This window comes from Maribacter polysiphoniae (genome assembly GCF_003148665.1).
In the GTDB taxonomy this organism is placed as follows: Bacteria; Bacteroidota; Bacteroidia; order Flavobacteriales; family Flavobacteriaceae; genus Maribacter_A; species Maribacter_A polysiphoniae.
In genome coordinates this window covers 115,344-230,686 of record NZ_QGGQ01000002.1, presented here as the reverse complement: position 1 = coordinate 230,686, position 115,343 = coordinate 115,344, and the positions used below count along the sequence as shown (strand labels likewise).

The following is a 115,343-nucleotide window of genomic DNA, read 5'->3' as shown; positions in this document are numbered from 1 at the left end:
TTCTTCATAGGTATATTTGCTTTTTTTCCAATCGATTAAAGGGGATGCATAATACTTTACATTCATCCGGTCCAGATAGGGGGCCTGATTGGCCAAACGTACCTTGTAGTTTTCCCAATCTCGATTTTCCTTGGATGTCCAGCTGAGTTCGGAATAACCAATGATCCTCGGGAATGCCAGATATTCCAATTCACCAATATTGCTGATGGTTTCTGACCATAAAGGAGCCTCAACACCGAGAATGTTCTCCATTGGGATGCCTTCATATTCCTCTGGTGTCCATATATAAGCGGAATCAACGGGGATATATGCCGCCCAATGCAGACCGTGTTTAGATAGCGTATCGTATTGCATGTCCAAATAGGCTCTTTTGGCTGGAGAGAGGATAAGTTTCATTCCCCTCTTAACCGCCTTTTGTGCATTGTCCCCACTTGACCAATATTGGGAAATGGAGTTGGCGTCAACGTTGGCGGATGCGATTTCATCCCATCCTATCATTTGCTTTCCATGCTTTTGAACTATTTTCTCTACTTTTTCCACAAAATAGATATAATCATTTTTTTTGGTGACGTGGCTTTCATCACCCCCAATATGGAAATATGGACCAGGGGTAATTGCTGAAATCTCACGTATGACGTCATCGATAAAAGCATATACCGTGTCTTTTCTTGTGTCAAAAGTGCTAAAACCTACCCGTGTACCTTCATAGAGTTTAGGGGTTTTACCATTACCATTTAAAAAGGGGTAGGCGACTGATGCCGCGTTGGTGTGCCCAGGCATATCCACCTCAGGAATAATGGTCATATGGTGTTTTGCGGCATATGCGACAATTTCCTTATAATCATCCTGTGTGTAAAAACCACCGGCTTCACCACCGACTTCGGTACTGCCACCAATTTCAGTCAATTTTGGCCATGACTTGATCTCAATACGCCAGCCTTGATCATCGGTCAAGTGCAAATGCAAAACATTGATCTTATAGTATGCCAATAGGTCGATGTATTTCTTGACATCCTCTACACTGAAGAAATGACGGGCCACATCGAGCATTGCTCCACGAAACCCAAATGTAGGATTATCGATGATCTTACCTGTAGGTATCGGCCATATGCGTTGCTCGGCCAGCGTGTCATTACTCTGCACGGGAATGATCTGCCGTATTGTTTGTATACCCCTAAAGGCACCTTCGGCGGTATTGGAGTTTAAAATGACCGAATCTTGGGTAATATAGAGTTCATAGGCTTCGGGGGCATTCAATTCAAGACTGTCTGACTGATTGATGTAAATAACGCGTTCAACAGGTACCGATCCCGCTTCGTTGATAGGAACATCCAAATCGATTTTGGATTTGATCTTGTCGGCTAAAAATTGACCTATTTCTGCAAATGCCGCATCATTTTGGTTGGTGTAAATGGCCGTATAACGGTCTAGACCAAAGGCCTTGTTCGTTGGGATTACCTTCAAAGGTTTAGGAATCAGGTTTTCGAGGGCCAGATCGGTTGGTGGAAATTCAATCTGTTTTTTTTGTTCTCCCTGGCAAGCCACAAATATTGCGCTGATGAATAGTACGGTCAGGACTCTTGTTACAATGGATCTAATCATAATAATTTACTATAACGATGGTTAATTAATGCTCAACAAATGGTTTTAATACGGAATACCATACATCGTATCCCTTGGTATTCATATGTAATCCGTCTTCGATAAAATAATCCGGGATCAATTTTCTTTTCTTTAGCATGGGGTCCCAGACATTCGCATATTCGATAAGATTGCTTTTTTTGCTAAGTCTTTGCATTTTTCGATTCAAACGTTGGTATTTGTGTCTGAAATCCCATCGTGCCAAGCTCGGTTTGGTGGAAATCAGGATGATTTCAGTTTCCGGTTTTTCCGTTCGGATCGTATGTACGATTTGCTCAATGGTACGAACGACGTTTCTTGGTTTCTTTCCTGATGCAATATCATTGTCCCCTTCATAAATAAAGACCTTGTTAGGCTGGTACTTGAGGATCAGTTCATCGGATAGGGCCAGAAGGTCGGTCGCATGAGAACCTCCAAATCCCGAATTAATGATTTGATGGTTGGGAAACCGATCTTGCAGATCTTTCCAGATTCTGATGCTTGAGCTTCCTGTGAATAAGATCGTTTCCGTAGTTGGGTTCCAAAGCGTATCATATTTTTTTGTGATATGGTCTATATCACTTTTGAAGCGCCCGGGATCTTGGGAGTTGACATTTAGGAGTATAAAAAATAATAGGGATGTTGTTAAGAACCTCATGGCTAAAATTTGAACTTTCAAGATACTTCTATTATTTTAATTCGTCAATACCTGTGGGTCTTAATTCAAAGGAATATCCAAAACTTAAATGGAGACTCCTACGAATGCCAATACTGCGATTCCCGCATTAAGCAATGTGGGCGTATGGCGAATCGGGTATATCCCCAATTCCTCCGGGAGGGCTAGATACCTATTGCGATCTGGACTTACTTTTTCTCATTTTTTTGGGTCCGTACCAAAGCCAAAATCCCGTAATCGTAAAAATGAGCAAGGCAATGCCCATAATAGAGGAGTAAATGACCTTAATTTGGCCGTTCGAGGTATTGAAATACCAATCCAGAATGGAGCCATCGTGAACGTTTTCAATGAGGTCGCTATATCTTTTGTCAATATGCAATACTTTTCCTGTGGCACCGTCGAGTTGTATGCCCCAAAAGTGATCCTTGAAAATGAATTTTACCGCACCTTTTTCTTTCCTGACATCAATGCGATCAATAATGGGTGATAAATCGGGAGCGACTGAATCGTGCAAAACGGCAATGGCCTTGGTATGTAGACTGTCTAGGGGTAACCATTGTTTTAGGTCCGTTGAGGTGCCAACATAGGTTTCGGGCATTAAAATGCCGTTACTGTGTTTTTTCCAGCCCAATAGGAGTGCGGTGATCGAAACAATAAAGAAAAAGATGAACAGTGCTGCGCCCGTAATTCGGTGTATTTTTCGAAATATCCTTAAAATTCGGGCCTGTTTTATTCTTTGATTCGGTTTCGTCATCCTCGTTTTCAACTATAAATTATATACTGACCAACGTGCTTTGATTATGATATAGTCAAAGCCGCGACAGTTTTTGCCTATGGTTTGGGATAGGGAAAGACACAAAAATATTGTTTTAAGATGAATAAAAAAACAAAGTGGATTTTGGATCGATATTTTTTAAATTCATGCTTCTTTCCTTTTGCCCTAAACCGTTGCTTTTTGGTAATACTTCTTACGGAGCCAAAACGAAACCCGAACCAAAAGGATTAGGGCAGGGACTTCGACCAATGGACCGATGACCCCTGCAAAAGCTTGTCCTGAATTCAGTCCGAAAACAGCAATGGCAACCGCAATCGCCAATTCGAAATTGTTTCCGGCCGCTGTGAATGCCACGGAAGCGGTTTTGTCATATGCAGCTCCTGTTGCCTTAGTGAAGAAGAAGCCAATGATGAACATAAGACTGAAATAAACAAGGAGGGGAACGGCTATGATAAGGACATCCATAGGAATCTGAACAATCAATTCACCCTTTAGTGAAAACATGACCACAATGGTAAATAAAAGCGCGATCAGTGTCATTGGGGAAATGGTGGGAATGAATTTTTTCATGTACCATTCCTCTCCCTTGAGTTTTACCAAAATCAATCTACTGAGAATTCCCAATACGAAAGGGATGCCTAAATAGATGGCAACACTCTCGGCTATGGTGCCAATTGAAATGTCGACGATGGCTCCTTCAAACCCAAAATAAGGGGGGAGAACGGTAATAAAGATCCAAGCGTAAAAACTGTACGCGAATACTTGGAAAATACTGTTCAAAGCCACCAAGCCTGCCCCGTATTCGCTACTGCCTTCGGCAAGGTCGTTCCAAACAAGGACCATGGCAATACAGCGGGCCAAACCGATCAGGATCAGTCCGACCATATATTCGGGATAGTCCCGTAAAAAAGTAATGGCCAAAATGAACATTAGAACAGGACCGATTATCCAATTGAGAATAAGTGAGATCGATAAAATCTTGGTATTCCGGAAAACTTTGGGCAAAAGGGAATAATTCACCTTTGCCAAAGGAGGGTACATCATTAAGATCAAACCGATGGCAATTGGGATATTTGTTGTTCCACTACTGAAGGAATTGATGATATCCGGAAACGAAGGGATAAAGTATCCAATGCCAACGCCTAAGGCCATTGCAATAAAAATCCAAAGGGTTAGATAACTGTCTAGAAAGCTTAATTTTTTAGTCGATGCCATTTTTATGAATTGATTTGAGAGTACACATAAAATAGTTCAGTGGCTATTTGTAGATTTCTTTCATTGTATTTTTCAGCTTGCTGCGGTGTATTGTCAAAAGCCTTTGGGTCTTCAAAGGTTATCGGAATCCGTTTTTCCGCACCCGCGATAAAAGGGCAACCCCCATCGGCCTGTGAACAGGTCATGATTGCTGCAAATCCTGATTTTGGATTGAATTCATCATCCAGCTTTTTTGAAAAACCAATAACGGGATGTTCGTTCGTGGTATATTTAATACTGTACACTGGATTTGGTCCTTCAGAAAGCATTTGGATTTCAAAGCCCGAATTTTGCAACGTTTGGGCGACCATTGGAAAAAGGGCGGTAGCTTCAGTTCCACCCGAATAGCAATGCACATTTGGGATATTGAAGTGATAAGCCAAGGTCTGTGCCCAAATTTGGGATAGGTGACTTCTTCGTGAATTGTGGGTGCAAATAAAGTTTAGGCGTATCGCTTCTTTATCATTGGTCTTTGATTGAATAAAGTCGATCAAGGGTTGAAGGGTTTCTTTGCGTTCGTCGGTGATTGTTTCGATGTTGAGTATTGAAACAATTTCCTCTATTTTTTCAAAAAGGGTGTGTGTGGTTGTCATTCGTATTTGGTTTAACTATTTGCAGCAACCGCTATTTGGGGTGCATGATGATCCTGCTTGAATTTCGGAAAGGTTTAGTTTTGTTTTTTCCTGTGTGGTTCCTTTTTTCTCGGCATAAACGGTAATGCTGAAAATTCCGGTTTCACCGGTATTGAACGTCCTTACCTCTTCTTCGGAAAGATACTTGCCAAGAATGTCATCGGGAATGACAATGGGTTTTTCTTTTTGGATTTTCAGATTTTGAAAACCTTCATCCAACATTAGCTGTAGGTAGTCCTCTTTTTGAATTGCGCCAGCGACACAACCCGCATACATTTCTGCGTCTTCCCGCAGGGCATCCGGTAGTGCACCGACCAAAACAATATCGGAAACACTAAAGTGACCGCCTGGCTTTAAGACCCTATGCATCTCCGCAATAACTTTTTTCTTATTGGGAACAAGGTTTAGAACACAATTACTCACAATAACATCGGCTACATTATCGCTAACTGGCATGTCATCGATATCCCCTGTCCTGAACTCGACATTGTTGTATCCCAATTTTTCTGCATTGATCCGGGCTTTCTGAATCATAATAGGGGTAAAGTCAATACCAATGACCTTGCCTTCTGCACCGGTTTCGTGTCGGGCCACAAAGCAATCGTTTCCGGCACCCGAACCTAGGTCGATAACGGTATCCCCTTTTTTTATTTTGGCAAATTGGGTGGGAAGGCCACAGCCGAGACCAAGATCAGCTTCTTCAGCATACCCTTGGGTTTCCGAATAATCGTCCATCATTATATTGTACACTTTGTTTGATGGTGTTGTGGCTCCGCAACAGGATGAGGCATTTTCAGCCTTGCCCTGTTCTGCTATTTTAGCATAGCGTTCCTTGACGATATTCTTAAGTTCTTGTTCTTTTTTCATATGTATTACAGTATTGCGATAAAACGATTGATTGACTAAAAAAAATATCAGCAACAATTTTTGTTGTCGATATCCTGATCTAAGAATTGTAACATTACTTTTTTCATATTTGTCCAGTTTTCCTTGTCGATGCAATAACAGACACTGGTACCTTCCACATTGCCTTTTATCAACCCCAACAGTTTCAATTCTTTCAAATGCTGGGAAATGGTAGGTTGGGCCAGTCCAATTTCATCGACCAAATCCCCACAGATACAACCTTCTATTTTAAAAAGATGTTGTAAAATGGCTACCCGTGCAGGATGTCCAAGGACCTTGGCAAATAATGCAATTTCATTTTGTAAGTCGGTAAACATTTCCGTTTTCGTGAGTCCCATTCTTTTTATTTATTTAATCATTGCAATATTACAATTAAGTTTTTGAATCCCATAAAAAATGAAACATAATTTTATGTTGCATCAAGACTACAACGGGAAAAGATTGGGGTGTGCCCTCAGCATGTGTATAGAGATTATGGGTACTCCTGTTTGTAGCTTGAATTTCTTCAAATTGATTCTAGTTTTAAAGTGCCAATTTGGTTGTTTAGTGTCTGATATAAGGGGAATTTGCACCTAACAAGCACACAATTAGAAACTTAGGGCAAGACACTATTTTAAGGTGCTGATTTAACCTTAAAAAGACTGATAGTTTCGTATGAAAAAAGGATAAATAATGAGTAGTATAATTTTATTTATTGATATAATTTTAACAGTAAATTAATACAACTAACATGATTTTCTGCTTAAGGAAACCATGTTGTTTTCAATAATAACACAAACTAATTTTTTAAATTCAATTTTATGAAAAAAAAACTTTTTCGTAGTACGTTGTATTTAGGAATCATGTTGTTTTACGGTTTTGTGCAGGCGCAGAGTGTGTCGGGAACTGTTACAGACGGCAATGTTCCTTTACCTGGGGCCAGTGTATTGGTCAAGGGTACAACAAATGGAACTCAAACTGATTTTGACGGAAACTATTCTTTGTCAGATGTCAGTTCAACGGATCAAATTATTTTCTCTTACATCGGAATGGTTTCGCAAACGATTACTGTAGGGGAACAGAGAACAATCAATGTAGTGCTTGAGGAATCCCTTGAGGCACTGGAAGAGGTTGTGGTTGTAGGTTATGGTACGCAAAAGAAAACCTTGGTGACCGGTGCCGGTGTAAATGTTAAAGGGGATGATTTGGCTTCCCTGAACACGGGTACGGCAATGGAAGCGCTGCAAGGTATTGCTGCAGGGGTAAGTGTCACTAGAAATAATGGGCAGCCAGGTGCTGGTACACGGGTTACTATTCGTGGTCTTGGGACTATCGGTAATTCAAACCCTTTATTTATTGTCGATGGGGTAGCCGTTGGGGATATCAATTATTTGAATCCCTCTGATATCGCTTCCGTAGACGTTTTAAAAGATGCTGCTTCTTCGGCTATTTACGGTTCAAGGGCTGCCAATGGTGTCGTTCTTGTAACAACAGTTAAAGGGCGTAAAAACAGTGCTGCAAAAATCACTTACGACAGCTACTACGGTTTTCAAAAGATCTATAAAAACCTTGACCCCCTAAATGCACAGGAGTATATGTACATTATGGATGAAGGTCGTGTAAATGATGGTTTGGCTCCTTTTGATTGGCAATCGATTCTTACCAACAATTCTTGGTTGAATGATAATTATGCGGGACTTGGAACCCAATTGGGGGAAGATGTCTGGTCAAGACTCCAAAATGGATGGGAAGGAACCAATTGGATCAATGAAATGGCCACAAAGAATGCTACCATTGAAAGCCATGCGGTAAATATTACCGGTGGTAGCGAGGATATAACCTATTCTGCAGGTGCTTCTTATTTTAATCAACGCGGTATTTTGGGCGGAGATATTATGGATGCTGGGTATAAAAGATTGACCACTAGATTGAACACAGAAATAATATTGAGGAAGAATAGCGAACATTCCATTATAACAATCGGTGAAAACCTTACCTATACAAATACGGAAAATAGAAGCGCCGCAACGGGTAATATCTATTGGAATGATTTACATAATGCCTTGGTGCAAAACCCATTAATGCCTGCCTATTGGCAACCTGCCATAGATAATAATGTAAATGAGTTTGGGTATACCCCAACATTGGACGGATGGAATACCGGGCAAACCAACCCATTGGCCGTGATGTATTATCGCAATAACTATAATTATAATAAAGGTAATAGTCTTGTGGGCAATGTATTTGTTGAGATTGAACCCTATAAAGATTTAAAGCTGAGGTCAAGTTATGGTATCAATGCATGGTTTGGACACTCCAGATCAATGAACCCAACTTATAATTTAGGGGTTCTGTATCAGGATTATGTAGATGGAGCAACACAAAGTCAGTACATTGGCAATAACCAGACATGGACTACAACCCTGTCTTATAAACGTCAATTGGGAGATCATAAGATAGATGCCTTGATAGGAACGGAACTTTATCAAGATCAATTGAATAATAATATTTCAGCTTCAAAATCGAATTTGTTATTTCCAGGAGATCCTAAATATGCGTATTTGAACAATACCCAAAGCCCTGAATCAATTAGCGATATTAGCGCGTCAGGTGCCGATTGGGCTGCCGGTGGTGGAGCTATACTTTCGTATATGGCCAGGGCCCAGTACAATTACAAGGAAAAGTATCTTTTTACTGCTATTATGAGGGCAGATGGGTCATCTAATTTCGCTGAGGATAATCGATGGGGTTACTTCCCATCAGTATCTGCGGGTTGGGTTTTGACCGAAGAGGATTTTATTGGGTCATCCGATATTTTGAACTTTGCCAAATTAAGGGCGAGTTGGGGTCAGAATGGGAATCAATCCATTCCCAACTTTATTTATTCATCACAGATTACCTATGCATTTCCAGGTTACTTTTTTGGAGACACAAAACCTGTTTCGGGTACAACGGCTTATCCGGAAAGGGTGACCAATCCTGATATTAAATGGGAAACCTCTGAACAGCTCGATTTAGGTTTTGATGCCAGATTTTTTGATTCAAAATTGAATTTGGCCTTTGATTACTATAAAAAGACAACCAAAGACTGGTTGGTAGAAGCCCCTGCCTTAGGAACTTCAGGTGCCTTGCCTCCTTATATCAATGGTGGTGACATAGAAAATAGCGGTGTTGAATTAGTCTTGGGTTGGAATGATAATTCCCATGATTTTAAATATGGTATCACGGTTAGTGGGGCCTATAATAAGAATGAGGTTACGAAGATTGCCAATTCAGATGGTATCATTCATGGTCCAAGTAATGTGTTGGCCCAGGGTACTTCAGAAGTATCAAGGGTGGAAGTTGGTAAACCCATAGGTTATTTCTATGGTTATAAAACAGCCGGTATTTTACAGAATCAAGACGAGGTTGATGCCTATGTAGGTCCAAGTGGGGCGCCATACTTTGATGATCAACGCCCAGGCGATGTGCGTTTTGTCGATCAAAATGCTGATGGGGTTATTGATGAGAATGACAAGATTATGTTGGGTAACCCAAATCCTGATGTAGAACTCGGTCTACAGTTGAATTTCGAATATAAAGGATTCTATGCGAATACCACGTTGACCGGTAAATTCGGTATGCAGATCATGCAATCCTATCGTTCTTTCGCGGATAGTTTTAAACAAAACTATACTTCTGAGATTTTCAATCGTTGGCATGGGGAAGGAACTTCCAATACTTTGCCTAGGTTGACTTATGGCTCCAACAGGAATACCAACTTCATTTCAGATATTTATATGCATGATGCGGATTATTTGCGAATCAATAATTTGACAATCGGTTATGATTTCACAAAAGTACTTGAGAAAATAACTGCTATCTCGAGCCTTAAAATGTATATGTCCGTAAATAACTTACATACGTTTACAGGTTATAACGGTATGGACCCTGATGTCCGCTTTAGTGGCGATGATGAAAATTACAGTTGGGCTTCCGGAATCGATCTTGGCCTTTATCCATTACCTAGAACGGTTATGTTTGGATTAAATATGGGCTTTTAATTTTAAAAAAGAATTATGATGAAAAATATATATTATTTAATTGCTGTTTTACTAGGGATAACAACCCTAGGTTGCAGCGAAAGTTTATTGGATACAGAAAATCTGTACGGTAAGAGTTTGGATACATATTATCAGACCCCTACAGATATGGAAGAAGCAATATCAGGTGTTTACAATGCAATTTATACACCTAATGCACTTAGTTTTGAACCCCTTGCGGCCAATTTGATGTCCGATATGATGTTAGGTGGTGGTGGTCCCGATGATAAGGCCGGTAAGGATGTTGATGCCTTTGAGGATCCAGCGGAAGACACGTATCGCGATATGTGGGTGCAATCCTATAATGGCATTGCACGATGTAATGCAATAATAGAAAAGGCCAGTGAGGCAGACTTTTCAAGTTTTTTCAGTAGTCCTGCGGAAGCTCAGGAATTTAAGGATGTTGCCGTAGGGGAAGCTTTGTTTATGAGGGCTTTCTTCTACTTTAAATTGGCTAAATTTTTTGGAGGTGTACCATTGATAACTTCAGTCGATCAAGCTAAAGATGGTCCTAGGAACACCTATTCCGAGACTTTTGCCCAAATTGCCTCAGACTTGAAATTGGCTATAGAAACATTGCCCAATATTTCTTTCCCTTCCATACCAACGGAAAGTTATGGGCATGCCAACAAGTGGGTGGCCGAAGCGTATTTAGGGCGTGTGTATTTACATTATACGGGCTATATGTCCAATATAGAGAACCAATCTACAAGTGATTTACCTTTGGTAGAGGGTGGTTCGTTAAGTGGTTCGGATGTCGCAGGTTATTTAAATGATTGCATCAACAATAGTGGCTATGACTTGGTTTCGGATTTTAGAAATCTCTGGCCTTATTCCAATTTGAACAAAAGCGCTGGGAGCGTAGTGCTTCCTTGGGCAGATGCCGAAGGATTGGAATGGGTAGGACAGGATGGACTTAATCCTACCTTTGGAACTGGAAATTCAGAGAGTATGTTCGTTCAACGTTTTTCTTTTGGTGATTGGCAATGGTCAAATGGTTCAATTTATACCAATAGACTTTGTCTTTTTAGTGGTATTCGCGATAATTCAATGGTACCATTCGGACAAGGTTGGGGGTTTTGTACTATTCGGCCTGCCTTATGGAACACTTGGGATGATGCCGATCCTCGAAAACAAGGATCTATTCTTCCAATGGGGGATGCAGATCAAGGAACTGATGGCTATCAGGCAGACAAAGGGGACCATGAAACAGGTTTTTTCAATAAAAAATATACTGCCCTACAGCATCCTGATGTAGATGGTAACGTTTCAGGAATGTTCGTTCAAATGTACGATTGGAGTAATACGGATATGCAACTGATGCATGCCCAGGATTTTATCTTTATGCGATTTGCCGATGTTTTGTTAATGCATTCAGAGATTACGCAAACATCTGATGGAATGAATAGGGTAAGGGCAAGAGTAGGTTTGCCAGCCATAGGATATTCCCTTGAGGCATTGAAGGAGGAAAGAAAGCATGAGTTGGCTTTTGAAGGGTTGAGATATTTCGATTTGGTGCGTTGGGGTGATGTAGACACTGCCTTCGATTATACTGAGAATGTACGGAATTCAGGTTCCGATGCTACTTATAGTGGTTCGTATAGGTCTGAAACTAAAGGTTTGGTTTCGATACCTGAAACGGAAATAAGGTTGTCTAACGGGGCTTATGAACAAAACCCTGGGTGGTAGTATGTTTTATAACTTAAAAATAAGAAACATGAAATTAAATAAAATTATAGGTTTTTCCGTAGGTATGTTTGCTTTGTTGTTCATAGCATGCGAGCCTATTGTTACGGATACTGAGGAATTGTATAACGTTACAGACGTTGCAGGGGTCGAATTAATGGCCACCCAAATTGATCCGGGAGGGAATAAAGTTGCGTTGAGTATGGTTTCTCCCGGTATTACTGGATATTGGGATTATAATACCGGTAAGGCTTATACCGACAAAGTTGAATTTGTTTATCCTATTATCGGTACAGCTACTTTTACCTATCACGGTACACTTGGTGCTGAGTTCTTTAGTAAAACCATAGATGTTACCATTGACGAATTCACAACACCCATAGCCCAGGATTATTATGATTTGGCAGGGGAAGATCCATCCATAGGTAAAACATGGGTGTTTGACGGTACCCCTGAAGATGGTTTGTTTTGGTATATGGTTGCCCCAAACAATATAGATGGCTGGGAAGGTGTTTGGTGGAATGCAGGGGAGTGTTGTTGCCCAGATCCATTTGGGAGTATGACCTTTGATCTAAATGGGGCTGCAAACTGTACCTATGTCAAAGAACCAGGGGCAGAAGCTAAAACAGGTGGATTTAGTTTAAATGTTGAAGGTCGCACATTAACCTTTTTAGATCATACAACTGTTTTGGGTAATGACCCGGAAAGAACCAATCCCGATGGACTTTTCCAGATTGTTTCCTTAACCGAGGATGAACTGATTTTATATGTACCTATCAATGCTGGTGGTACAGGTTGGACCTTGAAATATAAGCCACAAGAATAAGTGGTTTATTACCAATCAATCTTAAAGGGCTGTTTTAAAAGACAGCCCTTTTTTTTATGCCCAATTCACATCAATAAGGGTGTGGAATACCACAAAGGAATTTGGGTAAATGGGATTATTAGAGCATCAAATATGATACCGCTCAACAAAGTGTTTTAAAATAATCTTGGGTATCGGCGTATTGGTTTTTTGAACCCGATTGATTAAATCATTAGCTTCTTCTGGTGGAAAATAACCATGGTTCTTGTAGATATTTATACGTAATATAAATTCGTTGGCATCGGCCTCGGGATGGAATTGTGTTGCGTAGATATGCTGTTTTACCCGGAACATTTGAACAGGACAGGTTGCTGAGGTGGCCAAAAGTACTGCGCCTGGAGGTATGCTATCACAAGCTTCCTTGTGGCCTACCAGAGCGGAAAAAGTCTCCGGAAGGTTTTTGAGGAGGGGGTCTTCCTTCCCTTCCTCCGTAATCCTTACCTCGACGCTGCCTATAGGTTCTGAATAAGTGGTTGAAATGGTGGCTCCACAATAATTTCCCAAGAGTCCATTGCCGGAACATGCCCCAAGAAAAGGAAAATCCCTGTCAACAACATCATCGAATAGGGTGTTGAAGAACGCTTCTATGTTTTTTTGGAGGATGCTCTTTTGGTTGTCGGCAGTACTAACGTCAAACGGACTTCCCCCTACGATGATTCCTGTATAATCGTTCAAGTCAATTACCGGAATGCCTTTTTCCAAACGAATGCGCTCTACATCAATGGGACTCAACCCACCAACCTGCAAAATGGCATTAAGCTCACTATCGGCGGTTTCATCCTCGGGACGAAGCTGTAAAATAAGCAACTTTTTCAATAGGCTCCCTTTACATTCATATCCAGGAGATAGACCGAATTCATGGCCGTGATAAAGAGTTTATTGTGTTCTTTGCCTCCGAAGGTGACATTAGCTGTCCATTTTTGGTCAATGGGGATATGCAGGATCTTATCGCCTTTTGCATTGAAAACAGTAACGCCATCGCCTGTGAGATATACATTTCCTTTGTTGTCCAATGTCATTCCATCGGAACCCATGGCGGTAAAAAGTTTTTTGTCCCTTAGACTACCGTTCTCATTAATCGTATAGGAATAGGTCTTATCGTCTCCGATGTCCGCAATATAAAGGGTTTTGCCATCAGGGCTCCCGATAATACCATTAGGGCGAACAAAACCATCGGCAACGATACTAAGGTCCTTTTTGTCCGGGGTCAGATAGTACACCCGACTGGCCGCTTGTTCTGGTTCCTCATGTTTCCACCATGGTCTTTTGTAAAAAGGGTCTGTGAGGTAGATCCCGCCTTTAGTATCGATCCATAGGTCATTGGGACCATTCATTTTTTTATTGTCAAAACCATTGACCAAGACGGTTATATTCTTTTGTTTGTCAATGTGCCATAATTCGTTCTTTTCGTCGGCACAGGCGATAAGATTGTTATCATTGTCAAAATAGAGTCCATTGGAACGTCCTGAAGGTTTTAAGAAAACTTCCAAGGTGTTGTCACTTGCAGACCATTTGATGATTTGGTCATTGGGTTGGTCCGTAAAATAGACATTGCCCTCTTTGTCGGCAGCTGGTCCCTCGGTGAATTCATATGCTGATGCGATCAAAACAGGTTTCGCATCCTTGGCCATAATCGAATTTTCTTGGGAAGTTGCGGAAAAGCATACGCCAACAAGAAAAAGTAATCCGTACACTCGACGGGAACATATAATTTTAGAAGGACTCATGGTTATTCTATTTAACAGGATGATAGCTTACAAAAGCCAATTTTTTACTATCGGGTGACCAAGAAGGTACGTTTATGGTTCCCTGTCCCCCGAACAATTTCGCCAAGATAATTATTTCCTTGGTTTTTAAGTTCATCAATCGAAGCATAACATCCTTATTGGGGGGATGTGCACCTGCCGGTACATCGGTATTGAAAGTGACATAGGCTATCCATTTGCCATCTGGGGAAGGGTGGGCAAACCAATCGTTGTATGCGTCCGTCGTAATTTGTTCCTGATCGGATCCATCGGTTTTCATCCGCCAGATTTGCATGGTACCCGTTCGTGTGGAATTGAAATAGATATATTGGCCTTCAGGGGAATAATCCGGGCCATCATCGAGTCCTTCGGCAACGGTTAGGCGTATTTCTTTTCCTCCTTCAAAAGGAATAGTATAAATATCATAATTGCCATTGCGCTCAGCACAATAGGCTAAGGTTTTCCCATCGGGAGACCATCCATGCCAGTATGAAGGGGCAAGGGGAGTGATTTTTTTGGGTTTTCCTCCTTCAATAGGAAAGGAATAGATCATTGAGTTTCCGGTTTCCGTTTGGTCACTGATGACCATTTGCGTACCGTCCGGGGATATGCCATGGTCATTATTGATCCTATTGGCAAATCCAGTTGGGATCATTTGTGGCATGCCCCCTTCAATATTGATTTTATAAAGAAGTCCAGCACTATTATAAATCAATCTTTTACCATCGGGTGTCCAATTGGGAGCTTCGATATGGCTTTTGGTATGGTATATTTCACTTCGGTTCAAGGAGGCAATGTCGAGGATTTCCAAGCTGCTTTCAACCTTCGTGACCGTATCGATTGCTTTTAGGTTTTCCTTTATCACAACATCCTTGAATTTTATGGTTTCAAGAACCTCATTGTTATGGGAACAAACACCGAGGCCTACGTAAAAAGGGGAGGTAAGTTCCAATCGCAGGGATCCACCCGTAATTTCCAGCTCTTTTTTCGTTGAACCGGTGTACATGGTAAAGTAATTCCCGACTTTTTTTAATTGGATTTTAACAGGGGCCAAATGGTTGCTTTTTATTTCATGGGTCATTCCTCCATTGGTTTCCCTAAACTGCATAGCAGTGAGGCCGTCGCCATGAAGGGCAACATCGACATAAGGGGCATCGGGTTCTAGGTTTTGACGTATCATTAAACAGGCCTTACGGTGGGGGTCAACACCTTCGTCCATCATTTCTATGAGGGCGGAGAGGGATACGTTGCCCGACATTTTTTTCCAAACAAAATGGAATTCATCCGTATTGAACCACATATTGGTTCCGCTCCCAGAGATGGTATAGGTGTTGTCAGTCGCGCTATAACTTGCCCAACCTTTGTGGTGAACATTGCCGATATCACTGTGATTGTCAAATATTCCCAATTGACCTTGGGAGGGAGATTGCCCAGCTACCATTGTCGTAATAATAACCATAAATATAGTATGAATAGGTTGGAATTTCATTGCTTTCTTAAGATGGATTTGCACGTTATAAGTTAGTTAAAAAATGTGTATTAGGGTCCTTAGAAATAAACTAATTGTATTCGTACTTTTGCCAAAAGCAAATCAATGAATTCTAGAGCACTTCAGTTAAAGGCCTTTGACCGACTATTGACCATAATGGATGAACTTCGTGAGCAATGTCCGTGGGATAAAAAGCAGACCATGCAAACGTTGAGGCATCTTACCATTGAAGAAACCTATGAATTAGGGGATGCTATTTTAGAGGACGATTTGGTCGAGGTCAAAAAGGAATTGGGCGATGTTTTGCTTCATATTGTTTTTTATTCAAAAATCGGATCGGAAACCAATGACTTTGATATCGCTGATGTCTGTAATAGTATCTGTGAAAAATTGATCAATAGGCACCCTCATATATATGGCGATGTAACCGTAAAAGATGAGGAGGAGGTAAAACGGAATTGGGAGAACATTAAACTGAAGGAAGGCAAGAAAAGCGTTCTGGAAGGCGTGCCAAAAGGTTTGCCGGCTTTGGTGAAGGCAAATCGTGTACAGGATAAGGTCGCTGGCGTTGGTTTTGATTGGGAGAAACCCGAACAGGTCTTCGAAAAGGTACAAGAGGAGCTTTCCGAATTACAATCGGAAATAAAGTCGGGGAATGCCGATAAGATGGAGGCCGAGTTTGGCGATGTATTGTTCTCCTTGATCAATTATGCCCGTTTTCTCAATATAAATCCAGAGAATGCCTTGGAGCGTACCAATAAGAAATTCATCGGCCGATTCCAATATTTGGAGTCCAAAGCCAAGGAAGCGGGGAAATCCTTGAAGGACATGACCCTTGGCGAAATGGATGTCTTTTGGGAAGAAGCCAAAAGCGCTTTGGAAAGGCCATCTTAGTCGATATTTTTAATGGGAGGTCAAAAAACACCCTTTATGGGGTCAATATCCCAATTATCCTGTTAACGATAGGGTCATACCGGACCAAAGGACGCTTCACGCATTACCAATAATTTATAACCATAGATTACCTTGTTAAAACAATATACCAAAGAATTCAAATACAATATCAGATTGTCTGTTCCTGTCATATTGGGCATGTTAGGGCACACTTTTGTAGCCTTAGCGGATAATATAATGGTCGGCCAATTGGGGACCGCGGAATTGGCAGCAGTCTCCTTGGGAAATAGCTTTGTGTTTATTGCCATGTCGTTCGGTATTGGTTTTTCCACATCGATTACACCCTTGGTCGCCGAAGCTGATGGGGGTGGTAATAAGGCAGATGCAAAAAGCGCTTTAAAACATGGCTTGGTGTTATGTACGGCCTTGGGATTGTCGCTATTCGCAATCATTCTATTGTTAAAACCCCTCATTCATATGATGAGGCAGCCACCTGAGGTGGTTGACTTGGCAATGCCATATCTTGACCTTGTAGCCTTTTCTTTGGTACCCTTGATTATTTTTCAGGCCTTTAAACAATTTTCTGAAGGATTGTCACAGACAAAATATCCAATGTATGCCACGATAATTGCCAACGTGGTGAATATCACCTTGAATTATTTATTGATTTTCGGTTCTTTAGGATTTCCTAAAATGGGTATCGTAGGGGCTGCCATTGGTACTTTGGTTTCTAGATGTATGATGGTATTGTACATCTGGTTCTTACTTCGGGGCAAAAAGAAATTTCATGATTATGTCACTGGATTCAATTTCAGGAAGATTGAAAAAAAGGTGATGCAAAAAATCATAAGTCTAGGGTTTCCATCGGCGCTTCAAATGTTCTTTGAAGTGGCTATTTTCACTGCTGCGGTTTGGTTGAGTGGGGTGCTGGGGAAAAATGCACAGGCCGCCAACCAAATAGCCTTGAATTTAAGTAGTATGACTTTTATGTTCGGAACGGGACTGGGGGTGGCTGCCATGATTCGGGTAGGTAATCAAAAAGGATTGCGCAATTTCAAGGAATTAAGACGTATAGCCCAATCAATATTTTTATTGACCCTGATCGTGGAAGTTGTTTTTGCCGCTTTATTTTTATGGGGCAGACATTGGTTCCCTACGATTTACCTCGATGTTGACGATGCTCAGAATCTGGCGGACAATACCGAGGTGATTTTCCTTGCTGCCCAATTGTTGTTGGTTGCGGCTTTCTTTCAGATTTCTGACGGAATCCAAGTAGTGGTGTTGGGTGCTTTACGTGGTTTACAGGACGTAAAGGTGCCTACTTTGATTACATTTATCGCCTATTGGGTAATCGGTTTCCCCATTTCTTTTTACTGTGGGCTTTATACCGACCTGGGGAGTACCGGAATCTGGATAGGATTGCTTACCGGGTTGAGTGCATCGGCGATTATGTTGTATCTTCGATTTAATTATTTGACGAAAAAATTGATTACAGATTAATATAAATATACATGGAACTACCAAAATTCATATTGGGCGATAACACCGATTTGCCCAATGCCATATTCGTGATTCATACCGAGTACCCTAGATTTATTATCAACCTTGAAGATGATGAGGTAGAGTGGTTTGAGGATTTTACCATGGAAGACGAGAAAGAACTCGAATCCGAGGCAGAGGGTCTTATTGAAGCGGCTACAGCTTTCTATGACCGTGAGGTGTCCCGTTACGAAGATTAATTCCTATGCTAGACCAACTCGTACAGCTAGATAAGGAAGTATTTCTCTTTCTCAATGGTTTGGGAAACCCTTCTTGGGACGGTTTTTGGATGTTCGCTACGAATAAATTGAGTTCTATTCCCATCTATCTGGTATTGCTCATTATAGCCTATCGGCAACTAGGACTTCGAAAGATGCTTATGGTACTGGGGACTGTCGCCATTTTGATTTTGGTGACCGATCAATTGGCGAATTTTTTCAAATATGGGGTGCAGCGACTACGTCCCTGTTATGATCCCGAGATAAGTTCAATCATGCGGTTGGTCAAAAGTTCTTGTGGTGGTAAATTTGGTTATTTTTCAGCCCATGCTGCCAATTCATTTGCCATAGCATCCTTTTTTACATTTTTATTGAAGCCTGGTTTTAAGCGTATTGGATTCCTATTGTTCCTTTGGGCACTGATCGTGGCCTATAGCCGTATTTATATTGGGGTACATTTTCCCTTGGATGTGTTGACCGGTATCGTTATTGGTTTGGGTTTAGGCTGGCTCTTTACAAAGTTGTATATATTTGCACTTCATAAATACCAACTATGATTTCAAATACCAGATATTGGTTTTTGTTGTTTCTTGTGGTTCTGGTGTACATCGCCGGAATGTTCGTTACCCTTTTCGAAAACGACTCGGCCCAATTTGCCGTCATGGCCATGCGAATGGTTCAGGAGCATGATTTTTTGAGCCTTTTTAAGGGAACGGAGGAATATTTGGACAAACCCCATATGCACTATTGGCTGGCAGCCTTGTCTTTCAAGATTTTCGGATTGCATGATTGGGCGTATAGGATACCGGGCATATTGGCTACTTTGTTGGGGGCCTATAGTTGTTTTGGTTTGGGTAGGTTGTTGTACAATCCCAATGTGGGTAGGCTTGCCGCCCTGATTTTTATGACGTCCCAAACGATTGTATTGGGGGCCATTGATGTCCGTACCGACGCGGTATTGACCGGATTTTCCGTTTTTGCCATTTGGCATTTGGCCGCCTATATTGAGAAAAATTCACTGAAACATATGGTATTGGGCGCCTTTGGCGCTGGGATTGCCTTCTCTACCAAAGGCCAGATAGCCCTTTTGGTCATTGGTTTACCTATACTCTGTCACCTAGCCTATGCCCGAAAATGGAAGATGTTCCTGAATTGGCGGGTACTTATGGGGATTTTGGTTTTTGCAGTGGTCATTACCCCCATGTTGTACGCCTATTATCATCAATTTGATTTGCATCCGGAGAAAGTGATACGGGGTAAGAGCAATAGAAGTGGTATCTTCTTTATATTTTGGGAGCAGAGTTTTGAACGTTTGAGCGGGGAGGGCGTAGGAAAGAATAGCAGTGATTACTTTTTCTTCTTCCATACTTTTCTGTGGGTATTCCTACCATGGACCGTTGTTGGTTTGTTGGCCTATTGGCAAAAAGCAAGGACATTGATTCAATCGAAGTTCAAGTATGTGCCGAAGCAGGAGTTTTTAACGTTGGGTGGAATTACTTTGATTTTTATCATCATCAGTTTCGCACAATTTAAATTACCGCATTACCTGAATATTACCATGCCCTTGTTTGCTGTCCTATCCGCTGGGTATTTATATGGTTTGCATACCGAAAAGGATAAAAGGGTAAAAAAGATATTATTGGGTTTCCAATATTTTATTCTCGGTGTGGTCTTTATAGCCACAACCTTGATTTCCTTTTTCGTTTTTAAGGGCGAGACCTATTACAATTATATATGGAAGCTTGTATTGGGTGCTTTTATCGTTTATTACTGTCTTAAACGCGAGGAGTATTATTATAGGATCATAACCATAGGGGCGGTAAGCTCTATTTTGTTGAATGGGGTCTTGAACACGCATTTTTATCCCTCTTTGTTGGAGTATCAGGCGGGGTCGACCATGGCCAGGACAATTAAGGAAAACAATATTTCTACCGATAATGTCTATAAAGTCTCGAAGAACCATACTTGGGCATTGGATTTTTACAATCAGAAACCTGTAAAAATCATATCGATAAGGGAATTGAAGGGAAGAAAGGATGTTTGGGTGTATGCCAATGACAAGGAATTGGAAGCCTTAAAGGATTCAGGTTTGGATTGGAACAAACAATTGATTGAAAAACAATTTAGGATCACCCGATTGCAAGGCCGGTTCTTAAATCCGGATACCAGAAAGAAAGTGGTCAATGAAATGCATTTGGTGCATATCTATTGATCCTGCGTTTTAAGTTTTATTTTCTTGAAGTGATAAATGATACCGAACAGGGAAACCAGTGCGGTGATCAGAAAGAAAACCATACTGATGCCAATCGATGTGTTTTCATCCAAGGCCAGAAGGGTGGCACCATAAAAAAAGGTGACTTCACGACTGCCAATACCACCAATAGTCAGTGGTAATACCGATACGATGGAAGAGATCAGAAAGATAAAAAGATAGGGGATATTATTGGTGTCTATTTTTAGGGCAAGCAAAATAAATACCACACATACCAATTGAGCCATTTGCACTAGGGCCGATAGTCCGAAAGACTTCCAGAAAACGGGGAGGACAAAACCAAAGAACCTTTTGTTCAGGAACCAAAATACGACAACGGATAAAACACCTAGGAAGCCCATGGGAATATCGTAGGTGTTGAGCCAATGATTGTCTAAAAGCACACCTAGGATACAAGCATAGATAAATAGCAATAACAATCCGCTAAGCCTGTCGAGAACCAGGACCGAAACCACTTTTTTGGTTTCCACTTGAAACTCCTTTTTAATAAGGTAACCCTTATAGGCATCACCTCCGATACCTCCCGGTAGAAAGAGATTGTAGAACATGCCCAATAGATACAACTTAAGGTTGCTTTTTTGGGTGAGTTTTACTTGCAGTTGATGAAAGTAGAGATTGAGGCGAATGGACGCCAAGGCTTTTGAGACAATAAAGAGCAAGATGGCAGCGGTCAAATAAAACGGATTCGACTTCCTTACGATTTGAAGTACCTCCTTAAAATCGACTTTGGTAAAGATAAAATAGATGAGAATTGCACTTATGGCAATTTTGGCTATTGTTATCAGTTTTTTACGCAACCCCGTCTCCAATCGTCACTTTTTTAATTCGGTAGGGTCTTTTCTTCTGCGATTCGTAATAGGTCCTAATTAGGAGTTCCATTACAATACCGATGGTGAACAACTGAATGCCTGCCAAAATGAACATCAGACCGAAAATCAGTAATGGGCGTGTGCCAATATCCTCTCCAAACCCATATTTTACAATGAGGAGGTAGATGTTGATGAACATTCCCAAAAGAATCATTAAAAAACCAAAAATACCAAAGAGGTGTATGGGACGCTGAAAATATTTGCGGATAAAAAGCAATAGCATCATATCGGCAACAACCTTAAAAACGCGTTCTAGTCCATATTTTGAAACCCCGGCATGGCGGGCATGGTGCTTTACGGGAACTTGTTTTATCTGGGCTCCTTCCAAATGGGCCAAGAGGGTGATAAAGCGATGCATTTCGCCATATAGATTCAGGTCTTTGGCAATTTCCTTGGTAAAGACCTTCAATGCGCATCCATTGTCCTTTATATCCAGTTTGGTTACCCTTCTAACCAAAAAATTCGCAATCTTGGAAGGTATTTTTTTGACGAGGGAATCCTTTCTTTTCTGCCGTATGCCCGTTACTACATCATAGTCGTCATTTACGGCGTAGTTCAACATTTGGGGTATATCGCTGGGGTCATTTTGTAAATCCCCATCCATGGTAATGATATACTCCCCCTCGGCATAATCCAATCCGGCAGCCAAGGCCAAACTCTGACCATAATTTTTCTTGAGCTCAATTAGATGCACCGAGTCGTCATTCATATTTTTGACCACCTTACGGGTATTGTCCTTTGAGAAGTCGTCGATATAGATGATTTGGTATTGGTAACCAACAAGACTTTCGTGAATCTTTTGGGTCAATAAAACCACATTTTCCTCCTCATTATAAAGTGGGACAACAATTGAAAGTAATGAATCTGTTATAGGTTGCATTCCGTTAAATTATGGTGGCGCAAATTTATGCTTTTTATTAGTGAATCCCTATTCTCGATATTTATCTTTGGAACTGTAGCCAAAACAGCTGTGTTCGTTGGTCGGGTTGCATGTAAGGGGTTTTTAAACTACCTCTTTTCCCCGTGCGACTTTTCGAAGTTGGAATGTTGCTTTAGTCCCTTCTAGTAAGGGGTTTATATTATTTGTTGATCGGAACCCTTATCTTGGTTTGGTCCCAGGAAAGCGCAAGGTATAGTTGGTTGTCATACTCAAATATCATCGAGAGTTGTTCCTGGACGGTGGCTAATTGTTCAGAGGGAACCTCGACAACAAGAACATCGGCTTCAAGATTTCTTGTGGTTTCTTTTCCACCACTGAGAATGGTAACCCCCCAATCCGGAATTTCACTGTTGAAGATCACCTTCCAACTATTTTGACCTGGTACTGTCCAAAAGGAATAGGTTCCGGCAGGTAACACCTTGTCAATAATCTTGATAGCCGTGGCCGTTGTGAATTTTGTGGGCTCGTTGGCCCCAGTACGCCAAACGGCATCATAGGGTACCAATCCACCAAAAACCTCCCGGCCTTTTTTGAATGGAGCTGAATAATTGATGGAAAGGTCCATTCCATTCTTTGTATAGGTATTCGTGATTTCCGGACTGATTTTTTTTGTCTGCTCTTTCATATACGGCATACCAACGAGGAAGACCAAGGCCACTAAGGCAACTATAGCCAGAAAGATCCATTTTAATTTTTTCATTTTCAGGTTTTTAGGATGTTCCGTTCTAAGTTACTAAATCAAATTTAAAGACCGATGCATTGCGATAGGTTTCGTTCGGCCTTAGCACACTGCTCGGAAAATGTGGATGATTAGGGGCATCAGGAAAGTTTTGGGTCTCAAAGCATATGGCGGGGAAATTATTAGGGGTGTAAACGACCAATCCCCTTTGATTGGTGTTTACCTCCATTGAAATACCTGATTTTTTGGAGTATACCATGGCTGCAAAACTACTATTGTCATCCGTGGCGAAGGGGGTGTCCAATCGGGTTTGACCGATTTGACGCACTGATTTGAAATCAAATTCGGTTCCTTCGACAGGTAATACTTTACCTGTGGGCAATAAAGTCGTATTCGTTTCCACAACTTTAGGACAATTTAATCTAAGAAAGTAATGATCGATACTGTCTTCCCTGTCCAATTTAAAATAGGAATGGTTGGTCATATTCACCACTGTCGTTAGATCGGTCGTAGCTTCATGGATGATGAAAAGTTCGTTATTCCTTATTTTGTAGGTTACAGTAGCTTTTAAATTACCGGGATAACCCTCTTCCAAATGCTTGCTCATATAGGAAAGCCTTACGAAAGGTTCATCACCGTGGTCAATTTCCTCAATGGTCCAATATTTTTTGGCAAAACCTTCCTTGCCCCCATGTAGGTGAATACCGTTTACGGTAGGTAAAGGATAGTTTTTCCAATCGAGGTTGAAACCTCCATTCGAAATACGTCCGGCATATCGGCCTACACAAGCTCCTAAAGATTTAGTGTCGTTAGGGTATTTACTCGGATAGTCATAGCCTACGACTACATTTGTATATCTTCCTTCATCATCCTTGACCAATAATTTTTGTATGATCGCACCATAATCCAATACAATCAAAGTGATGAAAGGGTTGCTTATTGTAACTTGTTTCAAGAAAATCGGATTTAAATCGACGTAAAATTAAAGGTTTTTGCAACATTGACCTATTAATATCGTCCTTAGGGAAATAGAACAGCTCAAACCAACAGCAAGTTATACAATGTTTCATATTGATGTGGTAGAACAATGTAAGGCCAACGATCGTAAGGCCCAAATGCAACTTTACAAACAGTATTGTGAGGGTATGTTCTGTGTGGCCATGCGTTATGTTCAAAATACCAATGATGCGGAGGATGTTATACAGGAAGCTTTTATAAAGGCGTTCCAGAAGATCCATCAATTTAAGGGAGAGGTTACGTTTGGGGCTTGGTTAAAACGCATTGTCATCAATAAGAGTATTGATTTTTTAAAAACGAAAAAACAGCATTTGGTAGCATTGGATGAGCATTATTTGAAGATTACCGATGATAATGACTGGACGGTGGATAATGGAATCACTATAGATGATGTTAAGTCGGCAATAGGGAAGCTACCCGATAAGTACCGATTTGTGGTCATGATGTTCCTGATTGAGGGTTACGACCATAGGGAAATTGCACAGGTCTTGAAATTGACGGAAACGACAAGTAGAACAAGGTTATTACGGGGTAAAAGCTATTTAAAGGAATTATTAAAGGAAAAAATCTATGGCACAGGATCTTAGGGATTTATTTAGAAAAGAGCAGTGCGAGGAAGGGTTCGCAATGATCGAGGGGCATGAAAAACGGTTTAAACGCCTTTTGGAAAAAGAGCTTCCGCAAAAAAGGAAGCGCCCATTCTTTTTCGTCAAGATTGCGGCAGCTATTCTAGTATTGATCAGTTCGGGGGTGTTCTTTTATATGAATAGGGATAATACCGACATTACGACGACTATCGTGGATAAGAATCCAACTAAGGATACCAAGACAGGGATTTCCTTGGGGGATCTTTCGCCCGATTTAAAAAAAGTTGAAAACTATTATGTGGCAAATATCAACCTTGAACTTTCGAAATTGAATGTTTCCGGGGATACGAAGGATATGGTAGAAAGTTACATGGAGCGATTGTCGGAATTGAATGCGGAATACAAAAATCTAAATTCCGAACTCAATCAAATAGGGCCTAATGACCAAACGATATCGGCACTGATAAAGAATCTACAATTACGACTGCAGTTATTACAGCAATTGAAATCGAAGTTAAATGAAATACAATCATCAAAAAACGAACAGTATGAAACGAATGCGATTTAAATCGATAACCATGGTCCTAGCCCTATTGGCAATTGGGGTTTATGGTCAAGAACAGCGTAAGACCTTTAATGAGGTTTTCAATGTCAATCCAGAAACAGTCCTCGATATCAATACGAGTAATGTCGATATTGAATTTGAGACTTGGAACAAAAACCAGATAGCCGTAGAGGCGACCATCATCCTTGATGGTGCTACGGAAGAAGAGGCAAAGGAGTATTTTGAACAGGCAGACATCGAAATTGTCGGCAATAGTAAAAAAGTATCTATCGTCACAGGTGCTGAAAATGCCTGGGGTTTTAAATTTACGGGAGGAGGGTTGGAGGATTTTGATATCGATATTCCCGATTTCCATTTTGAAATGCCCGAAATGCCCGAGATGGATATACACGACTTACATATCGATTTGTCCGATATGCCCATGCCTCCCGTACCTGCGGTTGAATTCGACTATGAGGCCTATAAAAAGGATGGGGAGGAATACTTGAAGAAATGGCAGAAGAAGTTTGACAAGGGCTTTAATAAGGAATACGAAAAAAAAATGGAGGCATGGGGTGAAAAGATGGCAGCCAAGCAAGAGGCAATGGCCAAACGACAAGAAGCCATGGCCGAAAAACGAGAGGCGATGATCGAGAAAAGGATGGAAGCCCAGGAAAGGCAAATGGAAGCAAGGGCAATGGTTATGGAAAAGCGTGCCAAGGAAATGGAAGAACGTAAGGAGCATGTGCTGGAATTGCATGAAAAGCACGGCAATGAGCCTACTGTTTTTTATTATTCAACAGAAAAGGGCAAGAAAAAATTCAAGGTTCGGAAATCCATTAAGGTTAAGATGCCAAAGGGTACCAAGATCAATATGAATGTACGTCATGGAGCGGTTAAATTGGCTGAAAACACAAAAAACATCAATGCGAAATTATCCTATAGTACCCTATGGGCAACCACCATTGATGGGGATGAAACCACAATTACGACCTCGTACTCACCGGTGCGCGTCAAGCGCTGGAATTATGGCTTGTTGCAAGCCGATTATTCCGATGATGTTGATTTGAATGAGGTACTCAACTTAAGGTTGAGTGCCACATCCTCTGATGTTACCATTCATAAGTTGCTGAAGCATGCGATTATACATACGAAGATGGGACCATTAAAAATAAATGCGATCTCCGATAGTTTCAAAGACATTGATATATCGATTGAGAATGCGGAAATGACTTGCGATTTACCACAATCCGATTTCGTGATTACCATCAATCAAACCATGTCCAAGCTGACCACTCCGCCAAGCCTGGCGTTGGACCGTACCCAAAAAGACAAAAATGTAGTCCTTACAGGGTATAATCAGAACATAAATAGTTCAAGGTCAATTTACATCAATTCAAAATATAGTGAAGTCGTATTAAAGGAATAATCCTCAGTTTCCAAGTACCTAAAACCACCTCGGATCTTATCCAAAGGTCCTCTTTCCCTCTAACTCCATTACCGTTTTTTTTTAAGCCTTATACGTTCGGAAGGTTTTTCCAATGTACGATTTCCTCATTGTACATGGCATCGAGTCCCATCTGTACGCAAATGGCGGCATTTGCCCCTGTAGTGATGTTCGAAATTGGTTTGGTGTTGTTCTGGATACTATCCCTAAAGTCATGCAAGGCCTGTTTGCTCGCATCCTCATGTTCAATGTTCAGGGCATAGCCTTTTCCTTCGTCCCATTTTACCGTTGCACCAGAAACTCCATCAACCTCACCCAATTCCTTGTTTTTCATTCCTTCCGGATAGAACCAGGCTTTTGCATAATCTAGGACAATCGTACCTTTATCACCTATGGCCTTGATCTGGTAGCCGTCCATGGCATTGCTTGTTAAGCAAGTAAACGTGGCTTTTACGCCATTGGGATAGGAGTAGAGGAGATGAATGTTGTCATAGGTTTCACGACCATCTTTCCAATAATCAACACCACCTATTCCCATGACTTTATCCGGGGTTGTTTCGGTCACCCAGTTTACAAAATCAATCTGGTGGGAGCAGAGTTCAGCCGTTAAACCACCGGAAAATTCACGATACATTCGCCAATTTATGGCGCGTTCCAATTCTGGACTTGGAACTTCCCTTCTCCAATTACCATTTCTGTTCCATTGACATTCGAAAGCGGTCAACTTTCCTATCGTTCCTTTTTTGATCATGTCCACTACATGGGTGTACAGGCGGGAACTGTGGTATTGGTGTCCTGTTTGAAATAGGGTTTTCGATGATTTGACCTTTTCGGCCAAATGTTCAATGCCAGTATACCCTTTGGCCATTGTTTTTTCGCAATAGACGTGTTTGCCCGCATCCAAGGCATCCATGGCTATTTTTGAATGTGTGCTAAAAGGGGTCGATACCAATATGGCATCAACATCAGGGTTGTCCAAAAGTTTGCGATAATCTTTATATCCTTGGGCTTTTCCCTCAACTTTACCAAGCCCGTTTTCCAAACGAAAGGGTAGGGTGTCAGAACAAGCGATGACATTGAATTTATCCAATTGATTGATTAGGGGAATAAGGCCTGACCCTCTGTCCCCAGTTCCAATTACCCCAATATTCACGGTATCATTGGCACCTTTAAAGTTGTTGATGTTTCCAAAAATCGATGTTGATGTGGCAACTGCTGCAGTAGCCAAACTTCCTTTTACTACAAATTCCCTGCGTTTCATTTTTACAATTTTGCGTTCTAGCTTTTTTGAAATTCCTTTTTCCTGTTTGTTAATGCTTATTCATTGTTGAAAACCTTAGCTGCTGTTTGTGTTGGGGTTGAGTTCCGTAGTGCCTTTGTTTAGGTCTGTTGCCAATGGGGAGCCACTAAAAAATAGCGGGTTGTTCGCTGAAAGTTGAAGATTCAGAGGATTGCATTTTTGACGTCCCATTGGTGTATCAATGATTAATGGTCTTAAAGATAATCGGATATTTTCGTAAATAAAAAAAAGCGACCCGTAAAAATCGCTTTTATATTTTTTGATGATGGCAGTGGTTGTCAGTGCGCCCCTTTTTTCAATAATTCGGGATATTTGGCTTTAAACCTATTATACCTTGGGATTGAGATGTTTATGATATAGGGGTTGTTCGGATTCAGCTTTTCATAATCCTGATGATATTCCTCGGCATCATAGAATTTGTCGAATGGCTTGACTTGGGTAACTATGGGTGCACTATAGACCTTGTCTTTTGTCAATTGGGAAATATAATCCTCAATGATTTTTTTCTCTTCGTCATTCGAATAAAATGCAATGGAACGATATTGGGCACCATGATCTGGCCCTTGTCTATTCAATGTTGTGGGGTCGTGAGAACCAAAGAACACCTTGACCAAGGTTTTGAAGTCGACCACCTTCGGGTCGTAATATACCTTTACGGCCTCGGCATGGCTTGTTAAGCCTCTTCCTACCTGCTCATAAGTGGGGTTTTTCTCAGTACCTCCTGAATATCCCGAAACAACTTCCTTTACGCCGATGACATCTTCGTAAATGGCCTCGACACACCAAAAACAACCACTTGCAAAATAGGCAACCTTATATTTTTTCAATTCACTGGGAGATAATTTAATCGCGGTTTCAGTATCGATATTGCCCGAATCCTGCTTCTTGTCCTTTACTTTGGATTCACAACTTAAAGAGAACAAGAGTGTAAATGCCAATAGGGTTAATTTATTCATGGTATGTCTTTTTTATTTTAGTTGTAGCCTTTTTACTTTACTTACATGGCTATGGATTAAAATGTGTTGTAAACAGGAATAGCTTCAATCAAAGAGCTCATTAAAGAAATAGATCATTGCATCCCATGAACGTCTATTGGACGTAGGTTCGAAGAACAATCCTTTTTCAGGGAATTGAGCTTTGGGATTGGTGAATGCATGTCCGGTATGCCCGTATATATGGATATTCCAGTCGGCCTTGTGGGTATTCATTTCTTCGGAAAGCTTAACCATGTCATGGGGCAATGCCATAGGGTCTTCCCAGCCATGCAGGACCAGTACCGCACTTTGGATTTCCTTATTGGGATGGGGAACGGGCGGATCCAATAATCCATGAAAACTTACCACGCCCCTAATTTGGATTCCAGAACGTGCCAGGTCTAAAACACATTTTCCCCCAAAGCAAAAACCAATTGCCCCAATTTGGGTGTCATCGACCGCCTTATGTTTCTTTAAGGTGTCAACCGCCAGGAACATACGCGATTGTAATAAGGGTCGGTTGTGGTCGAGCTCATCCATAAGTTTTTGTGCCTCTTCGGGTCCATTGGCCCGGCGTCCTTTTCCATAGTTGTCGATGGCAAACCCCACGTAGCCTAATTGGGCTAATTCCGTTGCTTTTTCCACTTCAAATCCAGACTGTCCACTCCACATATGGGAGACCAGTATTCCAGGTTTGGGCTGAGGGTGGGAGTCATCCCATACGACGACACCCTCAAACTCATTCTTTGAGGCATCCCGGTAGGTTATGTTTTCTTTGATTATCATTTATGGATTTTTTTAAATTTATCAATTGTGAAAATGATGTCTTTTTGACCAATTAAGGGTCTTGAATTATGATTTTCATAGTCGATTATGTTAAACTTTCTTAAAATTAAGATAAATGGGTCTTTTGTTCATGAATACTTAATAACTATTTTGGTAAATGCTATGTTTTACTTACTTTTTGCTGTAGGTTAGGCCTTTAATTAACGACTATTGAGTACAGTGGTGGGGATTAATGATAAAGGACGCACTACATTAACTAAGTTTATAAGCAATATTATGGGTAGACCGGCAACTAAACCAACGGAATTAAGGGATGGTTTTTATATAGAAATACGAAATAGAGGTTCCAAAGCTGGAGTGAAGATCAGAAGGGATACAAAGGAACAAATGCAAATGGCAATTAAAGAATATGAAGCATCCAAGGATGTAGTTGTTATTGGCGAGGTAAGTAAAGGAAAGATATTGGATAGTGTGAAATAGATCACATCTGTAACATCCAAATTGGATCGAAGTATTCATATTCATCATATTTCACCTTTTTTAAAACGATTTTCCTAATAATTTCCGTCGCAATCCCAAAGTGACGGAAGGGGAAGTTATTGTGCTTTTAGGTTCCTTGAACATTTACAGCACCAGGTTCTTAGTACCAAAAATTGACGAAAATCAAAGGATTCTTTTAGCGATTGGGTCTTAGAATCTTTATGGTATACCGTGTTTAGGGGTAGAGGAACACGTGGTGTCAAAAAGCTATCTGCACCATTTTTTGATATTTCCTATCGGAATACGGGGTAAAGCCATACGCCTGCAATAGTCATGTAGGTGGGATTGGACTTTCGATAGGGAATCCGTTACATAAGTGATTTATGAAAGGGCCATTGGTCGTAGGTAATCATGGCTTTGAGGAAGAAAGGTTGTTTCTAAACACAGAAAATATCGATGAAATACATAAAACAACGATAAAGTGTATTATTGTGCATGGGATTTATCCGGTAGAACAGTGTATTTCATCGAAGTATTGACTTTTTATCTATAAAACAATACACTTCATCGAATATTCGGAAGGGAAACAAGGGTCGTCAGGTTCTATTATAACCAAACTTACTAACAACTATGCGAACCCTTTTTTTAGTAACCATCTTTTTATTTACTGGCTTTATATCCTTTGCCCATTGTATAGGTCCGAATAAACAAATGAATTCAATAAAAAAGGGTTCTGCACTAACGTTTTTGGCACTTCCAGCCCAGTCCGTTCAAGAACAGGTAGGTATCTACAATCTAAGACGTCCTAAAGAGTCCAATGCGGTTGGTATTTATAAGTTTAAAAATACGAAGGTGAAAAGGGCTCTTGCTTTTAAGACAAAGTGGAATAAACCCGTACTTGCCTAACTTTAGGTGTTATTGATACAACGTAGTCCAATCGGTCCGTAAAGATCGTTTCCTTCCGGTCTACCTTTGGTTCTTTCTATCCCTTTGATTTTTTAGGTATTTTGTTTTCAAAAGGTGGACAAACAGGTTTATTTTAAAACCATTTTGCTTTCATCGATCTTCAAGGTTGTCCAATAATCCATACAGCAGATAATAAACTTTCAGGTTTATTGCGGATTGCAGGATTTTTCCTATTCCCGCATTTCAATCGTTAAACTATTTTATAGCCACCATTTGGCTTGTTCATTCCGAATTGTAAACCCTTCTAAAATTTCAGGTCAGTCCGTACTTTTCGTATGGAATTTCAAGTATCGGTTGCAGTTGGGTGCACCCATAAACCGATTAAATTATCCTTTGGTCCGGCAAACTGTTTTTTGTATTGAAAACGGTTGTCGGAGATTTTGGGCACTTTATCCAAACTATTTCCGATAACCGAAAAACAAGGGCTTTTCAACGTTTTGTGAACCTATTAAGCCTTCGATTGGAGTTAAATTTATGTAACCCAAATCGTTATTATGAAAGCTTTTTTAACCTTGACTTTTGTTCTTTTTATCACTTTAACCGCGCAAGCCCAAAACTCAAATACCAATGATACAGTGGAGCCTATTCAAATGGATATTGTTCTGGATAGTGGGGTTGACGATTCTGCTAGTGTTAAGGAAATTAAAATCACTACGGAGAAAAGTGTTGCGCGCTTATACAAGTTCAAAAATTCAAGAGTAAAGAAAGCTTTGACTTTTACTACTAAAAAGGACAAACCTAAACTATCCTAAAAAAAAGGGGTTGGTTGTTTTTTTTAATCCTGTTTAATCTTAAACCTTTAACCTATGCTACTATTTATTTTATTGCTTCCGGTTGCTTTATTGATTTTGAATATGATAGTGTTCCCTAAAACGAAGGGCTTTTTACAGCCTTTGAAAGTAAGGGTCAAGGAATAGTCCCAATCCAATTATAATTATCATCCAGAGGGACTATCATGGGACCGTTATAACCCGTTACGGCAATTAATGCTTTATACCAGGTTGTGTAATTTGGTAGTCCATTCTTTTCTTTTCGGCATCGACCATATCCTTTACTTCCTTTAAAAGGGCTTTGGCGTCATAGACAATGCCATCCTTAATGGTGTATTTTACACCCCCAACACGTACTACTTCGTTATTCTCGGTCAATTTTATGGACCCAATGCCATAGAGTACCTTGAGGTTTCGCAATGGGTTTTCATCGACCACCACAAAATCGGCCAATTTACCGACGGTAACACTTCCAATGGCTTTGTCCATTCCCAGTGCTTCAGCCCCATTTAGGGTTGCCGATCTAATGATTTCCAAAGGATGGAAACCTGCTTCCCGTAACAACTCCAGCTCACGTATAAACGCAAATCCGTAAAGTTGGAAAATATAGCCAGAATCGGAACCGGCAGTTACCCGGCCACCGCGGTTTTTATATTCGTTGACAAAGGTCATCCAGAGTTTGTAGTTTTCTTTCCAAACCACTTCCTGTTCTGTTCCCCAATCATGCCAGTATGAACCGTGTGAGATCTTACTGGGCTGGTAAAATTCCCATAACGAGGGTAAGGTATAATCCTCGTGCCATTCGGCACGTCTGGCTCTCTGAAGATCACGACTGGCCTCATAGATGTTGAAGGTAGGGTCAAGGGTGAAATCCAAGGCCAATAGTTCATCCATCACGGCGTTCCAATGTTCGGAATAGGGTTCAGCAGCTTGTTTCCATAATCGACCGGCTTCCTCAAAACGGTGTTGTTCATTGTTATAGTTATAATCCAAAGGGTAATCCTGAACGGTTCTGTCTTTAAATAGCGCTTCGGGCAACCCATACCAATGTTCCATGGTTGTAAGTCCGGCCCTTGCCGAATGAAGCACATTCCAGCGGGCAACATTCAATTGTGCATGATGACAGGCTGATCGCAGTCCCACTATTTTATTCTCACGTAGTGCAGCATCCATAATTTCAGGTTCAGCCCCAAAAAATTTAACGCCATCAGCTCCTTTCTTGGCATTGTTCCTTACCCATTCCTTCGCCATTTCGGGGGTGGATATGGGTTCATCGCTGCCTTGACCAAATGCCGTATAAGCCAAAATGCGGGGAGCCACGATTTCATTTTTGGCACTTTTTCGTTTTAAATCGAGTGTAAAATCAATGCCACGGCCACTAGGTTCACGAACCGTAGTGATCCCATGGGCCATCCACAATCTAAAAACATAGTCCGGGTCGGCGCCTTGTGCCTTACCACCAATATGTCCATGCATATCAATAAAACCTGGCATAAGATACATACCATTGCAATCCAGTTCCTTGCCTCCTGCCTTTAATTTAGGTCGGCTATCCTCGTTTATGGTCACTCCAGGGTAGCCAACAACCTGTATTTTTTTAATAATGTTATCTTCTACCACAATATCGATTGGGCCCTGTGGAGGGGCTCCATTGCCGTTAATAAGCATTACCCCACGAATGATCAATTGGGAATACGGTCCGTCTCCAGAAGCGCTTTGGGCCGTACTGTTTAAGGTCCATAAGAGGACAAAGGACAAAAGGAGTACTCTTTTCAACATGTGAGGTTTGTTAATTCGTCTTTTAAATATAGGGATTAAAAAGAAAAAATAACCTTAGAGCCTTTAAAATCAGTGTATTCCCGATTGTTTTTGTTGATAATCAAGCAACGGCATTAAATTGCTTCCCTACTTCGTAGAATTCTATAATGTAGTTCGTGCCTTTTTTGGAAAGATCCTTACTAATGCTTCCTTTCAATTGACGTGCCAGATTATGGATTAATTTGAGTCCTAATGATTTGGTTGTTTTGTGGTCAATAGTATCGGGGAAACCGATGCCATTATCACCTATCCGTAATTCATAACCATTGGTTTCATTCTGTCGTATGGAAATATTTATTTCCCCATCCTTTTGATCGGTTATGCCATATTTGAGGGCATTGGTAATCGCTTCGTTGATCAAAAGGCCTAACGGTATGGCCGTATCGATACCCAACTTGATATCGGGTATGTCAATATTGAGTTTTATCTTGCTATCGGCACCTTTCAATGAGCGAATTAAGAATTCACTTAATTCCTGAACATAGGATTTGTACTCTATTTTGGAAAGGTCATCGCGCATATACAACATTTCGTGGACCATAGCCATTGAGATAACCCTGTTTTGGCTGCTTTTCATGATGTTTTTCATTTTTTCATCCTGAATATTCCTCGATTGTAGGCTTAAAAGACTTGAAACGGTTTGTAGGTTGTTCTTTACCCGGTGATGTACTTCACGAAGCAAAGTTTCTTTTTCCTTGATCCGTTTTTCGATCTCATTGCGTGATTTGTAGAGGTTGTGGTGCGCCTTCAAGAGGTTTTTCCCCAATACACCCCCTAGTAGATAGACCGAAAAAAGAACACTGAACAAACTGAAAAGATCTCGTGATGCCTCAGGTACCGCATTGTAGGCTAGGCTATATTGTGGAAGACTCTCCAAATACAACAGACAGACAATAGACATGTTGATATACAGATAAACCTTGCCGTATAGCTTGGTAGTGACATATCCCGTGAATACAATAAGAGCCAGTACAAAAATAAACGGACTGTTTATTCCCCCACTAAAGAGGGTAATGAAGGTTCCGCAGATTAGGCCGGTAATCGAGGTGATATTGTATGTGGCTGTTAGATTGTTGTGCCATTTAAAGGCTATGGTATTTATAAGGTTTACAACACCAAAGCCCAAAAAGGCATAGGGTAGTATCTCTGTGATATTAAGAACAAAAAGGCAAAGGAATCCAAGGATGATGGCGAATATTGAGGAAAAATAATTCACCCTCAATGTTAATTTGATCTTATCCTTTAAGCGATATTCATCTTGAACGGATATTTTCATGACTTGAATTTTTGGCTCATTAATAGAGAATTGCATGTTCGAATTGAAAGGTAATTCCTTATAATCTAATGTTATTTATGGTAAATCTAAATATGTTTTACAATTAAATCAACATCATTTCATGAAATATAAATGTTTTGTTCAACTTTTTAGCAAAAAAATTAAATAACGATGCCCGCATTTAGTGGGAAACCTGTGGATAGATTCTTTATTCTTATAGGTTGAATTTTCATTCTGGTCTTTTAATGTAACTGATATAGAGTCTTATAACAAGAAGGCACTATTGAATTGGCTAGTCCATGGAGTATCGCAATACAATTCCATTCATAAATGGGGTTATGTAAATGGGCTTTTATTATGTTTTTGGTTTTTTGCAAAAAAAAAGCGACCGTTAGGTCGCTTTTTATAATTATTTGAATGGAAATCAATCTTCAGTCAAAACCCAATCACCATTATGGATCAGCGGTTCCGCCTGTTTGTATTTCACGGTTTTACTTTCACCCGACATCACATTTTTAATGGTGACCCGGTCATTTCGTCCAATTTTAGGATGGTCACGGATAATGGTTTCCGTTATTTGTGGTCTTTGCCCTTGGGTTTGGCCAGCAGCCCTGTTTTGGGAGGCGAGTTCATCACTATTGGGGATTTCCTCCTTACTGGTCTGTAAATTTTCCTTAGGTCTTCTTACGTTTCCTGCATTTTGGATTTCATTGGGGTTTTCAGTTGGTAATTCCCCTTTGAATAGGAATGAAACCACTTCCTTGTTGACCTTGTCGATCATACTTTTGAAAAGTTCAAAGGCCTCGAACTTGTAGATCAACAAAGGATCTTTTTGTTCATGGACAGCCAATTGTACTGATTGCTTCAGTTCATCCATTTTGCGTAAATGGGTTTTCCAAGCGTCATCTATTATGGCAAGTGTAATGTTCTTTTCAAAATCAGTTACCAATTGTTTACCATCACTTTCGTACGCTTCCTTCAGGTTGGTAACCACATTCAAACTCTTGATCCCATCAGTAAATGGCACCACAATACGTTCGAACTTGTTTGAATTGTCCTCGTAAACCTTCTTAATGACAGGGAATGCGGTTGCTGCATTGCGTTCCATCTTACCTTGATAAAACTCGTAGGCGGATTTATAAATGGAATTTGCCAGTTCGGGCACGGTCATTTTTCCGAAATCGGCCTCACTTATGGGTGAGGTTATCGAGAAGAATTTAATCAATTCGAATTCGAAATGTTTGTAATCCATGGCCACCTTATTGGTCTCGGCAATGACCTCACAGGTATCATAGATCATATTGGCAATATCGACCTTAAGTCGCTCACCCTGTAGGGCATGTCGTCTTCTTTTGTATACAACCTCACGCTGTGCGTTCATGACATCATCATACTCCAACAATCGTTTACGAACCCCAAAGTTGTTTTCCTCTACTTTTTTCTGGGCCCGTTCAATTGATTTTGTCATCATGGAATGTTGTATGACCTCTCCGTCTTCCAAGCCCATCTTGTCCATCATCTTCGCTACCCGGTCAGAACCGAACAAACGCATTAGGTTATCCTCCAAAGAGACATAGAATTGGGAGCTTCCTGGATCACCTTGTCGTCCTGCCCGACCTCTTAACTGTCTGTCTACACGTCTCGAATCGTGGCGTTCTGTACCAATAATGGCCAAACCACCCGCTTTTTTCACTTCTTCGGTCAGCTTAATGTCCGTACCACGACCTGCCATGTTGGTTGCTATGGTAACCACCCCTGGATTACCGGCCTCTGCAACCACATCGGCTTCTTTTTTGTGCAGTTTCGCATTCAAAACATTATGGGGTACTTTTCGAATGTTCAACATTCGGGACAGTAATTCTGAAATTTCAACCGAGGTCGTACCGATCAATACAGGCCTTCCTGATTGTGATAACTTAGTCACCTCTTCAATAATGGCATTGTACTTTTCGCGTTTGGTCTTATAGATCAAGTCGTTTCGGTCATCCCTGGCAATTGGACGGTTTGTTGGGATCTCCATCACATCCAACTTGTAAATTTCCCAAAATTCCCCAGCTTCCGTAACGGCAGTACCTGTCATCCCTGACAGCTTTTTGTACATCCTGAAATAATTCTGGAGGGTAACTGTAGCGAAGGTCTGCGTCAGTGCTTCGATCTTCACATTTTCCTTCGCCTCAATGGCTTGGTGTAAACCATCAGAATAACGACGCCCATCCATAATACGACCGGTTTGCTCATCAACGATCAAAACCTTATTGTCCATGACCACATATTCCACATCTTTTTCAAAAAGGGTATATGCCTTTAACAATTGGCTCATGGTATGTATTCGTTCACTCTTTATCGTAAAGTCCTTAAAGAGCTCTTCTTTTAGCTCGGCTTCTTTTTCAATATCGAGGTTCTGACTTTCGATTTTCGCTATTTCACCACCAATATCAGGCATAACGAAGAAATCCCTATTCTGTTCCCCAGAGATATAATCGACACCCTTATCGGTCAATTCAATTTGATTGTTCTTCTCATCGATAACAAATAGGAGGTCTTCGTCAACCTTTGGCATTTCCCTATTGTTATCCTGCATGTAGTAGTTCTCGGTTTTCTGCAACAATTGCTTGATACCTTCTTCACTCAAGTATTTGATCAAGGCCTTATTTTTAGGTAATCCCCTAAAGACCCTTAGTAAGAGGAACCCACCTTCCTTGGTGTCACCGGCAGCAATTGCTTTTTTTGCCTCAGCCAATACGCCGGTCAAATGTTGCCTTTGCTTTTGGACAATATCATTGACCTTTGGTTTGAGCTCGTTGAATTCATGGCGATCCCCTTCAGGAACAGGTCCTGAGATGATCAGCGGGGTACGTGCATCATCGACCAAGACAGAATCGACCTCATCGACAATCGCATAATTGTGTGGTCTTTGCACCAAGTCTGCAGGTGTATGCGCCATATTGTCCCTTAGGTAATCAAAACCAAATTCGTTATTGGTACCATAGGTAATGTCAGCGTTATAAGCCGCCCTACGTCCTTCGGAGTTGGGTTTGTGATGATCTATACAATCAACGGAAAGTCCGTGGAATTCAAATATAGGGGCCATCCAGGCACTATCCCTTTTTGCCAAGTAATCGTTTACGGTTACCAAATGCGCGCCATGTCCAGAAAGTGCATTTAAATACATAGGTAGGGTAGCGACCAAGGTCTTACCTTCACCTGTTTGCATTTCCGCAATCTTACCTTGGTGAAGGGCGATACCACCAATAAGCTGTACATCGTAATGTACCATATCCCATGTAACTGCTTTTCCAGCAGCATCCCATGAGTTTTTCCAGATAGCCTTGTCACCATCCAAGGATACATAATCCTTACTTCCCGATAATTTTCTATCAAACTCCGTTGCGGTAACCTCAAGGGTTTCATTGGCCACAAATCTCTTGGCTGTTTCCTTGACTACGGCAAATGCCTCTGGCAGAATATCGTTCAAGGTTTTTTCGGAAATTTTATAAGCCTCTTCCTGGAGCTTGTCAATTTCTCCGTAAATATCCTCGTTCTTGTCAATATCGGTAGAGCTGTGAACCTGCTCGGTCAACTCGGCGATCTTATCGTCCAATTCTTTGCGATCGGCCTTGATTCTTGCTTTGAACTCAGCAGTTTTGGCCCTGAGTTCATCAATACTCAAACCTTCCAAGATTGATTCAAATGATTTTATCTGCTTAAGTATGGGTTGTAGTTCTTTAACATCTTTCTTTGATTTGTCCCCTACAAATGCCTTCAGCACTGAATTTATAAAACTCATAATTTCTTACTATTATATTATTGAAAGTTGCGGAAATCGATTTCTTTCAATTTTTTAAACGCTCTATTATATTAAAAACCTTTCTAAAAGAATATTTCAAGGATAAAGCAAAAGGTGTTCCAGTTTTTGATAGATCAAAAGGAATACCTGAGATACTGCCAAATTTACCGAGAAAAAGCCCAAGGTGTTTTATTTAATTGCGAAGGTAACATTTTGAATGCTAATTTCTTTCTTTTTATCTGGACAGTAATTATAATAAAATCATAAAAAAAAAGCCTCCGAAGAGACTTTTTTTACGTGTTTGATTTTATTTAATATTCATCCTCGTTCCAGAGGTAATCTTCCTCTGTGGGATAGTCTGGCCAAATTTCTTCGATGGACTCGTATATTTCACCACCTTCTTCTTCCATAGACTGTAAATTTTCTACAACCTCCAAAGGTGCTCCAGTCCGAATCGAATAATCGATAAGCTCATCTTTGGTCGCCGGCCAAGGTGCATCACTTAAATAGGATGCTAGTTCTAAAGTCCAATACATTTTAGTAGTTTAATTTTAAATTTTTGCAAAAGTAATTTTTATCCTGAAATAGCCAAGTTATTTTGCAATTATTTAGCTATAATAGTTTGATAACGAAGAAAATCGGGATTTATTAGCCTTTTTTTTCGGGAATCCATTTGATTTCATCCGCCTTTAGGTCATTGGACAATTTCCGTGCCAAGACAAAAAGGAAGTCCGAAAGTCGATTTATGTATGACATGACATTTTCATCAAACGGCTCTTTTTCGAACAGTTCCGTGGCCATACGCTCGGCCCTACGACAAACTGTACGGGCAATATGACAGTATGACACGGTTGTGTGTCCCCCAGGGAGTATGAAATGCGTCATTGGCGGTAAGGATTCATTCATGATATCCATCTCGTTTTCCAGCAATTCAATGTCAGAAGCATCTATTTTGGGGATGTTCAATCGTTCTTTGCCGTTTTTAAGGATGGCTTTTTCAGGGTCTGTGGCTAAAATGGCACCGACGGTGAAAAGTTTCTGTTGGATCAGGGTGAGTAAACTCTTGGTGTAGGTGTCCATTTCCTGGTCGCGGATAAGGCCTACCCACGCATTCAATTCATCAATGGTACCATAACTGTCGATTCTGATATGCTTTTTTGAAACTCGGGTGCCGCCAAAAAGGGCAGTCGTGCCTTTGTCTCCGGTTTTAGTATAAATCTTCATGTATTGTTGTTGTTCCTAGGTTCGATTTTCTTTCTCTTTTTTGTCCTCATGGTGATACCCATCCATGAATTTTTTCGATTTTCTTTCTTTGGATTTATTCCTGTTGACAATCAAAAAAAACAGATATATGACGACAAGTACACCTAGAACCGAATAAATGGGATATTCCATAATTTTATACTTTGATTTTCCCTTTTGTGGGAATGCTTATTTTAAAGGAAATAGCGAAGCTTGGTATCGCAGAATTCCTTCTGTATAAAGTTACGGGTTTATATTCTAATTTTAAAATGTTCTTTCGCCTGTTCCCTCCTAAAAAATAAGGCCCCGCAATAAAATAGATCAACCGAAACGGTCACCTTGGCATGGTTCTTCAATGCCTCCCAAAGGCATGTGTTTTCTTTGTTGTAATGTATCTTGTCGATCCAAACCATACTGTCATTATGATAGGTGCCTTCTTTTAGGATATTGGCAAACAATACCTTGTTGGGGGTATGCAAATAAATAATGTCTGCCGGTTGCTGGTTGGTTTCAATATTTGGGAATGCTTCTTTTATCCGATCGATCAAAGCATCCTCGTTAGAGGGGATAAAAATATTCCTAGCCTTAAAATATACGATGCTCTTGAACAAGGATTTTATGTTTTTTCCTCCCTTGAATTTTGATCTTTGGTACAGGCATTTTGTGACATATGCATACATAAAAGGGGAATGTACCCCATGCTGGTTGGTTGAACTTAGGATGAATCTTAGGTAAGCGATAAAGCGGTATAACATGGGACAAAAGGGTGTTTGTTAATTTCCTTCCATCATGGCCGAAAGCTCAAACCATCGCTCGGTTTTTGTTTCAATGGCTTCTGAGATTTCCTTTAATTCTATGGAAAGCGCATCGATCTTCTCGCCGGAAAGATCACTTTCGGTGAATTTGTTTTGTATGTCCTTTTTCTTTTTCTCCAATCGTTGTATGTCCTTTTCCAGTGACTTGTATTCCTTTTGCTCTATATAAGTGAGTTTTGTTACGGTGCTTTCCTCTTTCCAGGAGTTTTTTGTAGAATTGTTTTCATTGGTCTTGTTCTTTTCAGACCGGATTTCTACCAACTGACTGTCCTCATAGGCCCTATAATCGGAATAATTGCCGGGAAAATCCTCAATAACGGCATCTCCCCTAAAAACAAAGAGGTGGTCTACGATCTTGTCCATAAAATAACGGTCATGCGATACGACCATGAGGCATCCCGGGAAATCCAACAGAAAACTCTCCAGAACATTCAAAGTCATGATATCAAGGTCATTGGTAGGTTCATCCAAAATCAGGAAATTCGGATTTTGGATCAGTACGGTACATAGGTATAGACGTTTGCGTTCACCCCCACTTAACTTTTCGACAAAATCGTATTGTTTTTTCCTATCGAATAAAAAGCGCTCAAGCAGCTGTTGTGCGGAAATTTGTTTGCCTTTTTTTAGGGGGATAAAATCCCCGAATTCCCGGATGACGTCGATGACCTTTTGGCCTTGTTTGATCGTAATGCCTTTTTGGGTATAATATCCTATTTTGATGGTCTCACCAATGACTACCTTGCCAGAGTCAGGTTGGTCCAAACCGGATAAAATATTCAGAAAGGTTGATTTTCCCGTGCCGTTTTTTCCAATGATACCAATACGTTCACCTTTGGTAAAGGTATAATCGAATTGGTCGAGGATGGGTTTTCCCGGATAGGCTTTGGATAGTTTATGGAGCTCAAGGATCTTACTCCCTATGCGTTCCATGTTTAATTCGAGTTGCACCTCATGCTCTATACGGCGTTGGTGCGCTTTTTCTTTAATATCCTTAAAGTCATCGATCCTTGATTTTGATTTGGTCGTCCTGGCCTTGGGTTGTCTCCTCATCCATGTCAATTCCTTTTTGAAGAGTAACTTGGATTTATGTTGTTCAACGGCCTCCTGTTCCAAACGCGCTTCCTTTTTTTCCAGATAATAGGAATAATTGCCTTTATAGGGGTATAATTTGCCACCGTCCAATTCAATGATTTCATTACAGACCCGCTCCAGGAAATAACGGTCGTGGGTAACCATGAACAAGGTTATGTTTTCCTTTGAAAAATATTGTTCGAGCCATTCGATCATTTCCAAGTCCAAATGGTTGGTAGGTTCATCCAAGATCAATAAGTCTGGTCTATTGATGAGGGCATTGGCCAAGGCCAATCGCTTTTTCTGTCCACCCGATAGAAGCCCCACTTTGGCGTGGATGTCCTCCAATTTCAGTTTGAAGAGAATCTGCTTGTATTGGGTCTCGAAATCCCAGGCATCATGACGGTCCATCCCTTCAAAGGCTTTTTGGTAAGCTTCTTCGTCTTCAGGGTTTTCCAATGCTTTTTCGTAGGCCAGGATTATCCTGAGTATTTCATTGTCAGAGGCAAAAATAGTCTCCTCAATGGTTAGGTCGGGATTGAGGTCGGGTTCCTGTTCCAGGAATGACACCCGTACACCTTTTCGATAATTGACCAGTCCGGCATCGGGAACGTCCTTTCCTGAAAGAATGTTGAGTATTGAAGTTTTTCCATCGCCATTTTTGGCGATCAAGGCAATCTTCTGATCCTTATTGACCCCAAAGGAAAGATCTTCAAAAAGGACAAGTTCACCATAGGACTTCGCTATGTTTTCAACAGAAAGTAGGTTCATATTTAGGAATGGGTGTTTTGTTTGTGATTATGGGAATATAAAAAGAAATACCGAGAACCCAACGCCAATAAGATGGGGATAAGCACCGGGGAAAATATTTGAACCTTCATTATCCATAGTAGGATAACCACGAATAGCATCAAGATTAAAAATAGCATGTATTTGACGGTCCAGGCCGGAAGTGCTTTTTTACGCCCTACCAAAAAGGCAAGGACCAAATTGAATGGAAACGCCCAAAGGATATTGAAATTATTGGCGGTAGCCGTATGGTCCGTGATAAACCATAGAAAGAAAATAAGTATCCCGGCGAGCCCTGTTGTTAGGAAAAGGGCGAAATCCATTCCCTTGGTCCGTTTGTTGTTCTTGTGGTCCTTATAGGTTATACTAAAAACCAAAACCATCAACATTAAGGACCAAAACAGCGGGGTAAGTAAAAAATTACTTTGGTGTTCCGTGATTTTGGGTTGGTATAGGAAAGCCTCCTTGGGAGCTAAAGGTTGGCTGTCCAATTTAGCGAAGTTCAATTGCTGCATTATATATTCGGGCAGGAACATGTGTTCTTTTGGTGTTGCCAAATCGTCAATGACGGCTCCAAGGGCAAGGTCTATACCGAAGGAAGACCATGAATTAACCGGCATATTTTGCCGTATAAGCTCGCGATGGGTATATTGGTTTTCAAGATAATTTTTATCGAAAACCAATTTATTACCGTAAACCGAATCGAGAACATCCCAAATCTTGGTGGCACAGTTGTTATAAAAGAAATCATAGGGGTAACCTCTGTTTTCGGGAAGGTAATTGTGCTCTAAAAACTGGAACAGCTTGTTTCTCTCGGTTTGGGATAATTGCAAGACCTGTTCCTTTACCCAGCGTCTATCATATTCATATTCGCGGATAAAATTGGGGTATTGCTGTCGGGCCAGCATATAGTCCAGTTTTCCTTGGGCGAATTTCACATAAAAGTTGTCCGAATAAAAATCGAACACTCCATAATTATAGACGACATCTATACCAATGGCAGGGTCTTTTACGCGAAAAGCACTGTGTCCGAAAGTGGAATAGAGTTGGTCGCCAGGCCCACAGGTCAACACACTGATTTTTGACAATGGGGATAATTCCGGAACCTGGGAATATCCCGTAAGTGTAATGAAAAATAAAAGGAATGTGATCAACCTTTTTAATGGCATAATGTTTCGATAGAAATTTTCAATGGCAAATATCTGAATAAATTGTTTAGAAGGTAGTTTTATCTTAAGGCTTCTTGATGATTAGGTTTTGCCAAAGGTAAGGTTTACTTTGATTTTGGCCATCCTCATTTTATGCAATAGGATTTGTATGGGGTTGTTATCGATAATGGATTTAAAGTTTGTTGATGGGGATGGTGGGTAGGGAAGCAAGTTGGTTTTTGGGTAAGGACATACCATTAGGGATGGGAAAATGAAAATAGTATTCCTATAAATGTCTTATTTTTACATAAACAAGTAGTCATGAAACGTCATATTCCCAATCTGATCACCTTAATGAATGTCTTCTGCGGCTCTGTGGCTACAGTATTTGCCGTATTGAACCAGTTGGAGCTTGCTGCATTTTTTGTTTTCCTGGGGATTATTTTTGATTTTTTTGATGGAATGGCAGCCCGGATCTTAAATGTAAAAAGTGAATTGGGACTGCAGTTGGATTCTCTGGCCGATGTGATTACCAGTGGACTTGTACCCGGTATTGTCATGTTCCAGTTATTGGCCATGTCTATGAATGGTGGATGGAATGTGAGCTTGTCTTCCCAGGCGGCACATGATACTTTTTGGGTTGGACTTAAAGTAGCCCCTTTGCCCTTTTTGGGCTTTGTGATCACTTTGGCATCGGCATATCGCTTGGCGAAATTCAATATTGATGAAAACCAAACCAGTTCCTTTATCGGTTTGCCCACACCGGCCAATGCCTTGCTTATCCTGTCCTTGCCCTTGATCCTGTTGTACCAGAACAATGATATATTGAACGGTATTATCCTTAATCAATGGTTTTTGATCGGGATGACGATTTTAAGTGCGTATTTGCTGAATTCGAAAATAGAACTGTTTGCCTTAAAGTTCAAGAATTGGAATTTTAAGGATAATTCGCAACGTTATATTTTCCTTATCGTGAGTTTGGTACTCTTACTGACCATGAAGTATTTGGCCATACCTGCGATTATTGTCTTTTATATTTTGAGCTCTGCTGTCGGGAATGTATCCAAAAAGGCTTAGTTGCCTTAAAAATCGAGCTTCTTTTTACGTAGTTCAAAATTTTGCCCCAAGTATACCTTACGGACCATTTCGTCAGCTGCGAGGTCTTCCGGTACACCGGATTTTAAGATTCCCCCCTCGAACATTAAATAGGAACGTTCGGTAATGGCCAAGGTTTCCTGAACATTATGGTCAGTGATGAGGATACCAATGTTCTTATCCTTTAAATGGGCCACGATACGCTGTATATCCTCCACGGCTACGGGGTCAACCCCCGCAAAGGGTTCATCCAAAAGAATGAATTTTGGGTCGGTGGCCAAGGCCCGAGCGATTTCGGTTCTACGACGTTCTCCCCCTGAAAGTAAATCGCCCCTGTTTTTCCGAATATGGCCAAGGCCGAATTCCTCAATGAGCGATTCCATTTTCATAAGTTGCTCTTTTTTGCTGAGATCGGTCAGCTGTAGCACGCTTAGGATATTCTTTTCAATACTTAATTTTCGAAACACGGAAGCCTCTTGGGCCAAATATCCAATACCATTTTGGGCACGTTTGTACATAGGGAAATTGGTGATTTCCATGTCATCCAGGTAAATCTTGCCCGTATTTGGTTTTATAAGGCCGACAATCATGTAGAAAGACGTGGTTTTTCCCGCGCCATTAGGTCCTAAAAGTCCAACGATTTCCCCTTGGTTGACTTCCAAGGAAATCCCTTTTACCACCTGGCGCCCCCTGTAGGCCTTCATAATATTATCTGCTCTAAGCTTCATAAGCGGATTCGGATAAATTCAAATAAATATCCCCCAAATCTAAATCTAAATACTGGGTGATGGTTTCTTATTCACGGTTTTTTAACCTTTTTTATTTTTCTTGGCAGCCAATTTGGCCTCTTTTTTCGCCTCTGACCTCAATACCATTTTGGAAATATGGATACTGACCTGATACAATATAAGTACGGGTACGGCCACAATAATCTGACTGGTCACATCAGGGGGGGTGATTACCGCAGATATGATTAGAACGATTACCAAGGCAATTTTTCGATACTTTCTCAGGATTTCGGGGGTTACCAAACCTGTTTTGGTCAGAAAGTAAATGATTATGGGTAATTCAAATATAATTCCACATGCGATAACCGATGTCCTCAATGTAGCGATATAGGATCCTATGTCAAATTCGTTCAGTACAATATCACTAACCTGATAGGTTCCTAAAAAGTTAATGGATAAGGGAGCCACAACATAATACCCAAAAAGCACACCCATAAAGAAAAGTAAAGACGCAATGAAAATGAATCCTCTTGAGTTTTTGCGCTCTTTCTCATACAACCCGGGGCTAATGAACTTCCATACTTCATAAAGGACATAAGGGAAGCCTATGATAAAACCGGCCCAAATGGCAGTCCAAATATCGGCGGAGAACTGCCCGCCCATCAGTCTACTCTGTATCGTAAAAGGTAATTTTTCGGCACAAAAGGCAGATTCTATGCCAAAGAATGTCGCTATATCGCAAAAGAAACGATATGTGGGAAAATCCATTCTTGTCGGTGCAAAGATGATGTTGTCAAAAATGAAACGACTCATTACAAATGCCACGACCCCTATAAGGACAATTGCAAGAATACTTCGGATCAAATGCCATCTCAATTCTTCAAGATGGTCAAGAAAAGACATTTCGTCCGGACTTTTTCTCTCGGTTTTCGCCATTATATTATGCCCTCGTTTATTAAGTTATGTAAATGTACTATGCCTTTATAGGCTCCATTCTTTACGGCCAATAATTGCGAGATTTCGTTTTCTTGCATACGTTCAAGCGCTGTAATGGCAAGTTTGTCCGTCTCAATGGTTTTCGGATTGGCACTCATGATATCCTCGGCTTTGAGTCCGTTGATATTTTCATATTTGTTCAACATTCTGCGAATATCCCCATCAGTGACAACACCTACAAGTTTTCCGTCATTTATTACTGCAGTGACCCCCAACATTTTTTCAGATATTTCAACGATGACCTGCCGAACATCGGTAGCCACATCGACCTGGGGCTTCATATTGGTTTGGACAATATCATTGACAGTAAGGTACAATCGTTTGCCCAAGGAGCCCCCTGGATGGTATTTCGCGAAATCCTTGCTACTGAACCCTTTAAGTTCCAACAGGCAAATGGCAAGGGCATCCCCCATGACCAATTGTGCCGTTGTGCTGGTGGTTGGTGCTAGGTTATTGGGGCAGGCTTCTTTTTCAACATAGGTGTTCAGTATGTGATCGGCATGTTGTGCCAAGAAAGATTCTGTATTGCCTGTCATCCCTATCAAAAGATTTTTACCCCGTTTGATCAAGGGTACGAGCATTTTGATTTCTGGGGTGTTACCGCTTTTCGAGATGCAAATGACAATGTCATTATCCTGTACGGTCCCTAAATCACCATGTATGGCATCCGCGGCATGCATAAAAATCGCAGGTGTTCCGGTGGAGTTCAAGGTGGCCACGATTTTGGTGGCAATGATGGCACTTTTGCCTATGCCGGAGATTACCACCCTGCCTTTGGAGTTTAAAATACTGTTGACCGTTAGGGTGAAATCCCCATCTAATAGGTGCGCCAAATTGCCAATGGCCGTGCTTTCGGTTTCAATGGTCTTTTTGGCAATTTTGATTATGGTTTCGGAATTGTTCAAGGTATATTTGAAGTTAAGGATTGTTATCCTAAAAGAATGTCTTATATTTAAGTTTACAAAATTACATAAACTTAATTTTATAAAACAGTTAAGTTTTAAACGATGTTAAGGAAGGATTTGTTTCGTAAAACAAAACGCCTTAACTTCAAATATAAATTTGGTAGATGGCCCTAGGCCATTGAATTAAGAAATTAGATGGTGAAAGAAGCAATGGGGCAGAATGAATATGATATACACGCCTCGTTAAAAAAGTATTTTGGGTTTTCCCAGTTCAAGGGACTGCAGGAACAGGTAATCAATAATATTGTTGAAGGAAATAATACTTTTGTAATTATGCCGACCGGTGGTGGCAAATCTTTATGTTACCAACTGCCGGCCTTAATGCAGGAGGGTACCGCGATTATCGTATCCCCATTGATAGCCTTGATGAAAAATCAGGTAGATGCCATAAGGGGTATTTCCGATGATTATGGTATAGCACATGTGTTGAACTCTTCATTGAACAAGACCGAGGTCAAGCAGGTAAAAAACGATATTTTATCAGGGGTGACGAAGTTGTTGTATGTTGCTCCGGAATCATTGACCAAAGAGGAATACATAGATTTCCTAAGGTCTGTAAAGGTTTCCTTTGTTGCCGTTGACGAGGCACATTGTATTTCGGAATGGGGTCATGATTTTAGACCTGAATACAGGAATTTGAGAACTATCGTAAGTAGGCTTGGTGACAATATTCCAATCATTGGCCTAACGGCTACAGCAACACCCAAAGTCCAGGAAGATATAATAAAGAATTTGGGAATTAACGATGCCAAGGTATTTAAGGCTTCGTTCAATAGACCCAATTTGTTTTATGAGGTACGCCCTAAAACGGCAAATGTCGATGCGGATATAATCCGATATGTAAAACAAAATGCCGGTAAGTCGGGTATTATTTATTGTTTGAGTAGAAAACGGGTTGAGGAATTGGCGCAGGTTTTACAGGTTAATGGTGTTAGTGCCGTTCCCTACCATGCTGGTTTTGATGCCAAGACCCGATCAAAGTACCAGGATATGTTCCTTATGGAGGATGTTGATGTTGTGGTGGCTACCATTGCATTCGGTATGGGTATAGATAAACCGGATGTTCGTTTCGTTATCCACCATGATATTCCGAAAAGTATTGAAAGTTACTATCAGGAAACCGGTCGTGCCGGAAGGGATGGGGGCGAAGGCCATTGTTTGGCGTTCTATTCCTATAAGGATATCGAGAAATTGGAAAAATTCATGTCCGGTAAACCTGTCGCCGAACAGGAGATAGGGAACGCCTTGTTGCAAGAGGTCGTCGCCTATTCGGAAACCTCTATGTCCCGTAGAAAATTCATGCTTCATTATTTCGGGGAAGAATTCGATGAGGTCAATGGGGATGGGGCCGATATGGATGACAATGCCCGTAACCCAAAAGAAAAACAGGAAGCGAAGGATGACGTGCTTAAATTGTTACGCACCGTAGAGGAAACCAGTGAAAAATTCAAGTCAAAGGAAGTTGTAAAAACGATTACAGGGCAAGTAAACGCTTTGGTTTCATCCCATAAGGCCAATGAAAAGTCAGTGTTTGGGATAGGGGCGGATCAAAGTGAGAACCATTGGATGGCATTGATTCGTCAGACGTTGGTGGCCGGACTTCTGAAAAAGGAAATTGAATTATACGGTATCCTCCATTTAACGGATAAAGGAAAGAAATTTTTGGTCAAGCCTACATCGTTTATGATGACCAAAGACCATGAATATAGCAAGGAAAGGGACGAAGCCATCGTAAGTGCCTCAAAAGGAGGGGTGGCCGATGAGAAACTTTTGAAAATCTTAAAATCCCTTAGAAAAAAGCAGGCAGATAAATTGAGTGTGCCTCCATTTGTGGTTTTCCAAGATCCTTCATTACAGGATATGGCACTGAAATACCCGATTTCCATGGAGGAGATGCTGAATATCTATGGAGTAGGGGAAGGTAAGGCCAAAAAATACGGTAAACCTTTTGTCGATGCGATCAAAACGTATGTTGATGAAAATGATATTTTACGACCCGATGATTTGGTCGTGAAAAGTACGGGGGCAAACTCAGGATTGAAACTATACATAATTCAAAATGTGGACCGGAAATTAGGCTTGGAGGATATTGCTTCGGCCAAAGGTCTTGAGATTCCTGAACTGATCAAGGAAATGGAACAGATCGTATATAGCGGTACAAAATTGAATATTGGTTATTATATCGATGATGTCTTGGATGAGGACCAACAGGAAGAGATCCATGATTATTTCTTGGAGGCCGAAACCGATGATCTTGAGGAGGCCATGCAAGAGTTTGATGGTGAGTATGAGGAAGAAGATCTTCGTTTATATCGATTGAAGTTCATCAGTGAAGTGGCCAACTAAGGTTGGTTACACATAATTCTATATAAAAAAACGTCCTGAAAGCCTTCAGGACGTTTTTTCGTTTGCAGTTATATATTTATCTAAGGAGCGGGACTACCATCGCCCGACTTCGATTTTTTAAGTTGTCGTTGTATTTTCTTTATGGCAGACTCGATTGATTTTTCAGGTTCTATTATGTTGTACTCTCCCCAGAAATCGGGATCGGCAAACCCGACAGCCTCATCCCCCAAAATAATCGATGTCTTGATCCTGTCCCTTGCCCTGGGCATTTCGTTGGTTAGGTTCTTTTCCCAATCGGTGACAGCCATTTCACAGGATAGGCTATAGACCGAATTGAAAAGTTTTTTGTCCCAATCGATTTTGAATTCCAAAAGCACATTACTGTAACCGTAATACCATTTGCCATCTTTTTCACGATAGTCTACGCGATAGGCGACCTTGTTGGGCCAGACCTTGGCATTGGCGGGTTTTTTACGGACAAATAATTTAGCGGCCTCATATTTATCGGTAATATTCAAGGAATAAATGGCACTGGTCAAGATTTTGCGTTCCGCATCGATATACAGTTTACCCGAATATAATTGTTCCTCAATATTTGGTTTTTGCTTAAAATCGATCACATAAATCTGCCGATTGTCAACACGGGTTGATTGTTCGAAACTAAAATTATATTTACTCAGGGATTTCTCATGAAAAATATACTCGGGGTACTTCATGATATCCACATAAAGTGCGTTGTACGGTCCGCCCTGTAATTTAAGGGCCACGGTATCAAGTTTACTGTAATCCGTGCTTTTACGGGCTTTATAGAGCTTAACCCCGTCTTTCTTGTTTGAGTTGTATGGGGTTTTATAAATATTTACAACGGCTTCCGAAAGGGAAACGTTTTTCTTTCTTCTTTTTATGGTTTCCCGATAAAAGGCTGTCATTAGGGTGGGGTCATCAAAATAATTCTCCCCTCTTCTTTTTAAGGTTTCCCGTACCAATTCCTCAGCATTCTTGGGGACACTAAGACTGACCTCGCCCAAGGCCTCCACAAAAACATCCATATAAATCTTGTTGTTGTCTTCCTTGAATTGGGAAAGGGGAATCGATTTGTTTTTATAACCTAAAAAAGCAACCGTAACCTTACCTTCTTTCATGGATGTGGGTACTTTTAAGGCAAATTCACCCTCTGTATTTGAAATGGTACTGATATTCGTGCCTTCGACGGTAAGCGTGGCGAATACCAAAGGTTTTTTGGATTCGGCATCCATTATCTTTCCTTTAAATTGCTTGTAGTTCATTTCTTGCTCTGGCACTTCCTGAGCAAATGCCGAAGCTTTGGGCATGCCTAACAAGCCAATAAGAAAGAAACAAAGTAATATGGTGTTGAATGCCTTTCGAGACCTAAATAATCGTTTATTCTTCATGATGGGTTGTTTTAAATTGGACAGCGCTTTTGGGTGTATACAAGTTAGTGATAATTAAGAACATAAGTTGTTAAAAAAATGGTTTAACCCCATAACGTATGGGGGTGTTGATTTTGATGCGTCGTTTGATAGGTTTATAAAGATTGCCATTATTTCGTGTATTGAAAATGATTTCTGTCAGGATGCTTCTATCTATTTGGAATACATCACTGACGATTTTTTTGAATGCCCTGTAAAATGAGCTCCAACAGGTAAAGTAACCATTCCTTTGTATGTTGGGTATATCATGTCAAAGTACCGATTTTGATTAGGGTCCATGGGCAAAGCGTTAAAAATGAATACAGTGCGAAGGCAAAACAAAATTAGGGAGTAATACAGCGAATCCTTTAAACTGAAAGTTCTTGGTCGTATAATTTGATTTATAAAGAGAGGAATGTTTTATTTTGTCCCTTAGTATAGGGAAGTATACCTCCTTGTATTGGGCGGGGTCAGGAAAGATCGTCATGGGTTTTCGAAGAGGATGCGACCAAGCTGTTGATTTCGGATAATTCCTCATTTGTCAGATCCCTCCATGTACCAACAGGGATATCCAACTTTACATTCATGATACGAATGCGTTTTAATTTTTTGACATTGTAGCCCAAATATTCGCACATTCGACGTATTTGTCTATTGAGGCCTTGGGTCAGGATGATCTTAAATTGGTACTTGCCAAGACTTTCCACTTCACATTCCCGTGTAACCGTATCCAAAATGGGAACACCGGTACGCATTTTTTCCAGAAACACAGGGGTTATGGGTTTGTTTACAGTCACCAAATACTCTTTTTCATGATGGTTACGGGCGCGGAGGATCTTATTTACGATATCGCCATCATTGGTCATGAATATGAGTCCCTCACTCGGTTTGTCCAACCGGCCAATCGGAAAGATCCGCGTTGGGTAGTTGATAAAATCCACGATATTGTCTTTTTCAACCCTTGTATCCGTCGTGCAAACAATGCCTATTGGCTTGTTGAATGCAAGGTAGACGGGTTTTTCCTTAGGGTCTGAAATCAGTTTTCCATCAACACGAACTTCATCGCTGGGAATGATTTTTGTGCCCATTTCAGGAACTTTACCGTTGATGGTGACCCTGCCTTGGTCAATGAGTTTGTCTGCGGCTCTTCGCGAGCAATAACCAACTTCACTTAAATATTTATTGATTCGGGTTTGTTTGGGTGCTGACATTTGGCCGTATCTTTTGTGACACGACAAATTTAGGGTTTTCCTTCGCAATAAACGAGGTTACTTTTTTGTCATCATTTTAAGGGTGAAGCCGCCTAATACCAAAATGGTCACACCCATTACGGTCCAAAGCCAAAATTTATTTTCAAACAAAGGAGCGATTTTGTCTTCTTGTTTTTTGGGAATCGGTATGGCCTCCCCTAAACTAACTTGGGTTAGGGAACTGGGGATATTCTTGGAAGTATGCACTATATCGTAATTTGGAAGATGGGCATTTTCGTTTCCATAGACCAAAAAATACTCCGCCTTACCCGTAAATCGGGCTATTATTTGATGAACATAACCTTTTGCAGTCGCATTTTTGATGTTCAACGGTTGGTTGTCATGGTCTTCAATGATTACCCTTAATCTTTTCGCCAATACGGAATTGAATGTGAATTCATTCTTTTCGACGGAGTTTAATGTACCCCGTGTAAGGGTGCGGTAATTGTATTTCCATCCTTTTTCCGTAGCGACACTGTCATGGGCATATTGAAGTTGAAACGACCGATAGTAATCAAAGTCATTGGCAATATCGAGACTAAGGAAACTAATGGGCGCACGTTGGTCCAATACGATTTGGAGTATGGTTTGCTTTTTGTCCTTATCCTGGGAGCTCTCGAGGTTGTCTATATGGATGGTGTTGTATTTGGCTTCAATACGATCATCTAAATAAATGTTCGCCCCTTTAAATCTTGGTGTCAGCCCGCTATGGAATGCTATGCGATAATAGCGATACTTTGCATTGGGGAAATTCAACTGGGTGAAGCGGTAATCGGTCTGCTCATTTTTTATGGCTAGTATTCGGGCATCCTTTAGAATCGTAAACCAGTTGGATTGCTCCTGACTGCCTTCCAGTATCACTTTCCAATCGAAATTTTCATTTTTGAAATTCAATAAAATCCCATTCAAGGTTTCTTTGGTGGGTACCTCAAAAGTATAGTAATGGTCTTGTTGTTTGTTTGTGGTGTTGATCAATTCAAAGTCAATTTCCTTTTGTATGTGCTTCTCCCTTTCGATTCGTAAGAGATAAGGGGCCTCAATGGTGTCTTTTGGGGTGATGCCATAAATGCGGATATCCGCTAGGTTGTCCGATACCTTGGTGAAAACCGAAGGTGGTAATTCGAAGGAATGCCATTGGTCCGTAATACCCATGATTTCCCTTTTGGTATTATAATCCCCGATTTGGGCAAGGGCAACCGCACTAAAAAGAAGACTGACCAATAGACTGGTCTTAGTTCGTTTCATCATCTGATATTCTATTTTTATACTTATTGTAAAGGAATGAAATGATCAACAACAATACCCCTAAAGAAACAAAAACAATCGTTTTTGATATGGTGTTGAGCGATGCGATATCATAGAAGAATAATTTAATCAAGGTAAGCCCGAATAGAATCATGGCTACGAGGCGTAAGAATTTCTTGTTTTGCCAGATTCCCAGAACAACCAGGACCAAGGCATAGATGCCCCACAATATACTCAGGCCGAGTTTGTAACTTTGATGTGATCCAACCATATGCATCCAGTGGATCAATTCGCTACTCGCAACCCAAAGAATGATTATATGAAGGATGATCTCGAAGGGTATGTTGAAATTTATTTTCATGAAAGCTTGCCGTATCAATTTATAGAGGCTAACCAATAAAAGGGCCACAAACGCAAAGGTTATATAGCGAATGACGATATTGAAGATCCCTGTGTTATAATATTCTGAAAGGGTTTTGTCAATGTAACTTTCCCTTAATTCGCTCAGTTCATACAATCCCATGGTAAGAAATACAAATAGGGCGAATAGACCGGCGGTAAGCGAAACAATGCCTAAAACCCGGTTTTGTGGTTTTTTGATATTCACCAAATTCAACGCAGCGATAAACAGAAGGGAATAGTTGAGCAACCATATATTGCCTGTACTACGAATATCGGAATTGTACTTGAAGTATTCGTATTCGTCGGTTATCGCAATTTCAGAACCATAGTATAACGTATCCCAATAATACTGGATTTCCAAGAACAGGCTAAAGAAGAGTGTAATGAGCCAGATACTTGGGATGGCGTATGTCATGATTGCGGGGAACGATGTGTTTTTCCTGTTTTCCTGATGTGCTGCAGTGTTGTTTACCCAATTGATAAAGCCAAAGGCACCTAAGAACAATATGGAGCTCATAAAGGTAACATTGAAAACAGGTCGCATGGTGGAGTCTTGGCCTTGGAAGATGTAGTAGCTTAACTCCCAATCCTGTATTAGGCTGAATACCGCTAAAACCATCAAAGGATAGGAGAGGTACTCGTAGACAACAACATTCTTTTTACGGCCTATCCAGAATAATAAGGCAGCTTCAAACGCCCATAAAAGGGTAACCCAATTGCCGTCCAATTGAACGGGAATGGCAATGGTCAAGAAAACCAGGACCATTCCAGAAACCAAATAGTATAGATTGCGGTCGGCCAATTTCCTTTTGTGGATGATCACGCTTACCACAAAGTGTAGAATGGCATTGAAGAGGGTGAAAACCCCCAAGAGTTGTACTCCGGTATCATTTTGTGAAAGTAACCCATAACCGAATCCGTAAAATATGAACGCATTGAGTAATAAGAGTACGATATCTGAATTTTTGAATTTTTCAGAGGCCTTTAATTTGTATACTAGAAAAGTGGCATAGAAAATAAGGAAGAAAACACCTAGGAATATCAGGGCAGTTGTGAAATGTGCTTCATAATCATAAGAGAACCCCATCCAGCTGGCAAATACAAGCCATGTAATCACGAAAGATGAGTAATAGAGGGACTTCCAATATCTTTTATAGGAGATGATCAAAATGCCGATATTTATAATCGCCATATATGAAAAAAGAACTGAGGGACTCCCAGAGTCGTTACTCAGTAAAAAAGGGACGGCGTAGGCACCTACAAGACCGATATGGGCGATAATCTGTTTGTTGTAATGCAATGCGGCCACGACTCCGAAAGCGGTAAAAACAAGCATAAGGGCGAAAGTCATGAGCTGCGGGAACAAATCGTAAAAACTATAGGCCGCAAAGGTTATAAAATAGAGAATGGCCAAGGCCCCACTAACAAGTACGGCACTGTAGTTTTCATATTTTTCCTTGAGTTTTATACCGAAACCCAATAGGCCCAAGCCAGCAAAATAGCCAAGTACAATTCGTGTCAATGGACTTATCAGGTTGTTTTCAATAGAGTATTTGGCGCCAATGGCAACACCGAGGACGGTAATCACGATTCCAATCTTATTGATGAGGTTCTCACCGATGAATTTTTCCCAATTCGATTTGGTCTTTGTTTTTTGCGCCAACTTGGGTTTTACCTTTTCTTGCGGTTGCCCAGCCGTAATGGGTTCGGCTTCGAATTCCTTTGTGACTTCCTCTTTCGGGATGGGTGTGTCTATTGGTTTTTCGACCACAGGCTCTGGTGTAATGGCCTTTTTTGTTTCCGAAAAATCGGGCCCCATTTTTTTCAAGGCTTCGATTTCCTTGTATAGGGTCATGAGTTCTTTCGCAAAACCTTCTTGTTTGCTAAGTAGGGTCTCTAGTTTTTGGTTGAGTTCGTCAATGCGGTTTTGATGGTCTTGCATAGGTCTGGTTTATGGCCCAAAACAGGGTAAAAAGGCTAAATTTGGTTTTTGGCTAACATTAAAACGATAAAATCATGGATTTATTGATGGGGATTTACCGTTCTGTGATAAGTGCCTTTTTGTAACAATACCTTAATCTTTCTTTGATTGTAGTCCGTAATTGTATACCTCCTTGCCCAATGCGGCTAAAAAGGGAATGCCAATGGAATCATATTCGTAGACATTGTCGTTGAAAATACCGTCTTTGTGGACGAGTATTGTGGCAGTCAGTAAAAATTCCACATTGTTTTTAGTGTCGTGAACGTAAGCACAATCGGTTAGGGTACCATAGGCATAGCCCACCTTGTTCTGTATTTTTATATAATCGGGAATAACATCCTTGCTGTCCCCGTACATTAAGAATTTAACATAGCTATCGTAGTATTCCTTTGGGTCATAGCCGGCTTCCCTGGGTAAGGTTTGCATGGCCTTTAGGAGAAAATCACGTTGTGTGGTACTTAGGTCGAATCGTTCACTGGGTTCGAAACATTCCGGGAAAACAATTCTCTTTAGCACATTGTGTTGTGCATTTATGGCGTAATAATTTTTTAGGCTAAAGTCGAAAGGATCGTCTATAAGTCCATCCTCATCATCATAATAGGCCTTGCCTTTGTGTATTTTGTTCAAATCCAAGGGTATGGCGCTGGTATTGATTGTGTTTTTCAGCATGGTTGTAGTAGAGTCGTTTAAATATACTACAAGGGGTTTTGTGGTGATTTCATAAGCATCGTCAGAAGACAATCGGTGCGAGATACGAACGGCATCGATTCCTTTCTGTTTTAATTTCCCATTGATTGCATCCTGTCCCAAAAACTCAAATAAACGATTGTTGGCCGCATTATCACTGATGGTGAAAATTTTCATGATGTCAGAGGCGAATGTGGTTTCCATAGTATCACCTTCCACATAAAACCTGGTGTTTCTATGGAGCGAATCCATATGGTTCAGTTTTTCAAGTGTCAAGGCCGCAATAGGTAGTTTTACGGTACTGGCTGGGTAGAAATAGTTGGTGTCATTGACCTGAAAGTCGTGGTCTTCGAAAAGAACACTGTCACCTGACCTAATTATTTTCGTGAATTTTATCTGTACTTCGTAGGAATCCAAACTGTCGATTACCCTTTTTATTTTAATGTTTTTGGAAGCTAGTGCATAGTCCAGGGCATTGGTGTATTGGGGCGATTTTTTGCAAGCGGTAGAAAAAACCACCAAGATCAGGAAGGGAAGTATTTTTGGGATCATCAGTTGTTCTTGGTGCAAATTATTCTTGGTACACTTCGGCGCGATGGGGTTTTAGGGCATCACGAACGGCGATCATGTTTTTTTCCTCTACGACCATAAAGGCCAAACTATGCATTTCATTGATATGCTGGTGCCCGGTGATTTGCGGTTCAAGGTTCTCAATAAGGATATATTCCTTTAAATGAATTTCATGATGTTCAGCGGTTTTTGCCGCTGCAGGGCCCCGAAAGTCCCAAATAAGCCTGATGTTCCTGTTCATTGCCATATTCCTATTGCTGCGTTATGATTCGCCTAAATTAATTCTTTTTGGAGAGTTGTTCGACTTTTTGGGTTTTTCTCCTTGGAAATTGGTTTATCGGTCATAATTGGGCAGGACTGCATTTTTGGGGCCATTGGGTAGGTCTTGGCATCAGGGGTCTGTTTTTTAACGGAATGCGGTTTTGATTTATGTGTAAATTGTGTTAATGAAAGCCTATATCACTTGTTTAACAGGTTGTAATTGTTATTTTTGCGGGATGTTTTTTAGATTGAAAAATACTTTTCCAGTTCGATATACTTGGGTGGTTTTAGTCCTGCTCGGTATGTCCTGCAATTCGCTATTGAAAGATCATTCCGATCAGGAACCGATTGCCCGTGTGGGGGAATTGTATTTGTACAAGGATGATATAGCGCCACTCTTCACGGAAAATATGAGTAAGGCGGATAGCATATCGTTTGTGACCGACTATATCAATAATTGGGCATCCAAGCAGTTATTGCTTTCAAAGGCCAAGATCAATCTGTCAGAAGAAAAACTCGCAGAATTCGATGCCTTGGTGAAAACCTATAGGACCGATTTGTATACCAGGGCTTATAAAGAGGCATTGGTGCAACAAGGGAGTGATACGGTGATTAGCCAATCCCAATTGGAAAGCTTTTATGAAAAGGAAAAGGAGAATTTCAAACTCAAGGAAAAACTGATCAGCCTAAGATTCATTCATTTACCACCCCAATTCATGGATAAGGAAACGGTGGCTGATAAATTGAAAAGTTTTAAGGAAGCGGATATTGAATATTTGGATTCCATAGGGGTGCAATTCAAAAAGTTGAACTTCAATGATTCCATTTGGGTCAGTGCCTCGAGGGTGCAGGAAGAAATACCTCCCTTGACCCTTGAAAATCAGGATAGATACTTAAAAAAATCACAATTTTTTGAATTGCAGGATTCATTAGGGGTATATTTGGCAAAGATTACGGGAGTGTTGGATGTTAATGACATTGCACCCTTGTCCTATATAGAGCCATCAATTCGACAAGTGCTTCTCAATCGCAGAAAGTTGGACTATATTAGAAAATTGGAAACCGAGATAATAGATGAAGCTATTAAAGAAAAAGAATTCGAAGTCTATGCACAAGACAAATAAAATTACCCTTTTACTATCCTTATTGTTTATTACAGGAAGTGTTTTTTCCCAAGTACCCGACGAAGTTCCAGATACGCAGATTGAGCCACCCTTGCCAGAGCTACAGGCCGACAAAGGTGTAACCAAGGACTCGACCTCTAATTTCAAGAAAGTGAAATTGGATGGTATTGCGGCAGTTGTCGGGGATTATGTGATTTTGGAATCCGATATTGAAAAGACCTTGATCGATCTTAAAAATCAAGGGGCCATGTCAGAGGATATAACCCGTTGTGGTCTGTTGGGAAAATTAATGGAAGATCGTTTGTATGCGCACCAAGCGGTACAGGATAGTTTGTTGGTTTCCGATGATGAGGTGGGTTTAACTACCGAAAGACAAATCCAATCCTTTGTGGCCCAAATGGGTTCTATGGAAAAATTGCTGAAGTTCTACAAAAAAGAGAATGAGGCAAGCTTAAGGGAAGACATTAACAAGATCAATAAACTACGTATGCTTTCTGAAAAAATGCAGAATAGCATCATTTCGGAAATAGAGATAACACCCGAAGAGGTTCGCCAATTCTTCAATAAGATACCGAAGGATGAGCGTCCGGTTTTTGGTGCTGAGTTGGAAATATCCCAAATCATAAAGCAACCTAAGGCTACTGAGGCTGAAAAACAAAAGGTCATTGATAAGTTGAAGGCCATAAAGGCGGATGTTGAGGATAATGATGCCAAATTCAGTGTGAAGGCCATTCTGTATTCACAGGATCCAGGGTCTAAATCAAAAGGTGGTTTTTATAGTATCACCAAGGATACCGGTTTCGACAAAACCTTTAAGGATGTTGCCTTTAGTCTACAGGAAGGCGAAGTCTCCGAACCCTTTGAGACCATGTTCGGTTTTCATTTGATCTATATCGAAAAAATAAGGGGTCAAGAACTCGATTTACGCCATATACTCATAACCCCAGAGATTTCCCAAGAATCATTGGATGAGGCCAAGTCCGAATTGGATACCATACGCAAGCATATCATGGATGGAAAATATTCCTTCGCTGATGCCGCCCGTAATTTCTCGGATGAAAAGGAAACCAAATTTGATGGTGGTTTATTGCGAAACCCGATTACCTACGATTCCAGGTTTGAGTTGACCAAAATGGATCCGACACTTTACAATCAGGTGCGGAACTTAAAGGACAATGAGATTTCATATCCTATCCTAGAGCAGGATCCAAGGGGTGGTGGACCAAAGTATAAGATTCTGAAAGTTACCAATAGGTACGATGAGCATGTGGCTGATTTTGCCAAGGATTATACAAGGATCCAACAACTTGCCCTAACGGAAAAACAGTATAATGCCATAAAGAAATGGATGGCCAAACATATTGATGATACCTATATCAGTGTTAATGAAGCCAATAGGGACTGTGATTTTGCTAATAACTGGGTTAAGGAATAGGTGGGATGTCAGACGTAGCGGCCATTAATAAACTAGTACAGAAACATGCTGACCTAAAAGAGGAAATAGCGAAGGTTATTATTGGGCAAAATGATGTTATCGACCTGATCCTATTGTCTATTTATACAGGAGGGCATTCCTTGCTTATTGGTGTTCCGGGGTTGGCCAAAACGCTAATGGTAAATACCATTGCGAAAACTTTGGGCCTCGACTTCAAAAGAATACAGTTTACTCCTGATTTAATGCCCAGCGATATTTTGGGAAGTGAGATTTTAGATCAAAACCGTCAGTTCAAATTTATTAAAGGACCTGTTTTTTCCAATATCATTTTAGCGGATGAAATAAATAGAACCCCACCAAAAACCCAAGCGGCTTTATTGGAAGCCATGCAGGAAAGGGCGGTGACTATAGCGGGACATCAACATAAGTTGGAGTTGCCCTATTTCGTTTTGGCAACACAGAATCCTATAGAACAGGAAGGTACATATCCCCTTCCAGAGGCACAATTGGACCGTTTTATGTTCGCAATAGAACTGAAGTACCCATCAGTCGAAGAGGAGATTGCGGTGGTGAAAGCCACGACTTCTGATGAGACCATTCAAATAAATGCCCTTTTCAATGCAGCGGAAATATTGGAAGTGCAACATTTGGTGCGTCGTATTCCAGTACCTGACAATGTGGTCAATTATGCGGTTACCCTTGTGAGCAAAACAAGACCTAATCTTGAGACTTCCCCCGATTTTATTAAAGAGTACCTCGATTGGGGTGCTGGACCTAGGGCATCCCAAAATTTGATTTTGGGGGCAAAGGCTCACGCCGCCATCCATGGGAAATTCTCCCCTGATATTGAAGACGTGCAGGCAGTTGCCATGGGTATTCTACGTCATAGGATTATCAAGAATTATAAGGCAGAGGCTGAAGGTATATCGGAAGAGGATATAATTAGAAGACTTTTTTGATTTCGCATTATTCCTGGCTTTGTAACATTGAATACTTTTCAATGTTTTTTCATTAAAGTTGCCATTGTTATTGGCAAATGATAAAAATCATATTAATCCTTGAATAAAAATTTTATTTGCGACATGGATTTTCTTAATTTCGCTTAAATAATTTAATCCTAAATATTCAATAATAATGGCATTTGATATCGAAATGATCAAAAGTGTTTACGCTAATATGGCTAGCCGTGTTGACAAGGCACGTGAAATAGTCGGTAAACCACTTACCCTGTCTGAGAAAATTTTATACTCCCATTTATGGGAAGGCAAGCCTTCCAAGGCTTTTGAACGAGGTAAGGATTATGTAGACTTTGCCCCGGACCGTATAGCTTGTCAGGATGCGACAGCACAGATGGCTTTATTGCAGTTTATGCAGGCTGGGAAGCCAAAAGTGGCGGTTCCGACAACAGTACACTGTGATCACTTGATCCAGGCAAAAAGTGGCGCAACTGCAGATTTAAAAGTTGCTAATACAACAAGTGCAGAGGTATTCGATTTTTTGGAATCGGTTTCGAATAAATATGGAATTGGGTTTTGGAAACCAGGAGCAGGTATTATTCACCAAGTGGTTTTGGAAAACTATGCGTTCCCTGGAGGAATGATGATCGGTACCGATTCGCATACTGTGAATGCAGGCGGATTGGGAATGGTAGCCATCGGTGTTGGTGGTGCTGATGCCGTTGATGTAATGGCCGGTATGGCTTGGGAATTGAAATTCCCTAAACTGATTGGCGTTAAGTTGACAGGGAATATTTCCGGTTGGACATCCGCTAAGGATGTTATTTTGAAAGTAGCCGGAATCCTTACGGTTAAAGGAGGAACAGGAGCCATTATAGAATACTTTGGTGAAGGGGCTAAAAACCTTTCATGTACAGGTAAAGGAACCATTTGTAACATGGGTGCTGAAGTTGGTGCCACTACATCTACCTTTGGTTATGATGATTCCATGGAGCGTTATTTAAGGGCTACCGATAGAAATGATGTAGCTGATGCAGCCAATGCCGTTAAGGAATATTTGACCGCCGATACTGAGGTTTATGCGAATCCAGAACAATATTTCGATGAGATCATAGAAATCAACCTGGATGAATTGAAACCACATTTGAATGGTCCGTTTACTCCGGATTTGGCCACACCAGTTGGTGAATTAGGAAAAAAAGCCAGAGAGAACGATTGGCCACTTCAAGTGGATTGGGGATTGATCGGTTCTTGTACCAACTCTTCCTATGAGGATTTATCCCGTGCAGCATCCATAGCCAAGCAGGCTGTCGACAAAAAAATCAAACCAAAATCCGACTTCGGTATCAATCCGGGATCGGAACAAATTAGATATACCGCCGAACGCGATGGACTTCTTGAGACTTTCGAGAATTTAGGCGCAACGGTTTTTACCAATGCTTGTGGACCATGTATAGGACAGTGGGATCGAAGTGACCTGAAAGGGGATGAAAAGAATACCATAGTCCATTCGTTTAACCGTAACTTCTCAAAAAGGGCAGACGGTAATCCAAATACCCATGCTTTTGTCGGTTCGCCAGAAATGGTAGCTGCCATTGCAATTTCAGGAAGATTGGATTTTGACCCTATGAACGATACGTTGATCAATGAGGATGGTGAAGAGGTTAAATTGGATGAGCCAATGGGTATAGAACTTCCTCCTCAAGGCTTTGCTGTTGAGGATGCGGGTTATTTAGAACCCGATGAAGACGGTTCAGGTGTAGAGGTCAAGGTTAGTCCTACTTCAGAAAGGTTACAATTGTTGGAGCCTTTCGTACCAATCACCCCAGAACAATTACAGGGGGTTAAATTACTGATTAAGGCCTTTGGTAAATGTACCACCGACCATATCTCTATGGCCGGACCTTGGTTGCGTTTCCGTGGACATTTGGATAATATCGCCAACAATACCTTGATTGGGGCGGTCAACGCTTTTAATAAGAAGACGAACTTCGTGAAGAACCAATTGACCGGTGAATATGGAGGGGTGCCCGATACCCAAAGGGCTTATAAGGCAGCGGGTATAAAATCAATTGTTGTGGGAGACCATAACTACGGTGAAGGTTCCTCAAGGGAACATGCGGCCATGCAGCCTAGACATTTGGGTGTTGCTGCTGTTTTGGTTAAATCATTCGCGAGAATCCATGAGACCAATCTTAAGAAACAAGGAATGTTGGGCTTGACGTTCGCCAATGAAAGCGATTATGACCTGATCCAAGAAGATGATACCTTCAACTTTGTCGATGTTGCCGATTTTGCACCAGGCAAACCATTGACCATTGAAGTTGTGCATGCCGATGGTTCTAAGGATACTATTATGGCGAACCATACGTATAACGAATCACAGATTGGTTGGTTCAAGGAAGGTTCGGCATTGAATGTTATCAAACGGGAAAATGCTGCATAATCAATAAGCTGGCTTAGCCAGATTGATTTTGTTTTGAAATACTATTTTTTAATTGATAAAAACTCCCGATTTTCGTCGGGAGTTTTTTAGTTTTGGGTAAACCCCCAGATAATGATAGTAAAAAGAAAAACAGTACTTAATATATTGCTCTTTGCTTTTGTCCTGTCTTTTTTCGTTACTCCTTTAGGACATTTCGGAAAAATATCCTTAAATCGACTTTTTGCTTCTACCCCCGATATCATTGCTGAAACATCAAGAAAGCAGATTCCATCCTATAATTGGAAATTAAAGGATCCCAATTGGGACTTTTTCAACATGGAAAGGTCCAAAGGAAAAGTGGTGTTCATCAATTTTTGGGCCTCATGGATGTTACCTTCGGAGGCCGAATTAAAGGGCATACAGAAATTATATGATGCATACGGTGATCGGGTGGATTTTTATATCATTACCAATGAGGAAAGACCTCCCGTAGAAGAATTTATGCAGCTTAAAAAATTTACATTCCCCATTACGTATATGATAATCGGCGAACCGGCCCCTTTTGATATTCTTGAGCCACCAGGAAGCTACATTATCGATCGGGAGGGTTATATTGTGGTTAGGGAAAATGATATTGCGGATTGGGATACGAACAAGGTTAGGGATTTATTGAACGAATTGCTTAATTGAATCCCAAATGCGGCTTAAGAAGATAAAGTGGTTGAACATTGTCCTTATCATCGGGATTGTCATTGTTTTATTTACCCCTGTGGGACGTTATGCAAGAGCTTTTGCCGGCAAGTGGATTGCTTCGGGCAGTGCTATGGTAAAGGGCGAATTACAAATGGGTGTCGATAATTATAATTGGCAATTGGTAAATATAGAGGGCAAGGATTTCAATTTTGAGGAAGCACGCAATAAGGTTGTTCTTGTTAACTTTTGGGCCACTTGGTGTCCGCCATGTATCGCCGAGATGCCAAGTCTTCAAAGTTTGTACCATGATTATGGCGATAAAATCGTATTCATGTGCGTTGCACAGGACAATCCCGATAAGGTAGCGGCCTTTATATCGAAGAAAGGGTATGATCTACCTGTTTATTTTTCTAAGACCGAGGCCCCAAGTTTGCTATCGGCTAAATTGTTACCTACGACTTATATTATTGATAGACAAGGTAAAATCGTGATTGCCGAGACAGGATCCGCAGATTGGAACAGAGCGGAAGTGCGTACTATTCTTGATGGACTGCTTCAGGAGTAGCTTAATTCTTTTTAAAGTATTTAAAGGGAACAAATAACATCCCAAAACATTCCCCTTTATCTTTCCCTAAATGTTTATGATGCATTTTGTGCGCTCTTCGTACCCCTTTCGAGTACCAGTTATTTGCGTTCCGGAACATTTTGAAACGTTGGTGTATAAAAATGTCGTGCACGATGAAGTAAGCGGCTCCATAGGCCATAATCCCAAAACCAATAGGCCAGCCATACCAGAAATCGGTATTGGCGCCTGCATAGAAGAATGAGATACTTACTATGGCATAGAAAATGAAAAAGGTATCGTTGCGTTCGAACCAGGAATCGTGGTCCTTTTTATGGTGGTCCCTGTGTAGACTCCATAAAAACCCATGCATGATATATTTATGGGTAAACCACGCCATAAACTCCATGAAGCAAAAAACGAGTAAAAAAATAAGTATGCCTATTGCAATGTTCATCTTAAACCAAATTTAATTTAAAATTGACATAAGATTCTGCCAAAAGTCCAAATTTTTGATAATCGGGAACCCTTATTCGGGCTTGGCGAATTAGGGTTGAAGGGGTTTTTTCCAACTTGCCCAATAATCTATAATAATATTTATAGGCGGTATAGACCCCTAATTTGGCCTCCCTTGGCAATTGCTGGATACCGCTATAGCTCCTTTGGAAATCATCCTTTATTTCGTTGATGATCCTTCTTTTTGAATCCTCATCCAACTGGTTAAGATCCGTGTTCGGAAAATAGGAGCGATGTAGCACTTCGAAATCAGCTTTTAAGTCCCTCAGAAAATTCACCTTTTGAAAAGCGGAGCCTAATGACATGGCAGAATCTTTCAGGGATTCGTATTTTTCCCGATCTCCTTTAACAAAAACCATAAGGCACATGAGTCCCACCACATCGGCAGAACCATAAATATAGTCTTTGAATTCCTTTTCGGAATAATAGGTGTTTTTGGTCAAGTCCATACGCATACTTTTCATAAACGATTCGACCAAGTGATATGGAATTTGATATTTGTGGTATGTATGCTGGAATGAATTCAAGATGGGATTCATACTGATTCTATGCTCAAGTGCATATTTAAGGCTCTGTTCAAAATCATTGAAAAGTTCCTCGGTTTTATAATCGTGGAAACTATCTACAATCTCATCCGCAAATCGCACAAAACCATAAATATTATATATGTCCGGACGAATGGAAGCGCCCAGCATTTTTGTGGCAAGTGAAAATGAAGTGCTGTAAGTCTGTGTCACTCGCTTACTGCAATCATAGGATACTTTGTCGAATAATGCCTTCATTTTATTGCTTATTTGTTATTTGAGATTAATTCTGATACAAGTTTTCCTGAAATCAGGGAAGGGGGTACGCCTGGCCCTGGAACAGTCAATTGTCCGGTAAAATATAAGTTTTTAACTTTTTTACTTTTCAATTTAGGTCTTAAAAAAGCGGTTTGGGTCAAGGTATTTGCCATACCATAGGCATTACCTTTATAGGAATTGTATTTCTCGATAAAATCATTGACACAAAACGATTCGTAAAACAATATTCCATCTTTGATTTTTTGATCGGTTCTGGTCTCCAGCCTTTCCATAATAAGGTCGAAGTATTGTTTTCTTAATTCGGGGGTGTCTTCGAGTCCGGGAGCAATGGGAATCAGAAAAAATCCTGTTTCACAATTCTTGGGTGCCATGGTTAAATCCGTTTTCGACGGAAAATTTGCATAGAACAATGGTTTTTTCGGCCATTGCGGTTTGTCATATATGTCATAGGTGTGTTGCTCAAAATCAGTGTCAAAAAAGAGATTATGATGCTCAATATTCTTTAGTTTTTTGTTTAAACCTACATAAAACAGCAAGGAGGAAGGTGCAAAAGTTCTTTGGTCCCAGTATTTTTCACTGTATTGTCGGTATTTTGGGTCAAGTAATGTTTCGGAATGATGGTAATCGGCCCCACTGAGTACAAAATCAGCATCAATGTCCTGATCATTGACGGTAACACCGATTGTTTTACCATTGGCAACACGGATCTTGCCAACAGGACTATCTACATGAAAGTCTACTCCAAGCTCCAAGGCTAACGCATGCATTGCCTTTATAATCCCATACATGCCTCCCTCGGGGTGCCAAGTGCCCAAACCGAAGTCGGCAAAGTTCATAAAACTATAGAATGAGGGCGTATTACTGGGTTTTGCTCCCAAAAAAAGGACAGGGAACTCTAACGTGGAAATCAATTTTGGATTTTTGAATTTTTTCCTGACTTCCCCACTGATGGTTTTAAAAAATTGGTCAACCTTTAGAATGGTGTCAGGGGTAATAAGTTCAAAAGGGGATAATCCAGGTTTAAGAACAACCTTGTTTATGGCAATATCATAGTTTTCTTGGGCGTCGGAAATGAATTTTCTTAAATGCACGGAACTCCCTTTCTCGATTCTTTCAAATTCCGAACAGATCTTATCCATAGTATCACCAATCGTAATCGAATCGTCCGAGAAGAATATTTTATAGGCCGGACTCAATTTGTGCAAAGTGTAATAGTCACTGGTCTGCTTTCCAAAGTCGGCAAAGAACTTGTCGAAAATATCGGGCATCCAATACCAACTTGGGCCTAGGTCAAAAGTGAATCCCTCTTTCACCATTTGACCAGCCCTACCGCCGATTGAACTGTTTTTTTCATATACAGCCACATCAAAACCCCATTTGGCCAAGTAGCAGGACGCTGAAAGCGATGAAAACCCCGAACCGATTATGATAACTTTTTTACCCATTTAATTATTTTAGTCTGAAGGTTTTAATCTTGTACCTGTGCTACCAATTGCTCTATGGAATCAAATATTTTTATGTTTGGGGAAAGGTTGTCGAAATCTAAATATTGGGTTTGCCGACCCAATAACCAAACTTGACAATCTATATCCTTGACAATCGCTTGGGAAAGTCCTTCAATGTACTTTCCTATTTTATCCTTGGCGGGTGCAACTGTGAAGTAAGATATGAAATAAATGTTTTCAACCAACCCCATCAATTCCCCTAAATTATCCAAAGGGATGGATTGGCCAAGGTAGATGGACTTGTAACCCTGCAATGAAATCTCATAATTGAGGTATAGCAATCCTATTTCATGTATTTCACCTTCTGGTAAATACAAAACAAAGGTCTTGTCCTTCTTTGTGGGTTCATTGATCTGTAACTTTTCTATATTGACCTGTATTTTTTGTTTGATCAATCCTGTTATAAAATGTTCATGGGCGGGGGTAATGGTATCGGTTTGCCATAAAAGTCCAAGCTCATGAAGTAAGGGGATGAAATAATCCTTGAAAATATCACGGAAAGAGTAATCGGCCAACAAACCATTGTAGGTAATCGCAAAACGGGTTTGGTCAAAATTTATCATGGCCATTTTAAAGGCATTCAGCACATGGTTTTTACTGTTTTGGACAGTCGCGATTTCCTGGACCTTTACAGGGATATCAGCTTCTTTCAATTCTGCTATTTTTGATATCTTATGCCCATTGTTATATAACAGGGTGATGTTCAGTAGCTTTTGTAGACTTTGAAGACTGTAGGTCCTAATATTGGTCGTGGTTCTCTCAGGGGAAAGTAGATTATACCTTTTTTCCCAAATCCGTATGGTATGTGCCTTTATTCCCGATAGGTTTTCCAAATCCCGGATACTGAAATTCTTTTTAATATTGTTCATCTTTTGAATAAAAAGTTTAAACAAATATAAAATTTATTTGGTACGGATATCAAAAAGGAAAGTTAAAATCCAAAAAAGGGTCTAAACTAAAAACGAAAAAAGCCTCCCTTTTTACGGGGAAGCCTAAGTGCCCACGACTGGAGTCGAATGCTGACGCTTTGGTCAGCATTCTGATTTTAGCAAGCTAAACATCAGAACCAGCACCTTTGCTATATTTTACGATGAATTCCTTAGTGCGTTCTTTCGAGAGGTTTTTAAGTTTTCTTTCAAGGGCCATGGCTTCAGGCCTACTTTTTTTTTCGGTAAACCAAACAAGTTTCCATGGTCGATAGCGTGCCGTGGCTTTTTCCCTTCCGGAATTGTGGCGGTGGAGCCGTTCAAGTACATTATTTGTTTGTCCTTTATAGAAGGTGTCAAAGGCTTCAGAATATAATAGGTATGTGAAGTACTTCATAAACGAAAAAAACTTCCCTTTTTACGGGGAAGCTTAAGTGCCCACGACTGGAGTCGAATGCTGACGCTTTGGTCAGCATTCTGATTTTAGCAAGCTAAACATCAGAACCAGCACCTTTGCTATATTTTACGATGAATTCCTTAGTGCGTTCTTTCGAGAGGTTTTTAAGTTTTCTTTCAAGGGCCATGGCTTCAGCCCTACTTTTCTTTTCGGTAAACCAAACAAGTTTCCATGGTCGATAGCGTACCGTGGCTTTTTCCCTTCCGGAATTGTGGAGGTGGAGCCGTTCAAGTACATTATTTGTTTGTCCTTTATAGAAGGTGTCAAAGGCTTCTGAATATAATAGGTATGTGAAGTACTTCATAAACAAAAAAAGCCTCCCTTTTTACGGGGAAGCCTAAGTGCCCACGACTGGAGTCGAACCAGCACGTCCTTGCGAACACTACCCCCTCAAGGTAGCGTGTCTACCAATTCCACCACGTGGGCATAAAATTGGTCTGCAAATATAGGAAGGCGCATTAGAAGATAAAACTTATTGGCATATTTATTTTATAAGGGGCAAAGACTCATGATGCTTTGTTATATACGTCCTCTAAGATCAATATGGAGTCATGCGTGATAGGAATGTGCAAATCATACCGGATATCCAGAGGGGTTCCGATAGGGCAATGATAGTATATTCGCCAGGCGTCACCTTCCTTTACACCGATACAACCATTGGAATATGCTTTTTCCAAAGTGTTGGGGTTTGTGGTCGGATGTATCAATTGGCCATTCCTTATTCCGTTGATTTCTGTTTCTATCCAAGGTATCTGAGGCATTAAGGTCATGTTCTTATCATCCCTATGTGTATAATAAAACTGTTTACCCGTAACGGGGTTGTAAAAGTCAGGATTTCTCCTAAAGCCTATGACAGATCCTTTTCCTGTTTGTGTCCTTAAATCTGTCATTCTATCCCCCATTTTCAAATACTTTTTTTTGTTCTGTCCAATCCTGATGGGGAAAGAATACATTAAAACGGAATCGGTGATGATCCTTAATTTATATTCGGGCAAATTGATGTCGATCCTTGTTTTCTTGAAAGACCCAAGGATCGACTGTGCTTCCAATGAATCCGGTATCAAAAGAGTATTGTTTGGCCGCAAAACAATCATTTGGCGTTGGTCGTAAACAAAGGAGTCCCTTTGGATCATTTTGTAGTAATCCGTTTGGGCCAATGTATCCACAATCCATGAATTGGCATTGACCAAAAGATGTTCGGATAACGGATAATTGGTCAAGCTGTCATAAGCGGTTACCAATGAATCGATAAAATTGAAATATCCAGCTATGCGAATCGTATCCCCAACGATTATCGGACTTATGGGTTCTTGTGCTTTAAAAATGGCCTTACCCAATATCCTTTGTTCAGGATTGGGCGTTGTTCTGACCTCTACTAATTTGGCTACGGTAATACTGACCAAGAGTAGTAAAAGCAATGATAGGGTATAGGCTAATCTTTTTGACATTGGGTTGGTTGTGTTTGGCTTAAGGTCTTAGGTTTTTGTTTAAATGATGCGAATCATTGATTACATAGTATCCCATTGCAGTCAATTCTTTTCTGACCATTTCCAGTACAGGATGGTCTAAATACTCAAAAGAGACCAAGGCATTTGCTTGGTCGACTTCCACATTCCAGATATGTTTAAGCGATAGAAGCCGCCCTTTAATTTCCTTGGGATTGAGTTCATGGGTAGTATGCTGTATTTCATATGTTGTTTTCATGGTATTGATTTTCTTATATCTAATTTATTCCAAGTTTATATTCCGTGAAATGAGCTAAGTCATAAGAGGTTTGAATGAATGGGACATTGGCTACGGTATGACCGTGGTCATTTAATAAAAACCGTAATCGGACTACATTTGGGGATGTACTTTTGAATATGAAGAGGGATGGCCTATGTATTACAATCATACAAGAAGATAAGACAGTTCTTCATAGAAATAGGGGAGTTGTCTTATTTTGCCATGCGGTATTTTAAGGAAGCGTTGAAGCCTCCTTGGGAATTTAAGGAGCTCTTACGGCAATGTTATCACATGGGGAATAGATCCTTGGTTCTTGTAGGGGTAACCGGGTTCATTATTGGTTTGGTACTGACATTGCAATCGAGACCAACATTGCAGGAATTCGGTGCTGTTTCATGGATGCCCAATATGGTGGGTATATCGATTGTGCGTGAGATTGGTCCCGTAATCACAGCACTAATTTGCGCAGGCCGTATAGCCTCTGGTATAGGGGCGGAATTGGGATCCATGCGGGTGACCGAACAGATTGATGCCATGGAGGTTTCAGGAACCAATCCGTTTAAGTACTTAGTGGTTACCCGAATAACCGCTACAATGCTAATGCTCCCATTATTGGTGATTTTTGGCGATATGATAGCCTTATATGGTTCGGCCTTGGTAGAAAACCTTAAGGGTGATGTCTCTTTTCAATTGTACTTCAATACTGTTTTCGACGCCTTGGAATTCGGGGATTTGATACCGGCCACCATTAAATCGTTTTTCTTTGGATTTACCATTGGCCTGGTTGGTTGTTATAAAGGATACTACAGTAAGAAAGGTACGGCAGGGGTTGGGATTGCGGCAAACACCGCGGTCGTCACAGCATCATTACTCCTTTTTGTGGTGGATTTTATAGCTGTTTTTGTTTCGGATATATTTTTTGAATTGTAAATGGAAAAACAGGACTACATATCGGAACAAATCGACTCGCTGGATCAAAGGGAACCAGTGATCGAGATACGTGACTTGCATAAAAGTTTTGGGGACAACCATGTCTTGAACGGTTTTTCAATGACCCTTTACAAGGGTGAGAATCTTGTGGTCATGGGGAAATCGGGATCGGGGAAATCCGTAATGATCAAATGCTTGGTAGGGTTGATACAACCCGACAGTGGTTTTCTTTCGGTTATGGGGAAGGAAATCAAAACATTGGACCGCAAAACGTTGGATGCCTTAAGGTCCGATATTGGATTTTTGTTTCAGGGTAGTGCACTTTACGATTCCATGACTGTTCGGGAGAACCTGGAATTTCCGATGCGGAGGCATAAGGAAAAGTTGGGCAATATACGGGACACCACGCCTTTGGTCCTCGAAGCCTTGGAAAATGTAGGTCTGGCACATACGGTTGATTTGATGCCCTCAGAGCTTTCAGGAGGGATGAAAAGAAGGGTGGCCTTGGCCAGGACACTGATTTTAAAGCCTAAGATTATTCTATATGATGAGCCTACCAGTGGTTTGGATCCGATTACATCCAAGGAGATTATTCAATTAATGGGGAGGGTCCAGAAAAAGTATGGCACGTCTTCATTGATCATTACCCACGATGTGGATTGTGCCCGCGTCATATCGGAACGAATGGTTCTTTTGGTCGAAGGCAAGAATTATATCGAGGGTTCTTACACGGAGCTGTCAAAATCAACCGACCCAAAGGTCGAGGCGTTCTTTAAAAAATAAGGTTATGGAAAAAACAACTAAAGAGAATTTGAAGCTTGGGATTTTCGTGGTAGTAGGGATGACTTTATTGATCATTGCCACTTATTTGATTGGGAATCGACAAAATATGTTCGGGGAGACCATAACCATTAGTGCGGTGTTCAAAAATGCGAACGGACTGCAAAAAGGGAACAATGTACGTTTTTCGGGCATTCATGTAGGTACGGTGAAAAATTTGGAAATGGCGAATGATACGACCATAGCGGTTTATATGGTCATCGATAAAAAGATCCAGCAGCACATTAAAAAAGATGCGGTTGCGGCCATTGGTTCCGATGGTTTAGTGGGGAGTATGATACTTAATATCTTACCGGGTAGGGGTACGGCAGCCCCTATCGAAGAGGGGGATGAATTACAATCCTATAGTCGAATCGCAACGCAGGATATGTTAAGTACATTGAATACCACAAATGAAAATGCTGCGATCTTAACCTCCGATTTATTAAAGGTGACCCAAGCATTGATCAAAGGCAAAGGTACCATGGGGCGATTATTGAACGATACGATTATGGCAAATGATTTAATGAAGACCATTGACGCGTTAAAAAATGCCAGTGCCAATGGCAATGAAACGATTCAGAAATTGAATAGCATGCTAGATAAGATCGATTTGGACAAAAGCGCAGCCGGAGTTGTTTTGAGCGATTCGTTAAATGGGTCGAAAATGCAAAACGTGATTGCCAATTTGGAACAATCAAGTAATGATATTACCCAAATGACGAATAATCTGAACCTTGTTATTAAGGATGCCAGGGAAGGAAAAGGAGCCGTAAAATATCTGGCGAACGATACGGTTTTTGTGAATAGGTTGGATACGACCATGAAGAATATTGAGGAAGGGTCCATAAAATTCAATGAGAATATGGAGGCGTTGAAACACAATTTCCTTACCCGACGGTATTTTAAGAAATTGGAGAAAAAACAACAGAAGGAATTACAAAAAGAGTGATATGTAAAAAGTGAAATTGAGTATAATCTAAATACGATAAAATGGAATACTATTTTAACAAGATACTGGCGAAATCCTCATTTGAGGATGTCATCACAAAAACAACTGAAGCCCTAAAGAAAGAAGGTTTTGGTGTATTGACAGAAATAGACATCAAAGCTACTTTGCGAAAAAAATTGGATGTTGACTTTCCAAATTACAGGATATTGGGGGCCTGCAATCCTTCTTTTGCCTATAAAGCCCTGCAGGCAGAAAATAAGATCGGCACCATGTTACCCTGTAATGTCATTGTACGGGAAATGGAAAATGGAGATATAGAGGTAGCTGCTGTTGATCCCATGGCATCGATGATGGGTATAGAGAATATCGATTTGGCAACAATCGCGGAAGAGGTAGGGGATAAGTTAAAAAGAGCCGTTGACAGTTTGTAAGGGTCAACGCTACCTGCTGCGTACCGTGTACTGTATTTTGGAATGGTTTAGACCTGATCAAGATCATTACACAATTTCGCAATGTCCTGTATTTTGAAAGATAGCAATACAATTACGATTGAATCGGGTGCCCATTATTACCAATGTATTTTGTGCCAAATGGAATTAGGCGGTACCGAAATATATTAAATAGGGATGCATCTTTTATTAACCTAAAAACAACAATCATGAATCCACTTTATCTGTTCTTCATCGTTATCATTCTTATTTTATTGGCGGGGATCCGTATCGTTTATGAATACAAGAGAGCATTGAAATTCCGTTTTGGGAAGTATGTAAAAACCCTACAACCTGGTTTTCGATGGATTATTCCACTTGTTGAGACCATACAGATTGTCGATATACGGGTCATTACCATTAATATCGTATCCCAGGAAGTAATGACAGAGGACAACGTGCCCTGTAGCATTGACGGGGTGGTGTTTTTTAAAATAAGTGATCCAGAAAAAGCCGTCCTCGAAGTCGAGGATTATCATTTTGCCATTACCCAACTTTCCCAAGCGGCACTTAGGGATGTTTGTGGAAAGGTTGAATTGGATACGATCCTCTCTAAACGGGAAGAAATGGGTAAGAATATCAAATCCATTGTTGAGACAGAGACCCATCATTGGGGTATTGAGATTATTGATGTTAAGATCAAGGATATCCAATTGCCTGAAAATATGCGAAGAATGATGGCCAATCAGGCGGAAGCGGAACGCTCCAGAAGGGCAAGAATCATCTTGGCTGAAGCAGAGGAGCAGGCTGCAGGTAAACTTTTGGAAGCTGGACTTCAAATCGATAAATCACCTTCGGCCATAAAGTTGCGATTGTATCAAACCTTATCGAATATAGCGGCTGAGAAAAATTCCACCATTCTGTTTCCTTTCCCTGAAGAGGTATTGCCTCGGGGAAAGAAATAATACCTTACATAATGTTATAATGGCTATTGATGGACTTCCCATCAATAGCCCCATCATTGGTTTAAATGGATGGTTGCCAATGTTGCATAGGAAACGATAAGGGCTTGGGATTAGCTATACGCTATTGGTTTGCCGGAATCCTTAACGGGGATTCCATTTTGAAGCCCAAATTAATGGGAATAATGATAATTGGTGCGTTTTGGAGTTGAGTTCGAAGTCCCAATAGTCTTATCGGGTAATGTGGGGCTTACATGGTATAAAAACGAAAGGAATTTTGCCTTTATGGAAATAAAGAAGCAGTTATGTTATTATCTGTAACATAACTGCTTCCCGTATTGAAGGACTCATTATTTTAATCATGTTATGGCCTATCGACTAGATACTAAGATCCAATTTCTTGGTTTCCCACTTGTTGTCTTTTGTCTTATAAATAAGAAGGTCATCGCCAATCAATCTAGAGTGCAATTCAGGTGTCTCATACCTTCTTTTTGCCGTTAGGATATGTTCCCGTTCGTGAATGGGCCAAATGATTTCCCCGTTGGTGTTCACCACCACTTCCGTGAAAATATAATCGATAACGCTTATGTTTATTTCATTTTGACCTTGGAACGCTTCCCGTACATAGATGCCAATGGCATTTTTGTGATCGAATTCCGTAATATTCAAATACTCGGGTTGAATGACTATTTCTCCAGAGGTATCAATAAACCCATAGAAGGGAATATTGTTCACCTTTGACTTTTGGATCATGCATCTTCCGTTTTTGAATTGTGGATAACGGATGCCCAGGACACCTGCTTTATTTGTATCGGCATTTTGGTTCCATACCAGGTCATCCCTAAAATCAATGACCAGTTGGGCGTTTTCATTTATAAAGCCCCATTGGTTGCCTATCCGGACTGCGGCTAATCCCTCACTAAAGGGTGCAATCTCATCATAGGAGACATTTTCGGACTGTGCGATTGTTGTCAAGGGTAAGGCCATGAGCAACATTAAGCATATGATTCTTCTTTTCATTACTATATGTTTTTGATTTTTAGAACATGATATTCGAATAGATCATCGTTTTTAAATCTTTTGGTAAACCATCCCTGATATCTTCCATTTCCCCAAGGGAGATATATTTACGCAATAGGATAAAAGTGGTGTCGATATACTGTTCGGCCACATCATCGCTATATTCAAAATCATTGACGGCCGAAACGCCATCATGTTTTCTGACTAAATCAATAAACTCAGCCATTTTTTTTATTTTGGGCCGTTCCTTTTTAATGGTCCATCCGTTTACATAAATCGCTTTTAAGAACATAGGGAATTGGGAAATGAGCTGAAGGGACTCTTCGGTGGGTATAATATCCCGTAAGGCATGAAGGATGGAGGATAGTATCCTACCTGCTTTATCCCGGTCTTCACCAAGGTTCATTTCCTTGGCGTAGTTTTTCAGAAAAGCGTTTCCCTCTGCTGCGTATTGATTGAAATTTAGTGCCATGGTGTTGTCTTTTAAGTTTCCTTAAAGTTGGCAACTAATGGGTAAATGGCAAATGACCTAGGTCATTGTTAGGCAGATATTTAGACTGCGTTTGGAGGTGTGGGACTATTGGGGTGATTATGTTATATTCAGGGCTATCTCGATCATTTCGCTAAAAGAGGATTCCCTTTCACTCGAAGTGGATTGCTCCCCTGTGACCAAAGAGTCCGATATGGTGAGAATGGCCAGGGCCCTAACATTATGCTTGGCGGCAATGGTATAAAGTCCGGCAGCTTCCATTTCTACACATAGAACACCATATTTGGCCCAAAGTTTATAGCCATCCTTGTCATCCTCATAAAACTCATCGGCCGAAAGCACATTACCAGCCTTGATTTGGATGCCTTGTTGTTGGGCATATAAAGAAGCCTTCATAAGAAGGTCAAAATTGGCGGTAGGGGAATAATCGGCATTCACAAATCGCGAATTGTTGATGCCTGAAGTGGTCGAAGCAGCCATCGCCAAAACAATATCACGGATTTTAATATCCTTTTGGTATGAACCTGCCGATCCAACACGAATAATGTTTTTGGCCCCGTGGTCATTGATCAATTCATGGTAATAGATCATTGCAGAAGGTATTCCCATGCCACTGCCTTGTACAGATATTCTCTTGCCTTTGTACATTCCTGTGTAGCCCAGCATACCACGGACTTCATTGTAGCAGAACGCATCCTCTAAAAATGTTTCGGCGATCCATTTGGCACGTAAGGGGTCACCAGGTAATAATACTGTTTCCGCAATGTCACCTTTTTTTGCTTCTATATGTACGCTCATGTTTTTTTTATTTTGTTGATGCAATTTCGATACCTGAGGAAGTACCTATCCTGGAAACCCCCAGCGAAATGTATTTTAAGGCGGTAGCCCTATCCCTAACCCCTCCGGAAGCTTTTATTTTGGCTTTGTCGCCAACCACTTCCTTCATTAACTTGACGTCCTCAAAAGTCGCCCCGCCTGTACCAAACCCCGTGGAGGTCTTGACGAAATCGGCACCGGCATCTACGGCCAATTCACATGCTTTTTTCTTCTCGTCTTGGGTCAAATAACAAGTTTCTATGATGACCTTAAGTACCTTTTGACCTATGGCGTTTTTAATTTTGGCTATTTCTTGTTCCACTAACCCTGTCTTACCCGATTTTAACCAACCAATATTGATTACCATGTCAATTTCATCGGCTCCGTTGGCAACGCTGTCCTTGGCTTCAAAAACCTTGGCTTCCGTACTCATGGCCCCTAATGGAAAGCCTATGACGACAGCAAGGTGTACCCCACTGTTTTTCAATTGTTCTTTTGCGAATTTCGTATAGCAGCCATTCACGCATACCGCTTTGAATTTATGGGCTATTGCCTCTTGGCATAGCTTTTCAATATCAGCGGGCTGGGCTGTTGGTTTTAAAATCGTATGGTCTATGTAATCTTGGATTTGCATAAGGTTGTTTTGTTTAAATAGGTGTCGGTTCCAACGACGGAATATCTTTCAAAGATACAATACGTCCTATAAATTTTTTATGATATTGGTCATTAAAGCAAATTAGGGTAAGGGCTGATCTATATCATGGCCAATTTTTGATTTTGACCCTACTTTTAATAGAACTAAAGACGCTTTTAATGAAAACAATACTCATTCCTACCGATTTTTCAGAAAATGCGTGGAACACCATTTCCTTTGCCATGCAGTTTTTAAAGGAGGAGCGCTGTGCTTTCTATTTTTTACATACATATACACCAGCGTTTTATCGTATGGATTATATTTTGGGCGGACCTGAATTCAGTGCTATTCCCGATAAGGGCGTCGATGCCTCCTTAGCCGGTTTGGAAAAAACATTGGAAGCCGTTAAAACCAAATTCAACAATCCCAAGCACATCTATAAAACCATATCAGCCTTTAATGTACTGACCGATGAGATCAACGAATTGAATGCGAAAAAGGGAATCGATCTGATTATAATGGGTACTCAGGGGGCATCAGGTATTAAAGAGATTTTCTTGGGGACCAATACCGTTCATGTCATTAGAAAATCCTCGGTTCCAATTCTTGTCATTCCTTCAGGTTATACCTATAAGCATATTGAACGTGTACTTTTTACTACGGATTATCTTATTGAATATAATAGGAACCAACTCTATATAGCCATAGAGATTGCCAAGATCTACAATGCCGAAATAACCGTCTTGCATATAAAGGAGGAATACGATATGACGAAAGAACAATTGGAGAACAAGGCGTTTCTAGGGCTTTACCTTGCGCAGATACCCCATTCCTTCGAAGAAGTAAAGGGAACCCAAATGCCAGATGCCATTATGGAATACTTAGAAAAGAACAACTATGAACTTTTGGTTATGATGGGTAAAAAATACTCGTTTTTTGAGCGAATGATGAAAAGACAGCATATCGATCAAGTTGGTTTTCACGTGCAGATACCATTTTTGGTTATTCCCGATACCCATAATACAGTAAAATAAATGTCACAAATGAAAAACATTCTATTGCCTACCGATTTCTCAGACAATGCATGGAATGCCATATTCACGGCACTCAAAATGTTTGAGATCAGTGAATGTAATTTTGTTTTGTTGAATTCCTATGAGCCCAAAATATCGAATCTACTGGGTAATAAAAGTAAAGAGCGATTGGGCGTTATTTACGATTCCTTGTATAAAAACTCAAAATTGCAATTAGAGAAAACCCTTCACTATTTGCAAAAGAACCATGCTAGGGACAATCATGACTTTGAGACTGAATCCGTTTCCAACAACATGGAAAATGCCGTTAAACAAATGGTTGTCGAAAAGAAAATCGACCTTATTATAATGGGCACAAAGGGGGCCACTGGGGCCAAAGAGGTCTTTATGGGGAGTAATACGGTCAGGGTCATAAAGAAGGTCCGTACCTGTCCTATTTTGGCAGTTCCTGGGGAATATGATTTCAAGGCACTTAAAAAAGTGGTCTTTCCCACCGATTTTTCACATAATTATGGCAAAACAGAATTGCGACAGCTTTTGGATTTGGTTGGGCATTGGAAGGCTGAAATATTGATTCTCCAAGTGGCGCAGGAACAAAAGCCGAGCGAAAGTCAAAAGCAACAAATGAAAACATTGTCGAGGTGTCTGAAAAGTGTATATCACAGTTACCATACGATTGAAATGAAGAACAACGTTGCAGAGGCAACTACCAAGTTCGCTGCGGATAATCGTGCAGATTTGATAGCCTTAATCCATTATCCTCACACTTTTATGGAAAAATTGACGCGGGAACCTGTGATCAGAAAAATGGGCTTTCATTCCAAAATACCGCTATTGGTCCTACCCGATATTTAACAATCGGCAGTTTAAGGTATTTTCTTTCATTACATAGTAAAAATGGATATATTTTTTTAATAAAATGAATGGTATTGGGTCAATATTCTTCACTTTACATAATACTTTTTATAAATTTCATTAGCGCCTAAAGAAACCATAAATTTGTAGGAATAAATTTTTCTTATTGCTAATGAGCAAAGCCATTTATATTACCACTACAGAGCCAAATAGTGGTAAATCAATTGTTTCCCTCGGATTAATGCAAATGCTACTAGGGAAAGCGGCAAAAGTGGGTTACTTCAGACCCATAATTGATGATTATCCCGATGGGGGCACAGACAATCATATCACCACAGTAATCTCTTATTTCAATATTGATATGCAGTATGAGGAGGCTTACGCTTTAACGCGAAGCCAGGTAAATCATATGAATAATCAGAACAAGGAAGATGAGGTCTTGGATACGATTATTGAAAAATATAAGGCCATGGAAGGACGCTTTGATTTTGTCCTTGTCGAGGGTACTGATTTTTCAAGCGAGGGGTCCATTATCGAATGGGATATAAACGTTCTGATGGCCAAAAACCTTGGTATTCCGACCATTATCCTAGGTAGTGGTGTAGGCAAGACCCTGGATGAATTGGTCAATAATATTTACATGGCCTATGATTCCTTCAAGGATAAAGGGGTCGAAGTGTTAATGGTAGTCGCCAATAAGGTGAAGCCAGAGAATATTGAAATTGTGCAAAAAGGTCTTGAGGCCCAATTACCCAAGGATATTTTGATAGGGGTGATTCCTTTAAATCCGATTCTGGGCAATCCGACCTTGATGGAAATTGTTGAGGTTTTGGACGGTAAGGTTCTTTTTGGAAAAGAATATTTGAACAACCAGGCCGGTCATTTTGGGGTAGGGGCCATGCAGCTCCGCAATTACCTGACCCATCTGAAAAAAGATGGTCTTGTCATTACCCCTGGAGATCGCGCAGATATAATACTAGGGGCGCTGCAAGCGAACTTATCGGTAAATTACCCGAATGTATCAGGAATCATCTTGACAGGAAACCTATTGCCTGAAGATTCCATAATCAAATTGATAGAGGGACTTTCAGATATCGTACCCATAGTTTCAGTTGATGATGGTACATTCTCCATTACGAACAAAATAGGGGCCATACGGCCGCGTATTTATGCCGAGAACATTCAGAAGATAACGGCATCCATACATGATTTTGCCATGCATGTACCCGAGGATGAACTAACCGAAAGGTTGATTACATTTGAACCTAAAGGGATTACACCCCGAATGTTCCAATACAACCTATTGAATAGGGCAAAATCGGATATAAAACATATTGTTCTGGCTGAGGGGCTCGATGAACGGATTTTGATGGCCACTAAATTGCTAGTGGATTCCAATGCCGTAAAGATTACCCTTCTTGGTGATCCCAAAGCAATAAAGGAAAAGGTCTTTCAAATGGATCTTGATCTGGATTTGGACCAAGTCAATATTGAGAACCCGACAGAATCAGCTTATTTCGATGACTATGCCAATGAATTGTATGAGTTGCGGAAACATAAGAACGTGAATCAGGCTATGGCCCGGGATTTGATGGAGGATGTTTCATATTTTGCAACCATGATGGTTCATATGGGGCATGCCGATGGTATGGTATCGGGAGCGGTACATACGACCAAACAAACCATCCTTCCTTCCTTGCTCTTTATTAAGACACGACCCAATGTATCGGTGGTTTCCTCAGTGTTCTTTATGTGTTTGGAAGATCGTGTTATGGTGTATGGGGATTGTGCCATCAATCCTAATCCGACCGCGGAACAATTGGCAGAGATTGCCATTTCCTCTTCGGAAACCAGTAAATTTTTCGGTATTGAACCTAAAATAGCCATGCTTTCATACTCCTCTGGTGATTCAGGGGTAGGAGAGGATGTCGATCGCGTGCGTATGGCGACCCAATTGGTGAAGGAGAGATGTCCTGATTTAAAAATTGAGGGGCCCATACAATATGATGCTGCGGTTGATGCCAAGGTCGGTAAGGTAAAACTGCCCGACTCACAGGTGGCAGGCGAGGCCACCGTATTCATTTTTCCGGATTTAAATACCGGTAACAACACCTATAAGGCCGTACAAAGGGAAACTGGGGCATTGGCCATCGGGCCTGTTTTACAAGGCCTCAACAAACCCGTAAACGATTTGAGTAGGGGCTGTACGGTAGATGATATCTTCAATACGGTAATTATCACAGCCATACAAGCCCAAGCATCAACTAGTAAATAATTCGAATGAAAGTTTTAATATTGAATTCGGGAAGTTCTTCAATTAAGTTCCAATTGATAGAAATGCCCCAAGAAGAAGTTATCTGTTCTGGACTTGTGGAACGAATCGGTTTTAAGGATGCAATCCTTACCTATAAGACCAACGAAAATGAGTATAAGGAAACCTTGGAAATTGAAAACCACCAAAAGGGTTTGGAAATGGTTTCTGCCAATATAATGGATCCTGAAAAGGGGGTCGTAAAGGATGCCAGCGAGATCGAAGCCGTTGGGCATAGGGTTGTTCATGGTGGGGATGCGTTTTCGGCCACAACCTTGATTACGGAAGAGGTAAAGGATAAACTAAGGGAATTCACGAATTTGGCACCACTGCACAATCCACATAACCTCAAGGGAATTGAAATTGCGGAAAAAATATTCGCAGGAGCAAAACAGATTGCGGTTTTTGATACAGCCTTTTTTCAGACGATGCCGGTCAAGGCCCGTAAGTATGCAATCCCAAATAAGTTTTATACAGAACACGGTATTAAATTATATGGCTTTCATGGAACCAGCCATAAATATGTAAGTGAAAAAGCCCTTGATTATTTACAAAATACATCCCATACGAATATCATTACGGTTCATTTGGGTAACGGATGCAGTATTACTGCTGTAAAGAACGGTAAAAGTATAGACCATAGTCTCGGTTTTGCCCCCAGTAATGGACTGATTATGGGTTCTCGAAGTGGGGATATCGATCATTCCCTGATTTTCTATTTGGTGAATGATCTTGGCTATGAATTAGATCAGGTAAATAAGATGCTGACCAATGAAAGCGGCATGTTGGGTCTTACCGGATATAGTGATCTTAGGGATATTGAAGCCGAGGCTGGGAAAGGAAATAAAGAATGTCAACTGGCACTCGATATGAATGTTTACCGAATCAAAAAATATATTGGTTCATATGTAGCGGCTCTTAACGGTTTGGATGCCATTATATTCACCGCTGGTATCGGTGAGAATTCAGACTACATTAGAGGTCATGTGTGTAAGGATATGGATTATTTCGGCATTGAGTTGGATGAAGCCAAAAATGGGGTAAGGTCAAAGGAAATTAGGGAAATAAACATGCCGACTTCCAAGGTTAAGATATTGGTGATACCTACGAACGAAGAACTTGAGATAGCCAAACAGAGCTATGAACTACTTCATTCTTAAGTAGTTTTCCTATCGTTTAATATAATATCGGGATACCCCCACGAAGTTTCAATTACTTCGTTTGGGGGTATTTTTATTGCTTCTTCCACGACTGGCATTATGTTCCTCATGATATCGTCGAATATTCTCCTCTTGGTAATTTTTAACACGTTCATACCTGTGACGGCTCAAATCTATGTTCCTATACCGGGGAGGAAGTTCCCTACGCCTTACCCAAACCCCACCATCCAAATACAGATAAGTGTGGGCCGAAAGATCATAATAAATACTGAACTCGGGAAAATAAACATAACGTACAACCTCTAAACGGTTTGGATAAAACCAAGAGGGAGGATGATAATTTGGCCTGGACGAAATAACTACAGGCCCACAACCAACCAGTAGAAAAAATCCCAAAACGGCAATAAACCTTCTCATGGCGATATATTTTTATAGTATAAAATAAACGTATGGGGATCAAAGGCGGAATGACCTTTGTCATTTGTGTACCTTAAATAGTTACGAACAGCATACTGATTTTCCGATGTCCATTTCGGAATGATTTAAATCATTCCGAATTGTTGGATAGAGTACTACTTTCGGTATCGTAATTTAATATTCACCTTAAATATTTCAATCATGACAAACGATAGTGGAAATGTTTTGCTGGCCTTATTGACAGGAGCAGCGATAGGAGCGGGGTTCGGAATACTTTATGCACCGGACAAAGGCACCAAGACCCGAAAAAAAATCAAGGAAAAAGCATTGGAGACCAAGCACGAGATTTCTGAACGTGTTTCCCATGCCAAGGAGGAACTAACGAAGACCGCCAATGAAAAAAAGGTGGAGTTCGAGCAAAAGTTGGAGGATACCATTTCCAATATGAGCTATAAGGCCGATGATATCATCGCCTCCCTGGAACGCAAGTTGGAGGAAATGAAAGAGAAAAATGCACAACTTCAGAAATAGGCACAATGGCATTTGATGAACTAAAGAGGGATCTAATGGAGGCAGATAGCGATATTAGATCCTATCTGGAAAACAGTGAAGCGTATTTTAAGCTAAAAATATTCAAGGCATTGATGCGGGCAGTAACCTCTTTTACCCATGTTGTGGTGGTAGGGGCTATTGCCTTTTTGGCTGTTTTCTTCCTGTCGTTGGGTGTATCCTATAGTATAGGCCAAGCTTTGGAAAATACCTTTTATGGTTTTGCCATCGTCGGGGGATTCTATGTTGTCGTAGCCATACTTTGTTATGTGTTTAGACAACGGTTGGATAGTCCATTATTGCGTAGGTTTTCCAAATATTATTTTGAGTAAGTATGCATTGAGCCGTCGTTGTTCTTGACATCCGCGAGGGATGTTTATGGCGACTTACATCTGACGGATAATAAAACATAATTTAAACAGATGAAAACGTATAATTCTTTTACTGAAATTGATAAACATCTGAAAATACTAAACCTTCAAAGAGAGATTGATTTGGAGGGTTTTAAATTGAATGTGAATCGCTTTAAATCCGATTTATATCCCAGTCAGCTGTTGGGCGGGTTAAAAGGTATGGTGCAAAAAACCTTGATTTCCTATGTGCTGCAGCGATTCCTTGCTTTTAGAAAAGCAAGGCAAGTAGAACAATAAGCTAAAATAGGTACTCCAATTATTCCCTGGATTAATTAGCCTTGCCAAATATTGACATTGTATGAATACAGCCGTATATTTAGGGCCTTGGCTAAATAATTATATATGAATATTGGTTTGGCGCTCTCAGGTGGTGGTTTTCGGGGAATAGCCCATATTGGGGTTATAAAGGCACTTGAAGAGCACAACATTTTTCCGGATCATATCGCAGGTACCAGTGCCGGTGCCATTGTTGGGGCCCTGTATGCCAATGGTAACACATGGGAAGAGATACTTGACTTTTTTAAATTAACCGAGGTTTTCAGTATTAATAAATTCGCCCTCCGTAAGCCCGGGTTCATTGATACGGAGAAAATGTATGATAGTTTCAAGAATATTTTGGGCATTGATGATTTTAGTGTCCTAAAGAAGCAATTGTATATAACAGCGACCAATTTGGTCGACGGTACCTTGCAGGTATTTCACGAAGGTGAGTTGATAAAACCCATTTTGGCCTCAGCGGCTTTTCCGGCGATTTTCACGCCAATAAAAATCGGGGAGGCCCATTATATAGATGGGGGAACCCTAAATAACTTTCCGGTTGATTTAATTTCAGGTCAATGTGATAAGATGATAGGTGTATATGTCAATCCGTTTGAGAAAAAGGATATGAAGGATTTAAAACATTCGTTCAGTGTTTTGGAACGCGCCTATAGAATCAGGTCGGCATATGATTCCATATCAAAGTTTAAGGATTGTGATTTGGTTATATGCCCTGAAGAACTGAAGAAGGTCGGGACATTTACAGCTAGGGATATGGATGCCATATTCAATTTGGGTTATGAGGCCGCCAAAGCAAAATTGACGAACGAGAATGTTGCGTCGATACTACTGAATACGGATGCTTCGGAGGGAAGGGAAAAATAAAAAGCCCCCAACCCCAACCGCTACAGAACATGGACGTATATATGGGTCAGGAAAGGGGGCGTAATAGGTATAGTAGAACTATCCTATTTCAACAACCTTAGGTTTCTGCTTTTTTGCTACTTCCTTTTTCTGGAGTTTAAAACGAAGAATACCATCATGGTACCTCGCCTTTATTTCTTCCTCTTTTATGTTTTCAGGTAATTGCAAGGATCTTTCGAAAGCATTGTAACTAAACTCCCTGCGGGCATAGTTTTCTTCTTTTTCTTCTTCTGATGTTGATTTTTTGGCGGAAATATTCAAACATCCATCATCTATTGTAACCTTGAAATCCTTTTTGGCAAATCCAGGGGCAGCCAGTTCTATTTCATAATCGCCTTCATTCTCTTTGATGTTCAAGGCCGGTTCCAATTTTCTGCCATTCCAGAAACTATCGTTCAATATTCCTTGGTTCCAGAACCCATTCCCAAAGAAATCATTGGGTTCAAATAAATCAGAGGTAACTAGGTTGCCAAAAGGTTTATTTTTTTTGAATTTAACTAGTGACATAATCTCATATTATATTAAACATTCATTTTTCGAGACCAAAATTAAAATCCTGTCCAAACTATCGGAATGACACAGATCAGTCGGACAGTACTTTTCAAGACTGATAATTATCATTTCAATCGGAAGTAATTGATTGTAGCTTTAAGTAGTTGAAAGTGAATTGTTAATATCAAAAACAAATAGTATGGTCATTAAACAATTAGCCCGTCATAAAGAAGAGAACGATTTTGAACAGTTCTACAGTAAAATAGCAACATTGGAACCTGACCTAAAGCGATTTATGGCGAGAAGCCTTAAGGCAGCTGAAAATGAAGGTGTCATTGATCGGGGTTTTTATAGTGCGGATGAACTTTTGGACGAGATATATATCGAAGTCTTTAAAGAGTTTTCGGATTATATCGATGTGGATAAGCTAAAGACCATTCTCTTTTCAAAGGCCATTCAAAAGATTGAGGAGAAAAAAGTGATAGAACAAGAAACCCCGGAATATGTCAGCACGGAAGAGATGCTCAAGGATGAGATGAATGCCTTGGATGAAAAGTACACCACGCAGGCAGATGGCGATTTGATATTGAACACTGAACTCGATGATATTTCATATAAACAGGCAGGCAAAAGACCAAATAATGTACTGTTGGACTCCACTATAGAACAACAATTGGTCAAAAGAATGGAGATGAACGATTCGCTTCTTCCTTCCTTGGAACGCAGAACGACCTTTGGGGCATTATACTGCAATATCCCACCTAGAAGCAAATCGGTTTTAGACCTTTATGCCTTTGGAAATCGTAGTGAATATGAAATTTCCAGGATTCTTGAAGTTCCGGAAACCATCATCGTTAGTATTCTGGATAAGTTAAAAGGAAGGTTTTCGTTGTTGGAGTAGAGGGATTACAGCCACAGGAATTATGTTTTCGGATAAGTGCCGGGTATGAAAATACCCTCTATTTTTCGTATTGATATGCATGCCCAATACCTATTTATTGTTTAGGTGTAGGACCTCTTAGCCTTTTAAACTGTTTATAGGCCTTATCAATCTTTTCTTTTGGGGCTTTTTGATATTCTTTTTCCGTTATTTTATAGACCTTTTGTATCGAATCCAATTTTCTGTGCATGTTCGCTACAACGCTCCCGTATTCCTGATCGGTATAGGCGTTGTGAAGCTCATGGGGGTCTTTTTCCAAGTCATAGAATTCCCAAATGTCTATATCATCATAGAAATGAATTAGTTTATATCTTTTCGTACGAATACCATAATGTTTTTTGACCATGTGAAAGGCGGGATAGTCGTAATAGTGATAATACACAATATCCCGAAAATCCTTTTCATCCAAGCTGCCATCCAATAGTCCCTTGAAGGATTGCCCTTGCATATCCTTCCCAAGATCATTCAAATGGGCAAAATCGAGGAATGTTTGGGCAAAATCGAGATTTTGTACCAGGGCATTTATTTTCATTCCTGGAGCAATGGTTCCGGGTAACTGCATCAACAAAGGGGAGCCAAAGGACTCTTCGTACATAAAACGTTTATCGAACCAACCGTTCTCCCCGAGATAAAAACCTTGATCTGAAGTATAAACCACCAAGGTGTTTTCATCCAAACCACTTTCTTCCAAATAGTCTAAAATACGGCCTACACCTTCGTCAACCGCCGCAATGGTAGCCATGTAATCCTGTACATAACGTTGTCCTTTCCATTCGGCCAGTTCTTTACCGGATAAATTAGCTTTATGAAAAGCATTGTTTTTTGGCAAATAGGCGGCATCCCATTGCTTACGTTGTTCCGAGGTCATTCTATCAAAATCGGTGGTCCAAGGGTTGTGGGCCAATTCGGTACTACCATATGCCTTCGTCATTTTAAGATCATGTCCTTCGTACATGTCTTTATAAATGGTTTGCAATTGTTCTTGGGCGGCCTGTTGGTTCTTGAATGTCGGAAAATAGGACTTGGGTAAAGGAAATTGAACGGAATCATACATGTTGGTATGGCGTAAAGCCGGCATCCAGTTCCTATGTGGGGCTTTATGGTGTACCATTAAAAAGAAAGGAGTTGAATCATTTCTTTTATGTTGCAACCAATCCAACGCATCGTGGGTAATAATATCCGTGGCATATCCTTCAATTCGTGTGGTATCCCCATTTTCAATAAAATCGGGATTATAATAATTGCCTTGGTCAACTATGATCTTCCAATGATCAAAGCCTTGAGGGTAACCATGTAAATGCCATTTACCAACAATAGCGGTTTGGTAACCTGCTTTTTTCAATAGTTTGGGTAGGGTGGGCTGATTCCCGTCAAAATGGTCCCCATTTTGTCGAAAACCATTGATATGACTATGTTTTCCTGTTAGGATTACGGCCCTGCTGGGCCCACAGATTGAATTGGTGACAAAATTATGGTTGAACAAAGCCCCATTTGCCGCCAAACGGTCAATGTTTGGTGTAGGGGCTATTTGACTTATAGGGTGACCATAGGCACTAATGGCCTGGGAGGCATGGTCGTCGGACATTATAAAGATGATATTGGGTCTTTTTTTTGCGGTCACTTCCGGATCTTCCCCTGTTTCTTTACAGGAAAAGACAATACATGCAATGAAAGCCAATAATACTATTCTTTTGTACATGAGAGGATCTTTTATTCAAGGGTAAAGGTGGCTTTTTGGGTTGTATCGGAACTTCCACCCACAAAAACTTCGAATTCCCCGAATTCGGCAACAAAGTCCAAATCGTAATTATAAAATTTAAGGTCTTCTTGGGTAAGGGAAAAAGTCAATGATTTGGTTTCACCCTTTTTCAGTGCTACTTTTTGAAACCCTTTCAGTTCCTTGACCGGTCTGGTTACCGACCCAACAAGATCCCGAACGTACAACTGTACTACTTCCTTACCTTCAAAATCACCGGTATTGGTTACGTCAACGGTTACCTTGATGGTGTCATTTCCAGACATTTTATCCGAGCTTAACTGCAGGTTATCATAATTAAAGGTGGTATAACTCAAGCCATACCCAAAGGGATATACCGGTTCATTGCTTTCATCGATATAACTGGATGTGAATTTCACAAATTTACCATCCTTGTTTTGCAAGGGGCGTCCGGTATTTTTATGATTGTAAAAAATCGGTATCTGTCCAACATTTTGTGGAAATGTAGCGGTCAATTTCCCTGATGGATTAACATCGCCAAAAAGCACATCCGAGACGGCCAAGCCGGCTTCACTTCCAGGGAACCAAACATTTAGGATGGCCGGTACTGTCTTACTTTCTTCCTTTAAAACCAAAGGCCTACCGGTAAACAATACCAATACAACGGGTTTGCCCGTTTTCAAAAGGGCCTTTAACAGGTCTTTTTGAGCATCGGGGATTTCAAGATTGGTCCTACTACTGCTTTCCCCACTGAATTCGGATGACTCACCAAGGGCAGCGACAATCACATCTGCCTTAGATGCTATTTCCAATGCCTCGTTCAATAATTCAGCATCGGACCGTTCATCCCTGTTTAGCCCTTTGCCGAACATTGTCGCCCTTTTTTCCAATTCGGCATCATAGGTTAAGTTACTTCCCTTTGCATAGTGTATTTTCACCTTCTTGCCGGCAACTTCCCTTATTCCCTCCAAAAGGGCGATCGATTTACTTTGTTCGGTAGATACGCTCCATGTGCCCGCCATGTTCTCACTGGTATTGGCCAAAGGCCCGATGAGGGCAATGGTACCGGTTCTTTTTAAGGGCAGCAATTGGTTTTCGTTTTTTAACAATACCATGGATTGGGTAGCGACTTCCCTGGCGAAATATCGATTTTCCTTTGTGAAGATTTCTTTCTTTGCCCTATTTACATCACAATATTTATAAGGATCATCGAATAGGCCCAGATCATATTTGGCCTTTAAGATCCTACGGACGGCATTATCAATCTGTTCGATCTTTATTTTGCCTTCTGCCAAGGACTTGGAAAGGGTAGTTAAAAACCCTTCTCCCACCATGTCCATATCCAAACCGGCATTCAATGCCAATGCGGAAGTGGTCTGCAGATCTCCCATACCGTGTGCTATCATTTCATTGACTCCGGTATAATCACTGACCACAAAACCTTTAAAACCCCATTGTTTTCGTAATAAATCGGTCAGCAACCATTTATTACCGGTTGCGGGAATCCCATCTATCTCGTTAAAGGAAGCCATAACGGTGCCCACTCCGGCGTCGATGGCCGCTTTATATGGGGGGAGATATTCATTATACATCCGTATTCTACTCATATCTACCGTGTTATAGTCCCTTCCTGCCTCGGGAGCTCCGTACAATGCGAAGTGCTTGACACAGGACATAATGGTGTTGTTCTTCGTTAAATCATCCCCTTGGTATCCACGAACCATGGCCTTTGCGATCTCACTTCCCAAATAGGGGTCTTCACCGGAGCCTTCAGAAACCCTACCCCATCGTGGATCCCGAGAAATATCGACCATGGGTGAAAAGGTCCAATTAATACCATCCGCACTAGCTTCTTGGGCTGCCATTCTTGCGGTTTTTTCTATCAAGGGTATATCCCAGGAAGTTGACAACCCTAATGGTATTGGGAATGTGGTTTTATAACCATGGATAACATCCAAACCAAATAATAACGGGATTTTTAAACGACTTTTTTCCACAGCGATTTTTTGAACTTCCCTTATTTTCTCCACTGTGGTAAGGCTAAGTAAACCACCAACCTTACCTGCTGCAATTTTATTCGCGATATCGGAGCTCTTTGCTTGTCCGGTTATCACATCACCGGCCCCTGGTAAATTCAGCTGACCTATTTTTTCATCCAAGGTCATTTTATTTAGGAGTCCTTCGATAAACGGATTGGTCTCTTGCGCTTGGGTTATGGTGAATACAAAACAAAAAAGTAAGAGGGGTAAATAATGTAAGGTCTTCCGATTGTTCATTTGAATTATTCTTTTATTATGATTTTTCAGTTTATCCAAAAGCCAATTTCATGGAAGGTTTCCGCTTCCAATGAAAAGATTTGATCTAAGTTCCGGTGTTTTATTCTTTAAGTTGGTGTGAAAAGAGCCATGGCAACAAATCAGGTTCTGAAAAAGCAGGGTCCCAACTATTGTGGTTTGCGAAATCATATACCGTGAATCTTGGAAAGGCCCCTTGTTTAAGCAATGCCGTTACCATTTCAAAAGAATGCAATGGAGCCACAACATTATCTTTAGCCCCGTGGAAAGCCCATATCGGTGTTTTTACGGCATAGTTTTTTACCTGTTCGGGATCTCCAGCCCCACAAATTGGTATGGCGGCGGCAAAAGTATGGGGTTTTCTGGCCAAAAGTTCATAGGTGCCCATACCGCCCATAGACAAGCCCATCAAATAAACCTGATGCTTGTTAACGTAACGCTTTTGCTGAAAATCTTCCAATAAGGAAATGACCAAGCCCATGGCTTTTGTCGGTCCTTTTTCAAATTGAAAATCAAGTTGGATAGGATAATTGCTTCGATCTACTTTAACCTGGGCCCAATAATCATCTTGTGGACATTGGGGCATGACTACGATGGCAGGAAAAAAGGATCGGTTTTTTTCATTGGTAAATAATGTGCTTCCATGGGTCAGCTGTTTAGAATTATCACTTCCCCTTTCCCCGGCCCCATGTAAAAAAAACACCAAAGGATAAGACGTGTTTTCATCAAAATTTTTGGGGTACAGGACACGATATAAGAGTGTATCCCCGTTTCCGATTAATTTTTCTTCTTTAAAAAGGGAGGTATTTTGGGCATGGACCATAAATCCTATTCCCAAGAAAAGAAAGCAACAAAATAAATTCTTACGTGACATCATCAATAACTAAAATTAAGTGTATCCAAACCTGATTGTACATCCGTATTTTGCATAAACAAATTCCAAAGCAATCCGGTCCTATAGTTTTCAATCATAATAATCTGTGGTCCTTGGTCAATGGCCAAATAGGCTTCTGCCACCCAAAAGTCATATTCTGGGCTAAAGGCATCATAGAATCCTGCTACTCCCAACAGTTTATCCTTGTTCTTATAAAAATAGCGCAAGGCCGCCAAAGATTCATCCGGAGTATAGGGCATTGAGCTAATGGCCGCTGTAGGGGAGACAATCCCAAGGTCATTTTCCGGTTTATGGGCGGCATAGCCCATACTACCATCCGAATTTCTGGAATAGCTGGCCGTTAGTCCCCAACAATCCTCGCCATATCCTTCAAAGTTGTTTGGATTCTCGACGCAATAATCAAAATTGATTTTTGAGTGGTTTACATTGACGTCCCAATAATTCACATAATCATCGGAAAGCCCTTTTGGATCAAGACCAAGGTATGAATAATGGGCCCAGAACAAAGGTCCGCCATAGTTTTCGGCTCCATTATGTTTTACCAAAAGCGGATAGCCGTAAGCCGTATTCGAGGACAAAATACTACCGTTGCCAGCCCAACCTGCAGTATATACCTCTTTGTCTATACCGTAGTCCGGGGAGGCCGCCGCCATGATATAAGCGATCAACACCTCGTTATACCCTGAGAGCTTTAGATTTATGTTAAACCCGTAGTTTGGGCTCCAATGCCAGTAGAGTGCATTCCCTTCTTGCGTATACCAGTCCCATTCTACTCCTTTCCAAAGCGTATCGGCCTTTTCTGCCAATGCTTTTTCGGTATCCGAGCCTTCTTTAAAATACTCCTTAACACAGATAAGTCCCTGGGCCAAAAAAGCGGTTTCGACCAAATCGCCCCCGTCGTCTTCCGTACTGAAAGGAATTACTTCGCCAGAGGAACCATTGATCCAATGGGGCCAAGCCCCATGAAATCGATCTGCCGATTCCAAAAAGGTCAGTATTTTATCAAATCGTTCAACACCATCCTCCCTCGAAATAAATCCTCTTTCGATGCCTACTAGAAGGGACATCAACCCAAAACCGGTTCCTCCTGTGGTCACCACATTGGCACTATTGGAAGTATCGTCGGGGTGGTAACGTTCCCTGGCACAACCAGAATTGGCCTCGGCAAAATCCCAAAAATATTTGAAGGTCTCCCTTTGGGTCAGGTCCAACAATTCCTCATCCGTAATTTCTGGTTCCTCAACCGTTTCCTCCGATTCATCAGGTAATTCCGTAGGAACGTAGGTATAATCATCCCCACCGGTACAAGACCACAATATAAAGCATAGTATAAATATATAAACCTTGGTCTTTATCATATTAATTGAAATATGGGGAGTTGAATCCTAACTTTTGCAATCCTTTTTGAACATCCTTGTTTTTCATGAACAACTTCCATAACATCCCTGTTCTGTAATTTTCTATCATCACAGGAATGGGCCCTTGATCTATGGCTAAATATCGGGGTACATACCATTCCTTTTCAAGGCTAAAGGCATCAAAAGGTCCGTATTTGCCAATCAAGGAATCTTGATCCCTATACATATATTTTAGGAATTGCAAACTTTCCTTGGGAGTATAGGGCATGGATGAAAGTGCTGCGGTGGGGGAAATTACCCCTAAATCCCTGTCGGGTCTATGGCCCGCATAACCGTCTATGGAATAACTGGAGGTCAGTCCCCAACAATTTTCGCCATATCCTTTATAGCCATTAGGATTGTCCACAGCATATTTATACTGTATAAGTGCGTGGTTTGTATTCAATTTTTCGTAATCCGCATATTGATCGGTGAGTCCGTTAGGATCAAGACCAAGGTACGAATAATGGGCCCAGAACATGGGTCCGACGGGCGAGGCATCGTGCTCGTAATGATCGAGGATGGTAGGCAAACCATAAAAGACGGTGTCCTTTTTGATCGCCCCGTTTCTTGCCCATCCTTGTTCGTACACTTCCTTCTTAATGGGATGAGTGGGGGATGCCGCTGCCAATATGTACATGATAAGGGCCTCGTTATACCCCCCGACCGGGAAGTTCATATCCCAACCATGGGTGGGTGACCAATGCCAATACAGGACGTTTTGCCCTCCTTGGGTATACCAATTCCATTCCACTTCTTCCCAAAGCTTTTGAATTTTGTCCGCAAGCTCTTTTTCCCTCTGATTGCCATCTTTAAAATATTCCTTGACGGTCAACATTCCTTGAATCAAAAATGCCGTTTCCACAAGGTCCCCACCATCGTCCTTGGCACTAAAAGGAGCTACTTTTCCAGTAGGCATCAACCAATGGGGCCAGGCCCCATGAAAACGATCGGCCTTTGCCAAAAAGTCAATTGCCTTTTCATAGCGCTCCAAAGCTTGTTCTCGGGTTATAAATCCACGTTCAACACCGACCAGAATGGCCATAAGTCCAAATCCCGAACCCCCAATGGTGATAATATCCTTATCATGGGTAGGGTAAATGTTATCTAAATGAATACGTTCACGGGCAAGGCCGGAAATTGGTTCGGCCCCTTCCCAAAAATATTCAAAGGTCTGTTTTTGTACCGTATCCATCAACTGTTCGTTATTGGACACGTATGGGGTATCGGCCTTCGATTCCGATGCCGCCATTTTCGTTTTAGAAGAATGGCCATTACAACCAACTAACAAACTTGTAACGACCATTGTAATGAAGATAAATCTCATAAAATATTAAACTAACTAACTCAAACAATTCAATTTAAACTCATAAATAGGACTTCTTATTCCATCAGGTCCTGAATTTCATCGGAAGTCAAAACCCTATCGAACAAATAAAGCTCATCGATATAACTGGTATCCGATAGGTGGTTCCAACCTATAAAATTGGGTGCTCCGGAACCTATGGACAGAATGGAACAGTTTTCCCAATTCATGGTCTTACCGGTCATGTCCCCGGAGTTGGCCACAGCGGTACCGTTGAAATAGATTTGGGTCTCGGTGTCGGATACGGTGAACGCAATATGCACCCATTCCCCTGCAGTAACATCAATCACATCGCCATCGTTCCAAACATTATCCTCAACAGCCCCAACATGTAGTTTTATACGCTGTTCATCAGTACTACCTTCCCTGAACAACCTAAAGCCGGCAGAAAGATCGTTGTCCGTACCGATCATCGGGGGAGCGACCGTTAAAATTCCTGCCCTATCGGCATCTGCACTTACCTTATACCAAAATGCGCCACTGAATCCATTGCCGAATAATCCGGTTATCGGTAGCGTCAAATAAGAATCCGTTGCGCCGGCATAGGCATTGGTTCCGACTTTACCCTCACCGGCAAAACCGGGAGCCCCCACAATTGTTGGTACGGTATTATTGACCAAATCGGTATTGGAACCGTCAAAAGGGATATACAACGTTGAACCATGGTATTCCTCTTCTAATTCCCCTCCATAAATGTTCACCACTTCCTCAACGGATAGTTCTTTATTGAAGAACCTAAGTTCATCGATAGCACTATTGTCCGAAAGATGTCCCCAATAATCAAACGTAGGGCCACCGGAACCAATAGTGAACTCTTCGCAACCCGTCCAATCTATAGGAGCTGACATATCGGAAGAATTTACCTCGACACCATTAAAGTATATGGTGTTCTTGGTATTGGAAATGGTAACGGTAATATGGACCCATTCCGTTGAAGATGGATTGATTAGACCACCGTCATTCCAGCTTTCCCCAACACCGGTACCTACATTCATTTTAATTCTTTGGTCATCACCACTAGCTTCCCGGAACACTCTAAATCCTTGAAGGCGATCATCGGCATCGTCACCAACGACCAATATACCTGCCCGATCAGGATCCGCATCGACTTTATACCAAAATGATGCACTAAACGCATTGGACAACAAACCTTCCGCAGGGAATGACAAATAAGAATCCGTTGCCCCTAAATAAGCACCGATTCCTTCATATCCAGGATTCTCGAATCCTGGGGTACCTGTCTCCGTGGCCAATTTGAACCCTATTTGATCTCTATAATCGCCATCAAAGGCCATGTAAAAAGACTCCCCATCGAACAAAGGGGTATAAGGAGGTTCCTTGGAAAAAACAACCGATGACGTTGACGTCTTACCATCGAGGTCACTCGCCGTTACGGTAAGGGTGTGATCTCCATTCTCTAAGTTGTCATAGGTGAATTCCTCAATAGCCCTTCTATAGTCCAAAAAATTGTTGAAAGAAGCAATTTCACTATTATCCAAGGTAACAGAGATGTCCTTGATTTCAATATCATCCGTAACCTCTATACTAACATCCAAGGTGGTTACCTCTTCAAAAACCTTGATGTTCATACCATCGGTAGGGGAATTTATAGTGATTTGAGGAGCTGTAACATCTTCCCCTGGATCTACATACGTTAATGGATCGATACCATCTTCACAGGAGACTACCAAGAGCCCTAAAACAAACAATAAGGATTTTATACTATTTCTCATGATATCGTTTAGTTATTTTGGTTATTATATTCGTCTAGAATTGGACTTATATCCAATTGTTCCAAGGGATAAGGCAAGTAGGCCTTGTCCATGGTAAAGGTCCTGCCATCATAGCTTAATTCCGATGTTTCACCCAATCGTATCATGTCGTAATACCTGATTCCCCATTCCATTGCCAATTCTGCAAATTTCTCGTCCATGACATCGTCACTGGTAACTCCACTTAAGGTTCCCATATTTGCACGGGTCCTGATCATATTCAGGGCATCATCCGCTGAACCGGCCGTTCCGGAAGCTCCGCGTGTCAATGCTTCCGCATACATTAAAAGAACTTCTGCATAACGGATGACCGTATAGTTTTTATTGGTGCCGTAATCCGTTCTACCTTCGGTTAATTGTATCGAGGGTAAATAATGTTTACCACTGGTGAACATGGCCCTTGAGTAGTCGTTTATAATATCCCCATCACGTGTGGTATTGGTCACGAAATCGGGCAAAGTGGCATAATTAGCGTCTGTTTGAATATCCGCTATACCGCGATCGGTAAACAAAACACTGGTTTCCAATCGTATGGTTTCGCCACGATCCAACATAAACTTGATGTATTTGGTGCTGGGTTCAAAAAATCCCCAACCACTAGTGGCTTCCGGCACGGCGGCGGTCCAGTTTTGAGGACCGTAAAAAGCGAACAAGTGGGCTACATTATCACCTGAAGATTGACCAAAGTCAGAGTATTGGATCTCTAGGATGTTCTCATTGCACAGTTTTCCCGGAATCTTGAACAATTGATAATAATCATCATACAGTTCGAATTTTTGGGAACTTATGACTTCACCTGTAGCATCGGCAACGGCCTGATAATTTCCCAGTTCCAGATTGGCCATGGCCTTAATGGTCAATGCCGTATATTTTGTGATACCTCCTGGGATATCCGTTCTTTGATTGGGATGAAGATTTACTAAATTAGGTATTGCCTCATCCATTTGATCGGATATCCATTGCATCAAATCATCTTTGGTTTCTACCGTAATCTCGCTTTGATCGGTACTTTCAATCCTATAAACATCACCAAATACCCTTGACAATTCGAGGGTTATAAATCCCCTTAAGGTCTTGGCCTCGGCAATGTATTGATCTATTAAACTACTGTTTACGCCCCCATCCCTATAAAGTTCCAACTGCTCAATCTGGGATGTTATTTGTGTAATATCCTGGAACCAGTTCTCCCATAGGGAATTGTACATCCAAAAATTATTGTCATAGGTGTAATTATCGGTGTCCGCGAAACCCTGCTGGTCACCAAGTCCACCTGCGTTGACATCGTCTCCCCTTACGGCTATTAATGGGATTTGTTCCCAGCCTACATTTTGGAATGTCTCGTAAGCACCCACAAGAGCCCCATAAGCACCTGCTTCGCTAGCGTAATCAATATCATTTTGATACGACCTAAGTTCTGCGTCCTCGTCTAACTTATTGTCACAGCTGGTTAAGTACAAACCACAAACCAGAAGTAAACATTGTATATAAATCGTTGATTTCATTTGTCTGATATTTTTATATGATTATATTTTTATGCTCATTCCAAAAGAATACGTAGAAGGTATTGGGTAGGTCTGACTGTCTATACCATCGAAGCCGACTTCCGGATTGAATCCATTGTAACCCTTAGTCCATAGGAATGGTCTATCTGCCGTTAGTGAAAAACGGATTTCAGGTAATTTATCGTTTTTGAGGGTATACGCTAATTGTATATTCTGGATCCTAAAGAAATCACCCTCCTGTAAAAAGAAGTTGGAAAGTTTCTGGTTCCAAGATTGTCTATAGCCCTCAGAGGAAGGGAACGCATTGGTAGATCCTTCACCCGTCCAACGATTTTTAGCCAATTCCGCATCGACATTTCTTCCGGTGGTCCATATTACTTCCGCCCTGTTCCTGTTTAAGATTACATTGCCGCCTTGTCCGTAGAACGAAGTGGAGAAATCCCAATTTTTATAATTTAAATTGATGCTCCCCCCATAAAAATAATCAGGGACCGGGGCACCAAGATAAACCCTATCGTCGGCATCCAATTCGCCGCTGCCGTCAACATCCTTATACTTAAAGTAGCCTGGGGAAATATTGGTGCCACCCGCAATGGCCGATTGTGCAACCGGATCGGCATCGATTTCCGCTTGGGTCTGGTAGACCCCTTCAATATCATATCCGTAAAAAACATCTATAGGTTGCCCTTTGATGATCATTTGCCTGAATTCCGCAGAACCTCTTTCTATATAGGGCTGTGTATACAAATCGGTGACTTCATTTTCAAGCTTGCTGAAATTCGCATTGATGGAATAGCCAAAGTCCTTCCCGATCTTCCCATTATAACCGATAGCCAATTCTATACCTTTGTTCCTAACGCTACCCACGTTTTGGTAACTGACCTCGGTCCCGACAAGGGGAGACAAGGGAATGACCATGTCCTTGGTATCCTTGATGAAGTAATCCGCTTCCAAAGACAAACGACTATCCAAAAACTTGGCAGAAATACCAATATTGGTCTCTTCTGTAAATTCCCAACTAATATTATCGGAGATTGTCTCAAACTGTGTTCCTGTGTAGTATTGATCATTGAAAACAGTCTGTACAGTGCTAGATCCGACGCCTCCATCAGAGGCAGGTACGGAACCATTGGCCAAGCGTCCCCAGCCACCCCGTAACTTGAAGTAATCGATAAAACTGACATCCTTCATAAAAGATTCCTCAGAAAGGACCCAACCCAAACCGAAAGCGGGTAGGTATACATAGGTTTCATCATATTTATTGGTTCCCTCAGCCCTATATGTGGCATAGGCCAAATACTTATTTTTATATTTATACGCCGCTCTTCCAAAATACGAGAACCAATACGATTGGCTACCACCATCATAGGATGTTTGGCTATCCGTAGAGGTATTCTCAATATACCAAGTCTGTTCCTTATCCCTAACAAATGCCCCACTAGGGTCAAAATAACCGGTTGTGCCGAAATAACTATTATAGTTGTCCCTATAAGACATACCGCCCATTAAAGTAAGATCATGGTCGTCGAATGTATTTTGATACGTTAAAACATTATCCAACACATAGGACTCATTGGTCACTTGGCTTCTGGTTATGGAAGATTCATCAACACTTCTTTGGTAATCATCGGTGACATAATAAGGTAGTTTTACTGATCGGCCTGTGGTACCCGCATGATTATAGGATAAACTGGTCTTAAAGTTCAATTGCTCGGGGATAAGCTGAAAATCGGCATAGAAATTCGCTACGGTCCTACGAATCTTACTATTAAGATCGGAATTGTCCATAAGAGGGAAAGGGTTTTGACTACCCCTATATCCAATTTCCTTGGCGTCGGAGTAGGGAAGGGGATCAGCCTCGGTATATAAATAATCATAAACCGGTAAAATGGGTACGGCAAAATAGGCGAGCTGCCATGCCGAGGCCTCATCATCATATTTAGTGGCATTGCTATAAACGATACTACCACCAACTTTGAGCCAATCATTGGCCTTAATGTCCAATTTAGTCCTTAGATTAAAACGTTCATAGCTATTGTTCATATCAAGGATACCATCTTGGTAAAAGAAATTACCCCCAACGGAATAAGCAATGTTCTCTGAGCCCCCGTTAATCGAGATATCATGGTTCTGGGTCATTGCCTTTCTTAAAACCTCATCATACCAATCTGTATTGACGTTGGGTACATTAGGGTTGATCCTACTACGTCCGAATCGCTGCATAGCACTGTTTACACTGGCAATCTCGGAGTCGGACCCCGATTCCAATGCAAAATTCACAAACTGTTCCGAGTTCGCCATTTGAAGTACATTCTGCGCGGTTTGAACCCCTGTATAACCTGTATAGGAAATACTTGCGTTTCTATTGAACTTGCCCCCCTTCGTGGTGATCAAGATGACCCCATTTGATGCCTCAACACCATAAATGGCCGCTGCAGAGGCGTCTTTTAAAATGGACAAACTCTCTATCTCACTAGCGTTCAAGAAATCAATACTGTCAAAGAACACCCCATCTACGACAAATAATGGATTGGAATCCCCATAAACGGAGTTTACACCCCTAATAATGATTTCCGGGGATTCCCCTGGGGAACCTTGGCTACTTATCTGAACACCCGCAGCTTTACCTTGGACCGCTTGCATCAATTGTCCAGTTGGAACTTTCTCCATACTCTCTGTGTCAACAGATACTATAGAACTGGTCAGGTCCGATTTTTTCTGGGTTCCATACCCCACTACGACCACTTCATCCAATGCTTGGGCATCCTCTGACAAAGCGATTGAAATTGTACTACTGCCATCAACCCCTATCTCTTGGGTGACAAATCCTAGATAACTGATGGATAGAATGCCATCGGATGGAACGTTGTCCAGGGTGAAATTACCATCAAAATCAGTTTGTGTTCCTGTAGTAGTTCCCTGAACCACAACACTGGCACCAGGCAAGGGTTGCCCCGCGGAATCGGTAACTGTACCCTGTACCATAACACCATCCTGTGCGTAAATTGCTATTTGAAACAAAAAAAGCAGTATTGCTAATAATGTATTTCTCATTTTGAATAATGTTTAATTATTAGTTTAAGTTTTTACCAAATTACTAATTAGGTAGTGGTCAAGGAACTTAACAGGGTACATAAAAAATACATCATTTATTTATTCCCCCAGATGCCCTATAATAAGGATGTTTGCAGTAGTGGATGTGTTAATTCCATATTAATTTTTAACATATTGATGTAGTAATGATGTAGTGGGTAATATGGGCCATTACTGAAAATCCCATAAATAAAGTCAATTAAACTTGATTAAGAAGTTGGAAAGGTTCTGGGAACTGTCGATTCCTAACTTTTTCCTAAGGCGATATCGATGTATTTCAACACCTCTATTCGAAATTGCCATAAGTGGTGCAATCTCTTTTGATGTAAGGTTCATTTTTAAATAAGCACATAGCTTAAGGTCTTTTGGCGTTAGTTTGGGATACATCTTTAAGAGGTTTTCAAAAAAGTCTTCATGGAGTTCCTTGAAGTTGACTTCAAAATGTTTCCAATCGTCATCGTCCTTGATCGAATTGTCCAATTTTTTTATGAATGCACCATAACGCTTTTGATTCGGGAACTGGCTCCTGTTTACCAGTAACATTTCTTTTAATTCAAGAATCACCTTGTTCTTTTCCGCCATGTTCATTGTAATCCGGGCCAGCTCTTTCTGTTTTTTCTTGATTTCTTTTTCTAATTTTTCTTTTTCCATTTTGGCCATTCTCTCCTCTTGGTCCTTAAGAAACTTGGTTTTTAACGCTAAATGCCTTTTTTCCATTTTTGACCTGTTATACCTTCTTCTTAGGAATATGATTCCTATTATAGCCAGAAAATAAAGAGCGATGCTTACTTTGGATAAATACCATGGAGGCGCTATTTCAAATTGTATGGTATTGGCCTCTGAGCGTTCATTATCGATACCTACGCTGAAAAGGTTCAACGCATACGTGCCAAAAGGAAGATTTTGAAAATGGATATCCCCATGATCAATATAAGCGGTTTGTGCCAAAGGTCCTTTTAGGTTATAATAATACTTGGCATCCCGTAAGGCCGGTGAGGCAAAGTTTATTCTTATATCCTGTGAAAGGTTATTTGGTATTTTTAACTTTTCACTATCCAGGGGATATATGCCCCCTTTATCTTCAAAAGAGACAAGTTGGGGTTTTTGTAATTCATAGTTTTCAAACTTATTACGGAATTCGGATATGTTGAGCTTCCCAAAACCATCGTTTAATGTAAAACAGTATATGGAATCATTTAACTTGATTACATTTTCCGCCTCAGGGGTCAATCGTTTCTGCAACAACATATCATCCAATATATAATTGACCTCTTTTAAATCGGAGAAGAGAACCTTTTTGGGGCCTTCATTATCAATAAACCAAAAAGATCCATCGTCGTGATATACCAGATTTTTATGGTTATACCCTTGAAACTCTTCAAACAGTTCGATTTTTTTTAAAATAGGGTCATACCTGTGCCAAACCCCTTCAATATCAAGGGCTATCTGATTTCTAATATTGTAGACCTTGACGTTGTAGTTGGTTGGTATGTCATCAGCAGTGAATTCAACCTTCTCAATGACTTCGTCATACGTATCATTCAGGGTTATCCGGTATAGTCCTTTATAGGGGTGAGCGACCCAGAGCGTATGGGAATCTTCGAAACAAAGATATTTAGCAGGTTTGTTTATTCCGGCAATTGGTGTAACTATCCAATTATCGGGACCATCCTTTTCATATTTGGCCAATCCAATATAGGTACCCTGGATAAAAGAGGAATTGGATTCGGGTACCTTGACAATCTGGTACCCACCGGAAATATTCGAGATTTTCTCAAAACTACTTTCGTTTACCCTAAACGTACCCGTGTTGTGGCCACAGAAAAGGTCCCCATGGGTAACATTCAAATCCCAAACATGTCCCTGCGAACCTTCTACAAATTGTAAAACATCATCCTTAAAATAATAGATACCCGTATTACTGGCCATATAAAGAACATCCTTATAAACTGCCAGATCATAAACGGTGCCAACGGCACCCATATAATCCGTATAGAACGTTAAAGGATAGTTTAGTTGAATCCTATCAATGCCATTATCCAATCCTACCCATAATTGGTCTTTATAGGTTGTCATCGATAGCACCGTATTGTTTTGCAACCCCACTTGACGGTTTACCTTCTGGCTGCTTTTTTTATCCTTATTATAGAGGTAAATACCATTCTTTATAGTGCCAAAAGCGATTATGTTTTCTGTAAGCGGTAAAATTTGGTTGAGTTGAAATTGCTTTAATTGTGAATTAATACCTGTTTCAAAGGGCATTATCTTTTCATCACTTACTATAAAACAACCGTTGCGTTTTGTACCAATAAGAAGGCCTTCTTCAATTTCAGCCATGGCGATAATGATCTTGTTCGAAAAAAGCTCGTGTTCTTCCAAGGGTTCCAGGTCATCATTAATGAGTTCGTAAAGCCTGTTATGCCCTCCGGCGACCAAAACCCTATCTTTATATACGGTAATGAAGGTTACTACGAAAGAAGGGTCAATAACCTCGATTTTATCATCTTTAAAAACATAAATTCCATTGAACGATCTAAATAGAACAGCATCACCATAGGGTAAAATTTGCCAGAATTCCTCACTCGTAAACACATGGTTTTTGATTAAATGGGTTAATGAGGTGTATTCTAAAACACCATATTTGTTCTTAACCCAATAACCAAACTCCTCATACGAACCTGTAAAGATCTTTCCGTTAATCTCGGCCACTGAACGGATCGTTGTATTGTTGGGGAGTTTGTAGAGTTGCCATTTTTCACCATTGAAATGGAGTAGGCCACTATTGTTTGCCACAAATAATTCGCCCGCACTATTGGTCGATAACCCCCAATTCTTACTGTCGGCCTGATATTCAAAGATTTTATAATTGTGAATTGGTGGCAATAGATTTTGTCCACATAACCGTAAGGGTGTTGTTAGTAAAGTAAGAAGAAGGACAAAAATCAATTTCATTTTTTTACTTATTTACCACTTTTAGGTTAAAGATAAGTCAAAGATATTTTATTGAAGTTTCGTCATAAAATCAATTTTTTTACATGTTTTATATTTTCTGTTTTTAGGCTGCTCCTGGTTTTTAAAATAGTATTGAATACAAGACTTCGATTGATTAACGGGGTAAGTAATCCCGAGATCGGGAAGCTTATGTGATTTGACTTTTCCATTGGGATCTTGACAATCATACCAATAACCTCAGGGGGCTGGGGTAGACCTTTTTATTTAGGTTGTTCTATCCCTATGGGGTAGCATTGTAAATGTTGGGTAGAATCAAAAAGGGACGCCCCACGCGTCCCTTTTAACTTGTTTGAACCTCTTCCCCAAGAGGATCATTGTCATATACTTATAGTACAAATGTATTGTGCCCAGTAAATCTTCGGTATCCCAATACATTCGAATTTTAACGCAATCGAACAGCGTGGTTGTGGCCCCTATTCAAATTATGGAATCCCTTATGGTATTCATCGACCGGCCATGGATCCATCTGGGCGGGGATGGGTTTTGTTAGGGGCAATTATTTGATTTTTAGCGTCAAGCGAATCAGGTAGGTGCCCTTATATTTGGGTATAAACTTAAAAAAACAAAATATATGGAAAGTACAGAAACCGCCATTGGCATAAAAAAAGATAATAGGAAAGCCGTCGTTAAGATGCTCAAACAGCTACTTTCAGATGAGTTCATTATGTATACAAAGTACAGAAACGCCCACTGGAATGTTGAGGGATTGGATTTTCACAGTAAACATGTCTTTTTTGAAGAGGAATATGGCAAATTGGAAAAAACGATTGATGAGGTTGCTGAACGTATTCGAATGTTGGGCTTTTATGCCCCTGGGAGTATGCAACAATTTTTGGAACTGTCAGGACTAAAGGAAAATGGGCCTGGAACAAATGATAGTGCTAGTTTTATGGAGGTTTTATTGGAAGACCACAATACGATGATCCAGTTTATAAGGGAGAGTATCGGTGAAAATGCAGAAGCACATAATGATGAGGGTACTGCCGATTTTATTACGGCAATAATGCAAATGCACGAACAAATGGCTTGGATGCTGCGCTCCTCATTAAAAACATTCTCATAGTCTAAGAACATCACTAAGTAGTACAGCAACAGCAAGGGATTTTCCTTGCTGTTGCTGTTTTATGGCATAAGGTATCCGACACGGGACCTCAAAGGATTTCATTTGAACGCGGCATCACCATGGATTGGTCCTTGCATAAGAATGGTGTTTTCATGGACTGTGGTCCATTTTTCAATATCAACTATTTTAGGGGTATACCTTGGTTTGGGGTATAAAAAAATCCGCCTAAAAGGCGGATTTGGTATTGTTGCGTATTGATGGTTTTAAGCCGATAGGGTAATCCCATCCTGATGGTCTTGATAGTATTTAGGGCTGCAATTGTACTTCTCCTTAAAAATCTTTGAGAAATAACTCCTACTGGTCAAACCTATGGTATAAACAATTTCGGAAATGTTCATATCGGTTGTACGGATTAGATTTTCAGCGGTTTCAATACGTACATGCCTGATATAATCAGATACGGTACGGTTATGGAGTAGTTTAAAACCTTCTTGTAATTTAGCTGGGGAGGTACCCGCTTTTTTTGCCAATCCCTTTAAACTGAATTTCCGTTCGGGATAGTTTTGGATAAAGTCCGATAATTCCTTTATGGTTTCCATCTCATTTTGACTTAAAGACCCACGGTTGTTCTTCAAACTTAGAATATCCTCTTTGTGTTGTTGTACTTCCAAGGCCAACATGAGGTGAACTATACCCTTTACCAGAAGTCTTCGTACAATACCCTTTTGTTTAATGGCCTGTAGTTCTTCCATCTTTTCGGCAACCTTTAGGTTATAAGAGCCTATATAAGCAAAGATCTCCTTACCCGCTTTGGGCATAAAGGTTTCCAATAATTGGGTTTGGAGTAGGTTGATGTTGTTCTTGACCATTCCTTTGGCATGGGTGTCCACGGAAATATATGAAAACCGTGTACGTTGTTCTTTTTCGAAGAACATCGCGGTATCCCGACTTGGATCGCAAGCAAAGATTCCAGTTTGAAATTGTTTAAGGGTCCTTTGTATACCTTTCAAACCAAAGCTATGGTTCATTTTTCCCTCGGCACAATAGAGAAAGTAAATAGGATTGGTCACTGGGGTATGGTTTAGTATTACGGTATCATGGTTAAAGATGACATCGTATTCCAGGAATGAAATCGTATCGTTCACCACGATTCCTGTAATTTCACCTTGGGCCAATTCATTATCAAGGACCAAACTATACTCTTTAGGTAAACTTTCAAGTGTGCCCCCTAAATCGGTCTGTAACTGCTTAAAGATATCCTCGATGGTATTTGTGTTGAGTTCAATGATTTTCATGGTGTTGTTTTTTAGAGGGTTCGTAATCGATCTTCCAATATGCTTGATGCAAAGTTCGTTATCAACCCTCCCTGCGCTGTTATAGAATTTTCGTATTCTGTTATATAATTATTGGAATAGTCTAAACAAAAAGTTAAAAATCATGAAAAATGGACTGTTTTGGGGAATTGAAAGATGGTAAGGTTATATGTAATTGGGGACGTATGGCCGAGTTCTACCCTTTATTGCATCGATGTGCAGTGTATGATTGTCAGGATGGGACGATACGTAACGGCTAAAACCCTATAAGGTGTCATTTAAGAATAGGATACTGTCGTGAAGTGAAACAGTATCTTATACAGGTAGGTAAACACAGAAAGTCGATCCTTTGCCTTTTTCACTCTCTGCAATGATATAGCCATCGTGGTTCTCCGCTATTTTTTTACAAATGGCCAAACCGATTCCGGTACCCGAGTATTCATCCCTTTGGTGTAGGCGTTCAAAAAGTCCGAAGATCTTTTGGGCATGGGCATTATCAAAACCGATACCGTTATCGATTACCGATAGGCGGTAGTAATACTCTTTTTTCTTGTCAAAATCCCCAGGTACTTTATTCCGTGGTAATTTTTTACAATCGATGACTATTCTCGCAGGTTCGGTCAAACTACGGTATTTAATGGCATTGGAAACCAAATTGCCCAATAATTGATCTATTTGAAAGGGAATCGCATTTATCTTTGGTAGTTTGTCCACTGTGATTTCTACTCCCATTTCCGCGATACGCTCTTCCAAATCATCCAAGACCTTGGTGACAATTTCATGGAGCGAGACCTTACTGAAATCATCTTTCTTTTTGTTTAAACGCGAATAGGCCAATAAGTATTTAATGAGTGTCTGCATGCGGTTTGCGGCACTACTGACTTTTTCGAAATATACTTTCCCCTTTTCGGATAGACGATCCTGTTCTGCTTCGGAAATCCTTGAGACGAATAATTGTATTTTCCGCATGGGTTCTTGAAGGTCATGGCTCGCAACACGATTGAAAGATCTAAGTTCGGCATTGGAACGTTCCAAGGCTTCATTCTTCACCCTTAACTCTTGATCGGCCAATACACTTTCTGTAATATCCTGAACGACGCCAAGGGAAACCGGTCTACCCATCCTTTCCGTAGTTCTTCCGTTTAAGAAGAGATGCTTAACCTGGCCATCCTTTGCTATAATTCTGTAAGAATGTACATTGGACGACCCTTTGGCGGTAGTCTCTTCACCCAACCGATCATAAAGTTCAAGGTCATCGGGGTGAACGAATTTTCGATACATTTCAAAAGTGATTTCAAATGAATTGGGCTCGTGTCCAAGAATACGGTAAAAATTATCGGATATCGAAGCATCACCCGTGTCGAGATACCATACATAACTTCCAATATCGGCGACCCCTTCAGCATCCTTGAAAATGGAGTTCTGCACCGATAACTGATCATTCAACACCTGTAGGCGTTCAGATTTCAATTTTTCTTCGGTAATATCCCGGGTTGTGACGGTAACCCCATCATTCAATTTTATTGCCGTGGCCTGGAACCATCTCTTGTTTCCATTTTTTTCAAAATGGGTCTCATAATCCACCTGTTGCCTTTCCTCAATACAACTTACCAACTTTTCAAAAACACCGCTGGTAAAAATGCTGGGATATAATTTAGAGGCCCTTTGATGTTTTACCTCTTCCGGAATATCCCCTGTAATGTTGTTTATGGCATCATTGACAAATAGAAGTTCAAAATCAACGATGGTCCCTTCGTCATTTCGAATGGATTTGAGGTGAATGACCACATTGGAGATGCTCTTTAGGATATTGCCCAAAAAGGCACGGTTGTCGAGTAATTCCAGATTTCGTTTTTCGAGGAGCTCCTTGGATTTGGATAGGCTGTCCAAAGCAATGCGTTCCGAAGTCGTGTCGCGGGAGGTAATCAATATACCCTTGTCCAATTTGGTGGTGGTAGTATCGTACCAAAACCGCTTTTCGCCAAAATCGTACTGCTTTTCAAAATTTTGATTTTGATTTTCCTCAATGCACTTCACGAAATGTTCAAAAACACCATTTTCAAAATGCTGGGGAAAGGCTTTCGATAGTAACCTACCTTCCCTGGGCGGCTTCGATTTTTCCAGAACATCGTGAATGTTCTTATGGTGATACGCCATATTGAAGTCTATGATCTTACCGGAAGCATCATGTACCGGTTCAAAGTAGCTAATGACATTTTTAGAGGTCTCCAAGATGCTTTCCAAAAACTTTTGGGTCCTTTTCGTCTCTTTGCGTTCATTGTTTAAGCGCCAAAACGCAATGAGAAAAACACAAAGGGCGAAGATGCCCAACAAAAGCGTCATCAAGGGTGTTAGGAATACGTTTGAATGATGTGCCTCCTTGTACTTTTTTAAAAGCGATGCTACTTCGTTCAGCATGTTGAACTTAATGGTTTGCAAAGCCTTCATTGTTGTGTTAAGCGTTTCAATAGCCGTATTTTCTACGTAAGGATCGTTCTGGGTATCGACAATGCGGGGAAGGATGCCATACAGCTCTTCTTGTAATACCCGTACTTTCTGAAGATTTTGTTGGTGATTGCGATTGTCTGCAGTCAGTTGTACCAAACCGTCAAAGGTGTCCGCTATACTATCTTTTTGGGCCTCAAAATCCCTGTGTATGGTTGCGGTTTTAAGAAGGTTCGTTTCGTAGACCTCAGATTGCAACCAAGTGTATTGTGAGAATAACCTATGTATTTCGGTCTCTACACGGAGGGTATGGGCCACCATTTCCGAAGATTCCCCCAACGCTTTGATTTGACGATAGGAAGTGCTGCCGATAAACATAAGTATGGCTACGGCCGCAATAAGGAGAACGATAAATACCTTCGATGATTTACCCAAAATCTTGATGTGTTTTTAGAGATACAAAGCTAGTATGGCTAAAGTACGGAATGTAAAGTGCTTCTGCCAGATTTCAAATTGTCTTAAAGCAATCGGGTCAAAGAATTAATCTTTAGGGTTAAAAATAGCAGTAAATTTTGTGTTGAGATGTAAAATTATAGTCGAAGTAGAAAATTATCCCTATTCAAAGCAGAGGTATGGTACTGCCAATTTAAGCGCAATGCCTTTTCCACGGCTTTCTTCAATGCTCCAAAACTATTGGGTTTGTTAATATAAATGTTGGCTCCATTTACAAAAGTCTCCTCAATGTCCTGCTCCGAGGACGAGGTGGAGTAAATCGCCACACACAGGTGCAAAAGGGATTCGTTTTGCCTTATTTCCCTTAAACATTGCATCCCATTCTTAATGGGCATGTTCAGGTCCAAAAAAATAATCTCGGGGAGTATTGCTTGGGGTTGGGTAAGGTAATCCATCAACTGTTTTCCATCGGAAAAAAGTGATAGTTTGGTTTTTATTTCAATTTCGCCGATAGCCTCCTCGAAAAGCATCCTGTCATCGGCATCATCGTCAGCTAGCGCTATATTCATAATGCTCAACGCCATATACCCTTGTATTGATTATGGTGTAATTCCTTTTTCTTTTCGTTTTTTGATTATTCGTTGAAAGGATGAAGGTGTTAAACCGGTTGTTTTCTTGAACTGTGCGGACAGATGGGCTACACTACTGTAATTTAACCTGTGCGCAATTTCGGTCAAGGTAAGATTTTTATCCATAATCAAATGCTTAACGGCATCAATTTTTTTAAGGATGATGAAATTCTCTATGGAGGAATGGGTCACTTCCGAAAAAATGGAGGATAAATGGGGGTACGAATAGTTCAATGTGTCTGATAAATAGGTAGATACATTGTATTTTTTGGCTTTGTCACTGTCATTTACAAGCTCGGTAATTGCATCTTTTATACGTTGCACGAGAACATTTTGGGGGTTGTCCAATATTTCAATACCGTACTTACCGAATGCTTGGCACAGTTGGTCCCGTTGGGTATGGGTAAGTTTGTTTTTGAACTTTATTTCCCCTAGGGACTGTAAAGTGTATTCCAAGCCTAAGTTGTCCAATTGTTCCTGTAAAATAGCCTTACAGATGAAATTATAATCAAATTTGATGTTCAGCGTCATAACGTCAAGATACTAAATTATCCAAAAGGCCATTTTTTTGGTCTTCAAATAGTGGATTGTTTTTGATGATAGGACAAATATGGGATTTTTACTTGGATGATGTTGGTAAGGATCACACATTACGGGAGGGTGATCCATTGATGAAAATTCGAAGTCCAAGGGGATATAGGGTTGTTGTATAAAACAAGCGGGTTATTTCCTATAATGGAATAACCCGCTGTACCGTGTCACTACTGATTTTTTAATTATCGTCTGTGGCATCGTCGATCTCATCCTCGACTTCCTCAACACCTTCTTCAATGCCATCTCCAATATCCTCAACGCCTTCCTCTACTTTTTCTTTGGCCGATTTATCTTCCCTACAACTTGTCAGGGTAGCAAATGAAACTGTGAAAAATGCAAATAATAAATATATAGGTAATTTCTTCATAATAAATGGTATTAAGTTCGCTTATTGGTTACATCATTAACCTTGAACCAATATAAAGGTTGTTCTGTTTATACTTTTTTTCTTCCTGTAATCAATGAGATGATAAACAAGATGATAAAAACGAAAAATAAGATCTTGGCAATACTGGCAGCGCCGGCTGCGATTCCACCAAATCCGAATACTGCGGCAATGATAGCCAATATGATAAAAGTAACTGTCCAACGTAACATATTAAGTGATTTAAAGGTTAAAAGGGTGTTGATGCCTTATCAACTTCCTTGGTACAAAGATGATGAGATTCAGGAATAACCGTTGACGCAATCGGTTTGATTATTAACGCTTTATGTTTTTACCCCCTTTTTTTTTGCCCTGATTAGGGACTTCTATGTTGATCGTCATCCTAAAAAAAGGGAATCGTGAAAGGAATGATAAGATGCATCACCCCCATCCGTATGACTTTCCAGGTTTACTGTAACAAAAAAAGATGCCCTAAGGCATCCTTTTTTCTTCTATGGGATTACGACTTACGATAGATTCTCAAGCGTCTTTATCGTACTTAGGTCATAAGCGATACGATTCATTTGATCTTTGAGCATTATAGCAGTGCTCGGGGGTAACTGCGTATCATTCAAAAGTTCCTTATACTCCGCTACGGCGGATTTCTCACCTCGGATCGATTCTTCCAACATGGCCTCTGCCTTGTCGGCAGCGAACAGTGCTTTGGTGTCCATCCAGGTGCGGTGTACTTTTCCCGTAAGGCTTCCTTCCGTTTCGGGGTTTTGGCCAAATTGTTTGATTTCTGTTTTTATGGCCTGCTTAAAGTCGGTACGTTCTTTACTCCTTCTTTCGAAATAAGGTTTAAGCAAAGGATGCTCTGTATTTTCCGCAGCTTTTTTATAGCCTTTTTCGGCATCGTAGGTTTTTTCCAATAGGTCATTTAATTTTTCTCCAATAGTTTCTGTGTATGTACTCATTTTGTTATTGTTTAAATTATCAAGGTATTTTTTAGGATGGTTCCTTTTTAACATCCATAGGGTAATCTTGGCCATGGTTATGTTGCTGTTAAAGCCCCATAGTCATGGCATTGTTGAAATTCAACGGACTAGTTCCGGGCGATCTCGATCGACTTGGGGAAATCCAATGTTCGTATCGGGAAAGGTATATTGATGTCGTTGGCATCAAAGGCTTTTTTTATGGCGATAATGGCATTGGTCTTGGCCTTTAGGACTTCGAGTCCGGATGTGGAATTGATCCAGAACCGGGTTTGAAAGTTGATGGAACTGTCACCGAATGCCGTATAGAGGAAAATGACCTCTTTACTTGTTTCCACCGCTTTGAAATTTTCCACAATGGTTTGTATGACCAATTTCCGGACAAATTCGAGGTCAGAGGAGTAGGCTACCCCACAATCAAGGATTACCCGTGACTGTGCTGTTGATGAAAAGTTCTTAATCGGGTTTTCCAATACCAATTTATTGGGAATATAGACCAGATTGTTGTCAATTTCCTTGATGGTCACCGAACGGAGGTCAATATCCACAATTTCGCCTGAGTAGTTGTTGCTTTGGATCCAATCCCCGAATTTCAAGTGTTTTATATAGGATAAGACGATACCGGAATAGGTGTTTGCCAAAGCACCTTGTAGCGCTAGTCCAACCGCTAACCCGGCAACCCCGGCACCGGTAAGGATGGTGTTCAAGGTCTTGCTCAAATCCAGAATGCCCAAAATTAAAAACAGTCCCATCAAAATGACGAATACCGAAACCAACCTTGAGATTACCTGCCGCATTGACGGTTGCAATTTGCTTTTGCCCAATAATTTAAGGGATAATTTACTGATGTATTTTGATAGGATAATGGCTAGAATGAATACCATGATCGCGATAATGATATTCGGCAGACTAATGATCAATTGGTCTACCCAACCTTCAATACGGTCGATCATTTTATTCCAGGCTTCACCTATTCTTAAATTCATGGGTTGTATATGTTTATTTTAATATGTTGGATTTTAAAAGTAGGATGACGTCATCCTATATTCATGGGTATTCGGGTAAAAGGCAATCGATAATCAGCGCAACATCTTTTTTAGGAGTATTAGGGCACCGTATTTCTTAACCCCTTTAAGGAGCGTCGCAATCCAATTGATCGGTCGCAGGTCTTCTTTGATCTGATGCTTGGTCAACTTTAACTCTTCCATCTGGATCTTTCGCTCAAGATTCAAAGTTTGGAGTTCCAATTTTATTTCCTTTAGGGAGTTGTAGGGTCTTCTGTCCATTAGTCAAAAAAGTTTTCTGATAGTTTATGGATTATCAATTTTTCAATTCGATTCCTAACCAAGTAGATTATACCGATAAGGCCAAAGAACAATACGGAAACGAAAAGGTATCCTATGGATGCATTATCGAAATAATCACCGATCGCTGAAGCGCCTGCAATCGCTAAGAAGATGAGGCCCAAGATGCAAAGACCAAAATAGAGGGCCAATTTGCATCCCGTAACCGAAAGAAGCGCCAGTTGTTGAAATACTTTTAGTTCGTAGTATTTTTTTGTGGTCTTTAAGTAGGCCTCTCCTTTATCCACGGCGGCAGTACTGGTGTTGTCCAATGCTTCGATAATACCCATTACGATGTTTTCTGTAATTTCTTATTCTTTGATTTCAGGTCGGCCAATTTTTTTTCCAAGGTGGTAATGACATCCTCGGTCTTATGGCTTACGTCTGAGACGATGCTTTCCAATTGATGGTCCAAGGTCTCACGTTTGGAGGCCACTGTAGTGGCTGCCTTATCCCTTAAATCCATGGTGGATTCTGCGATGGAATCTCGGGTAGCTTCCGCTTGTTCCGCTATTCTTTTTCGTGTTGCCGAGCCTTTGTCGGGAGCAAAAAGAATTCCTAATGCGGCTCCTATTGCTGTTCCGGCCAAGACGCCCAATAATGTATTTCCATTGTCGTTCATATGATAATTTTTAAAGGTTAATACTCGATTTCTTACTACAAATATCCCCCGATATGCTGGTTTCGATTGACGCAATACAACAAATTGTTGCCGTGGAAAATTGGGGCTTGCCTAAAACTGGAAACGAAACGGGATGTTTTTTATGGGGTTTCCAGTACTGAAAATTTTAAGAATGGATTACGTCTAAAAGAGAATTATAGTAACTTGTAGCTACATATAATTGTAGTTAAACATTTAGAAATTTGAGTTCTGCCGGACATATTTTAGACATGATTAAGCGTTTAGGACAAAACAGGTCTTTACGCGCATCTAAACGGCGAAAATTTAAAGGAGATAATAGAGAGACTATCTATAGCGGAACTGACAAGCAAAATAAAGCGATATTTAATGAGTTTCCAAAAGAACAAGTTGAGCAAGTTGTCAATCAAATAAAACAAGATTCAAAAGTAAAACGTAGAAAGGAATTAACTTTCTTAATTTCCATCATTAGTCTTACAGGTATCTTAATGATTTATTTGATCATATCTTCAACGGATTATTCAAAAAAGCCACAAGTTAAAGATATTGTCTTAAGTCCACCAAAAATATGGAGTGGCAAACAGTCCGATCCACTCAAAGTGCCGTTTTCAAATTATTTTTATTCTCCATTTACAGTGAATATGGAATTTGAAGTTCAGATAGACAAAAGTTATACCATGTATGATAATGACATGGTGGTTGACAATACAATAAATATCCTTTTTTTTGATAACGAGTGTAATTTTATTGGAAAACTTCTTCCAAAAAATGGATATATTTCATGGATGTTCGTCGGGCCAACTAAAGAGGGTTTAGGTCCAAAAAAAATTCTCTATTCTTTATCAGAAATGGACACTAACAATGATGGATTTATCAATGAAAATGATCGTCGTAATTTGTATATCTCAGAACTGAACGGTAAGGATTTAACAAGAATAACGGAACTAGAATTTAGTTCCATTCAATGGGTAGGTGAAGGGAATGAAATTCAAGTGAAATTCAACCACGCAAAAGAAAATAATGATAGTCTGT

Annotated in this window: 106 protein-coding genes and 1 tRNA gene (2 of these 107 cut by a window edge); 38 read left to right on the top strand and 69 right to left on the bottom strand. The window is 40.7% G+C overall.

Features of this window, described 5'->3' with window-relative positions:
* The 7 genes from LX92_RS05340 to LX92_RS05310 form a co-directional block, all read right to left on the bottom strand.
* Positions 1-1,602 carry the 5' portion of a family 20 glycosylhydrolase gene (locus tag LX92_RS05340; RefSeq protein WP_109649262.1) on the bottom strand. 15 nt of this gene lie to the left of the window's left edge, so the window shows 1,602 of its 1,617 coding nt (coding positions 1-1,602); its start codon is at positions 1,600-1,602; its stop codon lies off the left edge, out of view.
* A gap of 25 nt (positions 1,603-1,627) precedes the next feature.
* Positions 1,628-2,278, bottom strand: coding sequence for a GDSL-type esterase/lipase family protein (locus tag LX92_RS05335; RefSeq protein WP_109649261.1), 651 nt, complete (start codon positions 2,276-2,278; stop codon positions 1,628-1,630).
* 190 nt (positions 2,279-2,468) lie between these two features.
* On the bottom strand, positions 2,469-3,050 hold the full coding sequence (locus tag LX92_RS05330; RefSeq protein ID WP_109649260.1) for a PepSY-associated TM helix domain-containing protein: 582 nt from the start codon (positions 3,048-3,050) through the stop codon (positions 2,469-2,471).
* Between the two features lie 186 nt (positions 3,051-3,236).
* On the bottom strand, positions 3,237-4,286 hold the full coding sequence (arsB, locus tag LX92_RS05325; RefSeq protein WP_109649259.1) for an ACR3 family arsenite efflux transporter: 1,050 nt from the start codon (positions 4,284-4,286) through the stop codon (positions 3,237-3,239).
* 2 nt (positions 4,287-4,288) lie between these two features.
* The gene (locus LX92_RS05320) at positions 4,289-4,918 is read right to left on the bottom strand and encodes an arsenate-mycothiol transferase ArsC (protein ID WP_109649258.1); all 630 of its coding nucleotides are present in this window, start codon (positions 4,916-4,918) and stop codon (positions 4,289-4,291) included.
* A 15-nt stretch (positions 4,919-4,933) separates the two neighbouring features.
* A complete protein-coding gene (locus LX92_RS05315) occupies positions 4,934-5,824 on the bottom strand; it encodes an arsenite methyltransferase (RefSeq protein WP_109649257.1) in 891 nt (296 codons plus the stop codon).
* A 47-nt stretch (positions 5,825-5,871) separates the two neighbouring features.
* The gene (locus LX92_RS05310; RefSeq protein WP_109649256.1) at positions 5,872-6,201 is read right to left on the bottom strand and encodes an ArsR/SmtB family transcription factor; all 330 of its coding nucleotides are present in this window, start codon (positions 6,199-6,201) and stop codon (positions 5,872-5,874) included.
* 462 nt (positions 6,202-6,663) lie between these two features.
* On the opposite strand from LX92_RS05310, the gene LX92_RS05305 reads away from it, so the two are divergent.
* From LX92_RS05305 to LX92_RS05295, 3 genes are read left to right on the top strand one after another with little or no spacing between them, the layout of a single operon-like run.
* A complete protein-coding gene (locus LX92_RS05305; protein ID WP_109649255.1) occupies positions 6,664-9,885 on the top strand; it encodes a SusC/RagA family TonB-linked outer membrane protein in 3,222 nt (1,073 codons plus the stop codon).
* Positions 9,886-9,900: 15 nt separating this feature from the next.
* Positions 9,901-11,613, top strand: coding sequence for a RagB/SusD family nutrient uptake outer membrane protein (locus tag LX92_RS05300; RefSeq protein ID WP_223308260.1), 1,713 nt, complete (start codon positions 9,901-9,903; stop codon positions 11,611-11,613).
* A gap of 28 nt (positions 11,614-11,641) precedes the next feature.
* Positions 11,642-12,436: a hypothetical protein gene (locus LX92_RS05295; RefSeq protein ID WP_109649645.1), complete on the top strand. Its 795-nt coding sequence runs from the start codon at positions 11,642-11,644 to the stop codon at positions 12,434-12,436.
* Between the two features lie 126 nt (positions 12,437-12,562).
* On the opposite strand, the gene LX92_RS05290 is transcribed toward LX92_RS05295, so the two are convergent.
* From LX92_RS05290 to LX92_RS05280, 3 genes are read right to left on the bottom strand one after another with little or no spacing between them, the layout of a single operon-like run.
* A complete protein-coding gene (locus tag LX92_RS05290) occupies positions 12,563-13,291 on the bottom strand; it encodes a glutamine amidotransferase (protein WP_109649253.1) in 729 nt (242 codons plus the stop codon).
* Positions 13,288-14,202, bottom strand: a complete 915-nt coding sequence (locus tag LX92_RS05285) for an SMP-30/gluconolactonase/LRE family protein (RefSeq protein ID WP_109649252.1) — start codon at positions 14,200-14,202, stop codon at positions 13,288-13,290. Before LX92_RS05285 ends, LX92_RS05290 begins: the two co-directional genes overlap by 4 nt.
* A gap of 7 nt (positions 14,203-14,209) precedes the next feature.
* A complete protein-coding gene (locus LX92_RS05280) occupies positions 14,210-15,679 on the bottom strand; it encodes a TolB family protein (protein WP_223308259.1) in 1,470 nt (489 codons plus the stop codon).
* A gap of 135 nt (positions 15,680-15,814) precedes the next feature.
* Here LX92_RS05280 and mazG point away from each other — a divergent pair, with 135 nt between their 5' ends.
* The 5 genes from mazG (at position 15,815) to LX92_RS05255 (ending at position 20,572) form a co-directional block, all read left to right on the top strand.
* Positions 15,815-16,603, top strand: a complete 789-nt coding sequence (mazG, locus tag LX92_RS05275; protein WP_109649250.1) for a nucleoside triphosphate pyrophosphohydrolase — start codon at positions 15,815-15,817, stop codon at positions 16,601-16,603.
* A 132-nt stretch (positions 16,604-16,735) separates the two neighbouring features.
* Positions 16,736-18,103, top strand: a complete 1,368-nt coding sequence (locus LX92_RS05270) for an MATE family efflux transporter (protein ID WP_109649249.1) — start codon at positions 16,736-16,738, stop codon at positions 18,101-18,103.
* A gap of 11 nt (positions 18,104-18,114) precedes the next feature.
* Entirely contained in the window at positions 18,115-18,342 is a 228-nt protein-coding gene (locus LX92_RS05265; protein WP_109649248.1) for a hypothetical protein, read from the top strand.
* A gap of 5 nt (positions 18,343-18,347) precedes the next feature.
* Complete coding sequence (locus LX92_RS05260) at positions 18,348-18,917, top strand: phosphatase PAP2 family protein (RefSeq protein WP_109649247.1); 570 nt, start codon at positions 18,348-18,350, stop codon at positions 18,915-18,917.
* A complete protein-coding gene (locus LX92_RS05255) occupies positions 18,914-20,572 on the top strand; it encodes an ArnT family glycosyltransferase (RefSeq protein WP_109649246.1) in 1,659 nt (552 codons plus the stop codon). Before LX92_RS05260 ends, LX92_RS05255 begins: the two co-directional genes overlap by 4 nt.
* On the opposite strand, the gene LX92_RS05250 is transcribed toward LX92_RS05255, so the two are convergent.
* The 4 genes from LX92_RS05250 to LX92_RS05235 all read right to left on the bottom strand — a co-directional run bounded on the left by LX92_RS05250 (position 20,566) and on the right by LX92_RS05235 (position 24,075).
* Entirely contained in the window at positions 20,566-21,441 is an 876-nt protein-coding gene (locus LX92_RS05250) for a lysylphosphatidylglycerol synthase transmembrane domain-containing protein (protein ID WP_109649245.1), read from the bottom strand. The genes LX92_RS05255 and LX92_RS05250 overlap by 7 nt on opposite strands.
* A complete protein-coding gene (locus LX92_RS05245; protein WP_109649244.1) occupies positions 21,422-22,381 on the bottom strand; it encodes a glycosyltransferase family 2 protein in 960 nt (319 codons plus the stop codon). The genes LX92_RS05250 and LX92_RS05245 overlap by 20 nt, the downstream gene beginning before the upstream one ends.
* 199 nt (positions 22,382-22,580) lie before the next feature.
* The gene (locus LX92_RS05240) at positions 22,581-23,141 is read right to left on the bottom strand and encodes a DUF2911 domain-containing protein (RefSeq protein WP_109649243.1); all 561 of its coding nucleotides are present in this window, start codon (positions 23,139-23,141) and stop codon (positions 22,581-22,583) included.
* 25 nt (positions 23,142-23,166) lie between these two features.
* Positions 23,167-24,075 (bottom strand): aldose epimerase family protein, encoded by a 909-nt coding sequence (locus LX92_RS05235; protein WP_109649242.1) that lies wholly within the window; start codon positions 24,073-24,075, stop codon positions 23,167-23,169.
* Between the two features lie 106 nt (positions 24,076-24,181).
* Between LX92_RS05235 and LX92_RS05230 the strand changes: the two genes are divergently transcribed.
* The 3 genes from LX92_RS05230 to LX92_RS05220 are packed head-to-tail and all read left to right on the top strand — an operon-like array spanning position 24,182 to position 26,697.
* Entirely contained in the window at positions 24,182-24,724 is a 543-nt protein-coding gene (locus tag LX92_RS05230) for an RNA polymerase sigma factor (RefSeq protein WP_109649241.1), read from the top strand.
* Complete coding sequence (locus LX92_RS05225; RefSeq protein ID WP_109649240.1) at positions 24,708-25,292, top strand: hypothetical protein; 585 nt, start codon at positions 24,708-24,710, stop codon at positions 25,290-25,292. The genes LX92_RS05230 and LX92_RS05225 overlap by 17 nt, the downstream gene beginning before the upstream one ends.
* Entirely contained in the window at positions 25,273-26,697 is a 1,425-nt protein-coding gene (locus tag LX92_RS05220; RefSeq protein ID WP_146197802.1) for a DUF4097 family beta strand repeat-containing protein, read from the top strand. Before LX92_RS05225 ends, LX92_RS05220 begins: the two co-directional genes overlap by 20 nt.
* 88 nt (positions 26,698-26,785) lie before the next feature.
* Here LX92_RS05220 and LX92_RS05215 read toward each other — a convergent pair whose 3' ends face one another.
* From LX92_RS05215 to LX92_RS05205, 3 genes are all read right to left on the bottom strand, one after another.
* Positions 26,786-27,976: a Gfo/Idh/MocA family protein gene (locus LX92_RS05215; protein WP_109649238.1), complete on the bottom strand. Its 1,191-nt coding sequence runs from the start codon at positions 27,974-27,976 to the stop codon at positions 26,786-26,788.
* Positions 27,977-28,293: 317 nt separating this feature from the next.
* Positions 28,294-28,971 carry a peptide-methionine (S)-S-oxide reductase MsrA gene (gene msrA / locus LX92_RS05210; protein WP_109649237.1) on the bottom strand — a complete coding sequence of 226 codons (678 nt, stop codon included), beginning with the start codon at positions 28,969-28,971 and terminating at the stop codon, positions 28,294-28,296.
* An 84-nt stretch (positions 28,972-29,055) separates the two neighbouring features.
* Entirely contained in the window at positions 29,056-29,775 is a 720-nt protein-coding gene (locus LX92_RS05205) for a dienelactone hydrolase family protein (RefSeq protein ID WP_109649236.1), read from the bottom strand.
* A gap of 276 nt (positions 29,776-30,051) precedes the next feature.
* Between LX92_RS05205 and LX92_RS05200 the strand changes: the two genes are divergently transcribed.
* The 3 genes from LX92_RS05200 (at position 30,052) to LX92_RS05190 (ending at position 31,973) form a co-directional block, all read left to right on the top strand.
* Positions 30,052-30,255 (top strand): hypothetical protein, encoded by a 204-nt coding sequence (locus LX92_RS05200; RefSeq protein ID WP_109649235.1) that lies wholly within the window; start codon positions 30,052-30,054, stop codon positions 30,253-30,255.
* 711 nt (positions 30,256-30,966) lie between these two features.
* On the top strand, positions 30,967-31,161 hold the full coding sequence (locus LX92_RS05195; RefSeq protein ID WP_146197801.1) for a hypothetical protein: 195 nt from the start codon (positions 30,967-30,969) through the stop codon (positions 31,159-31,161).
* A 554-nt stretch (positions 31,162-31,715) separates the two neighbouring features.
* Positions 31,716-31,973, top strand: a complete 258-nt coding sequence (locus LX92_RS05190; protein ID WP_109649233.1) for a hypothetical protein — start codon at positions 31,716-31,718, stop codon at positions 31,971-31,973.
* Between the two features lie 231 nt (positions 31,974-32,204).
* Here the strand turns inward: LX92_RS05190 and LX92_RS05185 are convergent, their stop codons facing one another.
* The 8 genes from LX92_RS05185 to LX92_RS05150 all read right to left on the bottom strand — a co-directional run bounded on the left by LX92_RS05185 (position 32,205) and on the right by LX92_RS05150 (position 43,958).
* Positions 32,205-33,770, bottom strand: coding sequence for an amidohydrolase family protein (locus LX92_RS05185; protein ID WP_109649232.1), 1,566 nt, complete (start codon positions 33,768-33,770; stop codon positions 32,205-32,207).
* Positions 33,771-33,870: 100 nt separating this feature from the next.
* Positions 33,871-35,085: a sensor histidine kinase gene (locus LX92_RS05180; RefSeq protein WP_109649644.1), complete on the bottom strand. Its 1,215-nt coding sequence runs from the start codon at positions 35,083-35,085 to the stop codon at positions 33,871-33,873.
* A gap of 424 nt (positions 35,086-35,509) precedes the next feature.
* Positions 35,510-38,872 carry a preprotein translocase subunit SecA gene (secA, locus tag LX92_RS05175; protein WP_109649231.1) on the bottom strand — a complete coding sequence of 1,121 codons (3,363 nt, stop codon included), beginning with the start codon at positions 38,870-38,872 and terminating at the stop codon, positions 35,510-35,512.
* Positions 38,873-39,183: 311 nt separating this feature from the next.
* Positions 39,184-39,408, bottom strand: coding sequence for a DUF2795 domain-containing protein (locus LX92_RS05170; RefSeq protein ID WP_013994285.1), 225 nt, complete (start codon positions 39,406-39,408; stop codon positions 39,184-39,186).
* 112 nt (positions 39,409-39,520) lie between these two features.
* Positions 39,521-40,096, bottom strand: a complete 576-nt coding sequence (locus tag LX92_RS05165; protein WP_109649230.1) for a cob(I)yrinic acid a,c-diamide adenosyltransferase — start codon at positions 40,094-40,096, stop codon at positions 39,521-39,523.
* A gap of 269 nt (positions 40,097-40,365) precedes the next feature.
* Positions 40,366-40,725, bottom strand: coding sequence for a hypothetical protein (locus tag LX92_RS05160; RefSeq protein WP_146197800.1), 360 nt, complete (start codon positions 40,723-40,725; stop codon positions 40,366-40,368).
* A 162-nt stretch (positions 40,726-40,887) separates the two neighbouring features.
* Positions 40,888-42,771 (bottom strand): ribosomal protection-like ABC-F family protein, encoded by a 1,884-nt coding sequence (gene abc-f / locus LX92_RS05155; RefSeq protein WP_109649228.1) that lies wholly within the window; start codon positions 42,769-42,771, stop codon positions 40,888-40,890.
* Positions 42,772-42,773: 2 nt separating this feature from the next.
* Positions 42,774-43,958: an Lnb N-terminal periplasmic domain-containing protein gene (locus LX92_RS05150; protein WP_109649227.1), complete on the bottom strand. Its 1,185-nt coding sequence runs from the start codon at positions 43,956-43,958 to the stop codon at positions 42,774-42,776.
* A 300-nt stretch (positions 43,959-44,258) separates the two neighbouring features.
* Here LX92_RS05150 and LX92_RS05145 point away from each other — a divergent pair, with 300 nt between their 5' ends.
* The gene (locus LX92_RS05145; protein WP_109649226.1) at positions 44,259-45,014 is read left to right on the top strand and encodes a CDP-alcohol phosphatidyltransferase family protein; all 756 of its coding nucleotides are present in this window, start codon (positions 44,259-44,261) and stop codon (positions 45,012-45,014) included.
* 5 nt (positions 45,015-45,019) lie between these two features.
* Here LX92_RS05145 and lptB read toward each other — a convergent pair whose 3' ends face one another.
* The 3 genes from lptB to LX92_RS05130 form a co-directional block, all read right to left on the bottom strand.
* Positions 45,020-45,760, bottom strand: coding sequence for an LPS export ABC transporter ATP-binding protein (gene lptB, locus LX92_RS05140; RefSeq protein WP_109649225.1), 741 nt, complete (start codon positions 45,758-45,760; stop codon positions 45,020-45,022).
* A gap of 81 nt (positions 45,761-45,841) precedes the next feature.
* Positions 45,842-46,696, bottom strand: a complete 855-nt coding sequence (gene tatC / locus LX92_RS05135; RefSeq protein WP_109649224.1) for a twin-arginine translocase subunit TatC — start codon at positions 46,694-46,696, stop codon at positions 45,842-45,844.
* Entirely contained in the window at positions 46,696-47,661 is a 966-nt protein-coding gene (locus LX92_RS05130) for a KpsF/GutQ family sugar-phosphate isomerase (RefSeq protein WP_109649223.1), read from the bottom strand. Before LX92_RS05130 ends, tatC begins: the two co-directional genes overlap by 1 nt.
* Positions 47,662-47,856: 195 nt before the next feature.
* Here LX92_RS05130 and recQ point away from each other — a divergent pair, with 195 nt between their 5' ends.
* On the top strand, positions 47,857-50,067 hold the full coding sequence (gene recQ / locus LX92_RS05125; RefSeq protein ID WP_394340341.1) for a DNA helicase RecQ: 2,211 nt from the start codon (positions 47,857-47,859) through the stop codon (positions 50,065-50,067).
* 80 nt (positions 50,068-50,147) lie between these two features.
* Here recQ and LX92_RS05120 read toward each other — a convergent pair whose 3' ends face one another.
* From LX92_RS05120 to LX92_RS05095, 6 genes are all read right to left on the bottom strand, one after another.
* Positions 50,148-51,479: a carboxypeptidase-like regulatory domain-containing protein gene (locus tag LX92_RS05120; RefSeq protein WP_109649222.1), complete on the bottom strand. Its 1,332-nt coding sequence runs from the start codon at positions 51,477-51,479 to the stop codon at positions 50,148-50,150.
* Positions 51,480-51,967: 488 nt separating this feature from the next.
* Complete coding sequence (gene rluF, locus LX92_RS05115; protein ID WP_109649221.1) at positions 51,968-52,708, bottom strand: 23S rRNA pseudouridine(2604) synthase RluF; 741 nt, start codon at positions 52,706-52,708, stop codon at positions 51,968-51,970.
* Positions 52,709-52,765: 57 nt separating this feature from the next.
* Positions 52,766-53,995: a DUF3999 family protein gene (locus LX92_RS05110; RefSeq protein ID WP_109649220.1), complete on the bottom strand. Its 1,230-nt coding sequence runs from the start codon at positions 53,993-53,995 to the stop codon at positions 52,766-52,768.
* On the bottom strand, positions 53,979-56,336 hold the full coding sequence (locus LX92_RS05105) for a DUF2339 domain-containing protein (RefSeq protein WP_109649219.1): 2,358 nt from the start codon (positions 56,334-56,336) through the stop codon (positions 53,979-53,981). The genes LX92_RS05110 and LX92_RS05105 overlap by 17 nt, the downstream gene beginning before the upstream one ends.
* 132 nt (positions 56,337-56,468) lie before the next feature.
* Positions 56,469-57,614 (bottom strand): serine hydrolase, encoded by a 1,146-nt coding sequence (locus LX92_RS05100; RefSeq protein WP_109649218.1) that lies wholly within the window; start codon positions 57,612-57,614, stop codon positions 56,469-56,471.
* A gap of 19 nt (positions 57,615-57,633) precedes the next feature.
* Positions 57,634-57,873 (bottom strand): hypothetical protein, encoded by a 240-nt coding sequence (locus LX92_RS05095; protein ID WP_109649642.1) that lies wholly within the window; start codon positions 57,871-57,873, stop codon positions 57,634-57,636.
* 322 nt (positions 57,874-58,195) lie between these two features.
* Here LX92_RS05095 and LX92_RS05090 point away from each other — a divergent pair, with 322 nt between their 5' ends.
* The 6 genes from LX92_RS05090 to LX92_RS05065 all read left to right on the top strand — a co-directional run bounded on the left by LX92_RS05090 (position 58,196) and on the right by LX92_RS05065 (position 65,091).
* Positions 58,196-59,017, top strand: a complete 822-nt coding sequence (locus LX92_RS05090) for a peptidyl-prolyl cis-trans isomerase (protein ID WP_223308258.1) — start codon at positions 58,196-58,198, stop codon at positions 59,015-59,017.
* On the top strand, positions 59,001-60,452 hold the full coding sequence (locus LX92_RS05085; protein WP_109649216.1) for a peptidylprolyl isomerase: 1,452 nt from the start codon (positions 59,001-59,003) through the stop codon (positions 60,450-60,452). Before LX92_RS05090 ends, LX92_RS05085 begins: the two co-directional genes overlap by 17 nt.
* Before the next feature lie 5 nt (positions 60,453-60,457).
* Positions 60,458-61,411, top strand: a complete 954-nt coding sequence (locus LX92_RS05080) for an AAA family ATPase (RefSeq protein WP_109649215.1) — start codon at positions 60,458-60,460, stop codon at positions 61,409-61,411.
* Positions 61,412-61,586: 175 nt separating this feature from the next.
* Positions 61,587-63,854 carry an aconitate hydratase gene (locus tag LX92_RS05075; protein ID WP_109649214.1) on the top strand — a complete coding sequence of 756 codons (2,268 nt, stop codon included), beginning with the start codon at positions 61,587-61,589 and terminating at the stop codon, positions 63,852-63,854.
* Between the two features lie 111 nt (positions 63,855-63,965).
* Positions 63,966-64,523, top strand: a complete 558-nt coding sequence (locus tag LX92_RS05070) for a TlpA family protein disulfide reductase (protein ID WP_109649213.1) — start codon at positions 63,966-63,968, stop codon at positions 64,521-64,523.
* Between the two features lie 7 nt (positions 64,524-64,530).
* On the top strand, positions 64,531-65,091 hold the full coding sequence (locus LX92_RS05065) for a TlpA family protein disulfide reductase (RefSeq protein WP_109649212.1): 561 nt from the start codon (positions 64,531-64,533) through the stop codon (positions 65,089-65,091).
* 1 nt (position 65,092) lies between these two features.
* Here the strand turns inward: LX92_RS05065 and LX92_RS05060 are convergent, their stop codons facing one another.
* The 9 genes from LX92_RS05060 to LX92_RS05020 form a co-directional block, all read right to left on the bottom strand.
* Positions 65,093-65,545 carry a sterol desaturase family protein gene (locus LX92_RS05060; RefSeq protein WP_109649211.1) on the bottom strand — a complete coding sequence of 151 codons (453 nt, stop codon included), beginning with the start codon at positions 65,543-65,545 and terminating at the stop codon, positions 65,093-65,095.
* A 1-nt stretch (position 65,546) separates the two neighbouring features.
* Positions 65,547-66,386 carry a phytoene/squalene synthase family protein gene (locus tag LX92_RS05055; RefSeq protein WP_109649210.1) on the bottom strand — a complete coding sequence of 280 codons (840 nt, stop codon included), beginning with the start codon at positions 66,384-66,386 and terminating at the stop codon, positions 65,547-65,549.
* An 8-nt stretch (positions 66,387-66,394) separates the two neighbouring features.
* A complete protein-coding gene (locus LX92_RS05050) occupies positions 66,395-67,852 on the bottom strand; it encodes a phytoene desaturase family protein (protein ID WP_109649209.1) in 1,458 nt (485 codons plus the stop codon).
* Positions 67,853-67,875: 23 nt separating this feature from the next.
* The gene (locus LX92_RS05045) at positions 67,876-68,781 is read right to left on the bottom strand and encodes a MerR family transcriptional regulator (protein WP_109649208.1); all 906 of its coding nucleotides are present in this window, start codon (positions 68,779-68,781) and stop codon (positions 67,876-67,878) included.
* Between the two features lie 184 nt (positions 68,782-68,965).
* Positions 68,966-69,235 (bottom strand): GIY-YIG nuclease family protein, encoded by a 270-nt coding sequence (locus LX92_RS05040; RefSeq protein ID WP_109649207.1) that lies wholly within the window; start codon positions 69,233-69,235, stop codon positions 68,966-68,968.
* A gap of 94 nt (positions 69,236-69,329) precedes the next feature.
* Positions 69,330-69,599: a GIY-YIG nuclease family protein gene (locus LX92_RS05035; protein ID WP_109649206.1), complete on the bottom strand. Its 270-nt coding sequence runs from the start codon at positions 69,597-69,599 to the stop codon at positions 69,330-69,332.
* A 38-nt stretch (positions 69,600-69,637) separates the two neighbouring features.
* Positions 69,638-69,721 (bottom strand) — tRNA-Leu (locus LX92_RS05030).
* 80 nt (positions 69,722-69,801) lie between these two features.
* Positions 69,802-70,743, bottom strand: a complete 942-nt coding sequence (locus tag LX92_RS05025) for a L,D-transpeptidase (protein ID WP_109649205.1) — start codon at positions 70,741-70,743, stop codon at positions 69,802-69,804.
* A 19-nt stretch (positions 70,744-70,762) separates the two neighbouring features.
* A complete protein-coding gene (locus tag LX92_RS05020; protein ID WP_109649204.1) occupies positions 70,763-70,999 on the bottom strand; it encodes a hypothetical protein in 237 nt (78 codons plus the stop codon).
* A gap of 168 nt (positions 71,000-71,167) precedes the next feature.
* Between LX92_RS05020 and LX92_RS05015 the strand changes: the two genes are divergently transcribed.
* The 5 genes from LX92_RS05015 to LX92_RS04995 all read left to right on the top strand — a co-directional run bounded on the left by LX92_RS05015 (position 71,168) and on the right by LX92_RS04995 (position 75,114).
* Complete coding sequence (locus LX92_RS05015) at positions 71,168-71,950, top strand: MlaE family ABC transporter permease (protein WP_109649203.1); 783 nt, start codon at positions 71,168-71,170, stop codon at positions 71,948-71,950.
* Entirely contained in the window at positions 71,951-72,733 is a 783-nt protein-coding gene (locus tag LX92_RS05010; protein WP_109649202.1) for an ABC transporter ATP-binding protein, read from the top strand.
* A gap of 4 nt (positions 72,734-72,737) precedes the next feature.
* Complete coding sequence (locus LX92_RS05005) at positions 72,738-73,721, top strand: MlaD family protein (RefSeq protein ID WP_109649201.1); 984 nt, start codon at positions 72,738-72,740, stop codon at positions 73,719-73,721.
* A gap of 41 nt (positions 73,722-73,762) precedes the next feature.
* Positions 73,763-74,152 (top strand): DUF302 domain-containing protein, encoded by a 390-nt coding sequence (locus LX92_RS05000; protein ID WP_109649200.1) that lies wholly within the window; start codon positions 73,763-73,765, stop codon positions 74,150-74,152.
* Positions 74,153-74,379: 227 nt separating this feature from the next.
* The gene (locus LX92_RS04995) at positions 74,380-75,114 is read left to right on the top strand and encodes a slipin family protein (RefSeq protein ID WP_109649199.1); all 735 of its coding nucleotides are present in this window, start codon (positions 74,380-74,382) and stop codon (positions 75,112-75,114) included.
* A gap of 375 nt (positions 75,115-75,489) precedes the next feature.
* On the opposite strand, the gene LX92_RS04990 is transcribed toward LX92_RS04995, so the two are convergent.
* From LX92_RS04990 to deoC, 4 genes are all read right to left on the bottom strand, one after another.
* Positions 75,490-76,131, bottom strand: coding sequence for a WG repeat-containing protein (locus LX92_RS04990; RefSeq protein WP_109649198.1), 642 nt, complete (start codon positions 76,129-76,131; stop codon positions 75,490-75,492).
* Positions 76,132-76,150: 19 nt separating this feature from the next.
* On the bottom strand, positions 76,151-76,603 hold the full coding sequence (locus LX92_RS04985; RefSeq protein ID WP_109649197.1) for a DUF2267 domain-containing protein: 453 nt from the start codon (positions 76,601-76,603) through the stop codon (positions 76,151-76,153).
* Between the two features lie 117 nt (positions 76,604-76,720).
* Entirely contained in the window at positions 76,721-77,419 is a 699-nt protein-coding gene (gene deoD / locus LX92_RS04980) for a purine-nucleoside phosphorylase (protein WP_109649196.1), read from the bottom strand.
* A gap of 7 nt (positions 77,420-77,426) precedes the next feature.
* Positions 77,427-78,071 (bottom strand): deoxyribose-phosphate aldolase, encoded by a 645-nt coding sequence (deoC, locus tag LX92_RS04975; protein WP_109649195.1) that lies wholly within the window; start codon positions 78,069-78,071, stop codon positions 77,427-77,429.
* A gap of 179 nt (positions 78,072-78,250) precedes the next feature.
* On the opposite strand from deoC, the gene LX92_RS04970 reads away from it, so the two are divergent.
* The 4 genes from LX92_RS04970 to LX92_RS04955 all read left to right on the top strand — a co-directional run bounded on the left by LX92_RS04970 (position 78,251) and on the right by LX92_RS04955 (position 83,431).
* Entirely contained in the window at positions 78,251-79,105 is an 855-nt protein-coding gene (locus LX92_RS04970) for a universal stress protein (RefSeq protein ID WP_109649194.1), read from the top strand.
* Positions 79,106-79,114: 9 nt separating this feature from the next.
* Positions 79,115-79,960 carry a universal stress protein gene (locus tag LX92_RS04965; protein ID WP_109649641.1) on the top strand — a complete coding sequence of 282 codons (846 nt, stop codon included), beginning with the start codon at positions 79,115-79,117 and terminating at the stop codon, positions 79,958-79,960.
* A gap of 172 nt (positions 79,961-80,132) precedes the next feature.
* Positions 80,133-82,235, top strand: coding sequence for a phosphate acetyltransferase (pta, locus tag LX92_RS04960; protein WP_109649193.1), 2,103 nt, complete (start codon positions 80,133-80,135; stop codon positions 82,233-82,235).
* A 5-nt stretch (positions 82,236-82,240) separates the two neighbouring features.
* Positions 82,241-83,431 (top strand): acetate/propionate family kinase, encoded by a 1,191-nt coding sequence (locus LX92_RS04955; RefSeq protein WP_109649192.1) that lies wholly within the window; start codon positions 82,241-82,243, stop codon positions 83,429-83,431.
* Between the two features lie 48 nt (positions 83,432-83,479).
* On the opposite strand, the gene LX92_RS04950 is transcribed toward LX92_RS04955, so the two are convergent.
* Positions 83,480-83,848, bottom strand: coding sequence for a hypothetical protein (locus tag LX92_RS04950; protein WP_109649191.1), 369 nt, complete (start codon positions 83,846-83,848; stop codon positions 83,480-83,482).
* 201 nt (positions 83,849-84,049) lie between these two features.
* Between LX92_RS04950 and LX92_RS04945 the strand changes: the two genes are divergently transcribed.
* The 4 genes from LX92_RS04945 to LX92_RS04930 all read left to right on the top strand — a co-directional run bounded on the left by LX92_RS04945 (position 84,050) and on the right by LX92_RS04930 (position 85,953).
* Entirely contained in the window at positions 84,050-84,379 is a 330-nt protein-coding gene (locus tag LX92_RS04945; protein WP_109649190.1) for a YtxH domain-containing protein, read from the top strand.
* A 5-nt stretch (positions 84,380-84,384) separates the two neighbouring features.
* Positions 84,385-84,729 (top strand): hypothetical protein, encoded by a 345-nt coding sequence (locus tag LX92_RS04940; protein WP_109649189.1) that lies wholly within the window; start codon positions 84,385-84,387, stop codon positions 84,727-84,729.
* Positions 84,730-84,819: 90 nt separating this feature from the next.
* Complete coding sequence (locus LX92_RS04935; protein ID WP_109649188.1) at positions 84,820-85,047, top strand: DUF6327 family protein; 228 nt, start codon at positions 84,820-84,822, stop codon at positions 85,045-85,047.
* 105 nt (positions 85,048-85,152) lie between these two features.
* On the top strand, positions 85,153-85,953 hold the full coding sequence (locus tag LX92_RS04930) for a patatin-like phospholipase family protein (RefSeq protein ID WP_109649187.1): 801 nt from the start codon (positions 85,153-85,155) through the stop codon (positions 85,951-85,953).
* 78 nt (positions 85,954-86,031) lie between these two features.
* Here LX92_RS04930 and LX92_RS04925 read toward each other — a convergent pair whose 3' ends face one another.
* Positions 86,032-86,499, bottom strand: coding sequence for an Hsp20/alpha crystallin family protein (locus LX92_RS04925; RefSeq protein WP_109649186.1), 468 nt, complete (start codon positions 86,497-86,499; stop codon positions 86,032-86,034).
* 184 nt (positions 86,500-86,683) lie between these two features.
* On the opposite strand from LX92_RS04925, the gene LX92_RS04920 reads away from it, so the two are divergent.
* Positions 86,684-87,385: a hypothetical protein gene (locus LX92_RS04920; protein ID WP_109649185.1), complete on the top strand. Its 702-nt coding sequence runs from the start codon at positions 86,684-86,686 to the stop codon at positions 87,383-87,385.
* A gap of 94 nt (positions 87,386-87,479) precedes the next feature.
* Here the strand turns inward: LX92_RS04920 and LX92_RS04915 are convergent, their stop codons facing one another.
* The 9 genes from LX92_RS04915 to LX92_RS04875 form a co-directional block, all read right to left on the bottom strand.
* A complete protein-coding gene (locus LX92_RS04915; RefSeq protein ID WP_109649184.1) occupies positions 87,480-89,123 on the bottom strand; it encodes a sulfatase family protein in 1,644 nt (547 codons plus the stop codon).
* Positions 89,124-89,134: 11 nt separating this feature from the next.
* Positions 89,135-91,417, bottom strand: coding sequence for a beta-glucosidase BglX (gene bglX / locus LX92_RS04910; RefSeq protein WP_109649640.1), 2,283 nt, complete (start codon positions 91,415-91,417; stop codon positions 89,135-89,137).
* 100 nt (positions 91,418-91,517) lie between these two features.
* A complete protein-coding gene (locus tag LX92_RS04905) occupies positions 91,518-92,309 on the bottom strand; it encodes a carboxylesterase family protein (RefSeq protein ID WP_109649183.1) in 792 nt (263 codons plus the stop codon).
* 2 nt (positions 92,310-92,311) lie between these two features.
* Positions 92,312-93,688, bottom strand: a complete 1,377-nt coding sequence (locus LX92_RS04900) for a glucoamylase family protein (RefSeq protein WP_109649182.1) — start codon at positions 93,686-93,688, stop codon at positions 92,312-92,314.
* A 1-nt stretch (position 93,689) separates the two neighbouring features.
* Entirely contained in the window at positions 93,690-95,054 is a 1,365-nt protein-coding gene (locus tag LX92_RS04895) for a glucoamylase family protein (protein ID WP_109649181.1), read from the bottom strand.
* Between the two features lie 56 nt (positions 95,055-95,110).
* Positions 95,111-96,826 carry a LamG-like jellyroll fold domain-containing protein gene (locus LX92_RS04890; protein ID WP_109649180.1) on the bottom strand — a complete coding sequence of 572 codons (1,716 nt, stop codon included), beginning with the start codon at positions 96,824-96,826 and terminating at the stop codon, positions 95,111-95,113.
* An 8-nt stretch (positions 96,827-96,834) separates the two neighbouring features.
* Positions 96,835-98,367: a RagB/SusD family nutrient uptake outer membrane protein gene (locus tag LX92_RS04885; protein WP_109649179.1), complete on the bottom strand. Its 1,533-nt coding sequence runs from the start codon at positions 98,365-98,367 to the stop codon at positions 96,835-96,837.
* Positions 98,368-98,388: 21 nt separating this feature from the next.
* Positions 98,389-101,421, bottom strand: coding sequence for a SusC/RagA family TonB-linked outer membrane protein (locus tag LX92_RS04880; RefSeq protein ID WP_109649178.1), 3,033 nt, complete (start codon positions 101,419-101,421; stop codon positions 98,389-98,391).
* 234 nt (positions 101,422-101,655) lie between these two features.
* Positions 101,656-104,412, bottom strand: a complete 2,757-nt coding sequence (locus LX92_RS04875) for a helix-turn-helix and ligand-binding sensor domain-containing protein (RefSeq protein WP_109649177.1) — start codon at positions 104,410-104,412, stop codon at positions 101,656-101,658.
* Positions 104,413-105,043: 631 nt separating this feature from the next.
* Between LX92_RS04875 and LX92_RS04870 the strand changes: the two genes are divergently transcribed.
* A complete protein-coding gene (locus LX92_RS04870; protein WP_109649176.1) occupies positions 105,044-105,535 on the top strand; it encodes a Dps family protein in 492 nt (163 codons plus the stop codon).
* 263 nt (positions 105,536-105,798) lie between these two features.
* On the opposite strand, the gene LX92_RS04865 is transcribed toward LX92_RS04870, so the two are convergent.
* The 11 genes from LX92_RS04865 to LX92_RS04815 all read right to left on the bottom strand — a co-directional run bounded on the left by LX92_RS04865 (position 105,799) and on the right by LX92_RS04815 (position 114,293).
* On the bottom strand, positions 105,799-106,830 hold the full coding sequence (locus LX92_RS04865) for a helix-turn-helix transcriptional regulator (RefSeq protein ID WP_109649175.1): 1,032 nt from the start codon (positions 106,828-106,830) through the stop codon (positions 105,799-105,801).
* A 333-nt stretch (positions 106,831-107,163) separates the two neighbouring features.
* Positions 107,164-109,728, bottom strand: coding sequence for an ATP-binding protein (locus LX92_RS04860; RefSeq protein WP_109649174.1), 2,565 nt, complete (start codon positions 109,726-109,728; stop codon positions 107,164-107,166).
* Positions 109,729-109,883: 155 nt separating this feature from the next.
* Positions 109,884-110,330, bottom strand: coding sequence for a response regulator (locus LX92_RS04855; protein ID WP_109649173.1), 447 nt, complete (start codon positions 110,328-110,330; stop codon positions 109,884-109,886).
* A 15-nt stretch (positions 110,331-110,345) separates the two neighbouring features.
* Positions 110,346-110,906: a helix-turn-helix domain-containing protein gene (locus tag LX92_RS04850; protein ID WP_109649172.1), complete on the bottom strand. Its 561-nt coding sequence runs from the start codon at positions 110,904-110,906 to the stop codon at positions 110,346-110,348.
* 241 nt (positions 110,907-111,147) lie between these two features.
* The gene (locus LX92_RS04845) at positions 111,148-111,336 is read right to left on the bottom strand and encodes a hypothetical protein (protein ID WP_109649171.1); all 189 of its coding nucleotides are present in this window, start codon (positions 111,334-111,336) and stop codon (positions 111,148-111,150) included.
* Between the two features lie 68 nt (positions 111,337-111,404).
* On the bottom strand, positions 111,405-111,566 hold the full coding sequence (locus LX92_RS04840) for a DUF1328 family protein (RefSeq protein ID WP_109649170.1): 162 nt from the start codon (positions 111,564-111,566) through the stop codon (positions 111,405-111,407).
* A gap of 294 nt (positions 111,567-111,860) precedes the next feature.
* On the bottom strand, positions 111,861-112,310 hold the full coding sequence (locus LX92_RS04835) for a ferritin-like domain-containing protein (RefSeq protein WP_109649639.1): 450 nt from the start codon (positions 112,308-112,310) through the stop codon (positions 111,861-111,863).
* Positions 112,311-112,438: 128 nt separating this feature from the next.
* On the bottom strand, positions 112,439-113,314 hold the full coding sequence (locus tag LX92_RS04830; protein ID WP_109649169.1) for a mechanosensitive ion channel family protein: 876 nt from the start codon (positions 113,312-113,314) through the stop codon (positions 112,439-112,441).
* Positions 113,315-113,407: 93 nt separating this feature from the next.
* Positions 113,408-113,614 (bottom strand): DUF6327 family protein, encoded by a 207-nt coding sequence (locus tag LX92_RS04825; RefSeq protein ID WP_109649168.1) that lies wholly within the window; start codon positions 113,612-113,614, stop codon positions 113,408-113,410.
* The gene (locus LX92_RS04820; RefSeq protein ID WP_109649167.1) at positions 113,614-113,961 is read right to left on the bottom strand and encodes a hypothetical protein; all 348 of its coding nucleotides are present in this window, start codon (positions 113,959-113,961) and stop codon (positions 113,614-113,616) included. The genes LX92_RS04825 and LX92_RS04820 overlap by 1 nt, the downstream gene beginning before the upstream one ends.
* Positions 113,961-114,293, bottom strand: a complete 333-nt coding sequence (locus LX92_RS04815; protein WP_109649166.1) for a YtxH domain-containing protein — start codon at positions 114,291-114,293, stop codon at positions 113,961-113,963. Before LX92_RS04815 ends, LX92_RS04820 begins: the two co-directional genes overlap by 1 nt.
* A 242-nt stretch (positions 114,294-114,535) precedes the next feature.
* Between LX92_RS04815 and LX92_RS04810 the strand changes: the two genes are divergently transcribed.
* Positions 114,536-115,343 carry the 5' portion of a hypothetical protein gene (locus LX92_RS04810; protein WP_146197799.1) on the top strand. It continues 65 nt past the right edge of the window, so the window shows 808 of its 873 coding nt (coding positions 1-808); the start codon lies at positions 114,536-114,538; its stop codon lies off the right edge, out of view.

Coding starts and splice junctions, on each gene's coding strand:
- LX92_RS05280 (WP_223308259.1), bottom strand. CDS start 15,679: ATGGTTATTATTACGACAATGGTAGCTGGGCAATCTCCCTCCCAAGGT.
- LX92_RS04865 (WP_109649175.1), bottom strand. CDS start 106,830: ATGAAAATCATTGAACTCAACACAAATACCATCGAGGATATCTTTAAG.
- LX92_RS04950 (WP_109649191.1), bottom strand. CDS start 83,848: ATGAGAAGGTTTATTGCCGTTTTGGGATTTTTTCTACTGGTTGGTTGT.
- LX92_RS04825 (WP_109649168.1), bottom strand. CDS start 113,614: ATGGACAGAAGACCCTACAACTCCCTAAAGGAAATAAAATTGGAACTC.
- LX92_RS05295 (WP_109649645.1), top strand. CDS start 11,642: ATGAAATTAAATAAAATTATAGGTTTTTCCGTAGGTATGTTTGCTTTG.
- LX92_RS04835 (WP_109649639.1), bottom strand. CDS start 112,310: ATGAGTACATACACAGAAACTATTGGAGAAAAATTAAATGACCTATTG.
- LX92_RS05310 (WP_109649256.1), bottom strand. CDS start 6,201: ATGGGACTCACGAAAACGGAAATGTTTACCGACTTACAAAATGAAATT.
- LX92_RS04820 (WP_109649167.1), bottom strand. CDS start 113,961: ATGGGTATTATCGAAGCATTGGACAACACCAGTACTGCCGCCGTGGAT.
- LX92_RS04915 (WP_109649184.1), bottom strand. CDS start 89,123: ATGTACAAAAGAATAGTATTATTGGCTTTCATTGCATGTATTGTCTTT.
- LX92_RS05070 (WP_109649213.1), top strand. CDS start 63,966: ATGATAGTAAAAAGAAAAACAGTACTTAATATATTGCTCTTTGCTTTT.
- deoD (WP_109649196.1), bottom strand. CDS start 77,419: ATGAGCGTACATATAGAAGCAAAAAAAGGTGACATTGCGGAAACAGTA.
- LX92_RS04885 (WP_109649179.1), bottom strand. CDS start 98,367: ATGAAATCAACGATTTATATACAATGTTTACTTCTGGTTTGTGGTTTG.
- LX92_RS04880 (WP_109649178.1), bottom strand. CDS start 101,421: ATGAGAAATACATTATTAGCAATACTGCTTTTTTTGTTTCAAATAGCA.
- LX92_RS04840 (WP_109649170.1), bottom strand. CDS start 111,566: ATGTTACGTTGGACAGTTACTTTTATCATATTGGCTATCATTGCCGCA.
- LX92_RS05085 (WP_109649216.1), top strand. CDS start 59,001: ATGCACAAGACAAATAAAATTACCCTTTTACTATCCTTATTGTTTATT.
- tatC (WP_109649224.1), bottom strand. CDS start 46,696: ATGGCGAAAACCGAGAGAAAAAGTCCGGACGAAATGTCTTTTCTTGAC.
- LX92_RS04905 (WP_109649183.1), bottom strand. CDS start 92,309: ATGTCACGTAAGAATTTATTTTGTTGCTTTCTTTTCTTGGGAATAGGA.
- bglX (WP_109649640.1), bottom strand. CDS start 91,417: ATGAACAATCGGAAGACCTTACATTATTTACCCCTCTTACTTTTTTGT.
- LX92_RS05180 (WP_109649644.1), bottom strand. CDS start 35,085: ATGAAAATATCCGTTCAAGATGAATATCGCTTAAAGGATAAGATCAAA.
- LX92_RS04850 (WP_109649172.1), bottom strand. CDS start 110,906: ATGACGCTGAACATCAAATTTGATTATAATTTCATCTGTAAGGCTATT.
- LX92_RS05300 (WP_223308260.1), top strand. CDS start 9,901: ATGATGAAAAATATATATTATTTAATTGCTGTTTTACTAGGGATAACA.
- LX92_RS05240 (WP_109649243.1), bottom strand. CDS start 23,141: ATGAAAAAATTAAAATGGATCTTTCTGGCTATAGTTGCCTTAGTGGCC.
- LX92_RS04970 (WP_109649194.1), top strand. CDS start 78,251: ATGAAAACAATACTCATTCCTACCGATTTTTCAGAAAATGCGTGGAAC.
- LX92_RS05265 (WP_109649248.1), top strand. CDS start 18,115: ATGGAACTACCAAAATTCATATTGGGCGATAACACCGATTTGCCCAAT.
- LX92_RS04815 (WP_109649166.1), bottom strand. CDS start 114,293: ATGAACGACAATGGAAATACATTATTGGGCGTCTTGGCCGGAACAGCA.
- rluF (WP_109649221.1), bottom strand. CDS start 52,708: ATGTCAGCACCCAAACAAACCCGAATCAATAAATATTTAAGTGAAGTT.
- arsB (WP_109649259.1), bottom strand. CDS start 4,286: ATGGCATCGACTAAAAAATTAAGCTTTCTAGACAGTTATCTAACCCTT.
- LX92_RS04855 (WP_109649173.1), bottom strand. CDS start 110,330: ATGGCGTTGAGCATTATGAATATAGCGCTAGCTGACGATGATGCCGAT.
- LX92_RS05330 (WP_109649260.1), bottom strand. CDS start 3,050: ATGACGAAACCGAATCAAAGAATAAAACAGGCCCGAATTTTAAGGATA.
- LX92_RS04955 (WP_109649192.1), top strand. CDS start 82,241: ATGAAAGTTTTAATATTGAATTCGGGAAGTTCTTCAATTAAGTTCCAA.
- LX92_RS04830 (WP_109649169.1), bottom strand. CDS start 113,314: ATGAATTTAAGAATAGGTGAAGCCTGGAATAAAATGATCGACCGTATT.
- LX92_RS04990 (WP_109649198.1), bottom strand. CDS start 76,131: ATGAAAAGAAGAATCATATGCTTAATGTTGCTCATGGCCTTACCCTTG.
- LX92_RS05110 (WP_109649220.1), bottom strand. CDS start 53,995: ATGATGAAACGAACTAAGACCAGTCTATTGGTCAGTCTTCTTTTTAGT.
- LX92_RS05245 (WP_109649244.1), bottom strand. CDS start 22,381: ATGCAACCTATAACAGATTCATTACTTTCAATTGTTGTCCCACTTTAT.
- LX92_RS05015 (WP_109649203.1), top strand. CDS start 71,168: ATGGCCTATGTATTACAATCATACAAGAAGATAAGACAGTTCTTCATA.
- LX92_RS05285 (WP_109649252.1), bottom strand. CDS start 14,202: ATGAGTCCTTCTAAAATTATATGTTCCCGTCGAGTGTACGGATTACTT.
- LX92_RS04985 (WP_109649197.1), bottom strand. CDS start 76,603: ATGGCACTAAATTTCAATCAATACGCAGCAGAGGGAAACGCTTTTCTG.
- LX92_RS05075 (WP_109649214.1), top strand. CDS start 61,587: ATGGCATTTGATATCGAAATGATCAAAAGTGTTTACGCTAATATGGCT.
- LX92_RS05215 (WP_109649238.1), bottom strand. CDS start 27,976: ATGAAACGCAGGGAATTTGTAGTAAAAGGAAGTTTGGCTACTGCAGCA.
- LX92_RS05045 (WP_109649208.1), bottom strand. CDS start 68,781: ATGAACAATATTAAAAAGAATTTCAGTATCCGGGATTTGGAAAACCTA.
- LX92_RS04935 (WP_109649188.1), top strand. CDS start 84,820: ATGAAAACGTATAATTCTTTTACTGAAATTGATAAACATCTGAAAATA.
- LX92_RS05020 (WP_109649204.1), bottom strand. CDS start 70,999: ATGAAAACAACATATGAAATACAGCATACTACCCATGAACTCAATCCC.
- LX92_RS05315 (WP_109649257.1), bottom strand. CDS start 5,824: ATGAAAAAAGAACAAGAACTTAAGAATATCGTCAAGGAACGCTATGCT.
- lptB (WP_109649225.1), bottom strand. CDS start 45,760: ATGAAGCTTAGAGCAGATAATATTATGAAGGCCTACAGGGGGCGCCAG.
- LX92_RS05090 (WP_223308258.1), top strand. CDS start 58,196: ATGTCCTGCAATTCGCTATTGAAAGATCATTCCGATCAGGAACCGATT.
- LX92_RS04930 (WP_109649187.1), top strand. CDS start 85,153: ATGAATATTGGTTTGGCGCTCTCAGGTGGTGGTTTTCGGGGAATAGCC.
- LX92_RS05010 (WP_109649202.1), top strand. CDS start 71,951: ATGGAAAAACAGGACTACATATCGGAACAAATCGACTCGCTGGATCAA.
- LX92_RS05260 (WP_109649247.1), top strand. CDS start 18,348: ATGCTAGACCAACTCGTACAGCTAGATAAGGAAGTATTTCTCTTTCTC.
- LX92_RS05065 (WP_109649212.1), top strand. CDS start 64,531: ATGCGGCTTAAGAAGATAAAGTGGTTGAACATTGTCCTTATCATCGGG.
- LX92_RS04995 (WP_109649199.1), top strand. CDS start 74,380: ATGAATCCACTTTATCTGTTCTTCATCGTTATCATTCTTATTTTATTG.
- LX92_RS04925 (WP_109649186.1), bottom strand. CDS start 86,499: ATGTCACTAGTTAAATTCAAAAAAAATAAACCTTTTGGCAACCTAGTT.
- LX92_RS05220 (WP_146197802.1), top strand. CDS start 25,273: ATGAAACGAATGCGATTTAAATCGATAACCATGGTCCTAGCCCTATTG.
- LX92_RS05000 (WP_109649200.1), top strand. CDS start 73,763: ATGGAATACTATTTTAACAAGATACTGGCGAAATCCTCATTTGAGGAT.
- LX92_RS05255 (WP_109649246.1), top strand. CDS start 18,914: ATGATTTCAAATACCAGATATTGGTTTTTGTTGTTTCTTGTGGTTCTG.
- LX92_RS05205 (WP_109649236.1), bottom strand. CDS start 29,775: ATGATAATCAAAGAAAACATAACCTACCGGGATGCCTCAAAGAATGAG.
- LX92_RS05055 (WP_109649210.1), bottom strand. CDS start 66,386: ATGAAGGCATTATTCGACAAAGTATCCTATGATTGCAGTAAGCGAGTG.
- LX92_RS04945 (WP_109649190.1), top strand. CDS start 84,050: ATGACAAACGATAGTGGAAATGTTTTGCTGGCCTTATTGACAGGAGCA.
- msrA (WP_109649237.1), bottom strand. CDS start 28,971: ATGAATAAATTAACCCTATTGGCATTTACACTCTTGTTCTCTTTAAGT.
- LX92_RS04900 (WP_109649182.1), bottom strand. CDS start 93,688: ATGATAAAGACCAAGGTTTATATATTTATACTATGCTTTATATTGTGG.
- LX92_RS05230 (WP_109649241.1), top strand. CDS start 24,182: ATGTTTCATATTGATGTGGTAGAACAATGTAAGGCCAACGATCGTAAG.
- secA (WP_109649231.1), bottom strand. CDS start 38,872: ATGAGTTTTATAAATTCAGTGCTGAAGGCATTTGTAGGGGACAAATCA.
- LX92_RS05120 (WP_109649222.1), bottom strand. CDS start 51,479: ATGAAGAATAAACGATTATTTAGGTCTCGAAAGGCATTCAACACCATA.
- LX92_RS04890 (WP_109649180.1), bottom strand. CDS start 96,826: ATGAGAAATAGTATAAAATCCTTATTGTTTGTTTTAGGGCTCTTGGTA.
- LX92_RS05225 (WP_109649240.1), top strand. CDS start 24,708: ATGGCACAGGATCTTAGGGATTTATTTAGAAAAGAGCAGTGCGAGGAA.
- LX92_RS05080 (WP_109649215.1), top strand. CDS start 60,458: ATGTCAGACGTAGCGGCCATTAATAAACTAGTACAGAAACATGCTGAC.
- LX92_RS05185 (WP_109649232.1), bottom strand. CDS start 33,770: ATGTTGAAAAGAGTACTCCTTTTGTCCTTTGTCCTCTTATGGACCTTA.
- LX92_RS05200 (WP_109649235.1), top strand. CDS start 30,052: ATGGGTAGACCGGCAACTAAACCAACGGAATTAAGGGATGGTTTTTAT.
- LX92_RS05100 (WP_109649218.1), bottom strand. CDS start 57,614: ATGATCCCAAAAATACTTCCCTTCCTGATCTTGGTGGTTTTTTCTACC.
- pta (WP_109649193.1), top strand. CDS start 80,133: ATGAGCAAAGCCATTTATATTACCACTACAGAGCCAAATAGTGGTAAA.
- deoC (WP_109649195.1), bottom strand. CDS start 78,071: ATGCAAATCCAAGATTACATAGACCATACGATTTTAAAACCAACAGCC.
- LX92_RS05150 (WP_109649227.1), bottom strand. CDS start 43,958: ATGCCATTAAAAAGGTTGATCACATTCCTTTTATTTTTCATTACACTT.
- LX92_RS05195 (WP_146197801.1), top strand. CDS start 30,967: ATGAATTCAATAAAAAAGGGTTCTGCACTAACGTTTTTGGCACTTCCA.
- LX92_RS05050 (WP_109649209.1), bottom strand. CDS start 67,852: ATGGGTAAAAAAGTTATCATAATCGGTTCGGGGTTTTCATCGCTTTCA.
- LX92_RS05035 (WP_109649206.1), bottom strand. CDS start 69,599: ATGAAGTACTTCACATACCTATTATATTCAGAAGCCTTTGACACCTTC.
- LX92_RS05335 (WP_109649261.1), bottom strand. CDS start 2,278: ATGAGGTTCTTAACAACATCCCTATTATTTTTTATACTCCTAAATGTC.
- LX92_RS05170 (WP_013994285.1), bottom strand. CDS start 39,408: ATGTATTGGACTTTAGAACTAGCATCCTATTTAAGTGATGCACCTTGG.
- LX92_RS05190 (WP_109649233.1), top strand. CDS start 31,716: ATGAAAGCTTTTTTAACCTTGACTTTTGTTCTTTTTATCACTTTAACC.
- LX92_RS04870 (WP_109649176.1), top strand. CDS start 105,044: ATGGAAAGTACAGAAACCGCCATTGGCATAAAAAAAGATAATAGGAAA.
- LX92_RS04940 (WP_109649189.1), top strand. CDS start 84,385: ATGGCATTTGATGAACTAAAGAGGGATCTAATGGAGGCAGATAGCGAT.
- LX92_RS04920 (WP_109649185.1), top strand. CDS start 86,684: ATGGTCATTAAACAATTAGCCCGTCATAAAGAAGAGAACGATTTTGAA.
- LX92_RS04875 (WP_109649177.1), bottom strand. CDS start 104,412: ATGAAATTGATTTTTGTCCTTCTTCTTACTTTACTAACAACACCCTTA.
- LX92_RS05145 (WP_109649226.1), top strand. CDS start 44,259: ATGAAACGTCATATTCCCAATCTGATCACCTTAATGAATGTCTTCTGC.
- LX92_RS05305 (WP_109649255.1), top strand. CDS start 6,664: ATGAAAAAAAAACTTTTTCGTAGTACGTTGTATTTAGGAATCATGTTG.
- LX92_RS05025 (WP_109649205.1), bottom strand. CDS start 70,743: ATGTCAAAAAGATTAGCCTATACCCTATCATTGCTTTTACTACTCTTG.
- LX92_RS05040 (WP_109649207.1), bottom strand. CDS start 69,235: ATGAAGTACTTCACATACCTATTATATTCTGAAGCCTTTGACACCTTC.
- LX92_RS05320 (WP_109649258.1), bottom strand. CDS start 4,918: ATGACAACCACACACACCCTTTTTGAAAAAATAGAGGAAATTGTTTCA.
- LX92_RS04895 (WP_109649181.1), bottom strand. CDS start 95,054: ATGAGATTTATCTTCATTACAATGGTCGTTACAAGTTTGTTAGTTGGT.
- LX92_RS04845 (WP_109649171.1), bottom strand. CDS start 111,336: ATGAAGAAATTACCTATATATTTATTATTTGCATTTTTCACAGTTTCA.
- LX92_RS05165 (WP_109649230.1), bottom strand. CDS start 40,096: ATGAAGATTTATACTAAAACCGGAGACAAAGGCACGACTGCCCTTTTT.
- LX92_RS05060 (WP_109649211.1), bottom strand. CDS start 65,545: ATGAACATTGCAATAGGCATACTTATTTTTTTACTCGTTTTTTGCTTC.
- abc-f (WP_109649228.1), bottom strand. CDS start 42,771: ATGAACCTACTTTCTGTTGAAAACATAGCGAAGTCCTATGGTGAACTT.
- recQ (WP_394340341.1), top strand. CDS start 47,857: ATGGTGAAAGAAGCAATGGGGCAGAATGAATATGATATACACGCCTCG.
- LX92_RS05005 (WP_109649201.1), top strand. CDS start 72,738: ATGGAAAAAACAACTAAAGAGAATTTGAAGCTTGGGATTTTCGTGGTA.
- LX92_RS04965 (WP_109649641.1), top strand. CDS start 79,115: ATGAAAAACATTCTATTGCCTACCGATTTCTCAGACAATGCATGGAAT.
- LX92_RS05105 (WP_109649219.1), bottom strand. CDS start 56,336: ATGCAAGACCATCAAAACCGCATTGACGAACTCAACCAAAAACTAGAG.
- mazG (WP_109649250.1), top strand. CDS start 15,815: ATGAATTCTAGAGCACTTCAGTTAAAGGCCTTTGACCGACTATTGACC.
- LX92_RS05095 (WP_109649642.1), bottom strand. CDS start 57,873: ATGAACAGGAACATCAGGCTTATTTGGGACTTTCGGGGCCCTGCAGCG.